Source organism: Neisseria macacae ATCC 33926, from assembly GCF_022749495.1.
Classification (GTDB): Bacteria; Pseudomonadota; Gammaproteobacteria; order Burkholderiales; family Neisseriaceae; genus Neisseria; species Neisseria macacae.
The window spans coordinates 2,067,652-2,182,994 of record NZ_CP094241.1; the positions used below are offsets into that span (position 1 = coordinate 2,067,652).

Annotated in this window: 110 protein-coding genes, 3 tRNA genes, 3 rRNA genes and 1 pseudogene (2 of these 117 only partly in view); 60 read left to right on the top strand and 57 right to left on the bottom strand. The window is 52.2% G+C overall.

Going from position 1 to position 115,343, the window contains the following annotated elements; translation table 11 throughout:
• A protein-coding gene (locus tag MON40_RS09910) for a fumarate hydratase (RefSeq protein WP_003740750.1) crosses the window boundary here: on the bottom strand, positions 1 to 275 show its 5' portion. The gene continues 1,249 nt to the left of window position 1, outside the view; 275 of the gene's 1,524 nt are visible here — the first part of the coding sequence; its start codon is at positions 273 to 275; its stop codon lies off the left edge, out of view.
• A gap of 824 nt (positions 276 to 1,099) precedes the next feature.
• On the opposite strand from MON40_RS09910, the gene MON40_RS09915 reads away from it, so the two are divergent.
• The 4 genes from MON40_RS09915 (at position 1,100) to MON40_RS09930 (ending at position 6,571) form a co-directional block, all read left to right on the top strand.
• Positions 1,100 to 1,738, top strand: coding sequence for a 2Fe-2S iron-sulfur cluster-binding protein (locus MON40_RS09915; protein ID WP_003777402.1), 639 nt, complete (start codon positions 1,100 to 1,102; stop codon positions 1,736 to 1,738).
• On the top strand, positions 1,738 to 3,366 hold the full coding sequence (locus MON40_RS09920; protein WP_003777401.1) for an FAD-binding protein: 1,629 nt from the start codon (positions 1,738 to 1,740) through the stop codon (positions 3,364 to 3,366). The genes MON40_RS09915 and MON40_RS09920 overlap by 1 nt, the downstream gene beginning before the upstream one ends.
• Entirely contained in the window at positions 3,363 to 4,616 is a 1,254-nt protein-coding gene (locus MON40_RS09925; RefSeq protein ID WP_003777399.1) for a complex I 51 kDa subunit family protein, read from the top strand. Before MON40_RS09920 ends, MON40_RS09925 begins: the two co-directional genes overlap by 4 nt.
• 503 nt (positions 4,617 to 5,119) lie before the next feature.
• Positions 5,120 to 6,571 (top strand): DASS family sodium-coupled anion symporter, encoded by a 1,452-nt coding sequence (locus tag MON40_RS09930; protein ID WP_003777396.1) that lies wholly within the window; start codon positions 5,120 to 5,122, stop codon positions 6,569 to 6,571.
• Between the two features lie 104 nt (positions 6,572 to 6,675).
• Here the strand turns inward: MON40_RS09930 and MON40_RS09935 are convergent, their stop codons facing one another.
• The gene (locus MON40_RS09935) at positions 6,676 to 7,557 is read right to left on the bottom strand and encodes a prephenate dehydrogenase (protein ID WP_003777394.1); all 882 of its coding nucleotides are present in this window, start codon (positions 7,555 to 7,557) and stop codon (positions 6,676 to 6,678) included.
• Between the two features lie 189 nt (positions 7,558 to 7,746).
• Here MON40_RS09935 and MON40_RS09940 point away from each other — a divergent pair, with 189 nt between their 5' ends.
• A complete protein-coding gene (locus MON40_RS09940) occupies positions 7,747 to 7,998 on the top strand; it encodes a hypothetical protein (RefSeq protein WP_003777390.1) in 252 nt (83 codons plus the stop codon).
• Positions 7,943 to 9,049 carry a putative lipopolysaccharide heptosyltransferase III gene (gene rfaQ, locus MON40_RS09945; RefSeq protein WP_003777388.1) on the top strand — a complete coding sequence of 369 codons (1,107 nt, stop codon included), beginning with the start codon at positions 7,943 to 7,945 and terminating at the stop codon, positions 9,047 to 9,049. The genes MON40_RS09940 and rfaQ overlap by 56 nt, the downstream gene beginning before the upstream one ends.
• A 433-nt stretch (positions 9,050 to 9,482) precedes the next feature.
• Here the strand turns inward: rfaQ and MON40_RS09950 are convergent, their stop codons facing one another.
• From MON40_RS09950 to MON40_RS09985, 8 genes are all read right to left on the bottom strand, one after another.
• A complete protein-coding gene (locus MON40_RS09950) occupies positions 9,483 to 9,773 on the bottom strand; it encodes a ComEA family DNA-binding protein (protein WP_009313167.1) in 291 nt (96 codons plus the stop codon).
• Between the two features lie 350 nt (positions 9,774 to 10,123).
• Positions 10,124 to 10,237 (bottom strand): 5S ribosomal RNA (gene rrf / locus MON40_RS09955).
• 93 nt (positions 10,238 to 10,330) lie between these two features.
• A 23S ribosomal RNA gene (locus MON40_RS09960) occupies positions 10,331 to 13,222 on the bottom strand.
• A 430-nt stretch (positions 13,223 to 13,652) separates the two neighbouring features.
• Positions 13,653 to 13,728, bottom strand: a tRNA-Ala gene (locus MON40_RS09965).
• Positions 13,729 to 13,733: 5 nt separating this feature from the next.
• Positions 13,734 to 13,810: transfer RNA gene (locus tag MON40_RS09970), tRNA-Ile, on the bottom strand.
• A 101-nt stretch (positions 13,811 to 13,911) separates the two neighbouring features.
• A 16S ribosomal RNA gene (locus MON40_RS09975) occupies positions 13,912 to 15,452 on the bottom strand.
• The 16S, 23S and 5S rRNA genes sit together here with 2 tRNA genes alongside, the layout of an rRNA operon.
• Before the next feature lie 425 nt (positions 15,453 to 15,877).
• Positions 15,878 to 17,137: a transcription termination factor Rho gene (rho, locus tag MON40_RS09980; RefSeq protein WP_003756207.1), complete on the bottom strand. Its 1,260-nt coding sequence runs from the start codon at positions 17,135 to 17,137 to the stop codon at positions 15,878 to 15,880.
• A 255-nt stretch (positions 17,138 to 17,392) separates the two neighbouring features.
• Positions 17,393 to 18,328 carry a hypothetical protein gene (locus tag MON40_RS09985; protein ID WP_003780385.1) on the bottom strand — a complete coding sequence of 312 codons (936 nt, stop codon included), beginning with the start codon at positions 18,326 to 18,328 and terminating at the stop codon, positions 17,393 to 17,395.
• A 155-nt stretch (positions 18,329 to 18,483) separates the two neighbouring features.
• Between MON40_RS09985 and MON40_RS09990 the strand changes: the two genes are divergently transcribed.
• The 14 genes from MON40_RS09990 (at position 18,484) to nfsB (ending at position 27,483) form a co-directional block, all read left to right on the top strand.
• Positions 18,484 to 18,834 carry a helix-turn-helix domain-containing protein gene (locus tag MON40_RS09990; RefSeq protein WP_003756443.1) on the top strand — a complete coding sequence of 117 codons (351 nt, stop codon included), beginning with the start codon at positions 18,484 to 18,486 and terminating at the stop codon, positions 18,832 to 18,834.
• Complete coding sequence (locus MON40_RS09995; RefSeq protein WP_242925875.1) at positions 18,738 to 19,634, top strand: IS3 family transposase; 897 nt, start codon at positions 18,738 to 18,740, stop codon at positions 19,632 to 19,634. Before MON40_RS09990 ends, MON40_RS09995 begins: the two co-directional genes overlap by 97 nt.
• A 100-nt stretch (positions 19,635 to 19,734) precedes the next feature.
• Complete coding sequence (locus MON40_RS10000) at positions 19,735 to 20,631, top strand: DMT family transporter (RefSeq protein ID WP_003776876.1); 897 nt, start codon at positions 19,735 to 19,737, stop codon at positions 20,629 to 20,631.
• Positions 20,632 to 20,673: 42 nt separating this feature from the next.
• On the top strand, positions 20,674 to 21,033 hold the full coding sequence (locus tag MON40_RS10005; protein WP_003756202.1) for a SpoIIAA family protein: 360 nt from the start codon (positions 20,674 to 20,676) through the stop codon (positions 21,031 to 21,033).
• Between the two features lie 197 nt (positions 21,034 to 21,230).
• Complete coding sequence (gene hisA, locus MON40_RS10010) at positions 21,231 to 21,968, top strand: 1-(5-phosphoribosyl)-5-[(5-phosphoribosylamino)methylideneamino]imidazole-4-carboxamide isomerase (protein WP_003776873.1); 738 nt, start codon at positions 21,231 to 21,233, stop codon at positions 21,966 to 21,968.
• A gap of 356 nt (positions 21,969 to 22,324) precedes the next feature.
• Positions 22,325 to 22,642 carry a hypothetical protein gene (locus tag MON40_RS10015; protein ID WP_003756197.1) on the top strand — a complete coding sequence of 106 codons (318 nt, stop codon included), beginning with the start codon at positions 22,325 to 22,327 and terminating at the stop codon, positions 22,640 to 22,642.
• 144 nt (positions 22,643 to 22,786) lie between these two features.
• On the top strand, positions 22,787 to 23,554 hold the full coding sequence (gene hisF, locus MON40_RS10020) for an imidazole glycerol phosphate synthase subunit HisF (RefSeq protein ID WP_003776869.1): 768 nt from the start codon (positions 22,787 to 22,789) through the stop codon (positions 23,552 to 23,554).
• A 97-nt stretch (positions 23,555 to 23,651) separates the two neighbouring features.
• Positions 23,652 to 24,050, top strand: a complete 399-nt coding sequence (gene hisI / locus MON40_RS10025) for a phosphoribosyl-AMP cyclohydrolase (RefSeq protein ID WP_003776868.1) — start codon at positions 23,652 to 23,654, stop codon at positions 24,048 to 24,050.
• 65 nt (positions 24,051 to 24,115) lie between these two features.
• Positions 24,116 to 24,439: a phosphoribosyl-ATP diphosphatase gene (locus MON40_RS10030; RefSeq protein ID WP_003776865.1), complete on the top strand. Its 324-nt coding sequence runs from the start codon at positions 24,116 to 24,118 to the stop codon at positions 24,437 to 24,439.
• A 161-nt stretch (positions 24,440 to 24,600) separates the two neighbouring features.
• Entirely contained in the window at positions 24,601 to 24,924 is a 324-nt protein-coding gene (locus MON40_RS10035) for a histidine triad nucleotide-binding protein (RefSeq protein ID WP_003756181.1), read from the top strand.
• Between the two features lie 45 nt (positions 24,925 to 24,969).
• A complete protein-coding gene (gene tatA / locus MON40_RS10040) occupies positions 24,970 to 25,173 on the top strand; it encodes a Sec-independent protein translocase subunit TatA (protein ID WP_003679438.1) in 204 nt (67 codons plus the stop codon).
• Positions 25,174 to 25,176: 3 nt separating this feature from the next.
• A complete protein-coding gene (gene tatB / locus MON40_RS10045) occupies positions 25,177 to 25,851 on the top strand; it encodes a Sec-independent protein translocase protein TatB (protein ID WP_003776863.1) in 675 nt (224 codons plus the stop codon).
• An 8-nt stretch (positions 25,852 to 25,859) separates the two neighbouring features.
• Entirely contained in the window at positions 25,860 to 26,636 is a 777-nt protein-coding gene (gene tatC, locus MON40_RS10050; RefSeq protein WP_039862772.1) for a twin-arginine translocase subunit TatC, read from the top strand.
• 196 nt (positions 26,637 to 26,832) lie between these two features.
• Positions 26,833 to 27,483, top strand: coding sequence for an oxygen-insensitive NAD(P)H nitroreductase (gene nfsB / locus MON40_RS10055; protein ID WP_003756174.1), 651 nt, complete (start codon positions 26,833 to 26,835; stop codon positions 27,481 to 27,483).
• Between the two features lie 249 nt (positions 27,484 to 27,732).
• On the opposite strand, the gene MON40_RS10060 is transcribed toward nfsB, so the two are convergent.
• The gene (locus MON40_RS10060) at positions 27,733 to 28,071 is read right to left on the bottom strand and encodes a P-II family nitrogen regulator (protein WP_003756171.1); all 339 of its coding nucleotides are present in this window, start codon (positions 28,069 to 28,071) and stop codon (positions 27,733 to 27,735) included.
• A 601-nt stretch (positions 28,072 to 28,672) separates the two neighbouring features.
• On the opposite strand from MON40_RS10060, the gene MON40_RS10065 reads away from it, so the two are divergent.
• A complete protein-coding gene (locus MON40_RS10065; protein ID WP_003776858.1) occupies positions 28,673 to 29,941 on the top strand; it encodes an Nramp family divalent metal transporter in 1,269 nt (422 codons plus the stop codon).
• A 6-nt stretch (positions 29,942 to 29,947) separates the two neighbouring features.
• Here the strand turns inward: MON40_RS10065 and MON40_RS10070 are convergent, their stop codons facing one another.
• Entirely contained in the window at positions 29,948 to 30,094 is a 147-nt protein-coding gene (locus MON40_RS10070; RefSeq protein ID WP_003776856.1) for a hypothetical protein, read from the bottom strand.
• Between the two features lie 233 nt (positions 30,095 to 30,327).
• On the opposite strand from MON40_RS10070, the gene MON40_RS10075 reads away from it, so the two are divergent.
• The 16 genes from MON40_RS10075 (at position 30,328) to MON40_RS10150 (ending at position 43,888) form a co-directional block, all read left to right on the top strand.
• The gene (locus MON40_RS10075; RefSeq protein ID WP_003776854.1) at positions 30,328 to 30,990 is read left to right on the top strand and encodes a hypothetical protein; all 663 of its coding nucleotides are present in this window, start codon (positions 30,328 to 30,330) and stop codon (positions 30,988 to 30,990) included.
• A 93-nt stretch (positions 30,991 to 31,083) separates the two neighbouring features.
• On the top strand, positions 31,084 to 32,160 hold the full coding sequence (gene prfA / locus MON40_RS10080) for a peptide chain release factor 1 (RefSeq protein ID WP_003769056.1): 1,077 nt from the start codon (positions 31,084 to 31,086) through the stop codon (positions 32,158 to 32,160).
• A 245-nt stretch (positions 32,161 to 32,405) separates the two neighbouring features.
• Positions 32,406 to 33,413 (top strand): FAD:protein FMN transferase, encoded by a 1,008-nt coding sequence (locus tag MON40_RS10085; RefSeq protein ID WP_003776849.1) that lies wholly within the window; start codon positions 32,406 to 32,408, stop codon positions 33,411 to 33,413.
• Positions 33,414 to 33,470: 57 nt separating this feature from the next.
• A complete protein-coding gene (lpxK, locus tag MON40_RS10090) occupies positions 33,471 to 34,496 on the top strand; it encodes a tetraacyldisaccharide 4'-kinase (protein WP_003776847.1) in 1,026 nt (341 codons plus the stop codon).
• A gap of 48 nt (positions 34,497 to 34,544) precedes the next feature.
• On the top strand, positions 34,545 to 35,081 hold the full coding sequence (locus MON40_RS10095) for a DUF2059 domain-containing protein (RefSeq protein ID WP_242925897.1): 537 nt from the start codon (positions 34,545 to 34,547) through the stop codon (positions 35,079 to 35,081).
• A 20-nt stretch (positions 35,082 to 35,101) separates the two neighbouring features.
• Positions 35,102 to 35,677, top strand: coding sequence for a DUF2059 domain-containing protein (locus tag MON40_RS10100; RefSeq protein ID WP_003768977.1), 576 nt, complete (start codon positions 35,102 to 35,104; stop codon positions 35,675 to 35,677).
• A 94-nt stretch (positions 35,678 to 35,771) separates the two neighbouring features.
• The gene (locus tag MON40_RS10105) at positions 35,772 to 35,954 is read left to right on the top strand and encodes a Trm112 family protein (RefSeq protein ID WP_002221286.1); all 183 of its coding nucleotides are present in this window, start codon (positions 35,772 to 35,774) and stop codon (positions 35,952 to 35,954) included.
• Positions 35,951 to 36,712: a 3-deoxy-manno-octulosonate cytidylyltransferase gene (gene kdsB, locus MON40_RS10110; RefSeq protein ID WP_003776843.1), complete on the top strand. Its 762-nt coding sequence runs from the start codon at positions 35,951 to 35,953 to the stop codon at positions 36,710 to 36,712. The genes MON40_RS10105 and kdsB overlap by 4 nt, the downstream gene beginning before the upstream one ends.
• A gap of 10 nt (positions 36,713 to 36,722) precedes the next feature.
• A complete protein-coding gene (locus tag MON40_RS10115) occupies positions 36,723 to 37,241 on the top strand; it encodes a hypothetical protein (RefSeq protein WP_003776841.1) in 519 nt (172 codons plus the stop codon).
• Positions 37,242 to 37,323: 82 nt separating this feature from the next.
• Complete coding sequence (adk, locus tag MON40_RS10120) at positions 37,324 to 37,971, top strand: adenylate kinase (protein ID WP_002232195.1); 648 nt, start codon at positions 37,324 to 37,326, stop codon at positions 37,969 to 37,971.
• Between the two features lie 348 nt (positions 37,972 to 38,319).
• Positions 38,320 to 39,060 carry an orotidine-5'-phosphate decarboxylase gene (pyrF, locus tag MON40_RS10125; protein ID WP_039862842.1) on the top strand — a complete coding sequence of 247 codons (741 nt, stop codon included), beginning with the start codon at positions 38,320 to 38,322 and terminating at the stop codon, positions 39,058 to 39,060.
• A 54-nt stretch (positions 39,061 to 39,114) separates the two neighbouring features.
• Positions 39,115 to 40,077 (top strand): ADP-heptose synthase, encoded by a 963-nt coding sequence (gene hldA / locus MON40_RS10130; protein WP_003776836.1) that lies wholly within the window; start codon positions 39,115 to 39,117, stop codon positions 40,075 to 40,077.
• 89 nt (positions 40,078 to 40,166) lie between these two features.
• Entirely contained in the window at positions 40,167 to 41,171 is a 1,005-nt protein-coding gene (gene rfaD / locus MON40_RS10135) for an ADP-glyceromanno-heptose 6-epimerase (RefSeq protein WP_003776834.1), read from the top strand.
• Positions 41,172 to 41,297: 126 nt separating this feature from the next.
• Positions 41,298 to 42,647: an exodeoxyribonuclease VII large subunit gene (xseA, locus tag MON40_RS10140; RefSeq protein WP_003776832.1), complete on the top strand. Its 1,350-nt coding sequence runs from the start codon at positions 41,298 to 41,300 to the stop codon at positions 42,645 to 42,647.
• A gap of 90 nt (positions 42,648 to 42,737) precedes the next feature.
• Positions 42,738 to 43,088, top strand: a complete 351-nt coding sequence (locus MON40_RS10145) for a helix-turn-helix domain-containing protein (RefSeq protein ID WP_003756443.1) — start codon at positions 42,738 to 42,740, stop codon at positions 43,086 to 43,088.
• Positions 42,992 to 43,888, top strand: coding sequence for an IS3 family transposase (locus tag MON40_RS10150; RefSeq protein ID WP_242925898.1), 897 nt, complete (start codon positions 42,992 to 42,994; stop codon positions 43,886 to 43,888). Before MON40_RS10145 ends, MON40_RS10150 begins: the two co-directional genes overlap by 97 nt.
• A 201-nt stretch (positions 43,889 to 44,089) precedes the next feature.
• Here the strand turns inward: MON40_RS10150 and MON40_RS10155 are convergent, their stop codons facing one another.
• From MON40_RS10155 to MON40_RS10235, 17 genes are all read right to left on the bottom strand, one after another.
• Positions 44,090 to 44,569: a copper chaperone PCu(A)C gene (locus MON40_RS10155; RefSeq protein ID WP_009311228.1), complete on the bottom strand. Its 480-nt coding sequence runs from the start codon at positions 44,567 to 44,569 to the stop codon at positions 44,090 to 44,092.
• 193 nt (positions 44,570 to 44,762) lie between these two features.
• Positions 44,763 to 45,155 (bottom strand): diacylglycerol kinase, encoded by a 393-nt coding sequence (locus MON40_RS10160; RefSeq protein ID WP_003756111.1) that lies wholly within the window; start codon positions 45,153 to 45,155, stop codon positions 44,763 to 44,765.
• Between the two features lie 153 nt (positions 45,156 to 45,308).
• Complete coding sequence (gshB, locus tag MON40_RS10165; protein ID WP_039862766.1) at positions 45,309 to 46,265, bottom strand: glutathione synthase; 957 nt, start codon at positions 46,263 to 46,265, stop codon at positions 45,309 to 45,311.
• A 150-nt stretch (positions 46,266 to 46,415) separates the two neighbouring features.
• On the bottom strand, positions 46,416 to 48,077 hold the full coding sequence (gene recN, locus MON40_RS10170; RefSeq protein ID WP_003776821.1) for a DNA repair protein RecN: 1,662 nt from the start codon (positions 48,075 to 48,077) through the stop codon (positions 46,416 to 46,418).
• A gap of 203 nt (positions 48,078 to 48,280) precedes the next feature.
• Positions 48,281 to 48,883, bottom strand: a complete 603-nt coding sequence (gene scpB, locus MON40_RS10175; protein WP_003769031.1) for an SMC-Scp complex subunit ScpB — start codon at positions 48,881 to 48,883, stop codon at positions 48,281 to 48,283.
• A 174-nt stretch (positions 48,884 to 49,057) separates the two neighbouring features.
• A complete protein-coding gene (gene ylqF, locus MON40_RS10180; RefSeq protein ID WP_003776819.1) occupies positions 49,058 to 49,999 on the bottom strand; it encodes a ribosome biogenesis GTPase YlqF in 942 nt (313 codons plus the stop codon).
• A 155-nt stretch (positions 50,000 to 50,154) separates the two neighbouring features.
• Complete coding sequence (locus MON40_RS10185) at positions 50,155 to 50,385, bottom strand: hypothetical protein (protein ID WP_003776813.1); 231 nt, start codon at positions 50,383 to 50,385, stop codon at positions 50,155 to 50,157.
• Between the two features lie 148 nt (positions 50,386 to 50,533).
• On the bottom strand, positions 50,534 to 51,388 hold the full coding sequence (gene rapZ, locus MON40_RS10190) for an RNase adapter RapZ (RefSeq protein WP_003756091.1): 855 nt from the start codon (positions 51,386 to 51,388) through the stop codon (positions 50,534 to 50,536).
• A complete protein-coding gene (gene hprK, locus MON40_RS10195; RefSeq protein ID WP_003756089.1) occupies positions 51,369 to 52,331 on the bottom strand; it encodes an HPr(Ser) kinase/phosphatase in 963 nt (320 codons plus the stop codon). The genes rapZ and hprK overlap by 20 nt, the downstream gene beginning before the upstream one ends.
• Positions 52,332 to 52,334: 3 nt before the next feature.
• Entirely contained in the window at positions 52,335 to 52,784 is a 450-nt protein-coding gene (gene ptsN, locus MON40_RS10200) for a PTS IIA-like nitrogen regulatory protein PtsN (protein WP_003743926.1), read from the bottom strand.
• A gap of 281 nt (positions 52,785 to 53,065) precedes the next feature.
• On the bottom strand, positions 53,066 to 53,929 hold the full coding sequence (gene ubiA / locus MON40_RS10205; protein ID WP_479724789.1) for a 4-hydroxybenzoate octaprenyltransferase: 864 nt from the start codon (positions 53,927 to 53,929) through the stop codon (positions 53,066 to 53,068).
• 211 nt (positions 53,930 to 54,140) lie between these two features.
• Positions 54,141 to 54,683 (bottom strand): chorismate--pyruvate lyase family protein, encoded by a 543-nt coding sequence (locus tag MON40_RS10210; protein ID WP_003776808.1) that lies wholly within the window; start codon positions 54,681 to 54,683, stop codon positions 54,141 to 54,143.
• A gap of 3 nt (positions 54,684 to 54,686) precedes the next feature.
• Entirely contained in the window at positions 54,687 to 55,355 is a 669-nt protein-coding gene (gene bioD, locus MON40_RS10215; protein WP_003776805.1) for a dethiobiotin synthase, read from the bottom strand.
• Positions 55,352 to 56,647 carry an adenosylmethionine--8-amino-7-oxononanoate transaminase gene (gene bioA / locus MON40_RS10220; RefSeq protein ID WP_003776803.1) on the bottom strand — a complete coding sequence of 432 codons (1,296 nt, stop codon included), beginning with the start codon at positions 56,645 to 56,647 and terminating at the stop codon, positions 55,352 to 55,354. Before bioA ends, bioD begins: the two co-directional genes overlap by 4 nt.
• A 235-nt stretch (positions 56,648 to 56,882) precedes the next feature.
• Entirely contained in the window at positions 56,883 to 57,599 is a 717-nt protein-coding gene (locus MON40_RS10225) for a hypothetical protein (RefSeq protein ID WP_003776801.1), read from the bottom strand.
• A gap of 45 nt (positions 57,600 to 57,644) precedes the next feature.
• Positions 57,645 to 58,847, bottom strand: coding sequence for a tryptophan synthase subunit beta (gene trpB / locus MON40_RS10230; RefSeq protein ID WP_003776797.1), 1,203 nt, complete (start codon positions 58,845 to 58,847; stop codon positions 57,645 to 57,647).
• 75 nt (positions 58,848 to 58,922) lie between these two features.
• A complete protein-coding gene (locus tag MON40_RS10235; RefSeq protein WP_039862763.1) occupies positions 58,923 to 59,528 on the bottom strand; it encodes a DNA glycosylase in 606 nt (201 codons plus the stop codon).
• Between the two features lie 181 nt (positions 59,529 to 59,709).
• On the opposite strand from MON40_RS10235, the gene MON40_RS10240 reads away from it, so the two are divergent.
• On the top strand, positions 59,710 to 60,354 hold the full coding sequence (locus MON40_RS10240) for a hypothetical protein (protein ID WP_003756053.1): 645 nt from the start codon (positions 59,710 to 59,712) through the stop codon (positions 60,352 to 60,354).
• 52 nt (positions 60,355 to 60,406) lie between these two features.
• On the opposite strand, the gene MON40_RS10245 is transcribed toward MON40_RS10240, so the two are convergent.
• The 10 genes from MON40_RS10245 to MON40_RS10290 all read right to left on the bottom strand — a co-directional run bounded on the left by MON40_RS10245 (position 60,407) and on the right by MON40_RS10290 (position 70,160).
• Positions 60,407 to 61,309: a DMT family transporter gene (locus tag MON40_RS10245; protein ID WP_003776795.1), complete on the bottom strand. Its 903-nt coding sequence runs from the start codon at positions 61,307 to 61,309 to the stop codon at positions 60,407 to 60,409.
• A gap of 67 nt (positions 61,310 to 61,376) precedes the next feature.
• Positions 61,377 to 62,282: a hypothetical protein gene (locus MON40_RS10250; RefSeq protein ID WP_039862761.1), complete on the bottom strand. Its 906-nt coding sequence runs from the start codon at positions 62,280 to 62,282 to the stop codon at positions 61,377 to 61,379.
• A gap of 253 nt (positions 62,283 to 62,535) precedes the next feature.
• A complete protein-coding gene (locus MON40_RS10255; protein ID WP_003776791.1) occupies positions 62,536 to 64,224 on the bottom strand; it encodes a glutamine--tRNA ligase/YqeY domain fusion protein in 1,689 nt (562 codons plus the stop codon).
• 123 nt (positions 64,225 to 64,347) lie between these two features.
• Entirely contained in the window at positions 64,348 to 64,971 is a 624-nt protein-coding gene (locus MON40_RS10260) for a hypothetical protein (RefSeq protein ID WP_003776787.1), read from the bottom strand.
• A gap of 149 nt (positions 64,972 to 65,120) precedes the next feature.
• Entirely contained in the window at positions 65,121 to 65,897 is a 777-nt protein-coding gene (locus MON40_RS10265; protein ID WP_003776785.1) for a DeoR/GlpR family DNA-binding transcription regulator, read from the bottom strand.
• 159 nt (positions 65,898 to 66,056) lie between these two features.
• Entirely contained in the window at positions 66,057 to 66,773 is a 717-nt protein-coding gene (locus MON40_RS10270; protein WP_003769051.1) for a GntR family transcriptional regulator, read from the bottom strand.
• Between the two features lie 362 nt (positions 66,774 to 67,135).
• Positions 67,136 to 67,555 (bottom strand): OsmC family protein, encoded by a 420-nt coding sequence (locus MON40_RS10275; RefSeq protein WP_003741038.1) that lies wholly within the window; start codon positions 67,553 to 67,555, stop codon positions 67,136 to 67,138.
• Between the two features lie 107 nt (positions 67,556 to 67,662).
• The gene (gene thiD, locus MON40_RS10280) at positions 67,663 to 68,469 is read right to left on the bottom strand and encodes a bifunctional hydroxymethylpyrimidine kinase/phosphomethylpyrimidine kinase (protein ID WP_003776780.1); all 807 of its coding nucleotides are present in this window, start codon (positions 68,467 to 68,469) and stop codon (positions 67,663 to 67,665) included.
• 77 nt (positions 68,470 to 68,546) lie between these two features.
• Positions 68,547 to 69,296, bottom strand: coding sequence for a lysophospholipid acyltransferase family protein (locus tag MON40_RS10285; protein WP_003776778.1), 750 nt, complete (start codon positions 69,294 to 69,296; stop codon positions 68,547 to 68,549).
• 114 nt (positions 69,297 to 69,410) lie between these two features.
• Positions 69,411 to 70,160 carry a GNAT family N-acetyltransferase gene (locus MON40_RS10290; RefSeq protein WP_003769049.1) on the bottom strand — a complete coding sequence of 250 codons (750 nt, stop codon included), beginning with the start codon at positions 70,158 to 70,160 and terminating at the stop codon, positions 69,411 to 69,413.
• A gap of 372 nt (positions 70,161 to 70,532) precedes the next feature.
• Here MON40_RS10290 and MON40_RS10295 point away from each other — a divergent pair, with 372 nt between their 5' ends.
• Entirely contained in the window at positions 70,533 to 70,955 is a 423-nt protein-coding gene (locus MON40_RS10295; protein ID WP_003776776.1) for a hypothetical protein, read from the top strand.
• A 361-nt stretch (positions 70,956 to 71,316) separates the two neighbouring features.
• On the opposite strand, the gene MON40_RS10300 is transcribed toward MON40_RS10295, so the two are convergent.
• Both MON40_RS10300 and MON40_RS10305 read right to left on the bottom strand, forming a co-directional pair.
• Entirely contained in the window at positions 71,317 to 73,695 is a 2,379-nt protein-coding gene (locus tag MON40_RS10300) for a TonB-dependent hemoglobin/transferrin/lactoferrin family receptor (protein WP_003776773.1), read from the bottom strand.
• Between the two features lie 278 nt (positions 73,696 to 73,973).
• Positions 73,974 to 74,597, bottom strand: a complete 624-nt coding sequence (locus MON40_RS10305) for a biliverdin-producing heme oxygenase (protein WP_009311207.1) — start codon at positions 74,595 to 74,597, stop codon at positions 73,974 to 73,976.
• Between the two features lie 481 nt (positions 74,598 to 75,078).
• On the opposite strand from MON40_RS10305, the gene MON40_RS10310 reads away from it, so the two are divergent.
• The 5 genes from MON40_RS10310 (at position 75,079) to MON40_RS10330 (ending at position 79,999) form a co-directional block, all read left to right on the top strand.
• Positions 75,079 to 76,389 (top strand): paraquat-inducible protein A, encoded by a 1,311-nt coding sequence (locus tag MON40_RS10310; RefSeq protein ID WP_003776766.1) that lies wholly within the window; start codon positions 75,079 to 75,081, stop codon positions 76,387 to 76,389.
• A complete protein-coding gene (gene pqiB / locus MON40_RS10315; RefSeq protein WP_003769024.1) occupies positions 76,386 to 78,047 on the top strand; it encodes an intermembrane transport protein PqiB in 1,662 nt (553 codons plus the stop codon). The genes MON40_RS10310 and pqiB overlap by 4 nt, the downstream gene beginning before the upstream one ends.
• Entirely contained in the window at positions 78,047 to 78,565 is a 519-nt protein-coding gene (locus MON40_RS10320; RefSeq protein WP_003776764.1) for a PqiC family protein, read from the top strand. The genes pqiB and MON40_RS10320 overlap by 1 nt, the downstream gene beginning before the upstream one ends.
• A gap of 66 nt (positions 78,566 to 78,631) precedes the next feature.
• Entirely contained in the window at positions 78,632 to 79,273 is a 642-nt protein-coding gene (locus tag MON40_RS10325; RefSeq protein WP_039862760.1) for a glutathione S-transferase family protein, read from the top strand.
• Between the two features lie 84 nt (positions 79,274 to 79,357).
• Complete coding sequence (locus tag MON40_RS10330) at positions 79,358 to 79,999, top strand: glutathione S-transferase family protein (RefSeq protein ID WP_003776760.1); 642 nt, start codon at positions 79,358 to 79,360, stop codon at positions 79,997 to 79,999.
• Between the two features lie 84 nt (positions 80,000 to 80,083).
• On the opposite strand, the gene gloA is transcribed toward MON40_RS10330, so the two are convergent.
• On the bottom strand, positions 80,084 to 80,491 hold the full coding sequence (gene gloA, locus MON40_RS10335; RefSeq protein ID WP_242925899.1) for a lactoylglutathione lyase: 408 nt from the start codon (positions 80,489 to 80,491) through the stop codon (positions 80,084 to 80,086).
• 165 nt (positions 80,492 to 80,656) lie between these two features.
• Here gloA and dacB point away from each other — a divergent pair, with 165 nt between their 5' ends.
• Positions 80,657 to 82,096, top strand: a complete 1,440-nt coding sequence (gene dacB / locus MON40_RS10340; protein WP_003776757.1) for a D-alanyl-D-alanine carboxypeptidase/D-alanyl-D-alanine endopeptidase — start codon at positions 80,657 to 80,659, stop codon at positions 82,094 to 82,096.
• A gap of 106 nt (positions 82,097 to 82,202) precedes the next feature.
• On the opposite strand, the gene MON40_RS10345 is transcribed toward dacB, so the two are convergent.
• Positions 82,203 to 83,279 carry a TerC/Alx family metal homeostasis membrane protein gene (locus tag MON40_RS10345; RefSeq protein ID WP_242925900.1) on the bottom strand — a complete coding sequence of 359 codons (1,077 nt, stop codon included), beginning with the start codon at positions 83,277 to 83,279 and terminating at the stop codon, positions 82,203 to 82,205.
• A 761-nt stretch (positions 83,280 to 84,040) separates the two neighbouring features.
• Between MON40_RS10345 and putP the strand changes: the two genes are divergently transcribed.
• Positions 84,041 to 85,567, top strand: a complete 1,527-nt coding sequence (putP, locus tag MON40_RS10350) for a sodium/proline symporter PutP (protein WP_003776752.1) — start codon at positions 84,041 to 84,043, stop codon at positions 85,565 to 85,567.
• 276 nt (positions 85,568 to 85,843) lie between these two features.
• Positions 85,844 to 89,449, top strand: coding sequence for a bifunctional proline dehydrogenase/L-glutamate gamma-semialdehyde dehydrogenase PutA (gene putA, locus MON40_RS10355; RefSeq protein WP_003776751.1), 3,606 nt, complete (start codon positions 85,844 to 85,846; stop codon positions 89,447 to 89,449).
• 457 nt (positions 89,450 to 89,906) lie between these two features.
• Here the strand turns inward: putA and nqrF are convergent, their stop codons facing one another.
• The 8 genes from nqrF to MON40_RS10395 form a co-directional block, all read right to left on the bottom strand.
• Entirely contained in the window at positions 89,907 to 91,124 is a 1,218-nt protein-coding gene (gene nqrF, locus MON40_RS10360; protein WP_003776747.1) for an NADH:ubiquinone reductase (Na(+)-transporting) subunit F, read from the bottom strand.
• A gap of 65 nt (positions 91,125 to 91,189) precedes the next feature.
• Positions 91,190 to 91,480, bottom strand: coding sequence for a YciI family protein (locus tag MON40_RS10365; protein WP_003776745.1), 291 nt, complete (start codon positions 91,478 to 91,480; stop codon positions 91,190 to 91,192).
• Positions 91,481 to 91,521: 41 nt separating this feature from the next.
• On the bottom strand, positions 91,522 to 92,115 hold the full coding sequence (nqrE, locus tag MON40_RS10370; RefSeq protein WP_003776743.1) for an NADH:ubiquinone reductase (Na(+)-transporting) subunit E: 594 nt from the start codon (positions 92,113 to 92,115) through the stop codon (positions 91,522 to 91,524).
• A gap of 3 nt (positions 92,116 to 92,118) precedes the next feature.
• Positions 92,119 to 92,745 carry an NADH:ubiquinone reductase (Na(+)-transporting) subunit D gene (locus MON40_RS10375; RefSeq protein WP_003776738.1) on the bottom strand — a complete coding sequence of 209 codons (627 nt, stop codon included), beginning with the start codon at positions 92,743 to 92,745 and terminating at the stop codon, positions 92,119 to 92,121.
• The gene (locus MON40_RS10380; protein ID WP_003776736.1) at positions 92,745 to 93,521 is read right to left on the bottom strand and encodes a Na(+)-translocating NADH-quinone reductase subunit C; all 777 of its coding nucleotides are present in this window, start codon (positions 93,519 to 93,521) and stop codon (positions 92,745 to 92,747) included. The genes MON40_RS10375 and MON40_RS10380 overlap by 1 nt, the downstream gene beginning before the upstream one ends.
• Positions 93,514 to 94,746 (bottom strand): NADH:ubiquinone reductase (Na(+)-transporting) subunit B, encoded by a 1,233-nt coding sequence (locus MON40_RS10385; protein WP_003776735.1) that lies wholly within the window; start codon positions 94,744 to 94,746, stop codon positions 93,514 to 93,516. The genes MON40_RS10380 and MON40_RS10385 overlap by 8 nt, the downstream gene beginning before the upstream one ends.
• Positions 94,747 to 94,748: 2 nt before the next feature.
• Positions 94,749 to 96,092, bottom strand: coding sequence for a Na(+)-translocating NADH-quinone reductase subunit A (locus MON40_RS10390; protein WP_003776733.1), 1,344 nt, complete (start codon positions 96,090 to 96,092; stop codon positions 94,749 to 94,751).
• A 352-nt stretch (positions 96,093 to 96,444) separates the two neighbouring features.
• Positions 96,445 to 97,866: a sodium:proton antiporter gene (locus MON40_RS10395; RefSeq protein WP_003776732.1), complete on the bottom strand. Its 1,422-nt coding sequence runs from the start codon at positions 97,864 to 97,866 to the stop codon at positions 96,445 to 96,447.
• A 154-nt stretch (positions 97,867 to 98,020) separates the two neighbouring features.
• Here MON40_RS10395 and MON40_RS10400 point away from each other — a divergent pair, with 154 nt between their 5' ends.
• The 3 genes and pseudogenes from MON40_RS10400 (at position 98,021) to MON40_RS10410 (ending at position 98,590) form a co-directional block, all read left to right on the top strand.
• Complete coding sequence (locus MON40_RS10400; protein ID WP_147611945.1) at positions 98,021 to 98,311, top strand: hypothetical protein; 291 nt, start codon at positions 98,021 to 98,023, stop codon at positions 98,309 to 98,311.
• 25 nt (positions 98,312 to 98,336) lie between these two features.
• A pseudogene (locus MON40_RS10405) lies at positions 98,337 to 98,462 on the top strand (IS5/IS1182 family transposase); the annotation flags it as partial.
• A gap of 52 nt (positions 98,463 to 98,514) precedes the next feature.
• A tRNA-Ile gene (locus tag MON40_RS10410) sits at positions 98,515 to 98,590 on the top strand.
• A gap of 293 nt (positions 98,591 to 98,883) precedes the next feature.
• Here the strand turns inward: MON40_RS10410 and MON40_RS10415 are convergent.
• On the bottom strand, positions 98,884 to 99,525 hold the full coding sequence (locus MON40_RS10415) for a TetR/AcrR family transcriptional regulator (protein ID WP_003776723.1): 642 nt from the start codon (positions 99,523 to 99,525) through the stop codon (positions 98,884 to 98,886).
• A gap of 401 nt (positions 99,526 to 99,926) precedes the next feature.
• On the opposite strand from MON40_RS10415, the gene MON40_RS10420 reads away from it, so the two are divergent.
• The 3 genes from MON40_RS10420 (at position 99,927) to MON40_RS10430 (ending at position 103,335) form a co-directional block, all read left to right on the top strand.
• Entirely contained in the window at positions 99,927 to 101,972 is a 2,046-nt protein-coding gene (locus tag MON40_RS10420; protein WP_003776720.1) for a TonB-dependent receptor, read from the top strand.
• Positions 101,973 to 102,079: 107 nt separating this feature from the next.
• Positions 102,080 to 102,478, top strand: a complete 399-nt coding sequence (locus MON40_RS10425) for a hypothetical protein (RefSeq protein WP_003776718.1) — start codon at positions 102,080 to 102,082, stop codon at positions 102,476 to 102,478.
• A gap of 281 nt (positions 102,479 to 102,759) precedes the next feature.
• Positions 102,760 to 103,335 (top strand): NAD(P)H-dependent oxidoreductase, encoded by a 576-nt coding sequence (locus tag MON40_RS10430; protein WP_003776716.1) that lies wholly within the window; start codon positions 102,760 to 102,762, stop codon positions 103,333 to 103,335.
• 15 nt (positions 103,336 to 103,350) lie between these two features.
• On the opposite strand, the gene MON40_RS10435 is transcribed toward MON40_RS10430, so the two are convergent.
• Positions 103,351 to 104,112, bottom strand: a complete 762-nt coding sequence (locus MON40_RS10435; protein ID WP_003776714.1) for an SDR family oxidoreductase — start codon at positions 104,110 to 104,112, stop codon at positions 103,351 to 103,353.
• A gap of 171 nt (positions 104,113 to 104,283) precedes the next feature.
• Between MON40_RS10435 and MON40_RS10440 the strand changes: the two genes are divergently transcribed.
• The 4 genes from MON40_RS10440 (at position 104,284) to MON40_RS10455 (ending at position 108,715) form a co-directional block, all read left to right on the top strand.
• On the top strand, positions 104,284 to 105,117 hold the full coding sequence (locus MON40_RS10440) for a bifunctional transcriptional activator/DNA repair enzyme AdaA (RefSeq protein ID WP_003776713.1): 834 nt from the start codon (positions 104,284 to 104,286) through the stop codon (positions 105,115 to 105,117).
• Entirely contained in the window at positions 105,107 to 105,733 is a 627-nt protein-coding gene (locus MON40_RS10445; RefSeq protein WP_003776711.1) for an alpha-ketoglutarate-dependent dioxygenase AlkB family protein, read from the top strand. The genes MON40_RS10440 and MON40_RS10445 overlap by 11 nt, the downstream gene beginning before the upstream one ends.
• Positions 105,734 to 105,890: 157 nt before the next feature.
• On the top strand, positions 105,891 to 107,123 hold the full coding sequence (locus MON40_RS10450; protein ID WP_003776710.1) for an MFS transporter: 1,233 nt from the start codon (positions 105,891 to 105,893) through the stop codon (positions 107,121 to 107,123).
• A gap of 194 nt (positions 107,124 to 107,317) precedes the next feature.
• A complete protein-coding gene (locus tag MON40_RS10455; protein WP_242925901.1) occupies positions 107,318 to 108,715 on the top strand; it encodes a glycosyl hydrolase family 28-related protein in 1,398 nt (465 codons plus the stop codon).
• Here the strand turns inward: MON40_RS10455 and MON40_RS10460 are convergent.
• Positions 108,708 to 109,555, bottom strand: a protein-coding gene (locus MON40_RS10460; RefSeq protein WP_242925902.1) for an IS630 family transposase whose coding sequence is annotated in 2 segments (ribosomal slippage) — positions 108,708 to 109,240 and positions 109,240 to 109,555 — 849 coding nt in all. Because the reading frame shifts where the segments join, the coding sequence is not laid out codon by codon here. The two genes, MON40_RS10455 and MON40_RS10460, sit on opposite strands and share 8 nt — an antisense overlap.
• A gap of 33 nt (positions 109,556 to 109,588) precedes the next feature.
• Between MON40_RS10460 and MON40_RS10465 the strand changes: the two genes are divergently transcribed.
• The gene (locus MON40_RS10465; protein ID WP_242925903.1) at positions 109,589 to 110,773 is read left to right on the top strand and encodes a calcium-binding protein; all 1,185 of its coding nucleotides are present in this window, start codon (positions 109,589 to 109,591) and stop codon (positions 110,771 to 110,773) included.
• 362 nt (positions 110,774 to 111,135) lie between these two features.
• Positions 111,136 to 112,473 (top strand): sodium-dependent transporter, encoded by a 1,338-nt coding sequence (locus tag MON40_RS10470; protein ID WP_039862759.1) that lies wholly within the window; start codon positions 111,136 to 111,138, stop codon positions 112,471 to 112,473.
• Between the two features lie 67 nt (positions 112,474 to 112,540).
• On the opposite strand, the gene MON40_RS10475 is transcribed toward MON40_RS10470, so the two are convergent.
• The 3 genes from MON40_RS10475 to hemN all read right to left on the bottom strand — a co-directional run bounded on the left by MON40_RS10475 (position 112,541) and on the right by hemN (position 114,901).
• Positions 112,541 to 112,804 carry a DUF1289 domain-containing protein gene (locus MON40_RS10475; protein ID WP_003761976.1) on the bottom strand — a complete coding sequence of 88 codons (264 nt, stop codon included), beginning with the start codon at positions 112,802 to 112,804 and terminating at the stop codon, positions 112,541 to 112,543.
• Between the two features lie 211 nt (positions 112,805 to 113,015).
• Positions 113,016 to 113,348, bottom strand: a complete 333-nt coding sequence (locus MON40_RS10480) for a hypothetical protein (protein ID WP_003776702.1) — start codon at positions 113,346 to 113,348, stop codon at positions 113,016 to 113,018.
• Between the two features lie 131 nt (positions 113,349 to 113,479).
• A complete protein-coding gene (gene hemN / locus MON40_RS10485; protein WP_009311138.1) occupies positions 113,480 to 114,901 on the bottom strand; it encodes an oxygen-independent coproporphyrinogen III oxidase in 1,422 nt (473 codons plus the stop codon).
• A 143-nt stretch (positions 114,902 to 115,044) separates the two neighbouring features.
• Here hemN and fnr point away from each other — a divergent pair, with 143 nt between their 5' ends.
• On the top strand, positions 115,045 to 115,343 hold the beginning of the coding sequence (gene fnr / locus MON40_RS10490; protein ID WP_039862757.1) for a fumarate/nitrate reduction transcriptional regulator Fnr. The gene runs 436 nt beyond the window's last position; 299 of the gene's 735 nt are visible here — the first part of the coding sequence; its start codon is at positions 115,045 to 115,047; its stop codon lies off the right edge, out of view.

Genomic DNA, 115,343 nt, shown 5'->3' on the forward strand with positions numbered 1-115,343 from the left:
TCTTCCACGCTCATGTCCGCATCCCATTGGACGTTCATACCGACTTTGAGGAAGACGGTTGCGATACCGGTGTCTTGGCAGATGGGGCGGTTGTTTTCGGCACACATGCGGCTGTTGACCAAAATCTGCGTCATCGCATCTTTGGCGGCGGGATTTTCTTCCTTCTGCCACGCTTTATAGAGCGCGTCGATGTAGTCTTTCGGATGGTAATAGCTGATGAATTGGAAGGCATCGCAGATACTTTGGATAAAGTCTTCTTGCTTGATGACGGTCATGATTGTGTTCCTTTTCATATGGTAGGGAGGGTTTGTTAGCTTTTTTATAGAGGCCGTTTTTCAGACGACCTTAATCGGTGTAATAGTGCTGTCAATCTATATGAGGCGACAATATGATTTTTATAATCCATTGATTTTCATAAAACTTAATAACCTATCATTTCACTCGGATGATGATAACGGATATTGTCGGCAATATTTACCAGTAGAAATAAAACTACAATTAATCCGTCCACTCAAATTCCAAAGGGTCGTCTGAAAAGGCTGGATTCACCGCCGCAATGAATCTTACTAATAACATGAATTTAAAAAGAAACAATTATTTTTCAGACGACCTGTCTTTCTTTTTTCAACCATACACAAATGTAAAAGCCGTGTCATTCTACCCACGATGATTTTTGACGGAAGTCAAACTTAGCCATTTTTCTGAAATTTTATAACACAATTTGCATTTACTTACACTTTGCAAATTTATCCAATAAATACATAGATATATGCTTTTATATCAAACATTTAATAATGATATTTACTCGTATTTCAAAACGGTTTTTAGTAATTATTCCTTTATCGTAAGTTTATTTTATCTTACAAAATAACAAGATGGCACAAAGGTCGTCTGAAAACCGCTGTTTTTTGTTCACAATCCGCCCCCACCCTGCCTTTACGACTCTGCCATCATCAAAAAACCCAAATTCTGATACACTAATAAAAGACAGTCAGACGTTGATTTATAAGACGTTTCCTGAAAAACATCTGCACTTTAAAAGTTTGTAATAAAAATACACACATCCGATTTCCTCTATCCCATTCCACAGGACACTACCATGAGTGAAAACTTGTTAACCCTGACCATAGACGGCCACGAGGTCAAGGCCTCCGCCGACTCGTCAATCATTCAGGCCTATGCCCGTTCCGGCAGCGCGATTACCGCCAACGTCGGCTGTATGGGGCAAGGCGTGTGCGGCTCCTGCCGCTGCATGATCCGCAAGGAAGGCGAGCGCGAGGTAACGACTGCGTTGGCGTGTGAAACCAAAGTCGAAGAAGGGATGCAGGTCAGCTTCTTGGACTACTTCATTCCCGAGCATATCCAATATTACGACGTGAGCGAGGTCGGCGACGGCTGGAACTGGCTGGACGACACCGCCAAAGCCTTCCCCGAAGCGCAACACTGCCGTCATTGCGGCGGCTGCAACCGCGCCTGCCCCAAAGGCTTGGAAGTGGAAAACGGCGTGGCGCAAGTGGTATCGGGCGATTTCGGCGCGGCTGCGCTGACCTTCGACCAATGCGTGATGTGCAACCTCTGCACCCTTTCCTGCCCGGAACACATCCGTCCGAACCACTTAGGCTTGTTCGCCCGCCGTATGAAAGCGGCGCGCACGCTGCGTCCGGTGGATTTGATGCGCCGCCTGCGCGAAATCGACAGCGGCAAAATGAAAGTCGAATTTGAAGAGGAGGCAATGTGATGGCGAACGAAATCCAAGGCATAGACTACGAAACCGCCCTTGCCAACCTGCGCGCTTCCTCATTGGAACTGCGCGGCGACCTGCCGGAAAAAAACGAATTGTTGAGTCAGTTTCACCCCGACTATCAGGCCAATGCGCGCGTCAAACTGCCCATCGGCCCGAACACGGGCGATTACTGTCATCCTGATTTGGCGAAACTGCTGATCAGTCATCCCCTGATTGACGACTATGATTTGTCGGGCGCGGAACACTTGAACACCGACGTATTGGTTATCGGCGGCGGCGGTGCGGGCGCGGCAGCGGCATTGTCTGCAACCGAAGCAGGCGCGCGCGTGATTATGGCGAACAAGCTGCGTATCGGCGACAGCAATACCGTGATGGCCGAAGGCGGCATTCAGGCGGCAGTCGGCGCGGAAGACAGCTTGCAGCAGCACTTTGACGACACCATCAAAGGCGGCCACAACGCAGGCAAAAAAGAATTGGTGGCGCAAATGGTTACCGACGCGCCGTCCGCCATCCGCTGGCTGATCGGCTTGGGCATGACTTTCGACCTTGCCAAAGGTGCGGACAGCAACGGCATGTTGAGCCGCAAGCGTGCAGGCGGTACGACCGTGCCGCGCATCCTGAGCTACCGCGACTTCACAGGCCTCGAAATGATGCGCGTACTGCGCGAGGCGGTCGAACTCGACGAAAACATCACTCAGCTCAACCGCCACCCCGCCATCGAATTATTGTCGGACGAACACGGCCGCTGCGTCGGCGCGATTTTGTACGATTTGGAAAAACGCTCTTTGGTATTGGTTCACGCCAAAGCTGTGGTCTTGGCAACCGGCGGCAGCGGACGGCTGCATTTGCAGGGTTTCGCCACTTCCAACCACTACGGCGCAACCGCCGACGGTTTGGTGATGGCATACCGCATCGGCGCGAAACTGCGCGACATCGATTCCTTCCAATACCATCCGACCGGCGTCGCCCATCCGCCGCACTTGGCAGGCGCGCTGATTTCCGAAGCCGTGCGCTCCGCAGGCACCAAACTGGTCAACGGTTTGGGCGAGCGTTTCGTTGACGAATTGCAACCGCGCGACGTCGTTGCCGCCGCCATTTTGCGCGAGTGCCGCGAAGGCCGCGGCGTGGTGCGCGACGGACAGGTCGGCGTGTTCCTCGACACCCCGCGCCTGATTGAAAACGATCCTGATGTGTTGAACCGTCTGGTTACGCTTGGCCACGTTGCCCACAAATGCGGCATCGACCCTGCTGTTGAGCCTGTGATGATCCATCCGACCCTGCACTACCAAAACGGCGGCGTCGAAATCAACGGCGACGGCGCGACCTGCGTCGAAGGCCTCTATTGCGCCGGCGAAGTTACCGGCGGCATCCACGGCCGCAACCGCCTGATGGGCAACGCGCTTCTGGACATCATCAGCTTCGGCCGCCGCGCGGGTAAAGCCGCCGCAGGTTGCGGCCTGCCGCTGAAAAAAGTGCGCGGCGGTGTCGGACACGTCCACGATCTGCAACGCGAAATGACCCGCGCCGGACTGACCAGCGACATCAAAGCCCCCGTTTTATATCCCGACTACGGCAAATTCGATTTGCGCGAACACGCCGGTTTGCAGGAGCAACAATCATGAACCAAGCCAATCAAAACTTACTGCACCCGTCCCGCCAAGTCGGCGCGGATTTGGCCGCGTGGCGCAAAGTCGGCGGCGGCGAAGGCCTGCTGGCGGCGCTTGCCGATCCTCAAAGCATCGTTTCCAAGCTGCAAGATGCCAACCTCTGCGGCATGGGCGGCGCAGGTTTCCCGACCTGGCGCAAATGGGAGGCGGCCGTTGCCGCCCAAAGCAAACACGGCGACAAATACGTCGTCTGTAACGCCAACGAAGACGAACCGGGTACGTTCAAAGACCGTGTATTGCTGGCGAAAACACCGCACCAAGTCATCGAAGGCGTCCTGATTGCCGCCGTCGCCTGCCGCGCCAACAAAGCGATTATGTATGTCAACCCGCACCAGACCGAATCTGTCGCCGCCATCGTGCCCGCCATCGAGCAATGGAAAAAAAGCGATTTGTTCATCCGCATCGAAAACTATCTGGGCAAACCTTTAGACCTGAAATTGGTCGAAACTTCAGGCCGCTACATCGGCGGCGAAGAAACCGCCGTGATTTCATGGTTGGAAGGCGGTTTCCCGTTCCCGCGGCGCAAACCGCCGTTCCCCGCCGAAAGCGGCGTAGCAGGCGAACCGACCTTAATCAACAACACCGAAACCTTCGCCAACATCCCGCAAATCCTTGCCAAAGGCGCGGAATGGTACAAATCGCTGGGTTTGGGCGATGCCGCAGGCACGAAACTCTACTCGCTTTCCGGCGACGTATTGAATCCGGGCCTGTACGAACTGCCGATGGGCACAACCTTGCAATCGCTGATTTTCGACCACGGCGGCGGTATGCTCGAGGGCCGCACGTTTAAAGCCGTCTTCACCGGCGGCCCGTCAAACACGCTTCTGACCGCGAAAGATTTGGATGTGCCTTTGGACTTCGTGTCCGTGCGCGAACGCAAATCCAGCCTCGGTACGGGCGCGATGATTGTGATTTCCGAAGGAACCAGCGTGGTGCGTAAAGTGTCCGAGTATGTGGAATTTTTTGCGTCCAACTCATGCGGACAATGCCCGCCGTGCAAAGGCGGCACGTTCCAACTTTCACGCCTGCTCAACCGCGTGGATACCGGCATCGGCACTTCAGACGACCTCCGCGCCCTGCAAAGCCTGTGCCAACTGCTGCCCCGAAGTGGCCGCTGCGGTCTGATTGACGGCGCGGTTACCGTGTTGCAAAGCTCGCTGCGTACCTTCCCCGAAGAGTACGGACTGCCTGCTGAGCAGGATTAATCCGATACGGGGTTTCAGACGACCTTTTCTATTATGGGGGGTCGTCTGAAAAATGCTCGTAGGTTGGGTCATGAACCAACATTTAAGTCTTTGTTGGGTTTCACAACCGAACCTGCCAAATCTGAGGTTTTACCCTCTCCCTAGCCCTCTCCCACGGGGAGAGGGAATGATAGTGCTGAAGCCGACTATTATCGGATTTTCTGCAATCTGTTCTCTCTTCCACGGAGAGGGAATGATGGTGCTGAAATCGACCATTATCGGACTTCCTGCAATCTGTCCCCTCTCCCCGTGGGAGAGGGCTAGGGAGAGGGCAAAACGTAAAAGCTCAAGAAACGTCGTCTGAAAAAGATGACAACACAAACACGCATTACCCAAACCACCAAAAGAAAAACATAAAAAACAACTACTGCCAAAATACGTTTCAGACGACCTGTTCCCACCAAAATCAGGCACACGTCGTCTGAAATCCGATTTCCCCGATACCTCAAACTAGGAGACTCAACATGGGCTTCAAGCCAATTCCTGCTGCGGTTGCGCTCGCGCTGACGCTGATTATCTGGTTCGTCATACCCGTGCCGCAGGGTGTATCGCCCGACGCATGGCACCTTTTGGCGTTGTTCGTCGGCATCATCGCCGGCATCATCGGCAAAGCCATGCCCATCGGTGCAATGGCGATTTTGGGCATTACCTTGGTCGCGCTGACCGGCGTGACCAACGAAAAAGCCGCCGACGCAACTAAAGACGCACTGAGCAGCCTCAACAACTCGTTAATCTGGATGATCGGTATCGCCATCATCATCTCTCGCGGTTTGTTGAAAACCGGCTTGGGGATGCGTATCGGCTACCTTCTGATTTCCCTTTTCGGCAAACGCACGCTGGGCGTAGGTTACAGCTTGGCACTGGCCGACTTGGTCATCGGCCCGGTAACGCCGAGTAACACTGCGCGCGGCGGCGCCATCGTGCATCCGATTATGCGTTCCATCGCCCTGAGCTTCGATTCCGACCCCGAAAAAGGCACTGAGGGCAAAATCGGTAAATACCTCGCGCTGGTCAACTACCACGCCAACATCATCACCTGCTGCATCTTCGTTACCGCAACCGCGCCCAACCCTTTGGTCGTCGAATTGGTCGCCAAAGCCACCGATTCGCAAATCCATCTCTCTTGGGGCACATGGTTCGCCGCCATGGTCGTACCCGGCCTGATCGCCATGTTCCTGATGCCGCTGGTGCTGTATTTCCTGTATCCGCCCGAAATCAAACAAACGCCTAACGCGACCGCCCTTGCCAAAGAAAAACTGAAAGAAATGGGCGCGATGAAGCGCGACGAAAAAATCATGTTCGGCATTTTCGTGATTCTGCTGCTTTTGTGGGCGGGCGTTCCCGAAATGCTGTTCGGCGTGAAAGTCGATGCCACCGCCACCACCTTCCTCGGCCTCTCCCTGTGTCTGCTCACCGGCGTGCTGACTTGGGACGATGCGCTGAAAGAAAAAGGCGCGTGGGACACCATCGTCTGGTTTGCCGCCTTGGTCATGATGGCGAACTTCCTCAACAAATTGGGACTGATTGCATGGCTGTCCGAATCCATGCAGGGCGGCATCTCCCATCTCGGTTTGGGCTGGGAAGCCGGCTGCGCCCTGTTGGTACTCGCCTACCTCTACGCCCACTACGTTTTCGCCAGCGGCACGGCACACGTTACCGCCATGTTCGGCGCCTTCTACGGCGCAGGTCTCGCCTTGGGCGCACCGCCGATGCTGTTCGCCCTGATTATGGCATCCGCCACTGGCATCATGATGTCGCTGACCCACTACGCCTCAGGTTCGTCCCCCGTCATCTACGGTTCGAACTATGTCAGCATGACCGAATGGTGGAAAGCAGGCTTCATCATGAGCGTGGTCGAAATCCTGATTTTCGGCACCATCGGCATTATCTGGTGGAAAGTGCTGGGCTACTGGTAAACCCTGCCTGAAATCAACAAAAGGTCGTCTGAAAATAGGTTTTCAGACGACCTTTTTGCTTTTTGGAGAGAAGCAGTTGCAAGGTGAGGCTGGATATCAATCCGCTATTGGCTGCCCAACCATTCGTCGCGCGTTTGCTTGGCTTCTTCAAAATAACGGTATAGCGCGTCGCGGTTTTCTTGTTCGAGGATACGTTCCAACTTGGAAAGCTGGTCGTGCAGTCCGGCAATCAGCTTGATCAGGCTGTTTTTATTGTCCAGGCAGATGTCCGTCCAAATGGCGGGATGGCTGGAGGCGATGCGGGTAAAGTCTCGGAAACCGCTGGCGGCAAATTTCAAATATTCCTGTCCGTCCGGATGGTCGGCGATTTGGTGGACATAGGCAAAAGCGGTCAAATGCGGCATATGGGAAACGGCGGCGAACACAGCATCGTGTTCTTCCGCGCTCATTTCAAACGTCTGTGCGCCGACCGCCTGCCACAGGCTTTTTATCAAAGCGATACCTTCGGGACGCTCTTGTCCGTGTGTGGTGATAATCAGTTTTTTATCTTGATACAATCCGAATTGCGCCGCCAATGCGCCGCTGCGGTCGGAGCCTGCAATGGGGTGTGCGGCGATACAGTGTGAAATCCGCTCAGGCAGATATTGGCGGAAAGCGGCGATGGCAGTCCGCTTGGTGCTGCCTACATCAGACACATAAGCCTCCGGCGCAAGCAGCGGCGCAATGGCTTGGCAGATGGTCGGCAAAGTGGAAACAGGCGTGGCAATCAACACCAAATCGGCATGACCGATGCTTTCGGCGTTGATTTCCGTAAACGCTTTATCAATCACCCGACGCTCAAGCGCACGGTCGAGATTATCGCGGTCAAGATCAATACCGGTCACGGTTTGCACCCATCCCAATCGTTTGAGATCCAGAACGAAAGAGCCGCCTATCAGTCCGACGCCGATAAGGGTGATGTGTTGGAGCGGGGCATTTGGTGTCATGGCGGATGTGTAAGGCGGTGGATGAAGGAAAGGTCGTCTGAAAACGTACCGAGGACTAGGATTTGCTTCGAAACCTGCAAAACTTTTTGGAACACAAATCCTGCCTGCAGCTTGGGCTATTATAGTGAATCGGCCCCATTCCAGCCACAACCCTGTCAGGCAGCCGGTCAGCCCGTAGGCGTTTTCAGAATGGAACAATCTTTCGCAGCGTCAAAAGATTTTGCCTACACCGGCCATCCTAAATCAATATTGTTTAAGAAAATCAAAGAAAACCGGCAGCGTTCATTTGCTCTAAAAACCGTTTATACAGAAACAGTTTTCCAAACCTTGCGTTCCGTTTTAAAATTAAGAGCCATTCTTGAACCAGGTCGTCTGAAAGTACCGTATGTCACTTGCACAACCCAACCGTATCCTCGTCATCAAACTGCGCCATCATGGTGACGTATTGCTCAGTACGCCGGTCGTCGATGCGATCAAACAACATTTTCCCGAGTGCGAAGTCGATATGCTGGTTTATCAGGAAACTGCCGACATCATCCGCGACAATCCGCAAATCGCCCGAATTTTCACCATTGACCGGCAATGGAAGAAACAAGGCGTGCGGATGCAGTTCAAACACGAAAAAGACCTGTTCCGTCAGTTAAAAGCCCGTCAATACGATTGGGCATTCAACCTTTCCGACCAGTGGCGTGCCGCCATCATTGCCAAACTCTGTTCAAAATGCAGCGTCGGCTTCAACTGCATCAAACGCGACAATGCCGCCTGGCGCTGGTGTCACGACTTTCTCAACCCCGATATGGGCACAACCAAACATATCGTTGAAACCCATCTGGGCATACTGCCTCCGCTTATCCGTCCGGAAGAGCTGTCCCACGCAAAAGTCCGTATGAGCATCTCCCTAGATGTCCGCAACAGTATGGAACAAAAATTGCGCGAACAAGGCTGGCAAGGCGAAAACTACGTCTTACTGCATCCAGGCGCGCGCTGGTTGTTCAAATGTTGGGAAGACGGCAAAAACGCCGCACTCGTCCAGCTTCTGCTGAACCACGGACACAACGTCGTCCTGACCGCCTCCTCCAGTCCCGTCGAGCACGACATGATTGAAGCCATCCTAGGTCGTCTGAAAATACCGGAAGGCGGCAAAGTATGGGTATTGTCCGGCTGCCTAACTTTGCGCGAACTTGCGGCGGCGATAGACCGCGCCAAACTGTTTATCGGAGTCGATTCCGTTCCCATGCACATCGCCGCCGCGCTCGACAAACCGCAAATCGCCCTATTTGGCGCGACTTGGCTGGGCATATGGCATCCTTATTCACTCAATGCCGAAGTGATATGGGCGGGCGATTATACCGATCTCCCCCACCCCGACAGCATCAATACAAACAATCCCGAACGTCTCCTGAAAGCCATTCCTCTGGAAGAAGTATGGAACCGCGTTTCCGCCAAACTCGAAAAAATTGACCAAACGGGAACACACGCAGCAACAGAATAATCCCTGCTTCGGTAGCAATAAGCGGTTGCCTATAAATAAAGTAGAGGTCTTTGCAAAATTAACTCCAACAGATTTTCACCCTATTCCGACATCTCAAGAGAACACCTAAGATTTATCCAAACATCCTGAAACCTTAACGGATGTGAACGCGCTATTTGGTGGAGACGTAGTCGGCATAGTGCGCCAGCAAGGCAGTCGTTTCCAATAACGAACCTTCTCACTGCGACACTAAGGCAGTATTGCAGCCCGCCACCTTTTCAGACGACCCTTCCACATATGTATCCTGATCTGACGGCCGAATGAAGCGGGACAGGCATGGCAGCCTTACCCGCCCGACACGAAGGCCGTCCGACTCCGGACTGGATTCGGACGGCCTTTTCATTACCGGGTCTGCAGCTGCGCACATTCCCTATTCGGGAGGGCGCACTCGGGTTTATTTTTTAGCGGCGGGGGTGGCGGCTTTGTTTTGAGCGGCCGGGGCGACGGTTGCTTCCGCCTTCAGTTTGGAGAAGATGCCCTCACCGATACCTTTGACGTTTTTCAACTCCTCGACCGATTTGAAGGCACCATGTTGTTGACGGTAGTCCACGATGGCTTTGGCTTTGGCAGGGCCGATACCGGGCAGGGCTTCCAACTCGGACGGGGAAGCGGTATTGATGTTGACGGCGGCCAGCGACAGCGAAGCGGTCAGCAGGGAGAGGGCGGCAAAGAGGAATTTTTTCATAAGAAGATACTCCATAGTTTGTGAATGCGGATGATGCCTGTGTGTGCGGCACCGTAAAATAGTTGGCTATCATATCCGTCTTACCGTTTCCTTTCAAACGATACCTGAAGATTTCTTAGTTTACTATCTCTTTATGTATTGATTCTACAACATCCCTATTTTACCCGCACCCTCCCTATCCGTCACATTTACCCGCTGCGCTATCGTCGCACCCGCCTATCTCCACTCGTGAGCAAGTAAGCCATAGCAAGAAGGCAAGGAACGGCACTGACGAGTTTCAAGTAAAGGTATGAATAAAATATGAGGTAAAAGTAAAAGCCCCCGACATCTGTCAGGGGCTTAGAATAGGTGTTTGGCAGTGACCTACTTTCGCATGGAAGAACCACACTATCATCGGCGCTGAGTCGTTTCACGGTCCTGTTCGGGATGGGAAGGCGTGGGACCAACTCGCTATGGCCGCCAAACTTAAACTGTACAAATCGGCAAAGCCTTAATCAATATATTCGGTGATGACTGAATCAGTCAGTAAGCTTTTTATTTGAAGTTCTTCAAATGATAGAGTCAAGCCTCACGAGCAATTAGTATGGGTTAGCTTCACGCGTTACCGCGCTTCCACACCCCACCTATCAACGTCCTGGTCTCGAACGACTCTTTAGTGCGGTTAAACCGCAAGGGAAGTCTCATCTTCAGGCGAGTTTCGCGCTTAGATGCTTTCAGCGCTTATCTCTTCCGAACTTAGCTACCCGGCTATGCAACTGGCGTTACAACCGGTACACCAGAGGTTCGTCCACTCCGGTCCTCTCGTACTAGGAGCAGCCCCCGTCAAACTTCCAACGCCCACTGCAGATAGGGACCAAACTGTCTCACGACGTTTTAAACCCAGCTCACGTACCACTTTAAATGGCGAACAGCCATACCCTTGGGACCGACTACAGCCCCAGGATGTGATGAGCCGACATCGAGGTGCCAAACTCCGCCGTCGATATGAACTCTTGGGCGGAATCAGCCTGTTATCCCCGGAGTACCTTTTATCCGTTGAGCGATGGCCCTTCCATACAGAACCACCGGATCACTATGTCCTGCTTTCGCACCTGCTCGACTTGTCGGTCTCGCAGTTAAGCTACCTTTTGCCATTGCACTATCAGTCCGATTTCCGACCGGACCTAGGTAACCTTCGAACTCCTCCGTTACTCTTTGGGAGGAGACCGCCCCAGTCAAACTGCCTACCATGCACGGTCCCCGACCCGGATTACGGGTCTGGGTTAGAACCTCAAAGACACCAGGGTGGTATTTCAAGGACGGCTCCACAGAGACTGGCGTCTCTGCTTCTAAGCCTCCCACCTATCCTACACAAGTGACTTCAAAGTCCAATGCAAAGCTACAGTAAAGGTTCACGGGGTCTTTCCGTCTAGCAGCGGGTAGATTGCATCTTCACAACCACTTCAACTTCGCTGAGTCTCGGGAGGAGACAGTGTGGCCATCGTTACGCCATTCGTGCGGGTCGGAACTTACCCGACAAGGAATTTCGCTACCTTAGGACCGTTATAGTTACGGCCGCCGTTTACTGGGGCTTCGATCCGATGCTCTCACATCTTCAATTAACCTTCCAGCACCGGGCAGGCGTCACACCCTATACGTCCACTTTCGTGTTAGCAGAGTGCTGTGTTTTTAATAAACAGTCGCAGCCACCTATTCTCTGCGACCCTCCGAGGCTTACGGAGCAAGTCCTTAACCTTAGAGGGCATACCTTCTCCCGAAGTTACGGTATCAATTTGCCGAGTTCCTTCTCCCGAGTTCTCTCAAGCGCCTTAGAATTCTCATCCTGCCCACCTGTGTCGGTTTGCGGTACGGTTCGATTCAAACTGAAGCTTAGTGGCTTTTCCTGGAAGCGTGGTATCGGTTACTTCATGTCCGTAGACACTCGTCGTCACTTCTCGGTGTTAAGAAGACCCGGATTTGCCTAAGTCTTCCACCTACCGGCTTAAACAAGCTATTCCAACAGCTTGCTAACCTAACCTTCTCCGTCCCCACATCGCATTTGAATCAAGTACAGGAATATTAACCTGTTTCCCATCGACTACGCATTTCTGCCTCACCTTAGGGGCCGACTCACCCTACGCCGATGAACGTTGCGTAGGAAACCTTGGGCTTTCGGCGAGCGGGCTTTTCACCCGCTTTATCGCTACTCATGTCAACATTCGCACTTCTGATACCTCCAGCACACTTTACAATGCACCTTCATCGGCCTACAGAACGCTCCCCTACCATGCCAGTAAACTGGCATCCGCAGCTTCGGTTATAGATTTGAGCCCCGTTACATCTTCCGCGCAGGACGACTCGACCAGTGAGCTATTACGCTTTCTTTAAATGATGGCTGCTTCTAAGCCAACATCCTGGCTGTCTGGGCCTTCCCACTTCGTTTACCACTTAATCTATCATTTGGGACCTTAGCTGGCGGTCTGGGTTGTTTCCCTCTTGACAACGGACGTTAGCACCCGCTGTCTGTCTCCCGAGGAACCACTTGATGGTATTCTTAGTTTGCCATGGGTTGGTAAGTTGCAATAACCCCCTAGCCATAACAGTGCTTTACCCCCATCAGTGTCTTGCTCGAGGCACTACCTAAATAGTTTTCGGGGAGAACCAGCTATCTCCGAGTTTGTTTAGCCTTTCACCCCTATCCACAGCTCATCCCCGCATTTTGCAACATGCGTGGGTTCGGTCCTCCAGTACCTGTTACGGCACCTTCAACCTGGCCATGGATAGATCACTCGGTTTCGGGTCTACACCCAGCAACTCTTCGCCCTATTAAGACTCGGTTTCCCTACGCCTCCCCTATTCGGTTAAGCTCGCTACTGAATGTAAGTCGTTGACCCATTATACAAAAGGTACGCAGTCACACCACATGGGTGCTCCCACTGTTTGTATGCATCAGGTTTCAGGTTCTATTTCACTCCCCTCCCGGGGTTCTTTTCGCCTTTCCCTCACGGTACTGGTTCACTATCGGTCGATGATGAGTATTTAGCCTTGGAGGATGGTCCCCCCATATTCAGACAGGATTTCACGTGTCCCGCCCTACTTTTCGTACGCTTAGTACCACCGTTGAGATTTCGAATACGGGACTATCACCCACTATGGTCAAGCTTCCCAGCTTGTTCTTCTATCTCGACAGTTATTACGTACAGGCTCCTCCGCGTTCGCTCGCCACTACTTGCGGAATCTCGGTTGATTTCTTTTCCTCCGGGTACTTAGATGGTTCAGTTCTCCGGGTTCGCTTCTCTAAGTCTATGTATTCAACTTAGGATACTGCACAGAATGCAGTGGGTTTCCCCATTCGGACATCGCGGGATCATAGCTTTATTGCCAGCTCCCCCACGCTTTTCGCAGGCTTACACGTCCTTCGTCGCCTATCATCGCCAAGGCATCCACCTGATGCACTTATTCACTTGACTCTATCATTTCAAGAACTTCTCTGACTTTGCCTGACACTCCGTTGACTAGAACATCAAACTTGAATTTCCTACTCTGATAAAGCTTACTGCTTGTTGTGTCTTAATCCCGCCTTTTGTCTTTCGGAATTAAGTCGATACAATCATCACCCAAATACTGTACCTGTTTTTCTTTTCCTATCCAGGAGACAACTGACCGTTTGCAATTGGTCAATCATCAAAAACAGACACATTGTCTTTGTTTGTTGATTTCGGCTTTCCAATTTGTTAAAGATCGATGCGTTCAATATTGCTATTTACTTCGCAAATCAAAATGAGCTGATTATTATAGCAGCCTTTCTTTTTCCGTCAAACTGATTCGTCAGCAGACTTCTCTTTAGAAAAAAAGAAAGCAGTTACACTGCCTTTTAACTCGCTTTGATTTGGAAAGTATTGGTGGAGGCAAACGGGATCGAACCGATGACCCCCTGCTTGCAAAGCAGGTGCTCTACCAACTGAGCTATGCCCCCGTTCTTGGTGGGTCTGGGAGGACTTGAACCTCCGACCCCACGCTTATCAAGCGTGTGCTCTAACCAGCTGAGCTACAAACCCGGATTCTCTTCTTAAGCGAACCTTGTCTTCACTCAAGCATTTTTCCGCATCTTCTACAGTTTACCGATAAGTGTGAATGCGACAACCTCTTCTTTCTCTAGAAAGGAGGTGATCCAGCCGCAGGTTCCCCTACGGCTACCTTGTTACGACTTCACCCCAGTCATGAAGCATACCGTGGTAAGCGGGCTCCTTGCGGTTACCCTACCTACTTCTGGTATCCCCCACTCCCATGGTGTGACGGGCGGTGTGTACAAGACCCGGGAACGTATTCACCGCAGTATGCTGACCTGCGATTACTAGCGATTCCGACTTCATGCACTCGAGTTGCAGAGTGCAATCCGGACTACGATCGGTTTTGTGAGATTGGCTCCACCTCGCGGCTTGGCTACCCTCTGTACCGACCATTGTATGACGTGTGAAGCCCTGGTCATAAGGGCCATGAGGACTTGACGTCATCCCCACCTTCCTCCGGCTTGTCACCGGCAGTCTCATTAGAGTGCCCAACTTAATGATGGCAACTAATGACAAGGGTTGCGCTCGTTGCGGGACTTAACCCAACATCTCACGACACGAGCTGACGACAGCCATGCAGCACCTGTGTTACGGCTCCCGAAGGCACCCCTCCGTCTCTGGAGGGTTCCGTACATGTCAAGACCAGGTAAGGTTCTTCGCGTTGCATCGAATTAATCCACATCATCCACCGCTTGTGCGGGTCCCCGTCAATTCCTTTGAGTTTTAATCTTGCGACCGTACTCCCCAGGCGGTCGATTTCACGCGTTAGCTTCGCTACTAAGCAGTCATGCTGCCCAACAGCTAATCGACATCGTTTAGGGCGTGGACTACCAGGGTATCTAATCCTGTTTGCTACCCACGCTTTCGGGCATGAACGTCAGTGTTATCCCAGGAGGCTGCCTTCGCCATCGGTATTCCTCCACATCTCTACGCATTTCACTGCTACACGTGGAATTCTACCTCCCTCTGACACACTCTAGTCACCCAGTTCAGAACGCAGTTCCCAGGTTGAGCCCGGGGATTTCACATCCTGCTTAAGTAACCGTCTGCGCCCGCTTTACGCCCAGTAATTCCGATTAACGCTCGCACCCTACGTATTACCGCGGCTGCTGGCACGTAGTTAGCCGGTGCTTATTCTTCAGGTACCGTCATCAGACAGGGGTATTAACCCCGCCCTTTTCTTCCCTGACAAAAGTCCTTTACAACCCGAAGGCCTTCTTCAGACACGCGGCATGGCTGGATCAGGCTTGCGCCCATTGTCCAAAATTCCCCACTGCTGCCTCCCGTAGGAGTCTGGGCCGTGTCTCAGTCCCAGTGTGGCGGATCATCCTCTCAGACCCGCTACTGATCGTCGCCTTGGTAGGCCTTTACCCCACCAACTAGCTAATCAGATATCGGCCGCTCAAACAGCGCAAGGCCAAATGGTCCCCTGCTTTCTTCCTCAGAATATATGCGGTATTAGCTAATCTTTCGATTAGTTATCCCCCACTGCTCGGTACGTTCCGATATGTTACTCACCCGTTCGCCACTCGCCACCCAAGAAGCAAGCTTCTCTGTGCTGCCGTCCGACTTGCATGTGTAAAGCATGCCGCCAGCGTTCAATCTGAGCCAGGATCAAACTCTTATGTTCAATCTCTAACTTTTTAACTTCTGGTCTGCTTCAAAGAAACCAACAGGACAATGTCTAAAACATCATCTTGTCTGTCTTTCAAACAGTGTGAGGCTGTCGCACTCACACTTATCGGTAATCTGTTTTGTTAAAGAGCGAAAACGAATTATAAAGCATTTCATCTCATTGTCAATCAAAACTTTTCTTAAAACCTCGAAAAATCAGATCAACTGTGATATACTTACCTGTTCGTTCAGTCACCGCCGAAGCAGCGAAGAACCGAACTATACCCCTCCCCTCAAAAACCGTCAACTCCTAAACAACAAAAAATTCCACAAAACCTAACAACAACCTGAAATACAAAGACTTTTATTTCAAAATATTCTCAAACCAAACTCAATCAACAGTAAAGGTCGTCTGAAATCCCTTTCAGACGACCTTTGTCACTATTTACCACGCATCAATTCAAAAAACTCATCATTGTTTTTGGAGTCTTTGAGTTTGCCCACCAAAAATTCGGTCGCCTCAATTTCGTCCATCGGATGCAGGAATTTGCGCAAGAGCCACATGCGCTGCAACTGGTCGTTCGGCACCAACAATTCTTCGCGGCGTGTGCCGGATTTGTTGATGTTGATGGCGGGAAACAGGCGTTTTTCCGCCATGCGGCGGTCGAGATGCAACTCCATATTGCCCGTACCTTTAAATTCTTCGTAAATCACGTCGTCCATGCGGCTGCCGGTTTCTACCAAAGCGGTCGCAATAATGGTGAGCGAGCCGCCTTCTTCTACATTGCGCGCTGCGCCGAAGAAGCGTTTGGGGCGGTGGAGGGCATTGGCATCTACGCCGCCGGTCAGGATTTTGCCGGAAGTGGGTACAACGGTATTGTAGGCGCGGGCGAGACGGGTAATCGAATCAAGCAGGATGACCACGTCTTTTTTGTGTTCGACCATGCGCTTGGCTTTTTCAATCACCATTTCCGCCACTTGGACATGGCGCTGCGCCGGTTCGTCGAAGGTGGAGGAAACTACTTCGCCGCGCACGGAACGGCTCATTTCGGTAACCTCTTCCGGACGTTCGTCAATCAACAAGACAATGAGTTCGACATCGGGATAGTTGGCGGTAATCGCGTGGGCGATGTTTTGCAGCATCACGGTCTTACCGGTTTTCGGCGGTGCAACCAACAGGGCGCGTTGTCCGCGGCCGATGGGGGACACTAAATCAATAGCACGGCCGGTAAGGTTTTCTTCGGCTTTAATGTCGCGCTCGAGTTTGAATTGTTTGGTAGGGAAAAGCGGGGTGAGGTTTTCGAAGAGGATTTTGTGTTTGCAGACTTCGGGATGATCGCCGTTGATGCTGTCGAGGCGGACGAGGGCGAAATAGCGTTCGTTGTCTTTGGGTACGCGTACGCTGCCTTCAATGGTGTCGCCCGTATGCAGGTTGAAGCGGCGGATTTGCGTGGGTGAGACGTAGATATCGTCGGGACCCGCGAGGTAGGAAGTGTCCGCGCTGCGTAAAAAGCCGAAGCCGTCGGGCAGGATTTCGAGCGTACCTGAACAGGTAAAGCTTTCGCCCTGCTTCATCATTTGGCGGACGATGGCAAATACGAGGTCTTGTTTGCGGAAACGGTTGGCGTTTTCAATGCCGTGTTCTTCTGCCATTTCCAAGAGTTTGGAAATGTGTAGGGTTTGTAGTTCTGAAACGTGCATGATTTTTGACAGTTGTATTGGAAAGAATGGGATTCGGAAGACAGAGGTCGTCTGAAAAGAATAGTGTACGGAACGTACGATGATTTTTGAGAAACCTGAATTGTAGGCAGTCGGAGGGCGGGTGTCAAATTTAGGCAGGGCAAGGTTTGTATGGCATAGGTTTTGTTGCATGACTGGTAACATTGAATTGAAAAAGTCGTCTGAAAAATACGTTTCAGACGACCTGTTATAAAGCAATAATAATCCTTCTGCTATTTAGCGTTTGTTCAGATAACCCTCGGGGAAGATGCTGTGATATGAGGTGTATAGACCGATTGCCATCATAGAATAAGGAACTGTGAAGACAGAACCAGACAAAATTGTAAGAAAAATGAAAACTTCCCATATTTGCTGTTCCCCTCCTGCGCCTAACAGTTGTCCTCCTACACCCAATACAAAAATAATTGGTATAGCAAATAATGTCATTGCCAACCCAAATGCCATAATAACGCCAAACCAAATCAAGCTATATACCAGAAACGCAGGGATATTGCGAAAACAGGCATTTAAGCTAACCTTAATGGCGGCAACTGGTCTGATATCCTCCAACATGACCAAAGCAGGAGTCAACCAAAACATCATAGAACCAATGCTAATGACCATCAGCATTATAATGAACACAAGTGACTCCCCCATCGGCAACATCTCTAGAGCAGAGAGATTTCCTTTCGTAAGCAACATGATAGGAATAACAGCAACCAACGCAAGAAGCAGTATCGCAACTATACTCATCAGCATAAGAACTAGGAACGAACCGATCTTTTTAGTTGAAAAACCTGCAAACAAACTACCAAAGTTAAAATTCGCACCTTTTGCGGTTTGATGTGCCAGCAGCACAATACCACCTAGGAAACAATAGCTTCCCCAATATACAAACAGATTGATGATCACTTCGCGTATGACTATACCTAAGGACAATTGATTGAAGGTCATAGGCTGGCTGCCTTCTGCTGCATAGCTGGACAACAAACCCAAAGCAATCGGGATAAGGAAGAACAAAACCATTGCCCCTATCCATTTTAATTTGTATTTATTAAAAATACGCCATGATTCGGCAAACCAATTTACCCCTTCACTTGCACGCAAACGTTTGGGTTGATTAACGGGGCTATTAGGTACAGCAATATGTTGCGTAGGTTGCGAAGTTTCCATAAAAATAATTTCCAAGTTTATGAATGAGAAAAATTATCATTATATCATAAAACATAGGTTTATTTATTGAGCCTTTTTGACAATAGGTCGTCTGAAATCTGAACTGCACCCCAAAAGTTGGACATCCCCTCCAACTCACAAGGTGCAGTTTTTTTATGAGCAAATATACATTACACTTCAAATACCAAGCCGTACTCCACTACCTGCATATACGCAGCCAACAGCGTACCGCAGACCACTACGGCATTTCCCGAACCCACCTGAGACGATGGATACGCGCCTATCAAGAAGGCGGTATCGGCGCACTCGAACATCCCCAATCCAAAACCATGCCCCAACACCGCAAAAACCCCTTCATCGCCGACAAACCCGACCAAGAAAAAACGCAGGCAGAGCTTATCGAAGAGTTGTGCTATATGCGCGCAGAGGTCGCCTACCTAAAGGAGTTAAAAGCCCTCAGCCAAAAACAGACCGAAAAGGACAAAGCCAAACCGTCCAAACACTGAGGGCGCAACACCCGCTCAAATACCTGCTGCACATCGCAAACCTGCCCAAAAGCAGCTTTTACTACCATCACCAAGACCGACCCGATCCCGACGCAGCCGACAAAGCACTCCTTGTCGAAACCTACCGGCGGCATAAAGGACGCTACGGACAAAGGCGCATTGCCGCCGCATTAGATTGGAACCGCAAAAAAGTGGCGCGGTTGATGAAGCAGTTGGAACTGAAAGCCCTCATACGGGCGAAAAAAGCCTACCGCCATCCCGCCATGGGCGAGATATCGGAGCACCTCCTCAAACGCCTATTCAAAGCTGAAAAGCCCAACGAAAAATGGCTGACCGACGTTACCGAACTCAAAGGAAAGGACGGCAAACTGTACCTCTCGCCAATCTTGGACTTGTTCAACCGCGAGATCGTCGCCTACGCCATGAGCCGCAGAGCCGACAGCGAAATGGTGAAGGAAATGCTCGAAAAAGCCGCCCCCCGTCTGACTGATAAAGGAACGATGCTTCATTCGGACCAAGGTGTGCTGTACCGTACGGCGGGGTATAGGGAATTGCTTGCGGAGCATTCCATGGTTCAAAGCATGTCGCGAAAGGCGAACTGTTGGGACAATGCGCCGATGGAAAGCTTCTTTGCGGTGTTGAAGACGGAGTGTTTCTATAACGCAGGTGAATTGACGGTAGATGAATTGATGAAGCAGATAGATGACTATATGGATTACTACAACCGGGAGCGTTGCAGTTTGAAATTGAAAAAGCTGAGTCCTGTCGCATACAGAACCCAGCTTGCACAGAGCGCCTGAATAGGCTTTTATGAGCGTCCAAGATTTGGGGGCCAGTTCAATCTTTTCAGACGACCCCATTTATAACCACACACCCCTTTCTTCTTTGGAAGTTTGATAAATGACTACACCCACACCCAAAGACCCTCTCGGTTCTGCATGGATGATTGTTGCCGCACTCGGTTTTACCGTCATGAACGTGTGCATCAAAGCCGCGGCAGCAAAATTCGGTTTCAACAGTGGCGAACTGGTATTTTGGCGCATGAGTTTTGCTGCCGTCGTATTAGGCATAATGGCAAAAGCACGCGGCGACACCTTTGCCACACCACATTGGAAAACCCACCTCAACCGCAGCGTTGTCGGTACAGCCGCCATGTTTTGTCTGTTTTATGCCGTCATGCACCTGCCACTGGCAACGGGGGTAACCTTAAGCTACACCTCCTCGATTTTTCTGGCGGTATTTTCATTTTTTATCCTGAAAGAGCGGATCGCGTTTTATACGCAGGCAGTTTTGTTATTTGGCTTTTTCGGTGTCGTCCTGCTGCTGAACCCTTCGTTCAAAGGCGGACAGGAAATCGCCGCATTGGCAGGCTTGGCGGGCGGAGCCATGTCAGGTTGGGCGTATTTGCAGGTACGCGAACTGTCATTGCTCGGCGAGCCGGGTTGGCGGGTAGTGTTTTATTTTTCGATAACCGGCGTCGTTATGGCATCGGTTTGGGCAACTTTGACCGGCTGGCACAGCATTCCCCTCTCCGCCCTGCCCTATCTTTTCTGCATCGGGCTTGCCGCCATGCTTGCCCAACTTTCCATGACCCGCGCCTATAAAGTCGGCAACAAATTCACCGTCGCCTCTCTTTCTTATCTGACCGTCGTCTTTTCCGCCCTATCAGGCACGATATTTTTGGGCGATACCGTCACTTGGCAGGAAACCTTTGGTATGATTATTATTGTCACAAGCGGCATATTAAGCAGCATCCGGCCGGTTTCGATTAAAAAGTGGCTTACCAAAACAAGCTGACCATCAACCTCATCATTAACATCATATAAAAAGGAGAGTACGATGATTTCCATCCGCGAGCAGTCTTACGGTTTGAATGTGGCGCTGTACAACGAATTTACCCTCGACGATTTCCGCCAGCTTGAAGCTGCCTTATTGGAAAGCAAACAAAAAATCCACTTACCCGACGTCCTTTTGGATTTGTCCATGCTGAAAGATTTCACAATCGATATGGCGATGGAGCAAATCAAATTCCTCAATCAACATGAAAACGACTTCGGCCGCGTCGCTGTCATTACAGACGACATTTGGATCAAACTCGGCGCCCGCCTCTCCAGCCTGTTGACCAACCAACATCCGAAATATTTTGACGATGCCACTAAGGCACAAGAATGGCTGTTGGCAAGCAATTTCAGGCAATAAAAATGAAGGGCTGAAACAGTCGAAATAGCATCCCGCCCTTTTCACCTTCTGAATTTCTCTCGGAAGGGGTCGTCTGAAACATGCAAAATACACACAAAATAGCCCCGTTTTAGTGTTATCAATGACGTTTTTTCATTTAAATATGCTAAAACTCGATAATTTGTGTAAAATACACTCCACATAAGGATAGGATTCCCATGCTGCTGATTCCCGCAATCGATTTAAAAGAAGGTCGCTGCGTGCGCCTGAAACAAGGTTTGATGGAGCAGGCGACGGTGTTTTCCGATTCGCCCGCCGAAACTGCGCTGCATTGGTTCAAGCAAGGCGCGCGCCGTTTGCATTTGGTGGATTTGAACGGCGCATTTGCCGGTGTTCCGCAAAATTTTCCTGCTATCAAGGACATCCTCGCTGCCGTTGCCAAAGACATTCCCGTACAACTGGGCGGCGGGATACGCGATTTGGAAACCATTGAAAAATATTTGGATTTGGGATTGAACGACGTCATTATCGGTACGGCGGCGGTAAAAAATCCCGACTTCGTGCGCGAGGCGTGCAAAATATTTCCCGGGCAGATTATCGTCGGGTTGGATGCCAAAGACGGCATGGTGGCGATAGACGGCTGGGCGACCGTAACCGAACATCATGTGATTGATTTGGCGAAACGTTTTGAAGACGACGGCGTCAACAGCATTATTTACACCGACATCGGCCGCGACGGCATGATGAGCGGCGTGAACATCGACGCAACCGTCAAACTGGCGCAAGCTGTCGCCATTCCGGTTATCGCATCGGGCGGATTGACCAATTTGGACGACATCCGCGCTTTGTGTGCCGTTGAGAAACACGGCGTGGCGGGTGCGATTACCGGTCGTGCGATTTACGAGGGCAGTATTGATTTTTCCCAAGCGCAGCAGCTGGCGGATTCGCTGGCATAAGTTGTATTGGCGGAACCCGCCGCACTCGTTTTGACGAAATTCGTTACACTCATTTTAGCGAAACTCGCTGCGCTCGTTTTCAGACGACCTTATTTAAAAACAACCATCCAGGTCGTCTGAAATGACCTATGTTTTCTTACTCACTTGTCCCGCCGTTTTCAAACAATATAGCGGGGCGAAGATACAAAATAATCGGTTGAACCTGTTTGCCTTCATTGTTGTCCTGTCTTCACAGGCAGGACAAAAGATGGGTTCGTCCATTTTTCTTCACAATAAAAGGCGGCAGACCGCCGAATATTGTTTGGGACTCACCATCCCACACTCACTAGTTTTATTTACTTTTCAAGGGGTATTTCATGTTTGAAGCATTTATTTTGGGCTTTTGGATTATCTGGTCGTCCGGCCGCAACGTACGCGCCGTCAGCGAAGGTTTGGGATTTACCATTATCGCCATCCTCGTCCGCCAGCTTTCCGCGTTCGATATGCCGATGATCGACACCTATTGGATGGTGTTTAACGGCGCGTTATGGGCATTTGCCAGCACAGTGTTTTATATCGTCGGACGCTTCAGCGGCAGCTTTATGACTTCCTGCGTATTCGCCGCCATTGCAGGCGTCGGCTATTTCCAACTGCTCCAACACCTGCCCAAATGGGTGCACAACTGGCTGGCGTGACACCTGCCTTGCCGGTATCAATGATTTGAAAAGTCGTCTGAAACGGATTGTCCGTTTGGGTGGAATCCGTTGTATGGGTTTTAGCGAAACCCGCTGCGCCCACTTTCAGACGACCTCATTCCTAGATTTGGAAAGGCATTCAAAATGGCACTGGCAAAACGCATCATCCCCTGTCTCGACGTCAAAGACGGCCGCGTCGTCAAAGGCGTAAACTTTCTCGGTTTGCGCGATGCTGGCAATCCCGTCGATGTCGCCAAACGCTACAACGACGAAGGTGCGGACGAGCTGACCTTCCTCGACATCACTGCCTCCTCCGACAACCGCGACACCATTTTGCACGTCATCGAAGACGTTGCCTCACAGGTTTTCATTCCGCTGACCGTCGGCGGTGGTGTACGCACCGTAGCCGACATCCGCCGCCTGCTCAATGCCGGTGCGGACAAAGCCAGCATCAACACCGCTGCCGTTACCAATCCCGATTTAGTCAACGAAGCCGCCGGATTTTTCGGTTCGCAAGCCATCGTCGTCGCCGTCGATGCCAAAGCCGTCAATCCCGAAAACACCCGCTGGGAAATTTTTACCCACGGCGGGCGCACGCCGACGGGCTTGGACGCAGTCGAATGGGCGGTTGAAATGCAGCGTCGTGGCGCGGGCGAAATCCTGCTCACCAGCATGGACAGGGACGGCACGAAACAAGGCTTCAACCTGCCGCTGACCCGCGCTGTCAGCGAAGCAGTCGATATTCCCGTCATCGCTTCCGGCGGCGTCGGCAATGTTCAGCATCTGATTGACGGCATCAAAGAAGGTAAAGCCGATGCCGTGCTTGCCGCCAGTATTTTCCACTTCGGCGAAGTCAGTATCCGCGATGCGAAGCTCGCCATGCGTGAAGCCGGAATCGAAGTGCGTCTGTAAGTTGAACTTGATTGACTCAAGGTCGTCTGAACGAGTGTAACGAGTTTCGCCAAAACGAGCGCAGTAAGTTTCGCCAAAATAAATAAGGATACCGAATATGGATAACAGCCTGCTCGAAGCCGTCAAATTCGATGAAAAAGGCTTGGTCTGCGCCATTGCCCAAGATAGGCAGACCCGCCGCGTATTGATGGTCGCATGGATGAACGCCGAAGCCCTGCAAAAAACCGTAGAAACCGGTTTCGCCCACTATTACAGCCGCTCGCGCCAAAAACAATGGATGAAGGGCGAAGAATCAGGGCACACGCAAAAGGTGTACGAATTACGCCTCGACTGCGACGGCGACGCCATCGTGATGCTGATAGACCAAAACGGCGGCATCGCCTGCCATACGGGACGCGAAAGCTGTTTCTACAAAGTCTGGAAAGACGGTGCATGGCAGACGGTTGATGCAGTGCTGAAAGACGAAGAGGCGATTTACGGGCATAAACACCCTTAGAGCGAACCGCCAACGAAACGGCCGTTTCACCTTGGCCGTCTGAAATTAAATTAAGAAAGCCCCTCATGACCGACTCCATCCTCACCGCCATCCAAAACACCATCGACTCGCGTAAAGGCGGCGACCCCGAAGCTTCCTATGTCGCCCAGCTTCTGCACAAAGGCGAAGACAAAATCCTCAAAAAAGTCATCGAAGAAGCGGGCGAAGTGCTGATGGCTTCGAAAGACGGCGGCGGCGAACACCTCGTTTACGAAGTGGCCGACTTATGGTTTCACACTATGGTTCTCTTGGCGCACCATGGTTTGCGCGCCGAAGATGTCGTCAACGAGCTTGCGCGCCGTCAAGGTTTATCAGGCTTGGCGGAAAAAGCCTCTCGCAAAGAGTCTTGAATTTATATTACAATCCGACCTTATTCGTTTTTCTGCCGTCTGTTTGACGAAACGCGCTGCACTCGTTTTAGCGAAACTCTATTCTCTCGTTTTAGCGAAACTCGTTGCACTCGTTTTAGCGAAACTCGCTGCGCTCGTTTTCAGACGACCTCGGAGCCATTATGGACAACTGTATTTTCTGTAAAATCGCCGCCAAAGACATTCCGGCGCAAACCGTGTACGAAGACGACGAGATGTTGTGCTTCAAAGATATCCGTCCCGCCGCGCCGGTTCATCTGCTGCTGATTCCGAAAGTCCATTTCGACTCGCTGGCACACGCCGCGCCCGAACATCAAACCCTCTTGGGCAAAATGATGTTGAAAGTCCCTCAAATCGCCAAAGCGGCAGGTTTGACCGACGGCTTCAAAACCCTGATCAATACAGGCAAAGGCGGCGGGCAGGAAGTGTTCCACCTGCATATCCACATCATGGGTACGCCTGCGTAAACCAACATTCCCACCATCCATTTTCAACTATATCAAGGATTTATTATGGGTAGCTTCTCTCTGTGGCACTGGATTATCGTATTAATCATCGTTGTTTTGGTTTTCGGTACCAAAAAACTGCGCAACGTCGGCAAAGACCTCGGTGGTGCCGTGCATGACTTCAAACAAGGTCTGAATGAAGGTACCGACGGCAAAGATGCCAAAAAAGACGAAGTCATCGAACACAAAAAAGACGAAGACAAAGCATAATCTATGTTTGATTTCGGTTTGGGCGAGCTGCTTTTAGTCGGCATCGTCGCCCTGATTGTACTCGGCCCCGAGCGTCTGCCCGAAACCGCCCGTGCCGCCGGACGGCTTATCGGCAAACTGCAACGCCTCGTCAGCAGCGTCAAGCAGGAATTCAACACCCAAGTCGAATTGGAAGAGCTGCGCAAAGCCAAACAGGAATTTGAAGCCGCCGCCGCACAAGTGCGCGACAGCCTCAAAGAAACCGGTACGGATATGCAGGACAACCTGCACGACATTTCCGACGGACTCAAACCTTGGGAACGCCTGCCGGCGCAACGCACGCCTGCCGATTTCGGTTTGGATGAACACGGCAACCCGCTTCCTTCGTTAAGCACGGAAGTTTCAGACGACCCGGCTGTTTCCACGTCGTCTGAAAACGCTATGGCGCAAGCAGGCAATCCGACGGATGCCGTCGAAACCGACATGCCTGCAGAATCCGAACAAGACCGCGCTTGGCGCGAATACCTGACCGGCAGCGCCGCTCCGGTGTCCAATGCCGTAGAAGTCAGCTATATCAACACTTCCGCAGACGCGCCCGTGCTGCATATCACTTCCCTCAAAAAACAAGCGATGAACCGCAAGCGCGACCTGCGCCCGAAATTTCATGCCAAACCCAAACTTCGCGTCCGTAAAAAGTGAGTAAACCGGTGTCCGAACCTCAAAACGAACAACCCGTCCAACCTCTTATCGAACACCTTATCGAGCTGCGCCGCCGCCTGATGTGGATCGTCATCGGCATCGTCGTCTGCTTTCTCGGCATGATGCCGTTTGCCCAGCAGCTTTATACCTTCGTTGCCGAACCATTGATGGTGAATCTTCCCAAAGACACCAGCATGATTGCCACCGACGTCATCGCGCCGTTTTTTGTACCGGTGAAAGTGACGCTGATGGCGGCATTCCTCGTTTCCCTGCCGCACACGCTCTACCAAATCTGGGCATTCGTCGCGCCCGCCCTCTACCAAAACGAAAAACGCCTGATTACCCCGCTCGTCCTCTCCAGCGTCAGCCTGTTTTTTGTCGGTATGGCGTTTGCCTACTACCTCGTTTTCCCAGTTATCTTTAAATTCCTCGCGGGCATTACCCCCGTCGGCGTCAACATGGCGACCGACATCGACAAATACCTGTCCTTTATTTTGGGCATGTTCGTCGCATTCGGCACGACTTTCGAAGTCCCCGTCGTCGTCGTCCTGCTCGCCAAAATCGGCGTTGTGACCACCGAACAACTCAAAAACGCACGACCCTACGTCATTGTCGGCGCATTCGTCGTTGCCGCCATTATTACCCCGCCGGACGTGATTTCCCAAACCCTGCTTGCCGTCCCGCTTATCTTGCTTTACGAAGCAGGTATTTGGTGCAGCCGCTTTATCAAACCCAAATCGGAAGAAACCGACGAACGCCCACCCCTTCCGCCCGCAGAAACTTAAATCAGCCTGCGGATATAGCTTGCAAAGGAAAAAAGGTCGTCTGAAACAGAACATCCCGTTTCAGACGACCTTTTTCATACGCCAGCGTTTGCGTTTTACCGACCTTATACCGAAATCCTCACCAATTTCCTGAATTGCCCCTTTCAGACGACCCCTCTATAATCCCCGTTTCCATCCTAAAAACAGGAAACACCTCATGAACATCACAGAAATTGTCCGCCAACGATACAGCACCAAGTCTTTCGACCCGTCCAAAAAAATCGCTGCCGAAGACTTCGCCCATATCGAAGCCGCCCTGCGCAACAGCCCCTCCAGCGTCAATATGCAGCCGTGGCACTTTATCATCGCCGATGACGAAGCTGGCAAAGCGCGCATTGCCAAATCCACCGAAAAACTCCCTTACAACACCCCGAAAATTACTCATGCCTCCCACGTCGTCGTTTTCGCCGCCCGCGTTTGTGCCGACGATGATTATGTCGCCGCCGTATTGGCGCAAGAGGACAAAGACGGACGTTTCGCCACGGAAGAAGCCAAGCAGGCAGGCGATTCCACCCGCCGCCTGTTCTTGGGCATCCACCGCAACCAATTCCAAGATGAAGAGCAATGGCTTGCCAAACAAGTCTATCTCAACATGGGCTTCACCCTATTCGCCGCTGCCGCAGCAGGCATCGACGCCGTGCCGATGGAAGGCGTCGATTTGCAGGTTTTGAATGAGGAATTCGGTTTGACTGAAAAAGGCTACAAAGCTGTCGCCGTCGTCTCCTTCGGCTACCGTGCCGCAGACGATTTCAACGCCGCGCTGCCCAAATCGCGTTTTGAAAACGAAGTCATCTTCACCAAAATCTAAACCCGATAGAAACAAAAACAAGGTCGTCTGAAACCCGACAATGCAGGATTTCAGACGACCTTATTTGTATAGTGGATTAACTTTAAACCGGTACGGCGTTGCCTCGCCTTAGCTCAAAGAGAACGATTCTCTAAGGTGCTGAAGCACCAAGTGAATCGGTTCCGTACTATCTGTACTGTCTGTGGCTTCGTCGCCTTGTCCTGATTTAAATTTAATCCACTATATCAACCAATCGCGGCAACGATAAGATTAAATCGCCGCTTCCGCGCGTTCGCCCGTCCGTATCCGAATCACTTCTTCAACCGGCAGCACAAAAATCTTGCCGTCGCCAATTTTTCCCGACCGCGCAGTCTCTACAATGATATCGATGGCGCGTTCCACATCTTCATCTGCCAACACCAGCTCGACTTTGACTTTTGGCAGAAAATCAACCGCATACTCCGCGCCGCGGTAAATTTCGGTATGCCCTTTCTGACGGCCGAAACCTTTAACCTCGCTAACCGTCATGCCGCTTATCCCGATTTCTGTCAGAGCTTCACGGACATCGTCCAATTTAAACGGCTTAATCACAGCTTCGATTTTTTTCATGATATTTTTCCTTAAATTTCAGGATGGCATAGCGTTCGACCCTCAACCAATCCGGTTTGGATAAAACGTTGAATCAGCCCAAATGCAGCCTTGCTTCCATTTTTTACACAATATAGTGGATTAACTTTAAACCAGTACGGCGTTGCCTCGCCTTAGCTCAAAGAGAACGATTCTCTAAGGTGCTGAAGCACCAAGTGAATCGGTTCCGTACTATCTGTACTGTCTGCGGCTTCGTCACCTTGTCCTGATTTAAATTTAATCCACTATATAGACCGAACCGCCTGCCCATCCTAGCGTAGAACAGGTTGAATATTATAGTGAAACCCTAACGAAACCGCTATGGCGCGCTTGTCATCGGCTTCCGCCCATTTTCCAACACATCCCTTTTAACATGGACAAACAGGAATAAAAAGCGATACAAGGTCGTCTGAAAAAGGTTTTTAGGCATAAAATTTCCTGAATATCCTATTTTTTTATTTGATTAGTATTTTTTATCCAAAATTCAGCATAATGTTTTCCAATATTCACCATTCAGGATTTTGATTTACGTTAAAATATGCCTTTTTTTGTGAAGGTCGTCTGAAAAAGACGGAGAGAATAGATGTCTGAACAACATACACACGCTTCGACTTGGAAAAGCAAAATCAATGCGCTGGGGCCCGGAATCATGATGGCTTCGGCGGCGGTCGGCGGTTCGCACCTGATTGCCTCGACGCAGGCGGGTGCGCTTTACGGCTGGCAGCTTGCGTTGATTATCATTTTGACCAACCTCTTCAAATATCCGTTTTTCCGTTTCAGCGCGCATTACACGCTGGATACGGGCAAAAGCCTGATTGAAGGCTATGCGGAGAAAAGCCGCGTTTATTTGTGGGTATTCCTGATTTTGTGCGTTATCTCAGCAACGATTAACGCGGGTGCGGTCGCCATCGTGACCGCCGCCATCGTCAAAATGGCGATTCCTTCGCTGACACTGAATGTCGGCGCAATCTCCGCGCTGATTATGGCTTCCTGCCTGATTATCTTGGCAAGCGGACGCTACAAAGCCTTGGACAACGTTTCCAAAATCATCATCGTCAGCCTGACAATCGCCACAGTCGCCGCCGCCGCCATCGCCATGTCGCGCGGCATGCAGATGAAACCCGACTTTATCGAGCCTACCCCATGGACACTGGCAGGCTTGGGCTTCTTAATCGCGCTGATGGGCTGGATGCCGGCGCCAATTGAAATTTCTGCCATCAACTCGCTGTGGGTAACGGAAAAACAACGCATCAATCCTTCCAGCTACCGCGACGGTATTTTCGATTTCAACGTCGGCTACATCACTAGCGCAGTGTTGGCGGTCGTCTTCCTCGCCTTGGGCGCGTATGTGCAGTACGGCAACGGCGAAGCAGTGCAGATGGCGGGCGGCAAATACGTCGGTCAACTGATCAATATGTACGCCGTCACCATCGGCGATTGGTCGCGTCCGATGGTTGCATTCATCGCCTTCGCCTGCATGTACGGCACGACGATTACCGTAGTGGACGGCTACGCGCGTGCGATTGCTGAGCCGGTGCGCCTGCTGCGCGGCAAAGACAAAACGGGCAACGTCGAACTCTTTGCCTGGAATGTTTGGGTCGCAGGTACGGGCTTGGCAGTGATTTTCTGGTTCAACAGCGCGATGGCGGAGCTGCTCAAATTCGCCATGATTACCGCCTTCGTTTCTGCCCCAGTGTTCGCTTGGCTGAACTACCGCCTCGTCAAAGGCGACAAACGCCACAAACTGACGGCAGGCATGGACCTCCTCGCCATCCTCGGCTTGATTTACCTGACCGGATTTACGGTTTTGTTCCTGCTGAACCTGACAGGTATCTTGGCTGCACCTAAGTAAGCCCAATCAAAACAAAGGTCGTCTGAAAACCGGATTTTGGTTTTCAGACGACCTTTTGTTATGTATAGCAAAATGTTCAAACGAAGGGACGAACGTCAAACCGATGCCGCAAAGCAAACCGACATCGCCGCAGCCCATCAGAAACTCCGCCATATCCTTTTGAATTTCCAACCAAACCCATTATAATATCGCCTCCTCGCGCCGTCGCGGACGACTCCCGGCGGCATTTGTTATGGAAGAATTATGAAGCCGTCTATCTTAGAAAAACTACAACAACTCAGCGACCGACTGGAAGAAGTCACCCACCTCCTCGGATAGCCCACGGATGCTGAAGAAATGCTGTCCGCCCCCGAAAAGCAACAGCACGGCCACGATAAGGAAATGCCATGAAATACCTATATTCTCTGATAGCCTGTGTCATACTGGCAGCCTGTTCTTTCGAAGTCAATGAAACTACCCGCACCGACAACAGTGTCGCTATCAAAGCCGCCGCCGACGCACAGGCGAAACAAGCCGTTCATCCTGACAATCCGTCACCCTACGGCCTGACCATGGGCAAAGCCACAGTGGCCGACGCGCTAAAAAAGCATCCGCAACTTGCTAAGGCGGCTTCCAGTACCATAGGCTACAGTAACGGCACGTCCGTTCCGATGAACAATGCCTACTCAATGCCCGATGCAGACGGTTCGATTATCGTTTTCCAATTCGATGATACGCACGACACGTTGCAAAACATCATGCTGATACCGTCTAAAAAAACGTTCCACCAAGTGAAAAAGGAATTCGACGCGCTCTATCCGCCCTACCCGCGCCTGAGTCGGGAAGAATTCGAAGCCCTCGCCCCGCAAGGCACAGATTTCGAGCATCAAGAAAACTGGTTCGCGCAACACAAATCCGACATCGCCTTCTACAAACAGGGCGACACGCTGATTTTGGCCGCCGTCAGCGCGGCATCGCCGAAGGAAAGCGTCGTGATGTACCGCAACAGCAGCTACATCCCCGTATTGAAGGAAAAAGCGGCAGAAATCACCACCCGCAAACTGCACTGATCTGCAATATGGAAAAGTAATCGGTTATCATCCGCGCCAATCCGTAACGGGTCGTCTGAAAACCTTTCAGACGACCTTCAAAGAAAGACTTACATGAAACCCAGCATCATCGAAAAATTACAACAACTATCCGACCGTTTGGAAGAAGTCACCCACCTCCTCGGACAGCCCGAAGCCACGTCCGATATGGACAACTACCGCAAGCTCACGCGCGAACACGCCGAATTGACGCCTGTGGTCGAAGTGTTCCAAAACTATCAGCTGGCGCAAAGCGACTTGGCGGATGCCGAAGAAATGCTGTCCGACCCCGAAATGAAAGACTTTGCCGCCGAAGAAATCGAAGCGGCAAAAGCCAAAATCGACACGCTCGATACCGAACTTCAAAAACTGCTGCTGCCCAAAGATGCCGACGACGACAAAAACATCTTCATCGAAGTGCGCGCCGGAACGGGTGGCGACGAAGCCGCGCTGTTTGCAGGCGACTTGCTGCGCATGTACAGCCGCTACGCCGAACGCAATCGCTGGCAGGTCGAAATCGTTTCCGCCAACGAAAGCGAGTTGGGCGGCTATAAAGAAGTCATCGCCCGTATCGTCGGTTTGGGCGCGTACAGTCGTCTGAAATTCGAATCGGGCGGCCACCGCGTGCAGCGCGTCCCTGCCACCGAAAGCCAAGGCCGTATCCATACTTCCGCCTGCACCGTTGCCGTCATGCCCGAAGCGGACGAACTGGAAGACATCGAGTTGAACCCCGCCGACCTACGCATCGACACCTTCCGCGCATCCGGCGCGGGCGGTCAGCACATCAACAAAACCGACTCCGCCGTCCGCATCACCCACCTGCCCACAGGCATGGTGGTCGAGTGCCAAGACGGCCGCAGCCAACACGCCAACAAAGCGCAAGCGATGAAAGTCCTCGCTGCCCGCCTGAACGACGCGCAAAAACGCGAAGCCCAAGCCAAAGAAGCCGCCGAACGCAAATCCCTCATCGGCAGCGGCGACCGCAGCGAACGCATCCGTACCTACAACTACCCCCAAGGCCGCGTGACCGACCACCGCATCAACCTTACCCTGCACAAGCTGGATTTTGTCATGGACGGCGACTTGGAAGAAATCACCAACGCCCTGATTGCCGAGCATCAGGCAGAGCTACTGGCGGCAATGGGCGATTAATGGGACGGTTGACGCTTGGTTTCAAAGCGTGAAGGCAGGCTTGATGGCGGGAAAACAAGTTCTGCCGCAGCGCAAATCAAGCCTCAGCCGTCGCCTGCCGTCCTTTCCGTAACCATAAAAATCATATGCGGAAATGACGTTTATCCTAAAAAGCCTTCCCTGCGTCCTCAAACGCAAGCTCAGATAAACCAATTCCACGCAGTCCTCCAACACCCCGCCCTTTTTCAGACGACCCATCCCAACCCATGAACACCCCGCTCACCCGCCGCCGTTTTTTCGCCATCGCCGCCCTGACTGCCGCCGGAGCGGCCGCGCCCTTCCTCCTGAACCGCAACCGCCCTGCCCCGTTACCAACTACCGACGAACCCGTCATTTGGAAAGGCATCGCGCTGGGTTCCGGCGCCGAGCTCCGCCTTTTCGGCGTTGACCGCAAAGAAGCCGAAATCCTCGTCAACAAAGTCCTCGCAGAAGTCGCCCGCCTCGAAAAAATCTTCAGCCTCTACCGCGAAGACAGCCTCATCAACCGACTGAACAAAGAAGGTCGTCTGAACAACCCGCCGCCCGATTTCCTCGCCCTGTTGAGCATCTGCCGCGACATCCACGCCCTGACAGACGGCGCGTTCGACCCCACCGTCCAAGTGTTGTGGAACCTTTACGCAGACCATTTCCGTCACAACCCGCGTGCCGAAACCCCGCCGTCCGAACCGGACATCCGGCGCACCCTCAAGCTTGTCGGCTTCAAACACGTCGTCTTCGACCAAAAATCCATCCTCTTCGAACAAAAAGGCATGGGCTTATCCCTCAACGGCATCGCCCAAGGCTACATCACCGACAAAATCACCGCCCTGCTGCAACAACACGGCATCCACCAAGCCCTCGTCGATATGGGCGAAATCCGCGGCTTCGACACCGACAACCAACGCACATGGAACGTCGGCATCCGCAATCCTCAAAACGAAGAAGCCACCCTCCTGACCATCCCCATGCAAAACCAAGCCTTCGCCACCTCAGGTGGCTACGGTACCGTGATGGACGAAGCCGGCAAGTTCACCCACCTCTTCGACCCGCGCACCGGCACTGCCACACCGCGCTACCGCAGCGTCAGCGTCATGGCGCCGACTGCCGCCGTTGCCGATGCCTTCTCCACCGCGTTCTCCATCATGGACGAAGCCGCCATCCGTACCGCAGCCCGCGCCAAACAGGCAAAAGTCTGGCTGGTCATGCCCGACAACCGCATTGAAACCCTAGCCTGAACGACTTATCCGCTAAAATGGTGTACTACAAAGAAACGCAGCTACAAGGTCGTCTGAATGCCCAAACTCCATCAAATCATCGAACGTCATTGGCAACGCCCCAATCCGTTTTTATCTTTCCTGCTCAAACCCTTATCCAAACTGTTTGCCAAAATTGCGGCGAAACGGCGCGATGATTTCGTTTCAGGTCGTCTGAAAAGCGAAAAGCTGCCCGTGCCTGTGGTCGTGGTCGGCAATATCCACGCGGGCGGGACGGGGAAAACGCCGATTGTCGCCGCGCTGGTGTCGGGTTTGCAGGAAAAAGGCGTCAAGGTCGGCATCATCAGCCGGGGTTACGGGCGCAAGAGTAAGGCGGTTCATGTATTGAATGCCGCTAGCCGTGCAGAAGATGCGGGCGACGAGCCTTTGCTGCTGTTCCGTAAAACCGGCGCGCCGACGGCGGTGGGCAGCAGCCGCTTGGAGGCAGGCGGGGCGTTGCTGGCGGCGCATCCCGACATCGGGCTGATCGTGGCGGACGACGGTTTGCAGCATTACGCCCTGCGGCGGGATGTGGAAATCGCGGTGTTTCCGACGGCGGATACGGGGCGGTCGGATTTGGATTTGCTGCCCAACGGCAGTTTGCGCGAACCTTTGTCGCGGCTGGATTCGGTGGACGCGGTCGTCGTCAGCGGCGGCAAGGCGGATGCGTCGTTTGCGCCGTCTGAAAACATGTTTCACAGCCGCATCGAAACGGGACAGATTTACCGTTTGAACCAGCCGTCTGAAATACTGGATACAGGCCGTCTGAAAAACCAAACCGTCGCCGCCGTGGCGGGTATCGCCAAGCCGGAGCGCTTTTTCGATTCATTGCGGAGCATGGGCATCACATTGAACCAAACCGTCGCGCTGCCCGACCATGCCGACATCGCAGCGGCAGATTTGCCCAATGCGGACGCGGTCATTATTACGGAGAAAGATGCGGTCAAGTTTTCAGACGACCTCAATCTGAATCATGTATGGGTTTTGCCCGTTTGTGCGATAATCGAACCTGATTTGGCGGCGTTCGTGTTGGGACGGCTGAAAGATTCCCGACAGGTCGTCTGAAATCAATTGAATCTTTGTTGCTGTTTGTTTTGAATAATAAGGAAATTTATGAACCTGAAAAAACTGCTGCTCACTTTCGTTGCCATTGCCGCCTGCTCCGTCGCAACAGCCGCGCCCCCAAGCGATAAGTCTTTAAATAGATGGATGGAAGTCCAGCATATCGAACGCGACTTTCTCAAAAATTTGACCAACATGGCGGAAGCACAAAACCGACAGCTCATGCAACCGATCATCTCCTCATATCCACCGGAACTGCAGCCGCAATTACAAGCCGCGTCAGACCGTTATATGAACAAAGTGTTTAAAGCTTATTTCACACCGCAACTTAGAAACAAATTAATGAAAGAAATAAAAAAAGTTGCCAAGGACGAGTTCACTCAACAAGAGATTGATGCCATGATTGCGTTTTACGAGACTCCCGTAGGACAATCTATCGTGGAGAAAAATTCGGCATTCATAAAAAAACTCGCCAATATAGGGGCAAGCGAAGCGGATATGAAAGAAATAGAAACAATTAGCGAACACTACCTAATTGAATTTGAAAACGAAATTAAAAAAATATTGTCTGAAGAATGTACCCCCTAAACCTTAAACAGGAGAAAAAGATGAAACTGAAAACCTTGTTATTACCCTTCGCCGCGCTGGCATTATGTGCCAACGCATTTGCCGCTACACCCAGCGACGCGTCGCTGGAGCGTCTGTTTGAAGTACAGAAGATGGATGCCCTGTTGGAACAGTCTTTCCAAAGCATGGAAGGCATCGTGCTTTCCGATCCGAATGTACAGAAATTTTTGAAAGATGCGCCGGAAGACAAACGTCCGCAGTTGGAAGCAGTCTTGAAAAAGTATGCAACCCGGTCGATTGCCGAAATCAACACGCCGCAAGTGCGCGCACAGTTGCGTAAAGCCGCTTTAGACGGCATGAAGACGGTTTATACGCAAGAAGAAGTCAACGCATTGATTGGCTTTTACAGCACGGCGGTAGGTCAATCGATAATGGACAAAACGCCGCGCTATCTTGAGGCGACGATGAAACCGATGATGAACATCCTTGCCGGCAAATACACCCAATCCAACGAAAGCGCAAACTTGAGGCGCGAAATCCGCCAAATCATGTGTAACGGCAAAAATCCTGCCCAAGCCTGCGCCAAACAGCCGAACAAACCGGCACGGAAAAAATAATGCCGCTTAAGGTCGTCTGAAAACGAGCGAAGCAAGTTTCGCCAAAACAAGCGAAGCGAGTTTCGCTCAAACCATCAAACCCGAAAGAAACCCCATGGAAAAAAAATTCTTAGACATCCTCGTCTGCCCTGTTACCAAAGGCAGGCTGGAATATCATCAGGACAAACAGGAATTGTGGAGCCGTCAGGCAAAGCTGGCTTATCCGATTAAAGACGGCATTCCCTATATGCTGGAAAACGAAGCACGAGCGTTGAGCGAAGAGGAACTCAAAGCATGACCGAATTCGTCGTATTGATTCCGGCACGGCTGGATTCATCGCGCCTGCCCGGAAAAGCCTTAGCGGACATCCACGGCAAACCGATGGTCGTGCGCGTTGCCGAACAGGCGGCAAAAAGCAAGGCGGCGCGCGTCGTCGTTGCCACCGATCATCCCGATATTCAGACGGCCTGTCAGGCGCACGGCGTCGAAGTCGTCATGACTTCAAACCGGCACGAAAGCGGCACGACCCGCCTTGCCGAGGCCGCCGCCACGCTTAAACTGCCGCAACATCTGGTGGTCGTCAACGTACAGGGCGACGAGCCGCTGATTGCCCCCGAACTCATCGACCGCACCGCCGAAGTTTTAGTGGAAAACAACGTACAGATGGCGACCGCGGCGCACGAATTGCACGATTTCGACGAATTTATGAATCCCAACGTCGTCAAAGTCGTCCTCGACAAAAACCGCAACGCCATCTACTTCAGCCGCGCCCCGATTCCCTATCCGCGCGATGCCATGCGCGCCGAAAAACGCGAATTGCCCGCCGAAACCGCCGTCCTGCGCCATATCGGCATCTACGCCTACCGCGCCGGTTTCCTGCAACGCTACGCCGAAATGAGCGTCTCGCCGCTGGAAACCATCGAATCGTTGGAGCAACTGCGCGTCCTGTGGCACGGCTATCCGATTGCCGTCGAAACTGCCAAAGAAGCCCCTGCCGCCGGTGTGGATACGCAGGAAGATTTGGACAGGGTCCGAGCCGTCTTTGAGGCCGTCTGAAAGGAAAAACATGACCGATTTACGCCATTTGAGCCGCGAAGAGCAAAAACTGCTTGCCGATGTTGCCCTGCTGGTTCAAAACGACGACCAAGAGTTTAACTATGAAATGTTGAAAGCTGCCGCGCCGGATGAAGCCAGCGGCGAGTTTTGGTTCCGTATGGCGGAAACGCTCAGTACGCTGCCGCCCAACCGTTCGCTGGATTTGCGCTTGAACGGCGGCAGGCTGACGGTTGCCGTGTCGATTTTGTCGGTATTGCTGCAAGACAGCCCTGAGATTCCGCAGCTTTGGGCGCAAAAGGTGATTGCACTCAACTATCTGGCACACGGGCATCAGACCCGCGCGCTCGGTTTGGCGCAGCAGGCGGACAAGGCGGCGGAAGCCAACGAGGAAGAGTATTTAGCGAAGACTTTATCGCAAAACCTGCTTTCCACTTTGAAAGACGCATTGGAGCGTTTCCCCGAAGACACATGGTTTGCCGAAATGCGCGATGACGCATGGAAACATTTCGGCGCGGAACAGGCCGTCTGAAGTTTTGAACGATAAACGCAAGCCGTGTAAAATCATTTGAATAACGTTTCAAATCCGTACTACTTAACAAGAAGGAACACCCATGAAAGTATTATTGTTAGGCGCGCCGGGCGCGGGTAAAGGCACTCAGGCACAATTCATCACCGCTGCGTTCGGCATTCCGCAAATTTCTACCGGCGATATGCTCCGCGCTGCGATTAAAGCAGGCACGCCGCTGGGTTTGGAAGCGAAAAAAATCATTGACGAAGGCGGTTTGGTGCGCGACGACATCATCATCGGTATGGTGAAAGAACGCATCGCGCAAGACGACTGCAAAAACGGTTTCCTGTTTGACGGCTTCCCGCGCACGCTGGCACAAGCCGAAGCAATGGTTGAAGCGGGCGTGGATTTGGACGCGGTCGTTGAAATCGACGTACCCGACAGCGTAATTGTCGACCGTATGAGCGGCCGCCGCGTTCACTTGGCTTCCGGCCGCACCTACCACGTTACCTACAATCCGCCCAAAGTCGAAGGCAAAGACGACGTAACCGGCGAAGATTTGATTCAGCGCGACGACGACAAAGAAGAAACCGTCAAAAAACGCCTTGCCGTGTACCACGAGCAAACCGAAGTGTTGGTTGATTTTTACAGCAAACTGGAAGGCGAACACGCGCCGAAATACATCAAGGTTGACGGCACTCAGCCGGTAGAAGCCGTAAAAGCCGAAGTATTGGGCGCATTGGGCAAATAAATCGAAAAGGTCGTCTGAAAACAGGAAATCAGGTTTTCAGACGACCTGTTTTTGATAAACAGCGTGTTGCAACCGAAAAATAATCATTCGGCGTCATTCCCGCGCAGGCGGGAATCCATTTCTGAATTTGGGCAATCGCTGTTTAAATCTAATGAACTGAGTTTTATCAATGGATTCCCGCCTGCGCGGGAATGACGGCTGATGTACCGGTTCAAATTTATCCGAAACAGTTTGTCGGGGGCTTGAGTCCGCGTAGGTCGGACATCAATGCCCGACCTACGGTTTGAATTTACGTTGTACTGCGAAAAAGACGATAAAGGTCGTCTGAAAACCCGAAACGAAAACACCATGAATCCTTTAATCACCGACTTCCAAACTCCGCAACAACGCACCCCCGTCATCGTTGCCCTTGATTTTGCCAACGAAAAAGACACGCTCGGATTCGTCCGCAACCTTGATCCGACCTTGTGCCAAATCAAAATCGGCAAAGAGCTGTTTACCGCTACGGGGCGCAGTTTGGCGGAAAGCCTGATTCATCAGGGTTTCAAACTCTTTCTCGATTTGAAGTACCACGACATTCCCCACACCGTCGCGCAAGCCTGCAAAGTCGCCGCCGACATGGGCGTGTGGATGGTCGATATGCACGCATCGGGCGGCCGCCGCATGATGGAAGCCGCCGCCGAAGCCGTTGCCGGATACGGCACGAAGCCGCTCTTAATCGGCGTAACCGTGTTGACCAGTATGGAACAAAGCGATTTGGCGGAAATCGGTTTGAACATCGCCCCTGAAGAACAAGTCATCCGCTTGGCGAAACTGGCGCAAAGTTCGGGCTTGGACGGCGTGGTCTGCTCTGCCCAAGAAGCCGCGCCGCTGCGCCGCGAATTGGGGCAAGATTTTGTCTTGGTAACGCCCGGCATCCGTTTGGACATTGCCGGCAACAACGACGACCAACGCCGCATCATGACGCCTGCCGAAGCATTGGCGGCAGGTTCGACTTATCTGGTGATGGGCCGCCCCGTTACCCAAGCCGCCGATCCGGTAGCCGTATTGCGCGAAGTGAACCGCGTGGCGAACCTTGAAGCAAACTGATTTTCAGACGACCTTACAGGTTGAGGCCGTCTGAAAAAACACAACGGAGGCAATATGCCCACCAAGTTCCAACAAGAAACCCTCAAATCCCGTTTCGCACAAGCCAAAGTCCTTGTTGTCGGCGACGTGATGCTCGACCGCTATTGGTTTGGCGATGTGTCCCGTATTTCGCCCGAAGCGCCCGTGCCGGTGGCGAAAATCGGACGAATCGACCAACGCGCGGGCGGTGCGGCGAATGTTGCGCGCAACATCGCTTCGTTGGGCGGCAAAGCAGGGCTGTTGTCAGTAACCGGCGACGACGAAGCCGCCAATGCGCTCGACGCGCTGATGGCGCAAGACGGCGTTGCCTCCTATCTGATGCGCGACAAACAAATCACCACCACCGTCAAACTGCGCGTCGTCGCCCGCAACCAGCAGCTTATCCGCCTTGATTTTGAAGAGCATCCCAACCGCGAAGTGTTGGAACAAATCAAGCAGAAATACCGCGAAGTATTGCCCGAATACGACGCAATCATTTTTTCAGACTACGGCAAAGGCGGCCTGTCGCATATCTCCGATATGATAGATTGGGCAAAACACGCAGGTAAAACCGTATTAATCGACCCCAAAGGCGACGATTACGAAAAATACGCCGGCGCCACGCTGATTACGCCTAACCGCGCTGAATTGAAAGAAGTGGTCGGCAGTTGGAAAAACGAAAGCGAGCTGACCGAAAAAGCGCAAAACCTGCGCCGCCACCTCGACCTGACTGCCGTTTTATTGACCCGAAGCGAAGAGGGCATGACCCTGTTCAGCGAAGGCGAACCCATTTACCAGCCCACCCGCGCCCAAGAAGTTTACGACGTGTCCGGCGCAGGCGACACCGTCATTGCCGGAGTGGGTTTGGGGCTGGCAGCAGGCTACACCATGCCCGAAGCCATGCACTTCGCCAATACCGCCGCCGGCGTCGTCGTCGCCAAACTCGGCACGGCGGTTTGCTCGTTTGCAGAGTTGAACAAAGCATTGGAAGAGCAGTAATTTCTTTTTCAGACGACTCCATCTTTCCAAGGTCGTCTGAAACGAGTGCAACGAGTTTCGCCAAAACCAAAAATCAAAGGAAACCCAATATGACCATCATCGTAACAGGCGCGGCCGGCTTTATCGGCAGCAACATCGTCAAAGCCCTCAACCAACGCGGTATTACCGACATCGTCGCCGTCGACAACCTGACCCGTGGCGAAAAATTCAAAAACCTTGCCGAGTGCGAAATCGCCCACTACCTCGACAAACACGAATTCATCCGCCAAGTGCGCGGCCATCTTCTGCCTTACGAAAACATCGAAGCCGTCTTCCACCAAGGCGCGTGTTCCGACACCATGAACCATGACGGCCTCTACATGATGGACAACAACTACCAGTACACGCTCGACCTCTTGGACTGGTGTCAGGACGAACGCATCCCCTTCCTCTACGCCTCCAGCGCCGCCGTCTACGGCAAAGGCGAAATCTTTCGCGAAGAGCGCGAACTTGAAAAACCGCTCAATGTGTACGGCTACTCCAAATTCCTGTTCGACCAAGTATTGCGCCGCCGCATGAAAGAAGGCCTGACCGCCCAAGTCGTCGGTTTCCGCTACTTCAACGTTTACGGACAACACGAACAACACAAAGGCCGCATGGCATCCGTCGCCTTCCACCATTTCAACCAATACCGCGAACACGGCTACGTCAACCTGTTCGGTGCCAACGACGGCTACGGCAACGGCGAACAAACCCGCGACTTCGTCAGCGTCGAAGACGTCGCCAAAGTCAACCTCTACTTCTTCGACCACCCCAATCTCTCCGGCATCTACAACCTCGGCACCGGCCGTAGCCAACAGTTCAACGAACTCGCCGCCGCCACCGTCAACGCCTGCCGAACCGCCGAAGGCAAACCTGAATTGAGCTTAAAAGAGCTGATAGAAGAAGAACTTATCCGCTATATCCCCTTCCCCGACGCGCTCAAAGGCAAATACCAAAGCTTCACCCAAGCCGACATTGCCAAACTGCGCGAAGCCGGATACAAGGAAGAATTTTTGGATGTCAAAGCAGGCGTCGAGCGCTACGTCAAATGGATGCTGGAAAATTTGGCTTAATTTGAAATGCGTATAAAAGAGGTCGTCTGAAAACTCGGATTTGAGGTTTTCAGACGACCTTTCCCATACAAACCTCGTCTGAAACCCCTTATAATCCAACCTTTCCCCTTTCTTCCTGCCCTCCCGATGTCCGAACTCTTCGCACCCCCCTCCATTTCCGTATCCGAACTCAACGCCCTCGCCAAAGCCTTGCTGGAAGACCATCTTGCCGGTTTGTGGATTGCGGGCGAAGTGTCCAATCTGACCCGTGCCGCCAGCGGGCATTATTATTTCTCGCTCAAAGACAGCCGCGCGCAGGTACGTTGCGCGATGTTTAAAGGTGCGGCGGCGCGTTTGGCGAAACCTTTGAAAGAAGGCGACCATATCGAAGTGGCGGGCAAAATCAGTATTTACGAGGCGCGGGGCGAATTTCAGATTACTGTGAACGAGGTGCGGCTCAAAGGCTTGGGGCAGCTTTACGAAGCCTACGAGCGGCTGAAGGCGCAGTTGCAGGCGGAAGGCGCGTTTGCGGCGGAACGCAAAAAACCTTTGCCTGCCCGACCGCAATGTATCGGCATCGTAACCAGTCTGGCGGCGGCGGCTTTGCGCGATGTCGTTACCACCTTGAAACGCCGCGCGCCCGAAATTCCCGTCATCGTTTATCCGACCGCCGTTCAAGGCTCGGGCAGCGAGTTTCAGATTGCCCAAGCGATTAAAACCGCATCGCAACGCGCCGAATGCGATGTGTTGATTGTCTGTCGCGGCGGTGGCAGCATTGAAGACTTGTGGGCGTTTAATGAAGAGCCTGTTGTGCGCGCCATCGAAGCCTGCGCAATTCCTGTCGTCAGCGGCGTAGGACACGAAACCGATTTCACGCTCGCCGATTTTGTCGCCGACGTACGCGCGCCCACGCCGACCGGCGCGGCGGAACTGGTCAGCCCCAACCGCCAAGAATCGCTGCACCGCCTCGCCCAAGCCCAAGGTCGTCTGAAAACCGTTTTGGAACAACGCTATTTCGATGCCAGCCAAAAGCTCGACTGGCTCGCGCGGCAAATCCGCCACCCGCGCCAAAAACTCGACGAACAGCGCACCTACATCCACAAACTGGCGCAAACCCTGTCCTACTCGATGACGCAAAACGTCCGCACCCACACCGCCCGTTTCGAACGCCAAACCCAAGCCCTGAAACATTGCCGCCCTGATATTTCCGTTTACCGGCAAGACATCGACCGCTTTCAGACGACCTTGTCGCACGCCTTCCGCCAACTGCTCGCCCACCGCCGCCAAAGCCTGACCGCCCAAACCGCCCTGCTCGAAGCCGTCTCGCCGCAGCAGATTTTGGAGCGCGGCTTCTCCGTCGTCAAAAACACACGCGGACAAGTCATCCGCAACGCCGATGTTTTGAAGCAAGGGCAGAAACTGCACATCACTTTTGCCGACGGCGAAACCGACGTGCGCGTGACCAAAGAGCAGGCGCAGCGGGAATTGTTTGATTAATCGCCGGCTTGAATGAAGAAGGTCGTCTGAAAACTGAACTGCACCCCAAAAGTTGGACATCCCCTCCAACTCACAAGGTGCAGTTTTTTTATGAGCAAATATACATTACACTTCAAATACCAAGCCGTACTCCACTACCTGCATATACGCAGCCAACAACGTACCGCAGACCACTACGGCATTTCCCGAACCCACCTGAGACGATGGATACGCGCCTATCAAGAAGGCGGTATCGGCGCACTCGAACATCCCCAATCCAAAACCATGCCCCAACACCGCAAAAACCCCTTCATCGCCGACAAACCCGACCAAGAAAAAACGCAGGCAGAGCTTATCGAAGAGTTGTGCTATATGCGCGCAGAGGTCGCCTACCTAAAGGAGTTAAAAGCCCTCAGCCAAAAACAGACCGAAAAGGACAAAGCCAAACCGTCCAAACACTGAGGGCGCAACACCCGCTCAAATACCTGCTGCACATCGCAAACCTGCCCAAAAGCAGCTTTTACTACCATCACCAAGACCGACCCGATCCCGACGCAGCCGACAAAGCCCTCCTTGTCGAAACCTACCGGCGGCATAAAGGACGCTACGGACAAAGGCGCATTGCCGCCGCATTAGATTGGAACCGCAAAAAAGTGGCGCGGTTGATGAAGCAGTTGGAACTGAAAGCCCTCATACGGGCGAAAAAAGCCTACCGCCATCCCGCCATGGGCGAGATATCGGAGCACCTCCTCAAACGCCTATTCAAAGCTGAAAAGCCCAACGAAAAATGGCTGACCGACGTTACCGAACTCAAAGGAAAGGACGGCAAACTGTACCTCTCGCCAATCTTGGACTTGTTCAACCGCGAGATCGTCGCCTACGCCATGAGCCGCAGAGCCGACAGCGAAATGGTGAAGGAAATGCTCGAAAAAGCCGCCCCCCGTCTGACTGCTAAAGGAACGATGCTGCATTCGGACCAAGGCGTGCTGTACCGTACGTCGGGATATAGGGAATTGCTTGCGGAGTATTCCATGGTTCAAAGCATGTCGCGAAAGGCGAACTGTTGGGACAATGCGCCGATGGAAAGCTTCTTTGCGGTGTTAAAGACGGAGTGTTTCTATAACGCAGGTGAATTGACGGTAGATGAATTGATGAAGCAGATAGATGACTATATGGATTACTACAACCGGGAGCGTTGCAGTCTGAAATTGAAAAAGCTGAGTCCTGTCGCATACAGAACCCAGCTTGCACAGAGCGCCTGAATAGGCTTTTATGAGTGTCCAAGATTTGGGGGCCAGTTCAAACGAGCGTGGCAAGTTTTCAGACGACCTTTTGACTTTGATGGAAGGCAAGAAACAGGACTATCGTAAACTCAGATATAGTGGATTAACTCGAAACTGACCCCAAACAAAAAGGTCGTCTGAAAATGTTCAGACGACCTTTTGAGTTCAAACAATGAACGATTAGTGTTGATGCGCGCCACCGTGGTCATGACCATGGCCGTGATCCATGCCGGATTGCGGCGCGGTTTTCACTTCCAGTTGTACGGTTTGAGGTTTGGCATTTTTGAATTTCAGGGTAACCGGTACTTTTTCGCCTTCTTTCAGCGGTTTTTTCAGACCCATGAACATAACGTGGTAGCTGCCCGGTTTCAGCTCGGTTACGCCTTTTGCCGCCAGAGGAACACCACCTTTGACTTCGCGCATGCGCATCACGCCGTTGTCGTTGACATGGGTATGCACTTCAACGCGGTCGGCTACCGGGCTGCTGCCGCCGACCAAGAAGTCTTGTTTGGCTTCATCGTTGTGGATCTTCATGAACGCGCCGCCCATTTTCATACCTTCGACGGTGGCACGCGCCCAACCGTCTTCAACGTGAACACCGGCTGCGGAAGCGGTGGATACCAAACCTGCTGCGATCAGGGTTGCCAATAATTTTTTCATGTATTGCTCCTTTATGATGAAATGGGTGGTTTTGTTGCGGCAAAAGCTTTCCGCGCGACATTGCATGTCGGTAATACTGTTCTCATCCTACATGCAATGGTCGTCTGAATGCTTTGACTCAGATTAAACAAAATGATTCAAATTAATTCATGAGAATTAATACTTAGTAAGTATAAATCATCTCAAAGTAAATTTAAACATACCCGCGCCACAATGCGATCGCCCACACGATACCCAGCATCGTCAAAGCGAGCAATTGCGCGGCGGAGCCGGCATCTTTTGCGCGTTTTGCCAACTCGTGTTTTTCGGTGGAAGTGTGATCGACGGCGGCTTCGACGGCGGTGTTGAACAATTCGGTAATCAGCGAAACAAACGACGCAATAATCAGCAGCATTTTGGTCGCGGAGTCGAAATTGAGGATGAAGGTCAAGACAATCAAAATCAGGTTCAGCCACAATACTTGGCGGAACGCGCTTTCATAGCGGTAGGCGGCGGCAAGCCCGTCTTTGGAATAGCCGAATGCGTTGATGATGCGTTTGATGCCGCTTTTACCTTTTTTATCGGCAGCGTAAGAAGATGGTTTCATAAGTAATGTTTGTATCAATATTTATATTTGTAAAAAAGGGTCGTCTGAAAACGAGCGAAGCGAGTTTCGCCAAAACGAGTGAAGCGAGTTTCGCTAAAACGAGCAAAGCGGGTTTTACTAAAACGGATTCGGGTTTCAGACGACCTTTCGGGATTATTGTTTGGACCAAGCTTCGACAGCGTCGGCAAACATCGCGGCGACGTCGAAGTTTTTTTGTTTCATGATTTCTTGGAAACCGGTCGGGCTGGTAACGTTGACTTCGGTCAGGTTGCTGCCGATAACGTCCAAACCTGCCAGCAAGATGCCGCGGCGTTTGAGTTCGGGGGCGAGGGTTTCGGCGATTTCTCGGTCGCGTTCGCTCAATTCCTGCGCCACGCCGCGTCCGCCTGCCGCAAGATTGCCGCGTGTTTCGCCGTTTTGCGGAATACGCGCCAAAGCATAGGGGACGACTTCGCCGCCGATAATCAGGATGCGTTTATCGCCGTGGATGATTTCGGGGATGTAGCGTTGCGCCATGATGGTGCGGGAATCAAGCTGCATCAGGGTTTCTAGGATGCTGCCGATATTGGGGTCTTTTTCGGTCAGGCGGAAAATGCCCATGCCGCCCATGCCGTCCAGCGGTTTGATGATGATGTCGCCGTGTTCTTTCAAAAATGCGCGGACGTCGGCGGAACGGGTCGTAACCAGCGTAGGCGCGGTGAACTGGCTGAAATTCAAAATCGCCAGCTTTTCATTGAAGTCGCGCATCGCCTGACCGCTGTTAAAGACCTTCGCGCCCTGCTGTTCCGCCAGCGTCAGGAATTGGGTGGCGTAGAGGTATTGCATATCGAACGGCGGGTCGGTGCGCATAATGACGGCATCAAAGTCTTTCAAGGTCGTCTGAACTTTATCTGCCGCTTTAAACCATTCATGGTCATCGTCACTTTTTGCACCGAGAAACTCAAACGGCGCAGCCTGAGCCGTCACCAATCCTTGCTGTACGGACAATTCGCCGCTCAAGGTATGGAAAAGCTGCCAGCCGCGTTTTGCCATCTCGCGCATCATGGCATAGGTGGTGTCTTTGTAGGTTTTGAAACTTGCCATCGGATCGGCAATAAACAGGACTTTCATAGGAACTTCCTTATAAACAAACGACGTAATCATACCTTGTATTGAGGTCGTCTGAAAGGGCGCGGGCGGTTTGGCAAAGAGGTCGTCTGAAAAGCAGTTTGTAAATGGTTACACAAACTTCCTTTTCAGACGACCTCTTCGATTCTACGTTTAAGCGGCGGCAAGGCTGATTAACTCTGCCGCGTGGCTGCGGGTCGTGTCGGTAATGATTTCGCCGCCAAGCATACGGGCGATTTCTTCGATACGCTGCTGATGGTCCAACACGCTGATTTCGCTGACGGTTTGTTCGCCTTCGCTGTGTTTGCGCACCTGCCAATGGTTTTCACCGCAGGAAGCGACTTGCGGAAGGTGGGTCACGGCGAGCACCTGATGTTTTTTACCCAAAGCGCGCAGGGCTTTGCCGACCATTTCTGCCACGCCGCCGCCGATACCGGTATCGACTTCGTCAAAAATCAGCGTGGGGACTTGCGTGTATTGACTGGTGACCACCTGCAAGGCAAGGCTGATACGGGCAAGTTCGCCGCCGGAGGCGACTTTGTTCAGCGGACGGGACGGATTGCCTTTGTTGGCGGCAACTTGGAACTGTACCTGCTCCAAACCGTGCGCTGTGGGCGAAGACGGCAGCAGGACGATGTCGAAACGCGCGCCTTTCATGGCGAGATGCTGCATATGTCCGGTCGTTTCCTCGCCCAACCTGCCCGCCGCCTGATGGCGCATGGCGGAAAGAACATGAGCGGCCTCCTGATATTCGGCAAGGTTGCGGGCAACGGTTTGCGTCAACGCTTCCAAATCGGCAGCGGCTTGCAGGCTTTGCAGGCGCTCGTCAATTTCAGCCAGCTTTTGCGGCAAGGCTTCAGGCTCGATGCGGTATTTCCGCGCCATCCCCATCAGTTCACCCATGCGCTGTTCCTGCGCTGCCAACTCGTTAGGATCGATGTCGCTGCGGCCTGCGACGTCGCGCATATTGGCGCTGATTTCGCCCAATTCGGCTTCAATGCTCGCCAGCATATTCAGGCTTTCGGCAAAGCGCGGCTCGATGTTTTGCAGATTGGTCAATAATTTTTGGCATTGATAAATTTGACGTTGGATGCCGTTGTCGCCATCGATGTAGTCGCCGACTTCTTCGGCAGCCTGCAACAGCTCGGCAGAATGGGCAAGGCTGTCGTGGCTTTGGCTGAGGGCTTCCCATTCGCCTTGTTTGACGTCCAACTGGTTCAATTCGTTGAACTGCCATTCCAAACGCTCACGCTCGATAATGATGGTCTCGGCGTGTTCCTGCGCTTCTTGGAGGGCTTTTTTAGCGTTAACCCAGTTTTGATAAAGCTGTCTGACGGTTTCCGCCTGCGCCTTACTGCCTGCAAATGCGTCCAACAATTCGCGCTGGGCGGATTCTTGATTGAGGGAATGGTGGGCGTTTTGCCCGTGGATGTCGATAAGCTGCCCGCCGACGGCTTTAAGCTGCGCCAACGTAGCTGCCTGATTATTGATAAAGCTGCGGCTTTTTCCTTTGGCGTCGATGATGCGGCGGATGCTGAGTTCTTCCGCGTCTTCGTCCAAAAAACCCTGCTCCTGCAATTGGGCTTTAAGTTCGGGCAAAAGGCTGATGTCGAACAATGCCGACAACTGCGCTTCCTTCGCACCGCTGCGGACTTGGCTGTAATCGGCTTTGTCGCCCAACAAAAGCCCGATTGCATCCAACGTAATCGATTTGCCCGCGCCTGTTTCGCCGGTCAAGACGGTAAAACCGCTTTGGAAATCCAGATTGAGGTTTTCAACAATGACAAAATCGCGCAGGGAAAGTGCCAACAGCATGGTAGTATTCCTTAGTAAATCGACCGCACATCGGCGGCTAACTTTAGATATGCTGATTATAACTAAGATTTTTTATAGTTTGAATAAGGTTTTCCTTATTTTATATCTAACAAACTGAATACAATGATATTATTTTTTAAAAAAAGGTCATCTGAAAACCTATTTCCAGTTTTCAGACGACACCTTTGCCAATCCTGCCTGATTTAATTAATCAGCCGCTCCGGCGTTTCTTCCTGCTCCTCCTCTTCGCCTGTCGGCGGCGTTTCGATCAAATCAGGCAAAACCAATTCGCCTAATTCTGTCAGCGGCGGCAAATCTTCCAAACTGTCCAAGCGCAAATCACTCAAAAACGTCGGCGTCGTCGCCCACAATGCAGGCCGACCGACGGAATCACGATGCCCGATTACTTCAATCCAACCCCTGTCCTGCAAGGTCTGCATCACGTTCTGCGACACCGCCACGCCGCGTATTCCCTCAATATCGCCGCGCGTCACCGGCTGCTGATAGGCGATAATCGCCAGCGTTTCCATCACAGCGCGGGAATAGCGCGGCGCACGCTGCTCCTGAAGGCTGCCCAGCCGCTCGAATGCCGCCTGCGCAATCTGAAACCGCCAGCCCTCGTGCGTATGCACCAGTTGCAACGCCCTGCCCTGCCAACGCGTTTTCAACTGCGCCAACACGTCGATTAATTTGTCCTGCGACAGCGGCGGCACACACAATTCGCGCATGGATTTTTCGTTTAGGGGTTCGGTTTGGGTCAAAAGCGCAGCTTCAATCAGCGCGTCGGGAGGGAGTTTTTCAGTCATAACGTTAAAATTTAATTGTTTTGATGTTTTCAGACGACCTTAAACAAGGACTCTTTTCAGTTTTATATGTTGGTTTTAAATTTTACAAGCAGGCCGTCTGAAAATTTTATTCTAAGGTTTCAGACGACCTTTTTGAGGGCAGTGAAACCTCTTTTGGCATTTCACTATACCGCCCTACTCGTCCGCAGGCTTCTGCCCTTTGCGTTCCGCCTTTCTGGCTTCGCGAATGGCTTTGAGTTCGGCTTCTTTTTGGCGGGCTTTTTTGAGCCATGTTTCCCATTGGTTCGGCGTTTCGAGGGTGATTCTGCCGATTTTGCCTTCGCGGAAGTCGGTGAGGATGTTTTCGGCGGCTTTTTGGTAGTTGACCCGTCCGCCGCTGAGGACTGCGCCGCGTTTTTTGGCTATCCACTCGAGCCATGAGTTGTCGTCCCAGTGGCTGCTGGGATCTTTGTCGGCTTGGTAGCGTTCTTGCAGCATGGGGAGGTAGTGGCGGCGGAGGTAGTCTAAGAGTTCGAGGGCGACTTCTTCTTCGTCCAGCGCGTTGCGTCCGACTGCGCCGCCGGCGGCGAGATTGTAGCCGCTTTCTTCGACGATGATTTTCGGCCACAGCATTCCGGGGGTGTCGTAGAGCCAGAAGTCGTCGGCGAGGAAGAGGCGTTGTTCGGCTTTGGTGATGCCGGGTTCGTTGCCGGTTTTGGCGGATTTTTTGCCTATCATGCCGTTGATGAGGGTGGATTTGCCGACGTTGGGGATGCCGCAGATGAGGACGCGCAGGGGTTTTTCTATGCCTTGGCGGTGGGGAATCATGGCGCGGCAGGCTTGGGTGATTTTGCCGTGTGCGCCGGTTTCGGAGGAATCGAGGGCGATGGCGCGGGTGTCGGGGCGGCTGTTGTAGTGTTCGAGCCAGATTTTAGTGCGTTCGGGGTCGGCAAGGTCTTGTTTATTGAGGATTTTGAGTTTGGGCTTGCCTTTGGAAAGCTGGGCTAGCAGGGGGTTTTCGCTGGAGGCGGGCATTCGTGCGTCCAGCATTTCAATCACCATGTCGACGCTTTTGGCGCGCTCGGCGATGGCTTTTTTTGCTTTGTTCATGTGGCCGGGAAACCATTGGATTGCCATGTTTTGTTCTTTCTGTCTGATTTGCGGTGGGGTCGTCTGAAAAGTGGTTCGGCGGTGTTTTCAGACGATCTGAGGTTTGTCCGTTTTCTGTGCAAAGGTCGTCTGAAAGCCTTCGCGGTTTTTCAGACGACCTTTTGGTTTGGGGCGCTCAAGGTTTAGAGGTTGCCGTGTTCGTAGCGGTAGTAGCCGGCTTCGTCCATACATTGTTCAAGGGATTTGGATTCGCGTCCGTGTTTGGCGTCGTGTTGCGCTTGTGATTTGCAAACGTTGATTTGGCGGGAAACGTCGGATTCGCTTGCGCCGGTGCGGTGCCAACGGTAGGCGGGGACTTCGGCGGCGCAGGCGGCGAGTGTGCAGGCGAGTGCGAGGGTGAGGATGTGTTTCATGGGTTTCTCCTTTTATAGTGGATTAAATTTAAACCAGTACGGCGTTGCCTCGCCTTGCCGTACTATTTGTACTGTCTGCGGCTTCGTCGCCTTGTCCTGATTTAAATTTAATCCACTAAATATCGAAAAGGTCGTCTGAAAAGGGGAATCAGCGTCCGGACAGGTTTTGCGCCTGTCTGTGGCGGACCAGCAGTTCGTAATGTCCTTGCAGGCGTTGGGCGAGTTTTTCGACGACATAGACGGAACGGTGCTGCCCGCCGGTACAGCCGATGGCGATGGTAACGTAGCTGCGGCTTTCTTTTTGCAGGCGCGGGAGCCAGTGGTTCATAAAGTGGTCGATATCGTCCACCATTTCCTGCGCCAGGGGCTGCTGGTCAAGATACGCTTGAATGGGGGCGTCCATGCCGGTATAGGGGCGCAGCTCGGGATCGTAATAGGGATTGGGAAGGCTGCGCATATCGAACATGAAATCGGCGTTGTTCGGCACGCCGTATTTGAAGCCGAAAGACTCGAGGATAACCAAAAGCCCCCTGCGCTCGATGTTGAGCCATTGTTGAACGGCGTAACGCAGTTGCTGCGCGTTCATTTTGGATGTGTCGATGCAGTAGGCGATGTCTTTGAGCGGGAACAGCCATTCGCGCTCTTTTTGCAGGCTTTCCAGCAGGGTAAGGTTCAGTCCCGACAGCGGATGGCCGCGCCGCGTTTCGGAAAAACGGCGCACCAGCACGCTTTCTTCTGCCTCCACAAACAATACTTCGACCTGATGGCCTTCATCGCGGAGGTATTGGATTTGCTCCTGCGCTTCCTGAATGTTGATGCCGGAACGGACATCGACGCTCACGCCGAGTTTGGTTTCATCGGCGCGCTCGATATGGTGCAGAACCAGAGAAGGCAGCATTTCCAGCGGCAGGTTGTCCACACAGAAATAGCCGAGGTCTTCAAGCTGTTTGAGGGCAACGGACTTGCCCGAGCCGGACAATCCGCTAATCAGGACGATTTTCATGGTTTTGTTCGTTTTCTTTGAGTTGTGTTTGATGGCGTTCGAGGAATTCTTTGGTACTGTCTTTGCCGCGCAACTGGAGGATGTAGTTGCGTACCGCCGCTTCAACCAATACGGCAAGGTTGCGGCCCACGGCGACAGGCAGGGTGACGGAACGGACGTTGACGTTGAGGATGGACTCGGTTTCCGTGCGTATGCTCAAGCGGTCGAGCTGCTTCATGTAATCATCATCAGCAGCGACCAGGTTGATAATCAACTGGAGGATTTTTTTCGGACGGATGGAGGTTTCGCCGAAAATGTGGCGGATGTTGAGTATGCCCAATCCGCGCACTTCAAGGAAATCACGCAACATCGGCGGGCAGCGGCCTTCGAGCGTTTCGGGACCGGTACGGAAAAGCTCGACCGCATCATCGGCGATCAGGCTGTGTCCGCGCGAAATCAATTCCAACGCCAACTCGCTTTTACCCAAGCCAGAATGACCGGTAATCAGCACGCCGACTTCAAATACATCGAGGAATACGCCGTGTTTGACGATGGAAGTTGCCAGCGTGCGTTGCAGGTAAATCCGCAACACGTCCATCAAATACGGGCTTTCGAGCTTGGAAGTCAAGAGCGGGATGTCGTTTTTATGGCAGTAATCGCGCAATTTGGGCGAAACCGCCAGACCGTTGGCAACGATGACCAGCGACATGGGAATATCGAAGAGTTCGCCGAAATCGTAATTCAATTCGCCCGATTCGAGGCGTTTGAGATATTCGGCTTCGGCAACACCGACGACTTGGATTTGATTGGGATGGATAAAATTCAAATGGCCGACCAACGCCAAAACGGGTTTGTCGGCCTCTACTCCGATGCGGTTGTCCGCACCCGAATTACCTGCCGCCCAAGCAAGTTGGAGCTTGTGCTGATTATCGGAAAACAGGCGGCGGACGGATATACTGGGCATTCTTTACTCTTCTGCCAGAAGTTTGCGCACCTCCTCGGCAGAGGTTGCGGACATCAAGGCTTCACGGACGGCTTTTTGCGAGAACCTGCCCGCCAGTTTGGACAAGACTTCCAAATGCTCGCCGGTCGCATTTTCCGGCACCAACAAAGTGAAAATCAGGGATACGGGTTTGCCGTCGGGCGCATCGAAAGCGACCGGCTCTTTCGTGCGGATAAACGCGCCGGTGGCTTTTTTCACGCAGGCATGACGGCCGTGCGGGATGGCGACGCCCTGCCCCAGGCCGGTCGAACCCAGCTTTTCGCGGGCAAACAGGCAGTCGAAGACATCGCCGTGAGGTAATTCTGCTTCATGTTCAAGCAGCAGGCCAGCTTCTTCAAACAAGCGTTTTTTGCTGCCGACTTCCAAGTCTAAAACGATATGGGACAAAGGCAAAATTTCGCCGATAAGGCTCATAGAAATCTCTTTTGATGTGGCAAAATGAAATGGAATTGTACCGACTGTCTGTACAAACCTCAATCCTGAACACGCAATTTACACTCAGATTGCTAACAAGAAACGCTGCTTCTTTGATATTTCTTAACTCACACACAAGGTCGTCTGAAAACGGCGGCAAGTGTTTTACAGCAGGTTTGGCTACCAGACAAAACTCCGCCACCATCGTCAACCCGCCCTGCCCCAAAAGCAAAACGTCGTCTGAAAACCTTTTCAGACGACGTGTTAAGCATCCTATTACCTCACAACCGCGTGGCAGCCAAAGCCCACAAATAATGCCCCGCCAAACCCAAAAACCACAGCAAACCGATATAGTTGTTATCCAGAAACACTTTAAAACAAGTCTGGCGGTCGCGGGTTTTGATGGCATGGTATTGACCGATTTGCAGCCACGCCACCGCAGGCAGCATGATCCAATACGGCCATGTCGCGCCGATTTTCACACCCAACACCGCCATCAGCGCGGTAAACCAAAAATGACAGAGCATGGAAGCGGAAATATCGTGATCGCCGAACGTGATGGCCGAAGTTTTAATCCCGATTTTCAAATCGTCTTCCTTGTCCGACATCGCATAAATCGTGTCGTAGGCAAGCGTCCATAGAGCATTGGCGGTAAACATCAGCCACGCCGTAGAAGGCACGCCGCTGCGGACGGCAGCAAACGCCATCGGAATCCCGAAAGAAAACGCCAGCCCCAAATAAAACTGCGGCAGCGGGAAAAAACGTTTGGTAAAGGGGTAAGTCATCGCCAAAAACAGCGCGGGAACGCTCATCACCCAAGTCAACAGGTTCAGCGGCGTCATGCAGAGGGCGGCAAGCAAGCAGAGGATGACGGTCAGCAGAATCGCTTCCGTTTTGGAAACCAACCCGCGGGCAAAGGGGCGGTTTTTCGTGCGCTCGACCGAACCGTCAAAATCGCGGTCGGCAAAGTCGTTGATCACGCAGCCTGCGCTGCGCATAAAGAACGTACCGGCGGTAAACGCCCAAAAAATATCCGCTTCCGGAATGCCTTCCGAAGCGACCCATAACGCCCAATAGGTCGGCCAAAGCAGCAGCAACGTGCCGATAGGCTTGTCGATGCGCATCAATTTACCGTATATGACCATCCGTCCGACGGCATAGCGCGGGAAAAAATGTAGGAGAACACGTTTTATCTTCATGCGAATGTGAAAAATATGTTATTGGTATAATAAATCAATTTGTAATTATTGCTTAGCGTATTATGTTCATTATAAATCAATTTTTAGATTTTACTATTTTATTTAGACCCTTATCCCCAACTTTTACAGAAAGATACAAAAACGGCATATCTGCGCCCTACACAAACTGCGCCAACCCCGCCAAAAAATATTCCGTCAGTTCCAACACCTCGCCATCCCAATCGAAATAAGACCTGCGGGCGGCGACAGGTCGTCTGAAATCATCCTGTCCGCCTGCGTTTTCCATCAGGCAAAACTCGAACGCCGAACGCTTCAGCGGCAACGTACCGTCAAACAGCCGCTCGCCCAAAGGCTGCGTGCCGCAATCCAATACGCCGCGCCAGGCTTGGGATTGCAGGCTGCACGCGCTGCGCGCCTGTACGACGGGCACGCTGTCCAGATGCAGCAAAACATCGCGGACAAATTGCGGGGCGGCGGTTTCGGCATGGTTTTCGCCAAACGGATTGCCCTGTCCGTCCAGTTCGCCCATATACAGCACTTTTACCGCAAAACTGCCGCCCAAGGCACGTAAGGCGGCGGTCAGCGATTGCGCTTGGCACAAAGCGGCGGCGCGTTCGTTCCAGCCCTGCGGCAGTTCGTCGGGAAGTTTGTCTTGCCAATTCAAAGGGGGATTCATGGGGTTTAGATTGATGTGTTTCATGTTTTAATCGTTTTCAGACGACCTTTCGTCCGTCTCCACCTTATCCAACTCCATCCACTCCGCATCGGGAAAATCTGTTTTCAGACGACCCTTTAGATACGCCGAGCTGTCTTGGGCGATGTGTTCGTCGCGGCTGTCGTGGATGTGGTTGAAAATCAGGCTGTGCAGGCTGATGCCGTATTGCTTGAGCGCGGCGAAGCTGAGCAGGGTGTGGTTAATGCTGCCGAGCCGCCCGCTGGTAACGAGGATGACGGGATAAGCCTGTTGCTGAATATAATCAATGGTTAACAGGTTTTCCGTCAGCGGAACCATCAATCCGCCCGCGCCTTCGACCAATACGATTTCGTATTGTGCCGCCAGTTGCTGCGTGGCGGTGCGGATTTTGTGCAAGTCCAAAGCCCTGCCGTCCAGACGGGCGGCGAGGTGGGGCGAGGCGGGATAGCTGAAGATTTCGGGCATGGTCAGCCGCTGTTTGTCGGCTTCCTGCATGGGTATGCCCATAATTTTGCGGTGGACGGCGATGTCGTCGGCGATGTTTTGGCAACCGGTTTGCACGGGCTTTTGCGTGATCACGCTTTTGCCCTGCTTCAACAATTGTTTTGCCAACATGCCGGTGGCGACGGTTTTGCCGATGTCCGTGTCTATGCCGCTGACGAAGTAAACGCCTTTCATTTGCTGTGTTCCTTCAAGATTTGTACGGTTTTGTCGGCAAGTTCGGTCAAGAGGTCGTCTGAAATGATGTAAGGCGGCATGATGTACACCAGCCTGCCGAATGGGCGCACCCAAATGCCCTGCGCCACGCAGTCCGCTTGAAAACGCGCCATATCCACGCCTTTTTCCAGCTCGATCACGCCGATGGCACCCAAAACGCGCACGTCTTTCACGCCGCGGATGTCCCATGCGGTTTTCAGACGACCTTTTAAGATGCTTTCGATGCGGCGGATATTTGCCTGCCAATCTTGGGACAAAAGCAGCTTGACCGAAGCGCAGGCAACGGCACACGCCAGCGGGTTCGCCATAAATGTCGGGCCGTGCATAAACACGCCCGCTTCGCCGCGCGAAATCGTTTCGGTGACTTTTTGCGAAGTGATTGCCGCCGCCAGCGTCATATAGCCGCCGCTCAAACCCTTGCCGATACACATAATATCCGGCACGACCTCCGCGTGTTCGCAGGCAAACATCTTGCCCGTGCGCCCGAATCCGGTGGCGATTTCGTCAAAAATCAACACGATATCAAATTCGTCGCACAAATCGCGCAAACCGCGAAGATACTGCGGATGATAAAAATACATGCCGCCCGCACCCTGCACGACCGGTTCCAAAATAAAGGCGGCGATATCCGCATGATGCGCTTCAAACAAGGCGCGGACAGGCTGCAAATCCGTTCCGTCCCATTCATCGTCGAAACGGCTTTTCGGATTATCGACAAAATAACGCTGCGGCAGAGCGCTGCCGAAAATATGGTGCATCCCCGTTTCCGGATCGCAGACGGACATCGCGTTCCAAGTATCGCCGTGATACCCGCGCCGCACCGTCGCAATATTCTGCTTCGCGGTCAAACCCCGCGCCTGCTGGTATTGCACCGCCATCTTCAACGCAACTTCTACCGAAACCGAACCCGAATCCGCATAAAAAATACGGTCCAGCCCCTGCGGCAAAATCCCGACCAACAACTTGCCCAGCTCCACAGCCGGCCCATGCGTCAAACCGCCGAACATCACATGCGACATTTGCTTAATCTGCGCCTCAACCGCTTGATTCAAAACAGGATGATTGTAGCCGTGTATCGCACACCACCAAGACGACATCCCGTCAATCAGCCGCGTACCGTCCGCCAATTCGATATGCACGCCCTCCGCACGGCGCACCGGATAAACAGGCAACGGATCGGTCATGGACGTATAGGGATGGAGCAGATGGGCGCGGTCGAAATCGAGCAGGGAGGAAGTGTGTTCGGGCAACATATTTTCTGAGAAGGGTTTATATCAAATTCCGCTATTTTAACCCACTCTGATTAGATGAAAACCTGAAAAGTCTTTATTGAATAAGGAAAAGGTCGTCTGAAAACCTGTTTTCGGTGATGTGGTTCATATCCGACATAGTATGCAGAAAAATATCAGGCAGCCTTTTGTATGGCTGGAAGAAAATGGGCTGAACCGAGCGATTTGAGTAGGAAAATGCCGGATTAGCCGTGCTGGACTACGGTTGCTCATCCAGTATTTGTCGCAAAGCGGCAAACAGGTTGGTGTCGTTGGCAAATTGATAGAAATCGGGGCGGCCGGCTAGGAAACGGCGCAGTTCGCCGTATTGCTGCAGACGGAACAATACCAGCGCATAGAGTTCATTTTCCATGCCACCTTGTAACGGGCGACTTTGCATGAAGCGGCAGAAACCCTCTAAGTCAGGCACTTGCTGTGTAAAGCTGGCAATGTCGGCTTCTATTTGCCCGGCAGTCTGCCGCACCCAATCCAGCATTTGCTCAAGCGTAAAGTGGGCGAAGTCGGGTTCTTGTATGCGCCACTCGTCTTGTATCCCTGTCAAACCCAGTGATGGTTCTCCATTGAGTCGGCTGCTGAAGCTTTTCATCATCTCTTCTTCGCCGAAAAGTTTGAAAAACAACGAATCCAGACAATCCGGTTTGGCTTCTATGCGGATGGATACACGCTCATTGATGGGTTGACCGTTAAACACAGCCACCAAATAAGCCTGGACAACGCTGAAAATGTAGCCGTCTTTAACCCAATAAATAAAACCACCGGAGACCGTCTGAAAGCCGCGCGTTTTGAGTTCGGCTTTAAGTAATTGTTCCAGCCATTGACGTTTCACGCTATCGCGGAATTTTTCGCGCTTGTGTTCGGCTTGCACTTTGTCCCAAGCTTTGAGTAGAAGGGCGGGGAGGCGGTGAATATCTAGCATGATGATGCAGGTAAAATTTCAGGTAGCCCAAGGCTACCTGAAACCTTACAACTCAATCCCTTTCAGCTTCGCCACCGTATTGATGTCTTTATCGCCGCGGCCGGACAGGTTGACCAGAATCACTTGGTCTTTGCCCATCTTCGGCGCATTGGCGACTGCCCATGCGAGGGCGTGGCTGGATTCGAGCGCGGGGATGATGCCTTCGAAGCGGCACAACAAATCAAAGGCCTCGAGTGCTTCGTCGTCTTTGGCGACGGTGTATTCGACGCGTTTGATGTCGTTCAGGTGGCTGTGTTCCGGGCCGATGCCGGGGTAGTCGAGGCCTGCAGAAACGGAGTGCGTACCCAAGACTTGGCCGTTTTCGTCCTGCATCAGGTAGCTGCGGAAGCCGTGCAGTACGCCGATGGGGGCTTTGCTGGTAATCGGCGCGGCGTGGTCGGGGGTATCCACGCCCAAACCGCCGGCTTCCACGCCGACGAGGCGCACGTTTTCTTCGCCGATATACGGGTGGAACAGGCCGATGGCGTTCGAGCCGCCGCCGACGCAGGCAACGGCGACGTCAGGCTGTCTGCCGATGGCTTCCTGCATCTGCGCTTTGGCTTCGTTGCCGATGACGCATTGGAAGTCGCGCACCATTTCGGGATACGGCGCGGGGCCGGCGGCGGTGCCGATGATGTAGAACGTGTCGTCCACGCGGGCGACCCATTCGCGCATAGCTTCGTTCATCGCGTCTTTCAGCGTGCGGCTGCCGCTGTCGACGCTGACCACGTTTGCGCCCAATAATTTCATGCGGAACACGTTGGGCATTTGACGCTGGATGTCGTCCGCGCCCATGTACACGTCGCAAGTCATGCCAAAGCGGGCGGCGACGGTGGCGGAGGCCACGCCGTGCTGACCCGCGCCGGTTTCGGCGATGACGCGTTTTTTACCCATGCGGCGGGCGAGCAGCGCCTGACCGATGGTGTTGTTTACCTTGTGCGCGCCGGTGTGGTTCAGGTCCTCGCGCTTCAACCAGATTTGCGCGCCCCCTAGATGCTCGGATAATCGCGCGGCATGGTAAACGGGGCTGGGGCGGCCAACGTAGTGTTTCAAATCGCGGTGGAACTCTTCCCAAAACGACGGGTCGTTTTTCGCTGCTTGATAGGCATCCGCCAGCTCTTGCAAGGCGGGAATCAGTGTTTCGGAGACATAAAGTCCGCCGTGTTCGCCGAAAAAGCCCTTCTCGTCGGGCGCGTGGTAGTTTTTCATCGGATTTCTTCCTTGTCTGTTTTTTCAGACGACCTCGGTTTAAGAAGGTCGTCTGAAAGGGAAAATTGTCGGCAATTATAACTGTTTTTCACACAAACCCGCCATTTCGAAAAACGCCCGATACGCCGCCGCCTTTTTCGCCAAACTCAAAGGATAGGCGCGCGAAGTGGACGGCAGGCGGGTCAGCGTCAAATCCCGTCCGGCAAACGGAAATGGCACGGTTTCACCCGTTTTCGGCATTTTGATGCCGCCACCCTGAATATCGAGCAGGACTTCCGTCGCCTTACCGCCGGTGGTGCAGATATGGCGGCAGTCGGGCATCTGCGCCAACACCGCCGCTAAATCGACGGTTTCCACCACTTGCAAAAACTTGTCGGACGCATTGCCGTGTTCCCGCACCGCCTTCAACACGGTCGGGCAGGAGGCAATCCCCCGTTTGCGCAAAAACGCCTTGATTTTCTCCGCGTCAAACGCTTTTTCAGACGACCTTTGGAAATGCGCCGCATCATTAAAAAACACCAGCCCATAGACGCGCCACATATCGTTTTGAAAATTCGGATAATGAAACTGCATCGCGCGTTTGTCTTCCTTGGGCGGAAACGTCCCCATCATCATCACCGTCGCCTGCGGCGGCAGCAAGGCGGGGAAAGGATGGGTTTCGATTTCAAGCGGAGCGGACATCATGATTTCCTTGATAATGAAAATATCGGACGCAAAATAAAACGACAGCCGCCTTTTCAGACGACCCCTGCCTTGTCCTGAAACAAGTTTATAAGCCGACAGACAACGTTATCGCAAACGGAACAGCCGCTTTAGCGATATGTTAGAATAAAACCACGAAACATAGAAAAGAAAGGTCTCAATGCAAAAAATTCCTATTGAATACTACAACCTCAATTTATTCGAACAACTGGACAGGCCTGTCATTGCTTTCGTAAAAAAAAGGCCGTTCAGGAAAGTGGAGAACCTTCATGTCTTTGCTTCAACAGAGGCATATGAAAAAGAAAGGAGAAAGTTTGAAATCACCGGCTACAAAGCGCAAACCATCCCTTTAGGCATGTCTCTTGATGCGGTTATCTGGCAACCCTATTATGTAAACCTTGTTATATCCGGACTTGATACATCGGACATTATCTTTTCCAAAGACGATTTACAGCCCCTGAAAGACCTTATCGACAGCTTTTGCATTATGTTTGCAGCAACAAATGCCGAAATAGAAAATGCGAAAGCCTACGAGTTGATGAAAAACAAAACCGTTTATTTTCTCGGACAACTCCTTGCCAAAGAGTTTAAGGTGGGAGACAGAATCGGTTTCGAAGGCATTCAAAGAGAATCAGACGGTAAACATTATGTATCCGTCAAATGTTTCCTGACTAGGGAAAGTGCTGAAAAATTCAATATGAACAACCGCCCCGTAACGCCCGCCAATTTGGGATACCTCAAATATTTCTGGTGCAAACCGGTCATTATCGAACCACACCGAGACTACTGGATTGAGTTTCTATAACACTGACAGAGCATCCATCGTTTGATAAGGAACTTATCCTCTCTTGAATCTTTCAGACGACCTTCTGCCCATACCGCATCAGCGTCATGCCGCCGACTGCCGCCGCGCAGCCCGCAACCAGCGAAATGTGCAGCGGTTCGCCCAAAACCCACGCCGAAGACAGCATACCGAAAATCGGTACGAGCGTAATATACGCCGCCGCGCTGCCTGCGCCCAAAGTCTTCACGCCTTCGAAATACCACGCGTAGGCCAATACCGTCGCGCCGATGACCAGCCACGCCAATGCCGTCCAACCGCGTGCATCCATCGCCGCCATTGCCTCAAAAGGCAATCCGTCCGTCCACAACGCCACCACCGACAACATCAGCGCGCCGATGAACGACGTTGCCGCCGTTACCGTCAGCGCGTCTATCCCGCGCAAAACCGCACGTCCGATTAAAGTATAAGCCGCCCAGCAGACCACGCAGCCGAAAATCAGCCACTCCCCCGCCTTGATGCCGCCCGACAATACCGTCAAAGGCTGTCCTTGCGTTACCGCCGTTATTGCACCCAAAACCGCCAGCAGCATACCCGCCAAAATCTTCGCATTTAAACGTTCGCCGAAGAACCAAGCCGCCAGCAGCAGCGTCAGCACGGGATTCACTGCCACAACCACCGCCGCCTTACCCGCCGGCATCGCCTGCAAACCCAGCATGAAAAACACCGCATAGCCGCACACCCCGACGGAAGCGGCCACCGCCAAGCCCAGCCATTGCCGCGCCGACAAAGCCGCAAAAGTCGCAAACCTGCTGCGCGCAAACAACCAGCCCAACAACAAAACCGAAGCCAACACAAACCGAACCGCCCCGCCCGTCAGCGGCGGCAGCGACTGCCCCAGCATCCGCCCCATCGGCCAAGACGCACCCCACAACACCGCCATTCCCAGCAGTTTCAAATGTACAGAATAACGTTCCATCTCATTCCTTTATCAACAAAGGTCGTCTGAAAACCCGATTCCAAGTTTTCAGACGACCTCAATACCTCTATTCTGCCGCCTTTGATTTGGGGCGGACAACTTTTTTACCCCAGCACAATTCGGGCAGATCGACAGTGCTCACTACTGTAACTATATCAGGTTTATCCCTATCCCATTCCAGCGTAACACCGTCATCATCAATCGCACAGCCTGGCAAGTTTTTCTGTGTTAATGTCAGCTCAAAGTTTTTTAACTGTTTATTTGAATCAAGAATGACGTTTCCCCAATAAGGTTGATCATTGGAAGCAATATTTGCCTGCCAATACCCGTCACGTTCAGTGCGCGTCACTCGCCAAAAATATAATTTCCCATCCACAAACCACTCAGGCAGGGACACTTCGGCTGATTCGTTTAACATGCAACTTGATAGGAAATAATCAGCAGGACTGGACGGCATCTTGCCACCTTTAGTCAATGCTTGCCACTCTATCTCTCCGTCACTCCGGCAGGACCACCCTTCCACATCAACCGTCCTGGCTTCCCCGATAGCATTCATCGTCAGTGTTGCTTGATAACCATCTTCAGTCTGGTACGCAGAACGATTCATTCCATTAACTTCGATGCCTTTCCATTCAACGGGGCGAGAAAATGTAACTTCGCTAAAAGTAGAAAAATCAGGCTTTTTCGATACCCCATCCTGAGGAGCTACGGTCAGCTTAGAGCCTGCCGGGATTCGTATACCATCAATCACCAACTCCTCTTTAGCCGTTTGATAACTTGAATCATCATACCTTTTAGCTTGCCATGTCTTAACCATATACATGCCAAACAACGACACCACGATCAAATTAAAAATGATGGCTGAATTCCTAATCAGCGGATTTTTGGATTTAACAATTGCCACAATACTGGCAATCCAAACTATGGCAGCCATAGCCAATATGGCCATGCCAATAAGAATTAAATTCTCCAAAACAAGTATTTCCTTTTCTTTATAGTGGATTAACTTTAAATCAGGACAAGGCGACGAAGCCGCAGACAGTACAGATAGTACGGAACCGATTCACTTGGTGCTTCAGCACCTTAGAGAATCGTTCTCTTTGAGCTAAGGCGAGGCAACGCCGTACTGGTTTAAAGTTAATCCACTATATATTCAGAAAATAGGTCGTCTGAAAACCAGATTCCAAGTTTTCAGACGACCTTCCAATATTGCTGTTGCCAACAGATTACTTGGGCTGCCAAGAGTCTTTCAGCGTGACCGTGCGGTTGAACACGGGCTGCTCTGGGCGGTGGTCTTTGCGGTCGGTCACGAAATAGCCGATACGCTCAAACTGCCAACGGCTTTCGGCGGGCAGGTTTTTGGCTGCGGGTTCGGCGTAGGCGGTGATTTCCTTAATGGATTCTGGGTTGAGGAAATCGGTAAACGGCAGGTATTCGCCGTCTTCGCCGCGCACAGCATCGGGACGCTCGACGGTAAAGAGGCGGTCGTACAGGCGGACTTTGATTTCGGCGGCGTGTTCGGCGGAAACCCAGTGAATCACGCCTTTGACTTTTCTGCCTTCGGGATTTTTGCCCAAGGTGTCATGATCGATGCTGCATTTGAGTTCAACCACATTGCCCGCCGCGTCTTTTACCACTTCATCACACTTGATCACATAGCCGTGGCGCAGGCGTACTTCGCCGCCCGGAGTCAGGCGTTTGAAGCCTTTGGGCGGATTTTCGGCAAAGTCGTCGGCTTCGATGTAGATGGTTTGGGACACTGGGATTTCGCGCTCGCCCATTTCTTCGTGGTTCGGATGGAACGCGGCGCGGCGGCTTTGGGTTTTGCCGGCTTCAAAGTTAGTCAGGGTTACTTTGAGCGGATTCAAGACTGCCATCAGGCGCGGGGCGGAGTTTTCCAGCTCTTCACGAATCGCGCCTTCCAACACGCTCATATCGACGATGTTTTCAGATTTGGAAATACCGGCGCGTTTGGCAAACAGGCGCAGGCCTTCGGGCGTGTAGCCGCGGCGGCGCATACCGGAAATGGTGGGCATACGCGGGTCGTCCCAGCCGGCAACGTGGCCGTCTGAAACCAGTTGGTTCAGCTTGCGTTTGGACGTGATGGAATACAAAAGCTCCAAACGGGAAAACTCGTATTGGCGCGGGCGGGTGGCGTGTGGCGCGGGGATGTTGTCCAACACCCAGTCATAAAGCGGGCGGTGGGCTTCAAATTCGAGCGTACACAAGGAATGCGTGATGCCTTCGATGGCATCGGAAATGCAATGCGTGTAGTCGTACATCGGGTAGATGCACCATTTGTCGCCGGTGTTGTGGTGATGGGCGCGGCGGATGCGGTAGATGACGGGGTCGCGCATATTGATGTTGCCTGAAGCCATGTCGATTTTCAGGCGCAGGGTTTTGCTGCCGTCGGGAAATTCGCCGTTTTTCATGCGCGTGAACAGGTCGAGGTTTTCTTCGACGCTGCGGTCGCGGTAAGGGCTGTTTTTGCCCGCTTCGGTCAGCGTGCCTCGGTATTCGCGCATTTCTTCGGGCGTCAAATCATCGACATACGCTTTGCCGTCTTTGATTAAACCGACGGCGTAGTCATACAGCTGGTCGAAATAATTGGAAGCGAAACGCGGCTCGCCCGCCCAATGGAAACCGAGCCACTCGACGTCTTCTTTGATGGCGTTGACGTATTCGTCGTTTTCTTTTTCGGGGTTGGTATCGTCGAAACGCAGGTTGCACAAGCCGTCGTAAATATACGCCAAACCGAAATTCAGGCAGATGGATTTGGCGTGGCCGATGTGCAGGTAGCCGTTGGGTTCGGGCGGGAAACGGGTTTGGATGGCTTCGTGTTTGCCGCTTTTTAAGTCTTCTTCGATGATGGTGCGGATGAAATGGTTGTCCGCGAATTGGTCTTTGTTGAGCATGGTCAGGAGCTATCTGAAAATATGATGTCGTGCCGATTTTACCTGAAAACAGGACGGCTTTACAGTCAATACAAGGTACAGAGGTCGTCTGAAAACCGTTTCAGACGACCTCTGTATGGCCCATTACGAATCGGATGAAAGATTAGAATGGTCGGAAGCATTGTCTTCCGGACGTTTTGATGCCGTTGATGAATCGATCAAATTGACCAGCAGGTTAATCAACAGAACGATACCCAAAATAACCAAAAGTGCGATTGGGTAAAAAATCCCAAGCAAACCGGTAGTGCCGATAAAAGACCAGCGCATGGACGCCCAAAATGCTTGAAGCGAGGATTTTTCCAAAGAGAGCAGTTTGGGGCGGGCTGCGGTAGCGATAATGGAAGCAATCAGCGAACCAACATAAAATACAGGCAACCCTAGCCACAAAAAAGCTGATCCGTGATGATCGTAATTGGGGGAGTAAGGGTCATTATGACTGTCAGCACTGTCTACCGCCATCATAAACAACAACCAAAGTATGGTTGTTATCCACACGCTGCCCGCCACAGTAGCAGGTCGCAAACGATGGGAAAACAGGACATAAACCAGATTCGCCGAACAAAGCATCAACATACCGGCAATCAATGTAAGCTCGAAGCGATCGGGTATTGCCTGACTGAACCATATCGAAGTCGTGATGATAATAATGATACTGCCAGCCAATGAAAGGCCGGCAAATGTTCTTTCGCTGATACGGGGGAAATTCATCTTTATGTCTTTTCAAAACTGTTCTTCTGAATCAAAGAACATTCATATACGGATGATTGTTTTCAGACGACCTGCCCATTCAATAGCAGCCATCTGAAAACGCCTCCCCATTGTACCCGAATTTCATTAACCTTTTGTAACCCCCGAAATCAAAGCGGTACAAGTTCGGCAACCAGCCATTCTACGCCTACATCGCCCAAAACCTTCTGCATGGCGGCTTCCGGTACGCGGTCGGTAAATACTTTGTCAAACGAACCGATGTCGCCCAGCCTGACCAAGGCATTGCTGTTGAATTTGCTGTGGTCCACGCCCAAATACCTGACCCGCGCATTGGTCATCATCGCCTGCATGACGCTGACTTCTTTATAGTCGTAGTCCAAAAGCGATCCGTCGCTTTCCACGCCGTGCGTACTCATAACGGCATAATCGACTTTAAACTGATTGATAAAATCGACCGTCGCCACGCCCGTAATCCCGCCGTCCAAGGGGCGCACGACGCCGGAAGTGATGATGACGGTGTAGTCGGTGCGCGCGGACGTGATGGAGGCGACGTAAATATTGTTGGTGATAATCCGCAGGTTTTTACGCTGCTTGACCAACTCGGCGGCAACGGCTTCCATCGTCGTGCCTATGCTGATAAACAGCGACGAATTGTCGGGAATATGGGCGGCAATCAGGCGGGCGATGGCGTTTTTTTCATTTTGGCAGTGTTTTCGTTTGCCTTGCGCCACGCCGCCGGAAATATCGCCGACCGACGCTCCGCCGTGGTAACGCTTCAACTGCCGCGTTTCGCTCAATTCCTGTATGTCGCGGCGTATGGTCTGCGGGGTAACGTCCAAGGCTTCCGCAAGCTGCTCGACCGTCATGAAATGCTGCTCGCGCACCAGGGCGAGGATGTGTTCGTGTCTTTGTATTTTCGGTTTCATCTGGATTCGTTTCCATTCGTTCCGGTTCGTTTGAGTTCGGATTGTACGCCTTTTACCCAAAATCGGAAAAGGCTGCCGCCGATTCGGCTTTACCCAAAACCAAAGGTCGTCTGAAAACCTGAATCCCGGTTTTCAGACGACCTTTTTGCCGTGTTCGTGTTATTCCGCTTCGTATTTGCGTTCCAAACGCTCCACGCACGCGCTTAAGTGTTTGCGCATGACTTTGACCACGCGGTTGCGTTTGCCGTTGACCAGCAGGTCGAGGATTTCGCGGTGTTCGGAATGGGTGTGGGTGTTGATGGTGCGCTTTTCATGACGCTGCGCATCGAAGACGGCGACGATGAGCGAAGAGCGGGCGCACAGGGTGTTCATGATGTCGAACAGGACGTTGTTGTCGATCAGGCGCGCCAGTTCGACATGGAAGGCGTTGGACAGGCGGTTCCAACCCACGCGGTCGCCGCTGTCGGATGCCTGTTCTTCACGCTCGATCATGGCGTAGAGCGGCTGGAGGCGGGTTTCCAAATCGGGCATATCGGACAGGAGGTTCAAAATCATGCTTTCCATTTCGATACGCGCGTTGAACACGTCCTGCATTTCCTTCAAATCGGGAACATGAACGAACGCGCCGCGATTGGGTTGCAAATCGACGATTTTGTCGTGTGCCAACAAGGACAGCGCGCCGCGCACGGTATTGCGCGAGCAAACCATCTGGCGGCACAGCTCGGATTCGGTCAGTTTTTTGCCGGGCAGCAAAACATGGTCGGTAATGCCGTCCAAAATCAGGGCGTAAACACGGAACAGCTCCGAATCATGCCTGCCTGCCGGCATCATGGAAGAAGGGGTAGGCGCATGGAGGGTATCGTTATCGGTATTCATTATTTAAGCTCTCCTCATAGTCTGGCGTGTCATATCGTTTGAAATAACAGAAATTTTGCGACGGCGGCAACCCGCCCCGTATCGCTTTTTGCTTGATTCCATTTCGATATAGCACAAAATCTGATTAAGATATAATTAAAAATTGTTGACAATCTCTAGTGAAGCTTGCACAATATCCTCACAAGGCCAAGTTATGAAGGCTGATAGAGAGAGAATCCACAATAAGCAAGCAGATATATTCATAGTGTAGCGTGAATATATCTGCTTTTTTGTCGGGCGGGCTTTATTCACGCTTTAACAATATTCCGCCTCTAAACGCTTTTCAGACGACCCCTGAAGGATACGGGGGGTCGTCTGAAAAATTACTCCGCTTCGACGGTTTCAAAACTGTGGGTGATTTTCGCCGCCTTGCCCAGCATAATCGAAGCGGAACAATATTTTTCGGCAGACATCTGCACGGCGCGCTCGATGGCGGATTCGGTCAGGTTGTGTCCGATGACTTTGAAATGAATGTGGATTTCGGTGAACACGCGCGGGGCATCGTCGGCGCGCTTCGCGGTAACCGTCGCCTGGCAGTCCACCACCTTTTGACGCTGCTTCTCGGCAATCATCACGACATCGATGCTGGAGCAGCCCGCCACACCCAAAAGCAGCATTTCCATCGGGCTGGGACCGCGTTTCGCCTGCCCTTCCGCCGCCGCGCCTTCCATGACGACGCTGTGTCCGTTTTCGGTCGTGCCGACAAAGCACATTCCGTCTATCCATTTTGATGTAACTTGCATGATGTCTCTTCCGCGAAGTTGAAGTTGGTTTGCCCAATATTGTAAACAAATTTGACTGATAAATATAGCAAGAGGTCGTCTGAAATTTCCGTTTCAGACGACCTTGTTCAATCCCGATAAGCCCAATGATTGACCGGACCGTGTCCCGCGCCGATGTTCAAAGGGTTGCGAATCGCTTCGGTAATGTATTTCTTGGCGGTTTGCACGGCTTCGAGTGTTTCGAAACCTTTTGCCAGCTCGGCGGCGATACAGGCGGAGAATGTGCAGCCCGTACCGTGCGTATGCGCCGTCGGGAAGCGGCGGTCGGCAAATTCAAACACGTCATCCGGCGTAAACAGCCAGTCGGTGCAGTATTCGCTGCGACTGTCGCCCAAATGCCCGCCTTTAATCACCACGTTTTTCACGCCGCAACCTTGCAGGATTTTGGCGGCGCGTTCCGCATCTTGGCGGCTTTCAATACGCACGCCCGTCAAGGCTTCCGCTTCGGGCAGGTTCGGCGTCAGAATGTCCGTATCGGGCAACAGCAGGCGTTTCATCGCTTCGACGGCAGAATCCTGCAACAGCGGCGCACCGCCTTTGGCAATCATCACCGGATCGAGGACGCGCTTGCCGAAACGGCATTTTTTCAGATTTTCGGCAACGCATTCAATCACTTGAGCCGTACCCAGCATCCCGATTTTATAGGCGCGGATTTCAAAATCGGCGCGGACGGCCTCGATTTGCGCAGCAATGATGTCGGTCGGAACCAGATGCACCGCCGATACGCCGAGCGTATTTTGCGCGGTCACGGCGGTCAGCACGCTGGTGCCGAACACGCCGCGCATCTGAAACGTCTTCAAATCCGCCTGTATCCCCGCCCCGCCGCCGGAATCCGAGCCGGCGATGGTCAGCGTTTGGACGAATGTTTCTTCCATTTGGCTTCTCCTAATTGTTTGGTTTGATGAAACGGTTCGGATAGCGGTTTGAAGTTTTTTGCGTTTGTTTGGACCTGTCAGCCCAATTTTTTTAATTCTCGGCTCAAGATGCCGTGTATTTCCAGCGCCGTTTCGTAGCGGTCTTCTTTGGCGGGAACCGGCTCCAGAAAATGCAGCTCCACCTTGCTGGAAGGCTGGCTGATGATCATACAGATGGATTGCCACAGGCTGGTATCGCCCACATAAGCCGCCTGAAGGTTCGGACTGGTGCCGTCAGGATTGGGGTAGCGGCAGAGCATGGGGATAATGGGAACGCCTGCATCGTAGGCGGTTTGGAAAAAGCTGGGCTTGAACGGGAGGATTTCATAACCTTCCGTACTCGTCCCTTCTGGGAAAATGGTTACGGTATCGCCGTTTTTAAGGGCTTCGGTTACCGTGGCGATTTTAGCGGTATTGCCTTTGGTGCCCTTATTGCGTGAAACGTAAACGGTCTGCGCCTGCGTGGCGAGATAGCCGACTACCGGCCATTTGGCGACATCGTCTTTCGCTACAAACCGACCCGGAAATGCGCCGTTGACCGCCATGATGTCCAACCAAGAGATATGGTTGCTGATTAACAACTGCGCCCGCCCTTCCTGAGGCAGCGTGCCGAAGGTTTCCAGCTTCATGCCGCATGAAGCGAGGACGCGCAGCGACCAAATTTGGATGGCGCGCAGTTTGCGCCGTTTGCTGTAAAAGGGAAACAGGAAGAACATTTCCGCCATACCGTAAAGCAGGCAGATGCCGATGCAGAGCAGGCGGAAGGTAAAACGTAGTTTGGCAATCATAAGGTTGTGGTGTGTACAATCTTGGTATAGGGTGAAACCGCTAAAAATCAGTTATTTGCTGATTTCACAATAGTTGAGGTCGTCTGAAAAGGTTTTCAGACGACCTTTTAGTCTTTATGGTTTAGGGGCGAAACGTTGGAGGTAACGGTCTGCCAGGCGGGTGATGTCCATCATGATGAGCACGTCGGCGCAGTTGAACGCTTCATCGACGCAAGGCTCGCCGCAGAACCATGCGCCCGCATTGAGGTAGCCTTTAATCAGCGGCGGGACGTCCGGTTTGTCCGACGGGGTAATTTCGTCCCATTTGAGCGGATTGAGTGGCTTGACGCACCATTTTTCAGGCGCGAGGTATTTGGATTTCAGGGCATGATACAGACCCGCCGCATCGCTGCCGCCGTCGTGCATATCGATGCTGCCGCAGCCTATCATAAAGCGCAGGTTTTCGTCTTTCATGAATTTGACCAACCCCGACCACAAAAGCATGACCAAACCGCCGTTGCGGTAGTCGGGATGGGTGCAGGCGCGGCCGAGTTCGACGGTTTGCGGCAAGATGTCTTTCAAAGGGGACAGGTCAAATTCGTGTTCGCTATACCAGCCGCCGACTTTTTTGGCGGTTTCTTCGGTAATCAGGCGGTAGCAGCCGATGACTTCTCCGGTTGCGTCGTCAAAAGCCAAAAGGTGGTGGCAATGTTCGTCGTAAGGATCGACATCGCGACCGTCGTCGCTTTCGATTTCCGCCCCCAGTTCTTGGGCGAATACCTGATAACGCAAGCGTTGTGCTGCTTCAATTTCCGCCTGCGTTTCCGCAAGGCGCACGCTCAGACCGATTTTGGGGCCGGTTTGGTTGAAACGGCTTTGGGACATGAATTTTCCTGTCTTGTACATTGGATAATCGATTTGCGATTATAGCGGATATAGGGCGGAATTTATATTGAGTTCGGACAAGTGAAGCAAATTAGGGATGAAATGACTATGCAAAAAGAATTTTTTACAACAGAATGGGGACAACTGTTTTCAGACGACCCCTCCCCTGTTTTGAAAAAATCTTGCACGCCCTTTCCCCAATACAGACAACCCCTTCATTGAAATCCCACCGCATGATTAAAGGAAGGCAAAGTGTGTATCAACCAAGAGGCTACCTGAAAAACGTTTTATGTTTTTCGGGTAGCCTCTTGCCAAATTGCCTATTCCTTTCTTATTATTCCGCCCTTCATTTTAATAACAGGAAAACGCATTATGCCCTCCAAAATCTCCATAGGCCGTGCAGCCCTCCTTGCCGGTCTCGTTTGCCTCACTGTCGGCTGTGCCAGCTTGGACAAACGTATGAAACGTTTCGTCGGCAAACCTATCGATGCCGTTATCAAATCCTATGGCGTCAAACCCACAGAAGGTGGAGTCAAATCGGAAAACGACCGCTATGCCTACCTCTGGCGCTATACCTACTACTCCTACGCTGGACGTGAATACGAAGGCAGCAGCCAAAATGGGCCCATCATTACCAACTACTATAGCAACGTCTGCTACGGACAAGACCAAGACCGCATTTTCTACACTGACGATCAAGGCATCATCGTAGATTATTATTGGCAAAACAGCGATAAATGGCGCGTGAATTGCAGTACTCACCAAATCGGCCGGTATTTCCGAAGATCCCTGTAATCAAACACATCCCTCAAACTACGTTAGCGCGTTTAATATGAAGGAAACAGTTAGCCGCAACGAAACCCAATCCAATTAAACAGTTGGGAAATATAGTGGATTAACTTTAAATCAGGACAAGGCGACGAAGCCGCAGACAGTACAGATAGTACGGAACCGATTCACTTGGTGCTTCAGCACCTTAGAGAATCGTTCTCTTTGAGCTAAGGCGAGGCAACGCCGTACTGGTTTAAAGTTAATCCACTATAAAAATGGGACAAGACGGCAAACTTTAAAGCAGACGGATAATAAAACCGCCCGAATGTTCTGCCAAACAAGACATTCGGGCGGTTTGTTTCCGTTTCTTCAATCAAAAATTAGCTTAGAACTTCCATTCCAGCGATACGGCGTAGTTGCGGCCGGGCGCGCGGTAGCGGTCCAAGCCTTTGCCGTCGCGGTCGACCCCGTTGGTGGTGCTGTAACTGTACAAACCGCGCAGGGAATCCCAAGTGGTGTCTTTGCGGTTGAACAGGTTGTACACGCCCGCACGCAGGGTCAGGTTTTTCACCGGTTTGTAGAAGCCGTACATATCGAACACATAAGCCGATTTGTTCAGCCACGGGTAATCCTGCACTTTTTTCTGCAAAGGCGTACCCCAGCCGTTGTTTTCATAAACGGTGTATTGCGCATCTTTCGCCTTTTTCGCGCCCAAATAGGTCAGGCGGGAGAACACGCCCCATTTTTCGCTCGGACTTTCATAGTCGATACCGGCAATCACTTTCAGCGGCTGGGTGGACAGCAGGCTGTTGTCGCCCGACAGCTTGCTTTTCGCGTAACCCACGGAACCAAACAGCTTCCAGCCTTCAGGGACAAAAGAGACTACTTTGTCCAAATTCAGACGACCTGTCAGCTCAAGACCGCGAACCCTTGCCTTGTCGATATTCTGCATCTGCCAATCCAGTTTTTCGGTGTAGGGGGCGCTGCACAGACCGTAGTAATAATCCATCTGGGTGCAGCCGGGTTCGCCGCTGGCGGTCAGTTTCTGCTCTTCAGACAGGAAATTGCGGTAGTTGCTTTGATACAGGTTGGCATCCAGCGTACCTTTTTCGCCGCGTCCTTGCAGGGAGAGGGTGTGGGTGGTGCTGCGCTCGGCTTTCAGGTTAGGATTGGGCAGCCAATTACCCGAACCGTGGTTGTAGGTGAAATACACTTCGGACGCATTGGGGACACGGTAGCCGGAAGTGATGTCGTAACCGACACGCCAAGCCTGATTCAGTTGCGCCGCCAAGCCGGCGAAACCGCTCCAGCCGCTGTAAGTATTGGGTGCGGGCGGTGTTTTGTCGCAGGCATGACAGTCGGCATTCAGTTGCTGCGGCGTCATTTTGGTGTGGTCGTAACGGATGCCCGCGCGGCTTGAAAACACATTGTTCCATTGGATTTGGTCGGACAGCGAGAAACCGTAGTTGGTGGTTTTCACCGGATGCTGGATGGTGCTGGTGGTTCGGACGATGCGGCCGCTGAAGAAATAATCGTCGCGGTTTAAATTTTCAAAATCACGGCGGCTGGCAAAGGCCTTGAACGACAGGCGGTGCTGCCCGCCCAGTTGTAGCGGCTGGCTGTCCAAACGCAGGGTGATGCGTTTGAAGCGGGTGTCCATGCTGCGGTTGTATATTTCGTCCAAATCCTTCTGATTGTAGTTGCGCGTCCAGGTGGAATAATCCATCGGGAACGAGCCTTTGTTGTTAACCGCCGCCACTTTGGTTTTCTGATAATCGAAGTCTGCCTTCAACAACGACAACCAATTTGAATCAGGCGTCCATTCGTAAAACAGGTTGGCATTGCGCCGTTTGTTTACATCGTCGGCTTCGCGCCAGGAAGAATCGGTCAGGTTATAAGACTCTTCAACCGTGTAATTGTGCCCCTGCTGGCCGTTGAGCGATGCGCCGATACGGTGGTTCTCATTAATCTGATAACCGATTTTGGCCAAGAAGCTGTGGTATTTGTGTTTGGACGGATCAGGAATGCCGCGTGCCGAACCGCGGATATTCGTGCCGCTGCCCTTGCCTTCCACCGCATAGCCGCGGTTGCCCGCGCTTTCGGTTTCATGGCCGCGCCGTTGTGAATACAGCAAGGCTGCATCGACGCTGCCGTTATCCATGCCGAAGCCGACTGTGTTCGTCCATTCGCGGTTGCGGCTGCTGTAACCGTTTTTCATCATCACGCCGAACTGCCGCTCCGGCAGCAGCAAATCACGTCCTTGCAGGGTTTGGTAATTCACACCGCCGCCCAAGGCGCCGCTGCCGGTATTGAAAGAGTCCGCCCCTTTCACGATGTCGATGTTGCGCACCAGTTCAGGGTCGATGGACAAGCGCGAACTGTTGAAATTGCCGTAACGGGCATACAGTGAGTTTTCTTCCGAATCAGGCAGGCTCACGCCGTCAATACTGACGCCGACACGGTTGCCTTCCACGCCACGAATGGCAAAGCCTTTTTGATGGCGGCCGCTGTCGCTCAGACCGACATCGGTGGAATAGCGCACCAAGTCTTTGTTGTCGCGTATCATTTCCTGTTGGATACGGCCGAGGTTGACCCGTTCCACGGCGGCGGGCGCGTTGCGATGCCCTTTTACCGTTACCTGTTTCAGTTCGGCTTGCATGGGCTCGGCAGCCGTTGATTGCGCAGCATTATCCGCCGCAAACACGGGATTGCCGAAAATACTGCCGACAAGGGCGGCAATAGGGAGTATGTGTGATGATTTCATGGTTCAAAACCTCAGAAACAATAAAATTGACCAATATTCAGCTTAATTCAACAATGAAAATTTTTGATAATCATTTATATTTACATTGAAAGCAATGACGAATATAAATCCCTGTAACGGATGGCCAATAAATTTTTAAATACGGAAACGGAAACCGGATAAAAGCGGCCTTCCTTGCCCATACCATATGTAAGGGGTTGATATTTCGGACTTCAACTGTTTTCCGGCGCAAAATATTGCGCCGGAAAACATATCGATGACCTATCAATAACCTGCATTTAGTGGCGGTGCGGAACAAAGCCTTCCGGAGCTTCCGCGCCTTCAGGCAGGCCGAAGGTTTCGCGCAGAACGACTTTGTAGAACGCAAACGCATCTTTTGCACCTTGAATTGCCTCGGCTTCGGCTTCGGGGCTTAAGCCTAAAGCATTCAAATGTTCGACAAAGGCACGCCAATGTTTGCCGCGTCCGTTCGGATGGGGAGCGAGGTGGCGCGCACCGTGTTCGCCGTTGTAATCCAGCTTTTGCGCGTGTTTAAACAAAAATGCAGCGCCCAAATTGGAACCTTCGGCGCAATACAGCCAGCCGATGGCTTTATTGCCGGTTTCGTGCGGCAGCGGTTTGCCGTATTCGTAGGGTTTGTCGCCCAAATCCGCCAAGTCTTGCGTTACCGCGTCGTAACGCGCCATGTATTCCAGCTCAGGAATGGCTTTGTTCAACTCAGGGTCTTTATAGATATGATCGACCGCTTTGTGGAACACGGATTGCAGCTTCAAGAATTTGATGTAGTTCTCTTTGTTGGTAAACGGCTCGACAGACATAACCAAATTGTCCACGCTGTCGTGAATGGTAGCGGTTTGCTCTTTCAGCCGTTTGGCAAAGGTCAGCTCTTGTGTTTCGCTCATGTGAATATCCTTTGATGATCTACAAAATTTAATTGACGGTTTTGACGAAACCTGTACAACAGGTTTTTCAGACGACCTCAAATGAAGGCTGCCCGAATCAATAAAAAATAAGTGATGGGAAATCTGTGTTTGGGAATGGAAATTTATGATTTTGAGATATTTAGGTACAGAATCGTTTACGAATGAACAAATGAAATCTGTCATATTACAAAACAATTTAGGAATATATATCATTTCTATTACATCATCAAGAATTTAACTTGCTATTATTTACATAAATCTGTTGTTTTCGCATATTTGCAACAAATATGGCAAGGGGTCGTCTGAAAGCGTTTCAGACGACCCCGAATTGATTGTAAACAATACTATTCACATAGTCATAATTTATTTTCCAGACACTGTCTCCCCCATATGTAAGCAATTTGGGCTATCCCTATGTTTTCCTTTATAATACCTGCCTCTTTGACCTCTTCCCTCCTCCATGAAACCGATTCCTAGCTATACGCGCTGGTGGCGTTATAAATCCTACCTGCCCGACGCATCGCTGCCGGCGCATACGGTGGATTGCCCGGACTGTGGCAACCGCATGGATATTCCGCGCCTGCGGCAGGGGCAGGAAGCACATTGTCCGGTGTGCAATCATGAAGTGGTTGAGGTGGAAAACAATCCTTATGTTGCGCCGCTGGCTTACGCGACGACTTCGCTGATTTTGATGGCGTTTGCGTACAGCATGGTTTATATCCGCGTGGAACTCTTTGGCGTAACATCCGTCCTGTCGCTGCCTGAAATGATGCGGCTTTTGATTTATCAGGATTACGGTTTTCTGGCGGAAGTGATGTTCGTCCTCACTTTCGGTGCGCCGGTATTGTTTTTGCTGCTTTGTTTGTACGTTTATACCGCGTTGGTGCGCGAGCGGGCGTATCCTGCGCTGCGGTTTGCGACGCGGGTTTTGGTCAGGCTGCGTCATGCGATTATGGTGGATGTGTTCTTTATTTCCACTTTGGTGGCGTATATCAAGCTCTCGTCTGTGGCGGAGGTTGAATTCGGCTCGGCATTTTATTTGATGTTTGCGCTGTCGGTCATGCTGATTCGGACTTCGGTCTCGATTCCTCAGCATTGGGTTTATTATAAAATCCACAGGCTGACGGGCGGAGATGCGGTGCAAACGGCATCCGAAGACAAAACCTGTTGCAGCCGCTGCCTGTATTTCCGCGATAAAGACGAGCAGCCTTGCGAGGTCTGCGGTGCGGATTTATACCGCCGCCGCCCGAAAAGCCTGAGCATTTCGCTGGCATTTTTGATTGCGGCGTTTATCCTGTATTTCCCTGCAAATATTCTGCCGATTATGATTTCGTCGAACCCTACCGCGCTGGAAGTCAATACGATTTTCAACGGCATTGTGTATATGTGGAACGATGGCGACAGGCTGATTGCGGTGATTATTTTCAGCGCGAGTATTTTGGTGCCGGTATTGAAGATTATCGCGATGGCGGTTTTGATTGCGTCTGCTTATTTCAAACCGCCGATGAGCGCGCCGAAAATGTCGGTGCTTTACCGGATTACCGAATCCATCGGCCGCTGGTCGATGATTGATATTTTTGTGATTATTATTTTGATGAGTTCGTTCCACACCAACATGGCGCGCGTCGTCCCCGGCGGGGCGGCGGTTTATTTCTGCCTGGTGGTGGTATTGACCATGCTGTCTGCCTATTATTTCGACCCCCGCCTGATTTGGGACAGGCAGCAGCAGCTTTCAGACGACCCCGATTCCGACGATAACCAGAAACAATGAAAAAACACGATTCTTCTCAAACGCATCGCGCACCCGCGCGCGTCAAAAAAACCAATGTCTTCACATCTATCGTGTGGCTGATTCCGCTGATTGCGCTGATTGCGGGCGGCTGGCTGCTGGTAAAGGACATTCGCAACCGAGGTCCGGTCGTCACGCTTTTGATGGACAGCGCGGAAGGCATTGAAGTCAACAACACGGTGATTAAAGTGTTGAACGTCGATGTCGGACACGTTACCCGCATCAAACTGCGTGACGACCAAAAGGGCGTGGAAGTCACCGCCCAGCTTAACGCCGATGCGAAAGACCTCATCCGCAGCGATACGCAGTTTTGGGTGGTGAAACCACGCATCGACCAAAGCGGCGTAACCGGTTTGAGCACGCTCCTGTCCGGCTCGTATATCGCGTTCACGCCGGGCAAAAGCAATGAAACGAAGGATGTATTTGAAGTGCAGGACATCCCGCCGATTGCCGCCATCGGGCAAAGCGGCCTGCGCCTGAAGCTGGTCGGTCAAAACGATAAAATCCTCAACGTCAGCAGCCCCGTACTTTATGAAAACTTTATGGTCGGACAGGTAGAAAGCGCGCATTTCGAGCCTGCCGACCAAACCGTGCATTACACCATCTTCATCCAAAGCCCGAACGACAAATTGATTAATTCAGAAAGCCGCTTTTGGCTAGAGAGCGGCATCAATATCGAAACCACAGGCAGCGGCGTGAAACTCAATTCCGCCCCTCTGCCTGCGTTGCTTTCCGGCGCAATTTCGTTTGATTCGCCGAAAACCAAAAACAGCAAAAATGTGAAAAGCGAAGACAGTTTTACGCTTTACGACAGCCGCAGCGAAGTGGCAAACCTGCCCGACGACCGTTCGTTGTATTACACCGCGTTTTTCAAACAGTCCGTGCGCGGTCTGACCGCAGGCTCGCCCGTCGAATACAAAGGGCTGAATGTTGGCGTGGTTTCCGACGTTCCCTATTTCGACCGCAACGACAGCCTGCATCTGTTTGAAAACGGCTGGATTCCCGTGCGCATCCGCATCGAGCCGTCGCGCATGGAAATCAATGCCGACGAACAAAGCAAAGAACATTGGAAACAACAATTCCAAGCCGCTTTGGGCAAAGGTCTGACCGCCACCATCTCCAGCAACAACTTGATTACCGGCAGCAAAATGGTCGAACTGACCGACCAACCCTCGTCTTCGCCCAAGCTGCGACCGCACACTGTTTACGCAGGCGATACCGTCATTGCCACACAAGGCGGCGGTTTGGATGATTTGCAGGCAAAAGTGGCGGATTTACTGGAGAAATTCAACAATCTGCCGTTGGATAAAACCGTTGCCGGGTTGAACGGCTCGCTTGCCGAACTCAAATCCACCCTCAAATCCGCCAATGCCGCTTTAAGCTCCATTGACAAACTGGTCGGCAAACCGCAAACGCAAAACATTCCGAACGAGCTGAACCAAACCCTGAAAGAATTGCGTCAAACCCTGCAAGGCGTATCGCCGCAATCACCCATCTACGGCGACGTGCAAAATACCCTGCAAAGTTTGGACAAAACCCTCAGGGACGTACAGCCCGTCATTAATACTTTGAAAGAAAAACCCAATGCGCTGATTTTCAACAGCAGCAGCAAAGACCCCATCCCGAAAGGAAGCCGATAATGCGCCTCTTCCCGATTGCCGCCGCCCTGACGCTTGCCGCCTGCGGCACCGCGCAAAGCCCGCAATATTTCGTCCTGCCCGACAGCCAATACATCCGGCCGGCGGCGCAAGGCAGTGAAATCACGGTCAAAGTCAACCTTGCCGAACCGCTCGCCAACGGCGGCCTCGTTTATCAAACCGACGCGTATCACGTGAATCTGGCGAAGAACCACCTTTGGGCAGCGTCGCTTGACGGCGCGTTGGCGGCGAACTTCAGCAACAAACTCAACCGCCTCAACCCGCGCCATACTTTCGTTCCCGCCTCACGCAGCCAAAGTGGCCAAACCCTGAAAATCTATATCGAAGCTTTCCAAGGCAGCTATCAGGGGCAGACTACCGTCAGCGGCTACGCCCTGTGGCCGGACGGACGCAACAAACCGTTTGACGTTACCACCCCGCAACAAGGCGACGGTTATACCGCCATGCTGGAATCTTTGGAAAACGGTTTGAACGAAGCAGCAAAAAGCATTGCCTATTGATGAGGTCGTCTGAAAACCCATGTTGTGGGTTTTGCCAAAACCATTGATCGTGCAAAAGGAAGAAACATGCAAAACATCACGCTCTATACCCATCCCTTTTCACGCGGCAGATACGTCGTATGGATGCTCAAAGAATGCGGCGCGGAATACACCGTCGTACCGGTCCAGTTCGGCACGCAAATGAAATCCGCCGAATATCTCGCCATCAATCCCCAAGGGCAAGTCCCCGCACTGAAATTCGGTGATGCCGTACTGACCGAATCGACCGCCATCATTACCTTTTTGGCAGAACAATTCCCCGACAAACACCTTATCCCCGCCGCAGGTACGTTGGAGCGCGGCGAATACTACCGCTGGATGTGCATATTGATGCACCTCGAATACGCAGCCTTCAACAAACTGCACAACCTGCCTGTCGATACGCCCGAATGCCGCCGCCAAATCGGTTACGGCGATTTCGATACCGCATGGAACACATTGCGCGAACACTTGAAAAACCGCGACTACATCGTCGGCAACAGCTTTACCGCGATGGATTTGTACTGCTCCGCGCTGATTCTGCACTTAACGCAAAATTGGAAAGTGTTGCCCGCCGATGAAACCGACGTATTGCAACGCTACGCCGCCAAACATCTCGCCCGCCCCGCTTTCGCCGAAACCACAGCATGGATGCTGGAAACCGCCGCCCAAATGCCGCCTGTTGCATAAATCAAGATTATTAGAACCGAAAGGTCGTCTGAAACCTACTGCGCGGGTTTCGCCAAAAACATTCACAACGCAAAAGGAAAAGACATGCAAGACATCACGCTCTACACCCATCCCTTTTCACGCGGCACATACGTCGTATGGATGTTGAAAGAATGCGGTGCGGAATACACCGTTGTCCCCATCCAATTCGGCGCACAGATTCAGTCCGCCGAATATCTCGCCATCAATCCCCAAGGGCGGGTTCCCGCGCTCAAATTCGGTGATACCGTATTGACTGAATCGCTCGCCATCATTACCTTTTTGGCGGAACAGTTCCCCGACAAACACCTCATCCCTGCCGCAGACACATTGGAACGCGGCGAATACTACCGCTGGATGTGCCTGTCGCTGCACCTCGAATACGCAGCCTTCAACAAACTGCACAACCTGCCTGTCGATACGCCCGAGCGCCGCCGCCAAATCGGTTACGGCGATTTTGATACCGCATGGAACACCTTGCGCGAACACTTGAAAAACCGCGACTACATTATCGGCAACAGCTTTACCGCGCTGGATCTGTACTATTCCGGGCTGATTCTGCTCTTAACGCAAAACTTTAAAGTATTGCCTGCCGATGAAACCGATGTATTGCAACGCTACGCCGCCAAACATCTCGCCCGTCCCGCCTTTGCCGAAACCATGGCATGGGCGCAGGAAACCGTTGCCCAAATGCCGCCTGCGGAATAAATCAAGGCTATTAAAACAAAAAAGTCGTCTGAAAACCTGATTGAGAAGGGCTTTCAGACGACCTTTTATCAGACGATTGGAAAATCAGTATTTCACCGAATCATTACCGCTGTTTTTTTGGATAAATTCAATTTTATAACCGTCAGGATCTTCCACAAAAGCAATAACGGTTGTGCCGTGCATCATCGGTCCTGCCTCGCGCACGACTTTGCCGCCTTTTTGTCTGACCCGTTCGCAAGCCTCATACGCATCATCCACTTCCACTGCGATATGACCGTAAGCGTTGCCGATATCATAGCTTTCCGTATCCCAGTTGTGCGTCAATTCCAGTACGGTATTTTCAGCCTCACCGCCGTAACCGACAAACGCCAAAGTAAACCGTCCTTCGGGATAATCGTGGCGGCGCAGCAAAGACATGCCTAAAACATTTTGATAGAAGTCCAAAGATTTTTCGAGGTTGCCAACGCGCAACATCGTATGGAGCAGTCGCATAATATATTCCTTTTATATTGTTTTAAAAACAGATTTTATCATAGTTCGCCCTAAGCGCCGATTGTCTGCACGGAACGAAATAGCGACACATTTTATCCATAAGAAACAACTTTTTCATCCGTCAGGCAGCCATCCTCGTTTTTCAGACGACCTTGCTTTATAATTATGCTTTATGTGTTTTTCAGAACCATCATGAAGTTAAGACAAACAGCCACTCTTTTATGGCTGTCCATCCTCTCTTTGCCGGCATTTGCCATCGATTTCGGCCGCATCCCTCAAGACGAAATTTCCGTGTATGTTCAAGAATTGGACAGTGGAAACGTCTTGGTCGATCACCGTTCGAATGTGCCGGTCAACCCCGCATCGACCATGAAGCTGGTTACAGCGTTTGCCGCATTTAAAGCTTTGGGCGGCGATTACCGCTGGACGACCCAATTTAAAAGTGACGGCACGATTCAAGGCGATACCTTGCAAGGCGATATTTACTGGGTCGGCAGCGGAGACCCTGTTTTCGACCAAGAAGGCTTGGTCGGGATGCAGCAGCAATTGCGCGATAAAGGCATACGCAAAATCACCGGCGGCTTGGTACTCGACCGCCATTTATGGGGAGATATTCAAAATCCGAGCGATTTCGAATCCGATGTCGGCTCTCTATTTATGACGCCGCCCGACCCGCATATGCTGGCTTACAAAGTCGTATCGGTCAAACCGGAACGCAATGACATGGGCGGAGTGGATCTTGTGACCAACCCGCCCCTTCCCGATATTAAAATCGACAACAAAATCAACGTCACGCCATCAAACGCATCCTGCAAAGCCTTGCAAAACCATATGCGCGCAAACTACAAAGGCGGCGTATTGCATGTTTCCGGCAAAGTTCCGGAATCGTGTTTGGGCAATGAAATGTACGTCAACATGTTGAACATGCGTGAATTTGTACAAAAGAGCTTTATCAACCAATGGCGTTATTCAGGCGGAGAAATTACCGACGGCATCAGGGCAGCATCCGTACCACCTCATTCCAAAACGCTGGCAGTACACCAATCCAAACCCATGTCTGCCATTTTGACGGACATGAACAAATATTCGAATAATCTGATTGCGCGCTCCGTATTCCTGAAATTGGGAGGCGAGCATTCCGGCAACTCCGCCTTGCAGCAAGCCTCTTCAGCCGTAAAACGTGAATTGGCTACCGCGGGCGTGGATACGGAAAACTTGGTCTTGGAAAACGGTTCGGGCCTATCCCGCCGTGAACGCGTCAGCGCCAATATGTTGGCGCAAATGCTGGAAAAAGCCTATTTCAGCCCGTTCAAACAAGACTTCATCGATACCTTACCCATTGCTGGTAAAGATGGCACGCTGAAATACCGCCTCAAACAGGCAGGCCCTGCCCTGCGCCTGAAAACGGGTACGCTCAAAGATGTACGCGCCCTCGCCGGATATTGGCTGGGAGACAAACCCAAGATCGTGGTGGTGGTGATTAACAGTCCGAATGCAACCAACTATCTGAATGATTTGGATAAACTGGTTTCAAAAATCGTACAGCCCGGCGGTGACGCTTGGATTGATGCGAAAATGAAGTGCGCAGAACGAATGGAAGCTTAAAAAGCATCAAAACACTTCAGGCAGCCGAAGAAATGACTTTCCGGCTGCCTGAAGTGTTTTTCAGAGGTCGCAAATCCTACTGTTCCGTTTTACTGCATGAAACAGGTCACGAATCGGCTTTACCTTTATTTTTCTTATCAGGGAAAATGAAGGAAGCGGCAATCCCGCAGGTCAGCACAACCAATACAACCAGCAAAGACGTATTGGGCGAAATGTCCCATCCGTGATGGAACATATGATTGCTCGCCGACAAGCCCAGTTTGGCAGCGATGAAGAACAGCAACACAACCACTGCCTTTTCCAAATGAACCAAATAGCCCTTCAACGCTTCCAATACGAAATAAAGCGTACGCAAGCCCAAAATGGCGAACATCATGGCACTGTAAACAATCAACGGTTCTTTAGATACGGCAATCACCGCAGGTACGCTGTCAAACGCGAACATCACGTCCGACAACTCAATCACTGCCAAACATAAAAACAGCGGCGTCGCGACCAACTGCCCTTTACGCATTTTCTGAGGATGGTTATTTTCAGGATGCTTGAGGTCTTCACCCGCCGGCTCAAGCCGCACCTCGGGATATTGCTCATGCGCTTTTTTCAACTCCTCGCCTTTTAAGAAAAAATGGCTGCCGTAAAGACGGGGAAACACAGGGAAAAAACGATGGACCGCACGATATGCCAAATGTTCGGAATAATCGGCATCTTCTTCGCCCTCCTCTTCATCCCGACGCAGCATCATAACGGCGGTATAGCCGACAATGACGGCAAAAACCACTTCCACAATCGGCCCCAATGCCAACAGTCCGGCACCGATGGCGACAAAAATCATGCGGAAAATAATCGCGCCGATAATCCCCCAGTACAAAACACGGTGGCGCAGGCCCTCAGGCACTTTAAACCAAGCAAAAACCGCCATCATTAAAAACAGATTATCTACGGACAATACTTTTTCCAAAGCATAGCCGGTAAAGAACAGGCTGGCGGCTTCACTGCCGTGATGAACCCACAAAAATGCGCCGAACAAAATCGATATCAATACCCAAAACAGCGACCATATCACAGCACTTTTCAGCGACATCGGTTTGTTGTCCCTATGGGCGAATAAATCGATGGCAATCGCGCCCACAGACAAAATCACGAAAACGGCGACGGTTTCAATGGGGAAACCCAAATGGTTCATAAAAAGCCTTTGTTATCAAAATAAAGCGTAAGTATAGTGAAACAACGCGGAATAATATAGAGAAATCCAATAAAGATAATGTAATATAGTGGATTAACTTTAAACCAGGGTGGCGTTACCTCGCCTTAGCTCAAAGAGAACGATTCTCTAAGGTGCTGAAGCACCAAGTGAATCGGTTCCGTACTATCTGTACTGTCTGCGGCTTCGTCGCCTTGTCCTGATTTAAATTTAATCCACTATATTTCCGACAACCGGCACAAACCGGATTCCGCTCTTTATCCACGCCCGACAGACCTGTAAGGGGTCGTCTGAAAATTTCAGACGACCCCTTGCCTTTTCTCATCGACTTCCTAAACCCTATCCGATTTATAGTGGATTAACTTGTTGTCTGATTACATTCAATCCGCATCCGTTTCCAAATGCTTCAGAAAGATAGTTTCAAGCCTATTTAAATGCAATATTTTTCAAGATAATTTGTAAACTAATGTTTTTAATATGGTTTGAAAAATATTTCAGTAAAACCGGCAAGCAACGGTCATCATGAGCTTTGCAAGCCTACTGTTTTCAGGTATCCTCAAACGGATTATTTACAACTTAATATGTTTTAATTACATATCTAATTGAATTAATAAATGATTTATTTCTAACAAGCTACAAAAAATAGAAATTTCCGCTGTATTTTAATTAGAAAAATGTTTGGGCGTGGATTGCCTGCAATTTCATCAGCCCGTGATTTTGAAGTTTTAGATGAGGAATAGTACATGAATCCCATGTATATCACTTTTGCAATCTATCTGATTGCCGTTCTCTTGATTGGTCTGGCCGCGTATTTCTCCACGCGCAATTTCGATGATTATATTTTGGGCGGGCGCAGCTTGGGTCCGTTTGTTACGGCGATGTCGGCGGGTGCGTCCGATATGTCGGGCTGGCTTTTGATGGGTCTGCCCGGGGCGATTTATCTGAGCGGCTTGAACGAGGCTTGGATTGCCATCGGCCTGGTGGTCGGCGCGTATTTCAACTGGCTTTTGGTGGCGGGCCGTCTGCGCGTACATACCGAATATGCCAATAATGCGCTGACGCTGCCGGATTATTTCTTCCACCGCTTCGGCGCGGGCGGACATTTGATGAAAGTGGTTTCCGCGCTGATTATTCTGTTTTTCTTCACGATTTATTGCGCCTCGGGCATTGTGGCGGGTGCAACTTTGTTCCAAAGCCTGTTTGAAGGCATGACTTACAAGCAGGCGATGTGGCTGGGTGCGGGTGCAACCATTGCCTATACCTTCTTGGGCGGATTCTTGGCGGTCAGTTGGACGGATACGCTGCAAGCCTCTTTGATGATTTTTGCGCTGATTTTGACGCCTGTAATGGTGTATTTGGGTCTGGGCGGTGCAGAACAAATGTCTGCCGCGATTCAAAGCGTTGCCGCAGGTACGGGCAAGGAATACGACAGCTTGTTTGCTGGTACGACCGTCATCGGCATTATTTCCACCGCCGCATGGGGCTTGGGCTATTTCGGTCAGCCGCACATTTTGGCGCGCTTTATGGCGGCTGAAAGCGCGAAATCACTGGTATCGGCACGCCGCATCGGCATGACTTGGATGGTGTTGTGTCTGGCAGGCGCAGTAGCGGTCGGTTATTTCGGTATTGCGTATTTTGGTGCAAACCCCGACCAAACCGCTTCCATGCACGGCAACCACGAACGTATCTTCATCGCGCTTTCTACTTTATTGTTCAACCCTTGGATTGCAGGCATTATTTTGAGCGCGATTTTGGCGGCGGTCATGTCCACTTTGTCTTGCCAGCTTTTGGTTTGCTCCAGCGCGATTACCGAAGACTTCTACAAAGGCTTTTTGCGCAAAAATGCGCCGCAATCAGAATTGGTATGGGTGGGCCGTCTGATGGTATTGGCGATTGCCATTATCTCTATTCTGATTGCGTCCGACCCTAAGAGCAAAGTTTTGGGCTTGGTGTCTTATGCGTGGGCAGGTTTCGGCGCGGCGTTCGGTCCGATTGTGATTCTGTCGGTATTGTGGAAACGCATTACGGCATACGGCGCTTTGTCGGGCATGATTGCCGGCGCGCTGACTGTGGTGGCGTGGGTGGAGTGGGTCAAAAAACCTGCTTTGGCTGCACATGAAACCGGTATTTGGACTATGTACGAAATCGTCCCCGGCTTCATCGCCTGCTTGATTATCGCTGTTCTGGTTTCACTGACCGACAAAGAGCCGTCTCGTGAAATCCAAGAACGTTTTGAAAAAGCGGACACAGAATACCGCGAGGCGAAATAAGTGTTTTCAGACGACCTGCCGTTGACCGTAGGTCGTCTGAATTTTTATACGGGAAGGCAGGTTTTATTTTTATATTGATGCTCATGCGGATAATGCACTCTTTGGACTTTATCTGCTTTTTATCAAAGCAAAAAATCCTGTTTTTGAGATAAATTGCTTGTCCGACCCTTATAAATTTATTAAGATATTATCTATATGCTTTAAATCTTTTCAGACGACCTCGAAAAGGGATGGGGTCGTCTGAAAATCATCATAAAAACTTTGGAGAACCTTAAAATGTTTGACTTTGCTTTTCCGACACAAACGCCACTGCGCCAAGCGATTACCGATGCTTACCGCCGCGACGAAATCGAAGCCGTTCAGGATATGCTGCAACGCGCCCAGATGAGCGATGAGGAGCGTCGGGCGGCGTCCGAACTCGCGCGCCGTTTGGTTACGCAGGTTCGTGCCAGCCGCACCAAAGCCAGCGGGGTGGATGCGCTGATGCACGAGTTTTCGCTCTCCAGCGAAGAAGGCATTGCGCTGATGTGTCTGGCGGAAGCTTTGCTGCGCATTCCCGACAATGCGACACGCGACCGCCTGATTGCCGACAAAATTTCCGAAGGCAACTGGAAAAGCCATTTGAACAACAGCCCGTCCCTGTTCGTCAACGCCGCCGCATGGGGCTTGCTGATTACCGGCAAACTGACCGCGCCGAGCGACAAGCAGATGGGTTCGGCTCTGAACCGCCTCGTCAGCAAAGGCGGCGCGCCCCTGATCCGCCAAGGCGTGAACTACGCCATGCGCCTGTTGGGCAAGCAGTTTGTTACTGGACAAACCATTGAAGAAGCGCTGCAAAACGGCAAAGAGCGCGAAAAAATGGGCTACCGCTTCTCCTTCGATATGTTGGGCGAAGCCGCCTACACCCAAGAAGATGCCGACCGCTATTACAACGACTACGTTCAAGCCATTCACGCCATCGGCAAAGATGCTGCCGGACAAGGCGTTTACGAAGGCAACGGCATTTCCGTCAAACTTTCCGCCATCCATCCGCGCTATTCCCGCGCCCAACACGAACGCGTGATGAGCGAACTCCTACCTCGTCTGAAAGAGCTGTTCCTTTTGGGTAAAAAATACGATATCGGTATCAACATCGACGCCGAAGAAGCCAACCGTTTGGAGCTGTCTTTGGATTTGATGGAAGCACTCGTTTCCGACCCCGATTTAGCCGGTTACAAAGGCATCGGCTTTGTCGTTCAGGCATATCAAAAACGCTGCCCCTTCGTCATCGACTATCTGATTGACCTTGCCCGCCGCAACAACCAAAAACTGATGATCCGCCTCGTCAAAGGCGCGTACTGGGACAGCGAAATCAAATGGGCGCAAGTGGACGGCCTGGACGGCTATCCGACTTACACCCGCAAAGTCCATACCGACATCTCCTACCTCGCCTGCGCGCGCAAACTGCTGGACGCGCAAGACGCCGTGTTCCCGCAATTCGCCACCCACAACGCCTACACCTTGGGCGCGATTTACCAAATGGGCAAAGGCAAAGACTTTGAACACCAATGCCTGCACGGCATGGGCGAAACCTTGTACGACCAAGTGGTCGGCCCGCAAAACTTAGGCCGCCGCGTGCGTGTGTACGCCCCGGTCGGTACGCACGAAACCCTGCTCGCCTACTTGGTGCGCCGTCTGTTGGAAAACGGCGCGAACTCGTCGTTTGTCAACCAAATCGTCGATGAAAACATCAGCATCGACACGCTGATCCGCAGCCCGTTCGACACCATCGCCGAACAAGGCATCCACCTGCACAACGCCTTGCCGCTGCCGCGCGATTTGTACGGCAGGGGTCGTCTGAATTCCCAAGGCGTCGATTTCAGCAACGAAACCGTGTTGCAACAGCTTCAAGAAAAACTCAACCGCGCTGCCGCGCAAGACTTCCACGCCGCATCCATTATCAACGGTAAAGCCCGCGATGTCGGCGAAGCGCAACCGATTAAAAACCCCGCCGACCACGACGACATCGTCGGCACAGTCAGCTTTGCCGATGCCGCGCTTGCCCAAGAAGCCGTCGGTGCAGCCGTTGCCGCGTTTCCTGAATGGAGCGCGACGCCAGCCGCCGAGCGCGCCGAATGCCTGCGTCGCTTCGCCGATTTGCTGGAGCAGCACACCCCCGCGCTGATGATGCTTGCCGTGCGCGAAGCGGGTAAAACGCTGAACAACGCCGTCGCCGAAGTGCGCGAAGCCGTCGATTTTTGCCGCTACTACGCAGGCGAAGCCGAAAACACCCTGCCCAAAGATGCCAAAGCCGTCGGCGCCATCGTCGCCATCAGCCCGTGGAACTTCCCGCTCGCCATCTTTACCGGCGAAGTCGTTTCCGCATTGGCAGCCGGCAACACCGTTATCGCCAAACCTGCCGAACAAACCAGCCTGATTGCCAGCTACGCTGTTTCCCTGATGCACGAAGCAGGCATCCCGACTTCCGCCTTGCAACTTGTGCTCGGCGCAGGCGATGTCGGCGCAGCGCTGACAGGCGATCCGCGTATCGGCGGCGTGATTTTCACCGGCTCGACCGAAGTGGCGCAACTGATTAACAAAGCCCTTGCCAAACGCGACGACAGCCCCGTCTTGATTGCCGAAACCGGCGGTCAAAACGCCATGATTGTCGATTCTACCGCGCTGCCCGAGCAAGTTTGTTTGGACGTGCTCAACTCCGCCTTTGACAGCGCGGGACAACGCTGCTCCGCCCTGCGTATCCTTTGCGTTCAAGAAGATGTCGCCGACAAGATGCTCGCCATCATCAAAGGCGCAATGGACGAATTGGTCGTCGGCAAACCCGTTCAGCTCACCACCGACGTAGGCCCCGTTATCGATGCCGAAGCGCAGCAAAACCTGCAATCGCACATCAATAAAATGAAAGGCGTTGCCAAGTCTTACCACGAAGTCAAAGCCGCTTCCGATGTTGATCCTGCGAAATCCACTTTCGTGCTGCCGATTTTGTTCGAACTCAACAATTTGAACGAACTCACCCGCGAAGTCTTCGGTCCCGTCCTGCACGTTGTCCGCTACCGCGCCGACGAACTTGACCAAATCATCGACCAAATCAACAGCAAAGGCTACGCGCTCACCAGCGGCGTACACAGCCGCATCGAAGGCACGGTCAAACGCATCCGCGAACGTATCGAAGCGGGTAACGTTTACGTCAACCGCAACATCGTCGGCGCCGTCGTCGGCGTACAACCGTTCGGCGGACACGGTATGTCAGGTACAGGCCCGAAAGCGGGCGGTTCGTTCTATCTGCAAAAACTGACCCGCATGCCCGAATGGGTTGCACCGCCGCTGAGCCGCATCGGACAAGCGGACGAAGCCGCACTCAAACGCCTCGAAGCCCTGATTCACAAGCTGCCGTTTAATGCTGAAGAGAAAAAATCAGCGGCATCGGCATTGGGACACGCCCGCATCCGCACCCTGCGCCAAGCAGAATCTGTCTTGGTCGGCCCGACCGGCGAACGCAACGCCATGAGCTGGCGTGCGCCCAAACGCGTCTGGGTACACGGCGGCAGCCTCCTGCAAGCCTTCTGCGCCCTGACCGAACTTGCCGCCGCAGGCATCGTAACCGTCGTCGAACCCGACAGCCCGCTTGCCTCCTACACCGCCGACCTCGAAGGCCTGCTGCAAGTCAACAGCAAACCTGAAAGCACAGGCGTGCACCACGTCGCCGCCCTAAGCCCGCTGGACAGCAGCCGCAAGCAAGAGCTGGCAAACCGCGACGGCGCACTTATCCGCATCCTCCCGTCCGAACAAGGCTTGGACATCCTGCAAGTGTTTGAAGAAATCTCTTGCAGCGTCAACACCACAGCCGCCGGCGGCAACGCCAGCCTGATGGCCGTTTCCGACTAAAAGGATTGAATAAACGCTAGAGCGTTTGAACAAAGGTCGTCTGAAAACGTTAGCAAAACCTGCTAAGTCCGTTTTCAGACGACCTTTTTATGCTTTGATGAAAAGTCGGATTCGTTATAGTGGATTAACTTTAAATCAGGACAAGGCGACGAAGTCGCAGACAGGACAGATAGTACGGAACCGATTCACTTGGTGCTTCAGCACCTTAGAGAATCATTCTCTTTGAGCTAAGGCGAGGCAACGCCGTACCGGTTTAAAGTTAATCCACTATAACTTATGCCTTCAAAAATGAAGCAGAAATTTGAGTGATATCGCGGATAAGATGAGGAGGCAACTTATTCCGGTTATTTCGACAAATAGGGATAACGGCAGGCAAATACCCTACTTCTATTTCAATTCACATCAACAAAAAAGGAAGAAACCGAGGTTTCTTCCTTTTGTATTTGAAGCCGAATATTTAACCGCCGAAATCATCCAAGAGGATGTTTTCATCTTCCACGCCCAAGTCTTTGAGCATTTTGATGACGGACTGGTTCATGATTGGCGGGCCGCACATATAGAATTCGCAGTCTTCCGGTGCTTCGTGGTTTTTCAGGTGGTTTTCGTAAACCACGTTGTGGATGAAGCCTGTGTAGCCGTCCCAGTTGTCTTCCGGCAGCGGGTCGGACAAGGCGACGTGCCATGTGAAGTTCGGGAACTCTGCTGCGAGTTGGTCGAAGTCTTCAACATAGAACATTTCGCGTTTGGAGCGTGCGCCGTACCAGAAGGTGATTTTGCGTTTGGATTTCAAACGTTTCAACTGGTCGAAAATGTGGGAACGCATCGGCGCCATACCTGCACCGCCGCCGATGAATACCATTTCGGCATCGGTGTCTTTGGCGAAGAATTCGCCGAACGGACCGGAGATGGTTACTTTATCGCCGGGTTTAAGCGACCAAATGTAGGACGACATTTGTCCCGGAGGCGCATCGGGTACGCGCGGAGGCGGCGTGGCGATACGCACGTTCAGCATGATGATGCCTTTTTCTTCTGGATACGAAGCCATGGAGTAGGCACGCAAAATCGGCTCGTCCACTTTGGAAACGTATTGCCACAGATTGTATTTATCCCAGTCTTCGTGATATTCCTTAGGAATGTCGAAGTCTTTGTAGGCAACGGTGTGCGGCGGGGCTTCGATTTGAATGTAGCCGCCGGCGCGGAAGGGAACTTCCTCGCCTTCGGGAATGGCAAGCTTGAGTTCTTTAATGAACGTGGCTTTGTTGTCGTTAGAGATGACTGTGCATTCCCATTTTTTCACGCCGAACACTTCTTCCGGCACTTCGATGTCCATGTCGGTTTTGACGTTAACTTGACAGGACAGTCGGCAGCCTTCGCGTGCTTCGCGTTTGCTGATGTGGGACAACTCGGTCGGCAGAATGTCGCCGCCGCCGCTTTTCACGACAACGCGGCATTGTCCGCACGAACCGCCGCCACCGCAGGCGGAGGGAACGAAGATGCCTTGGCTGGCAAGCGCGCCCAGCAGTTTGCCGCCGGCGGGCATAGTCAGCTCTTTTTCATCATTGACTTTGATGGTGATGTCGCCTTCGCTCACCAGCTTGGATTTGGCAAACAGAATCATCAGTGCCAAAGCCAAGACGATGACGGTGAACATCACGATACCTAAGATGATTTCCATAGGTGTTCCTTTAATTCAAAAATATTTTTGGCTGCGCCAAATGGAGTTTTAGGTCGTCTGAAAATTCAGGCCCCGGCATAGTGGCTTAAATCAGGTGCGGTTTTGCTGGGGATAAACTCGGTTATCGCGTAATCGGCAATACCTGCTTGGCGGAAAGGGTCTTCGCTAATGATACGTTCCACTTCGTCGCGGCCGGCGGCTTGGGCGATGATAATGCCGCCGGTGCGCGGTTCTTTCCGCCCTGAAAACAGAAATACGCCTGCCTGATAGTAGCGGTCTAAAAATTGGCGGTGGGCAGCCAAGTGTTGTTCTATTTGAGCAAGTTCGGCGGTGTAGGTCAGCGAAATGATAAACATGTTTTTCCTTCCGTTCTATTTTTCAGACGGCCTGAACGTTTTTACAACTGGATACCTGAAAACGACATAAACGCCATCGCCATCAGGCCGGCGGAGATGAAGGTGATGCCCAGTCCTTTAAGGCCTTTGGGAGTGTCCGAATATTTCATTTTCTCGGTAATGCCCGCCAAAGCGACAATCGCCAACATCCAGCCCAAGCCCGCGCCGAAGCCGTACACGACGGATTCGCCGAAGTTGTATTCGCGTTGCGCCATAAACGAAACGGCACCGAAAATCGCGCAGTTTACGGTAATCAGCGGCAGGTAGATACCCAGCGCGTTATAGAGGGCGGGAACGAATTTGTCCAAGAACATTTCCAGAATCTGCACCAAAGCCGCAATCACGCCGATGAAGGTGATGAATTTCAGGAAAGTCAAATCCACGCCTTTGACAATCGCGCCGTCTTTGAGCAGCGAGTAAACGAGCTGGTTGGCAGGGACGGACAGACCGAGTACGAAGGTAACGGCAACGCCCAAGCCGAATGCGGTGGATACTTTTTTCGATACCGCCAAAAAAGTACACATGCCCAAGAAGAAGGACAGCGCCATGTTTTCAATGAAGACGGATTTCACAAAAAGGCTTAAATAGTGTTCCATTTTTTATTCCTCCGCCTGTTCGGGTTTCCATGTGCGCAAACCCCAAATCAAAAAGCCGATGATGAAGAACGCGCTCGGTGCCAGCAGGAAGAGGCCGTTGGTTTGATACCAGCCGCCATCCTGTACGGTTTGGAAAACGGTGTAGCCCAAGAGTTTGCCTGAGCCGACAAGCTCACGGATGGTTGCGATGATAATCAGCATCATGCCGTAACCTGCGCCGTTACCGATGCCGTCCACCAGGCTTTCCAGCGGCGGCTCTTTCATGGCGAAAGCTTCGGCACGACCCATCACGATACAATTGGTAATAATCAGGCCGACGAATACGGAGAGCTGTTTGGACAATTCGTAGGCGTAGGCCTGCAACAATTGGTCAACCAGCGTAACCAGCGACGCGACAATCGCCATCTGCACGATAATACGGATGCTGTTGGGGATGTAGTTGCGTACCAGCGAGATGAAGAAGCTGGAAAAACCGGTTACCAAACTGACGGAAATACCCATCACGATGGCCGTCTGAAGTTTGGTGGTAACCGCCAGCGCCGAACAAATACCCAAAACCTGCAAGGCAATCGGGTTATTGTCGATAAAGGGTGAAAACATTAAATGTTTCAAGCGTTTCATATCAGCCATTATTGTGCTCCTGCTGATTTCAATTTATTCAGGTAGGGGATATAGCCGTTTTCGCCGAACCAGTAGGCAAACGAACCTTGTACGCCTTTGGAAGTCAGCGATGCGCCGGAAAGGGCATCTACGCCATGTTCTTTGTCCGAGCTTCCGCCTTTGGAAACATGCAGGGCAAGTTTGCCTTGTTCGTCAAAGAGTTTTTTGCCGACGAATTTTTGTTGCCACAACGGATTGCCGATTTCGCCGCCCAAGCCCGGAGTTTCGCCTTGGTCGTAGTAAGTGATGCCGTTGATGGTGTTGCCGTCAGGTTGGATGGCGACGAAGCCGTACATGACCGACCACAGACCGTTACCGTGCATAGGCAGGATGATTTGGCTGACTTTGCCGTCATCGCCTTTTACCAAATAAACTTCGGTGTATTTGGCGCGGCTTTTGATGCCTGCCAAATCGTCTTCTGGTTTGATTTGGATGCTTTGGGCAGAGTCTTTGCCGGCAACGCGCGCGCTGAAATCTTTCGGCGCGTCTTTCACATATTCGCCGGTCGCCAAATCGACCACGCGCTGTTCGATGCGGTCGGCAAAGGTTTTGCTGATGTCGGTATTTTTATCGAGCAAACCGGCAACGCTCAGGATGTAGCTTTGTTTATCTTGAACCTTTTGCTTTTCCTGCACCGGTTTCAAGCCGACAACCGCGCCCGCCACGATGACCGAGCAAATCAGGCTGACCGCCAATACCACAATCAGCGTGCCGCTGAAGCTGTCTTTATCGAATTTCTTAGCCATTGCTACGCGCCTTTCTGCGTTTGATGTTCGCTTGTGCGACGAAATAGTCGAAAATCGGGGCAAACAGGTTGGCAAACAGAATCGCCAACATCATGCCTTCGGGGTAAGCCGGATTGACCACACGGATTAACACGCACATCACGCCGATTAGCGCGCCGTACCACCATTTGCCGACATTAGTAAAGGAGGCGGAAACAGGGTCGGTCGCCATAAACAGCATACCGATGGCGAAGCCGCCGACGACCAGATGCCAGTACCAAGGCATGCTGAACATCGGATTGGTGTCCGAACCGATGACGTTAAACAGCGAAGACATGGCAATCATACCGATCATCACACCGGCAATAATGCGCCAAGAAGCGATGCGGGCAAACACGATAAACGCACCGCCGATTAAAAGCGCCAAAGTGGATACTTCGCCGATAGAACCGGGCAAGTTGCCGATAAACGCATCCATCCAAGTGATGGATTGATTGGTAACGGCATTTTTCAGACCTTCCGAACCGTGTGCCGCCCACTGAGCCAACGCAGTTGCACCGGAATAGCCGTCAACCGCCGTCCAAACGGTGTCACCGGTAATGTTGGCGGGATAAGCGAAGAACAAGAAAGCACGGCCTGCCAGCGCAGGGTTCATAAAGTTTTTACCCGTACCGCCGAACACCTCTTTCGCAACCACCACGCCGAAGGTAATGCCTAAGGCGGCCTGCCATAGCGGCAGCGTAGGCGGAACGATTAAGGCAAACAGAATCGAAGTTACGAAGAAACCCTCGTTGATTTCGTGTTGGCGCACGGTGGCGAACAAGACTTCCCAGAAACCGCCGACGATAAATACGGTCGCGTAAATCGGCAGGAAGTAAATCGCGCCGAACAGCATTTTGCCCAACGCGCCCGCTTCAGACGACATATTAATGCCCAAAGCGTTGGCAAGGGCGTAATGCCAGTCGTTGGCGATGCTTTGTTGCAGCAAATCGGGTGTCAGCGCACCGAATGCCTGCGCGCCGACGTTGTACATGCCGTAAAACATGGCGGGGAACAAAGCCAGCCACACCAAAATCATCATGCGTTTGGAGTCGAGCGCGTCGCGGACGTGTGCCGCTTTGCGCGTTACCGCGCCGGATGTGTAGAAAATCGTCGCCGCAGCTTCATAGAGGGCATACCATTTTTCATGCTTGCCGCCCGGCAGGAAGTGCGGTTCGATTTTTTCCAGAAAATGTTTCAAGCCCATAATCAGCCTTCCTTCTCAATGGTTTCCAGCACCTTGCGCAACAGCGGGCCGTATTCGTATTTGCCCGGGCAGACGAAGCTGCACAAAGCGAGGTCTTCTTCGTCCAATTCCAAGCAACCCAAAGCCTGCGCGCTGTCGGTATCGCCGACGATTAAATCGCGCAAAAGCAAGGTAGGCAGGATGTCCAGCGGCATTACGCGCTCGTAAGTACCAATCGGCACCATGGCGCGGTCGCCGCCGTTGACGGCTGTCGTGAACTTGAAGAGTTTGTTTTTCAGGAAATGACCGAGGGTGGTACGCGTAATCGAGTATTTGTCCGGTTGCGGCGCAACCCAGCCGAACAGCTCTTTGCTGCGGCCTTCTTCGATAACGGAAATCTGATTGTGATAGCGTCCCAAATAATCATGCGCGCCTTGTGCAATCGCGCCGTTCAATACCGAACCGGAAATCACGCGGTTGTCCGCGTCAACCAATTCGCCGGCGGTAATTTGCGACACCTTCGCACCCAAAACGGTACGCAAGAGGCGCGGTTTATTGACTTGCGGACCGCCCAAAGCAACCACGCGCTCGGTATTCAGACGACCTGTGACGAACAAACGCCCGATCGCCATCACGTCTTGATAATTGATGGTCCAAACGGTTTTATTCGCGCCGACAGGCTCGATGAAATGAATGTGCGTACCGCTCAAACCCGCAGGATGCGGGCCGCCGAATTCGTGTGTTTCAATGTTGGCGGCGTTTTCAGACGGTACGTCCGCACCGGCTGCTTTACAAACATGGATTTTGCGTTCGGTCAGACGGCTCAACACCAGCAAACCTCGTCTGAAATCCTCGGCGGCTTCTTTGATCACGACCACAGGGTCTGCCGCCAGCGGATTGGTGTCCATCGCATTGACGAAGATGGCGAACGGCTCGGCATCAACGGCAGGGATTTTGCTGAACGGACGGGTACGCAGCGCAGTCCACAAACCGGATTGAATCAGATTGCGGCGCACTTCTTCGCCGCTTAAGTTTGCCAACGCATCGGGCGCGTAGCGTTCGAACTCGATTTCGTCATCGCCCTCAACGGCAATCACGACCGACTGAAGCACGCGCTTTTCACCGCGGTGAATCGCGGCGATTTTGCCGGAAGCCGGCGCAGTAAACACCACGCCCGGATTTTTCTTGTCTTCAAACAGCACTTGGCCTTTTTTGACGGCATCGCCTTCCTTGACTTTCATCGAGGGGCGCATACCGGCATATTCTTCGCCAAGCAACGCGACTTCGGTAATGGCCGGACCGTCGTAAACGGCTTGCTCCGGTCTGCCCGCGATGGGCAGGTCTAGGCCTTTTTTGATTTTAATCATAGATTTGCATTACTTGTGATGAGTTAAACAGAATAAAATGTTCCAACTTTTCAGACGACGTTTGAAATGGCAAAGCATGGGGAAGGTCGTCTGAAAGTAAAGCCTTACTTACGGAAAACAACAATTAAATGAAAACTGTAAAACGTTTGATTTTAGCAGGAACAGTCCGCCTTATGTCAGATTTACGAAGATTTTTTCCAGCTTCCTGCCCCGAATCCCGCGCAAAGCAGCCCTCCAATAAAATTACAAGATATTGATGCCCCAAATTAATCCCTGGCAGAATACAAAAAGGTCGTCTGAAAACCGAATCAATAAGAATCAGGTTTTCAGACGACCTTTTGAAGTTTAGGAATCAGAACAACTGCCAAACGAAGAAGATCAGCGTGTGCAGTATAAACAGCGGAATCAATACCCCCACCGACCACATCATATAACCGAAGAAAGTCGGCATCGGCACGCCGCGCTGCTCGGCAATCGCTTTAACCATAAAGTTCGGCGCATTGCCGATATAAGTGAGCGCACCCATAAACACCGAACCCATAGATACTGCCAACAGTGAATGGAACAGATGCCCCGTCATCAGCGCCTGAGCATCGCCGCCCGCCATATTGAAGAACACCAGATAAGTCGGCGCATTATCCAAAAATGCGGACAACAAACCGCTCATCCAGAAATACATCGTATTAATCGGATTGCCCGAAGCGTCATGCACCAACGACACCACTGCGCCCAGCGCACCCGCCTCGCCTGCCTTCAAAATCGCCAAAACAGGGGAAATCGTAATGAAAATACCCAAAAACAGTTTGCCCACTTCGGCAATCGGGTCGAAATTGAATTCATTGCCCGCCCTGACCTGTTTGGGCGTAATCAGCAGCGAAACCATGGTCAGCACCAGCAAAATCACATCGCGCACCAAGTTTTGCAACGCATAGTGGCTGCCTAAAATCTCAAAACCCGGATGATCGGGCTTCCACAAGCCGGACAGCAAAACCGCACCGACCACGCCCGCCAGCAGCAGGAAATTCCATTTGCCGGCAATGCGCAAATCTTCATCGACCTCCTCTTCCTGACGAATCTGTTCCACATTGGCTTCACGCGCGTGATAACGGCTGTCGATAATATAAAACACCAGCAACAGCACCACCGTACTGATCAATACGGGCATCAACATGTGTTTTACCGTCCACATGAAATCCACGCCCTTCAAGAAGCCCAAAAACAGCGGAGGATCGCCCAACGGCGTCAGGCCGCCGCCGATGTTTGCCACCAAAAAGATAAAGAATATAACAACATGCACCTTATTCTTGCGGTAATGATTTGCTTTCAGCAGCGGACGAATCATCAGCATTGCCGCACCGGTCGTCCCCATAAAAGACGCCATCACCGTCCCCGCCGCCAGCAACCCGGTATTCAACGCAGGCGTACCATTGAGCTTACCCCAAACCAAAATCCCGCCCGAAATCGTGTACAAAGCCAAAAGCAGCAGGATAAAGGGGATATATTCCTCAACCAACGCATGAGCAACCGTATGCACACCCGCTCCGAAACCGAACACAACGGCGAACGGAACCAAAAACAGCAGCGTCCAAAACGCCGTAATCTTGCCGAAATGGTGATGCCAGGTATGCGCGAAAAAGAGCGGACCCAACGCGATAGACAAAAGAATCAACGCGAACGGCGCACCCCAAAACAGACTGAGCGTCGCGCCGTCAAAATCAGCGGCGTGAGACACAGCGGGAAGCAGGATGAGGGATAGAATTGGTAAGCGGCGCATTGTTTTTCCTTGTTTTTTTTAATTTTTCTTATGGACGAAAAGCCTAGACAAAAACATCCGCACAATGCCGTGAAATCAAACAAAAACGTCTGCAACCAACCTTGGCATCAAGCAGCGGAGTGTTGCCATATGTAAAAACCTTGTTTGATTGTAAGTGAAAACCCCGCCCCAAACCAGTCAAAATAACCGACCGCCCTACCTTGTTTCTCAATATTCAATCCCCTATTCCACCATGTCTGCCGAATCAGATTTTCAAAATCCTTTTGAAAATAAAATGCTAGGTCAAAACAATGTAAACTATCAAAATATAACTTTAGATTTATTTTTCCAAACATTTACATTTAGTCCATTGGACAGGAAATTATCGGTCACCGAAATCCGCTTTCCACCCAAAGCAGCAAACCACAGTCAAAACAAGTCTACCGCGGCAGTACAACCCAAATGATCAATATAAAGCCGGTCGGCAATAGCAGACACATTATAGTGGATTAAATTTAAATCAGGACAAGGCGACGAAGCCGCAGACAGTACAGATAGTACGGCAAGGCGAGGCAACACCGTACTGGTTTAAAGTTAAGCCACTATATCTTTTTCAGACGACCTTGTAAGCGGAATAATTTATGATACAATACGCCCCTACTCTTGAACGGGTCTGTAGCTCAGGGGTTAGAGCAGGGGACTCATAATCCCTTGGTCGTGGGTTCGAACCCCACCGGACCCACCAATCAAATCAATGCCTTGCGTAAGCAAGGTATTTTTTCATGTCGCAATTGTGTCCAATTTGTGTCTGAAATCGCCCGATTCCGTCCAATACCGCAGCATGGGCTTGAAGATATTCCGCCGACAAATTCGCTAAATCATTCCCTGCCTGATTTGCCTGCCTCAGGGCAAACCCATGCAGCTCCTAGTGCCAATCTAGTGCAATCTAATCAAAACGTCGTCTGAAAATCGACAATTCGTTTTCAGACGACGTTTTATGAGAAATGCAGCGAATCTCTTTCACCTTCGCCAAAAAACTCAATCCCCTCCCTCGTTCCTTCCTTCTTCTCCCGCCAAGCCGTGCAGCAGCAATCCCAATACGTCTTGAGGCAGCTTTTGCGGCGCAGCGGCATAAAGCGCGGCCAGTTGCGGATGGCGCATCAATATATCCGCCTGACGGATGAACAGGTCGATGAGTTCCACCGGCAAATCGGGCTGGATCAGGCGGCGTTGTTGCAGGGTATGGAAGAAACCGCGCATAAAGGCGTATTTTTCTTCGTTCAACTCATGGAAAAACCGCTCCAGCTCCAAATCGGTATTTTCTTCAATATCGCGCAGAAAGGCGGCGGAATAAAGCTCGTCGAACGACTGCCGTTGCAGGGCGAACACGGCTTCAGCGGCTTCACGCAGGCTGCATTGCCGTGCGAGCAGGTTTTCGAATTCGGCACGGACGCGGTTTTTCTGTTTGGTAACGATTTCCTGCAAGAGCGCGTTTTTACCGCTGTAATATTTGTAAAAGGTAACGCGGCTGACGGCGGCCTCGGCGCAGATTCCGCCTACGGATACGGCGGAAAAGCCGTGTTCGTGGAACAGGCGGCGGGCGGTGTCGGCGATGGTTTGTTGTTTGCTGGCGGTCATGACGGTAGAAAGGTCTTGATTTTGTTCATAAAGGGTTTTCATTAAAGTTATCCGCAAGTCGGATACCCATCATATTTCCCCACGGCGGCAATGGCAATACGGCGGCGTTTCAGACGACCTCTTTCCCTGTCCCTCCTCTCTGCCCTACGGATGAGGGCTGTCGGATACTTGGCAAGCCAAATTCATAAAGGTCGCAGAATCGCCCTCCCCCAACCTTCTCCCGCCGAACGGGAGAGGGAATTGTTTTTAGATGGTTCACTATAAAAAGGGGGAAGTAAAGTGAATGATAAACACTTGCATTCCTGTTTTTTGTTTCTTATACTTTACATTAATAGTTTGTTTTATGTAAATGTGTAAACAACAAATATTTGCATATCGACGGAGCGGTTGGATTGTCTGATGTTCAATCCGCCCCGACGTATGCCGTCTGAAAGGATAAGGAAATGCAGAAACCCGCCCTCCGCCGCCTGCCGCTGCTGCTTGCCGCCGCCTTTGCCTCCGAATGGATTTATGCCGCCGATGCGGCGCAAGATGCGGAACAGGTGCAGTTGGAAGAAGTCGTCGTAACCGGCGAACGCACCAACCGCAGCGGCTTTGAAACTGCCACGTCCAACCGCGTTTTCACCACGCCCAACATCGACCGCAGCGGCCACAACCTTTCCGCGACCGACCTGCTCAAACAGACCGTGAACACGGTGGACTTGGGCAGCGGCAACGATTTGCCGACCGTGCGCGGCGTGGACGGCTCCGGCCCCGCTGTCGGCGCAGTGGCGTTTTTCGCGGGCACGCGGCCGCGCCTGAACCTGTCCATAGACGGCCGCTCCGCCACTTACAATGAATTCGCCTTCGGCACGCAGTCGCTGTGGGACATGCAGCAGGTGGAAGTATTGCGCGGGCCGCAAAGCCATGTACGCGGGCAGAACGCGGTGGCTGGCGCGGTGGTGATGCGTTCTAAAGATCCGACCGACGAATGGGAAGGCGCGCTGCGCTTGGGTTTGGGCAACCAGAAAACGCGTAATGTCGCCGGCGTAGTGTCCGGCCCGATTGTGAAAAACAACCTTGCCTTCAGATTGAGCGCGGAGCGGCAGCAACGCGAAAGTTACGAGCCGTTCGTATCCTACGAGCCGACCGGCAACCCGCGCCGCGTGGAAAACACCAACGTGCGCTTCAAACTCCTGCTCACGCCCGAAAACCATCCCGATTTTTACAGCCGCCTGACGCTGAACCACATCCGTTCGCGCGCGCCGCAAAACGAAATCATGGGCAACACCGCCAGCCGCCGTTTTTTAAAAGAAAAGCCCGTGTTCGTAACCGGCTCGACATCGGGCATCTGGGACGTATCGTGGCAGCTTAACGACTATCTGAAACTGGAAAACAAACTGGTTTACGGCCGCTACCACAACGAGCGGCTGCACCTGCCGATGACCATCAGCCCGCAAGGCGTGCCCGCAGAACTCAAAGGCCGTGAACTGCAATGGGAGCCGGTATTGCATTTTTCCAACAAAGGCCGTCTGAAAGGCCTTGCCGGACTGCACTACTTCCGCAGCAAACAAGACGAATGGGTAGATATCCGCAGCGTCGGCGGCCGCAACACCTTTGACGATCGCAACAGCGTGCGCGCCCTGTTTGCCGAAACCACATACAGCCCCAGCGAAAAATGGGACATCACGGCCGCCGCCCGCATTGAAAAAGAAACGCACAAACGAAGCGGCGGCAGCGGCGCGCTGCACCTCGATTTAGACAAAGGCCAGACCGTGTTCCTGCCCAAAATCGACATCGCCTTCAAACCCACCGACCAATGGGTCAGCGGCATCAAAGCCGCGCGCGGCTACAACCCCGGCGGCGCGGGCATCACCTTCGGCCGCCCCGTCGTAACCTACACTTATGAACCCGAATATGTGAACAACTACGAGTGGTACACCCGCTGGCGCAGCGCAGACCGCCGCCTGCAACTCTCCGGCAACCTGTTCCTGAACCACTACCGCGACATGCAGCTCCCCTTCTATCTCGGCACCAACTCCGTCGTCATCCGCAACGCCAAAAAAGTCCACACCTACGGCGCAGAACTCGCCGCCGACTGGCAGGCGACCGACAGCCTGAAACTCACCACCGGACTGGGGCTGCTCAACACCAAAATCAAAAGCTATCCCGACAGCGGCATCGAAGGCAACAAACTCGGCCGCGCGCCCAAATACACCGCCAACATCGGCGTGAAATACCTGAACGACAAAGGCTGGGAAGCCGGCGGCGACGTGCGCTTCTACGGCGGCTACTACTCCGCCGCCGACAATGCCGAATCAGGCAAAATCGGCGCATACAACCAAGTCAACCTCTACACCGCCTACAACTTCAAACAAGGCCGCGTCTCGCTCTACGCCGACAACGTGTTCAACCGCCGCCGCCCCATATTCATTTCCAGCGCCGACCGCCAAGACGCGCTCTACCAACGCCCCAGAAGCGTAGGCGTGAGCGCGGAATGGAAGTTTTAGACGGTGCTGAAATGATGGAGGTCGTCTGAAACTATCGTAAAAACCGACTGCCGTCATTAGCTTACGCAAGTCCGCTTCGCTACCCCCAAAACACCCAAAGGAACCCCATGCACTACTTCACCCCCGCCAAAACCCTGCCCGAAGGCACCATCTATCTGACCGACCTGACCCACGTCGCCGACTTCGCCGACTGGCTGACCGAATTCGAAACCCTGTTAGACCAAAACCCCCGCCTCGCCACCGTCTGCACCCCCATGCGGCGGCAGGTAAGCGACGAACAGCGCATTGCCGACCGCAAAACCTACATCGAATGGATAAAGGCACACCGGCCGCAACTCGCCGAACGCTGCGCCGCCATGCTCCTCATCGAACCCGACGCGGCGCAACTGGCGTTCTTCCGCGAACAATCGTCCAAACTCGCCCCCGCGCTGGGCGTGAACTACATCGTCGAAGCCGACGAGCAAACCGCCATGCTGCGGGCGGAAGAAGCGTTGAAGATCGTCTGAAAACAGAATCCATGCTCCGGCAGCGGCTTTATAGTGGATTAACTTTAAATCAGGACAAGGCGACGAAGTCGCAGACAGTGCAGATAGTATGGAACCGATTCACTTGGTACTTCAGCACCTTAGAGAATCGTTCTCTTTGAGCTAAGGCGAGGCAACGCCGTACTGGTTTAAAGTTAATCCACTATATCATTCAGCCTTGCCTGCCCGATACAGATTTGAGCAACCCGACATTCGTTTGATAGCATGGGAACACTCGGCAACTGACTTTCAGGAGTACAAAAATGTCATTTACCACAATCATTTATGCCCACCCGTACGATCAAAGCTTCAATCACGGCATTTTGCGGCGCGTACAGCAACTGTTGGACGAAAAAGGCGAAAAATACCGGCTGATCGACTTATACGCAGACGGCTTCAACCCCGCCTACACCAAAGAAGAGCTTGCCCTGTTCAACCAAGGCAAAGCCCTTGACCCGCTGGTTTTACATTATCAAGAACTCTTGAAAACCACCAACCGACTGATTTTCATCTTCCCGATCTGGTGGGCGGACATGCCCGCCATCGTCAAAGGATTTGAAGACAAAGTTTTCCTAAAAACATTCGCCTACGTCCCGACTGCCACAGGCTTGAAAGGCAACCTATCCCATATCAAAGAAGCACTGGTCATCAGCACGTCCACCGCCCCCACATGGTATCTGAAATGGTTTGGCGGCAACGGCATCGGCAAAGCGATGGTGGGACACACGCTCAAAGGCATCGGTATCGCCAAACGCCGTTGGCTCAACTTCGGCAATATGGACAAATCCACCGACGAACAGCGGCAGGCGTTTTTGGCAGATTTGAGCCGAAGCGTGTAATCTTCAGGCGGTCTCTTACTTCACCGCCGAATTTCCGCCGTCCGCAAACAACGCCGTACCCGTTACAAAGCTGCCCATCGGGCTAATAAGGAACAAAATCGCGGCGGCAATTTCTTCGGGGCGGGCGATGCGTTTGACCGCATGCAACCCTTCCGCCCATGCCCGCTGCTGCGGGTCGGTAGTCATCATTTCCGTATCCGTACCGCCGGGAAGCAGGGCATTGGCGCGGATACCTTGGGCGGCATAATCGGCGGTGATGCCTTTTGCCAGAGCAGCAAGTGCGGCTTTGGCGCAGCCGTAGGCGGTTTTGTTCGGCAGGGCACAACTGGTGCCGACAAAGCTAGACGTGAACACAATCGCGCCACCACCGCGTGCGAGCATAAGGGGAATTTGGCTGCGCGCGCCAAGAAAGGCAGCGGTTAGGTTGCCGTCCAGCGTATCACGCCATTCGTCGGGCGAGATGTCGGCCAAAGGTTTGTATGCACCGATAATGCCTGCATTGTTGACGGCAATATCTAGGCCACCGAACTCTCGTTCTGCCGCGCGGACGACGGCTTCGTGCGTTTCAGGCAGCGCCGCGTCGCCTGCAACAGCAACAGCTCGTCCGCCGCGTGCGCGTATCAGGGCTGCGGTTTCCTCCAGCTTGTCGGCACGGCGGGCGCATAAGACAACGTTTGCGCCGTGCTCCGCCAACAGCAGTGCAACCGCGCGACCGATACCCGACGACGCGCCGATAACGGCGGCGGTTTTATTGTTCAAATTTAATAAGCTTGACATAACGTTCCTTACATATGCGGTTAAAGACGATGCAAGTTTAAGGAAGTCGCGATATAAAGACGACCCGATTATTGATGAATTTCAGACAGACAAACAATTTTTCCATCAACAATCGGGTCGTTTCTTGTCGGCTTTCAGGCTATCCTATCCCATACAACGACAGGATAATTTATGAACTTAAATCAAACCCGCCAATTCCTCCGCATTGCCCGCGCCATCGAATACCTTTACGACCATGCCGCCGAACAGCCCGATTTGGCGCAAGTGGCGGCGGCAGTGCACATCAGTCCCGAACATTTGCAGCGCGAATTTTCCGCATGGGCGGGCATCAGCCCGAAAAAAATGCTGCAACACATCAGTATCAGCCGTGCCAAAGAAGCCCTGAAAAACAGCGAAAGCGTGGCGGAAGCGGCGCACAGCGGCGGACTGAGCGGCACGGGGCGGCTGCACGACTTATTTGTCGGCATCGAAAAAATGACTCCGGGTGAATACAAAAACGGCGGAGCAGGCCTGCAAATCCATTACAGCCTGATTCCCGGCCCCTTCGGCGACCTGTTGGCAGCGGCAACAGACAAAGGCATCTGCTTCATGCGTTTTTCAGACGACCCCTCCGCCGCACTGGACGAATTGCGCGCCGAATATCCGAACGCCCGCCTAACCGAACGGGAAACCGCATTCCACCGCCAGGTCGCTGACATCTTCCGCACCCGGCACGGCCGCATTACCCTGCACATCAAAGGCACACCCTTCCAGCTCAAAGTATGGCAGGCCTTGCTCGATATTCCCGCAGGCAGCCTGCAAAGCTACGGCACAGTGGCGCAGGCCGTCGGTTCGCCCAACGCCGCGCGAGCCGTTGGGACGGCCATCGGGCAGAATCCCGTTGCATTACTCATCCCCTGCCATCGCGTCATCCGCGAAAGCGGCATCATCGGCGGCTACCGCTGGCAACGCGGGCGCAAAATGGCGATATTGGCGCACGAATTGGGAGACGCTGATGACGCTTGACCTCTTCCCAGAAACCGCCAACCCGCACGCCAACCTGCTGCCCTACGACGGCATCGTCAGCAATTTCGGACGGATTTTCACCATCGCCGAAGCCGACCGTTATTTTGAAATTTTGCAGCGCGATATTCCCTGGCGGCACGACGAAGCCGTGATATACGGCAAACACATCATCACCGCCCGCGAAGTCGCGTGGTACGGCGACACGTCCTACAACTACGGTTATTCCGGCGCAAACCGCATCGCCCTGCCGTGGAGCGGCGTCTTGCCCGAGCTCAAAAACCGCGTGGAAGCCGCCATCACCGACATCTGCCCCACCCGCTTCAACTCCTGCCTGCTCAACCGCTACAACAACGGCAACGAAGGCATGGCGTGGCACAGCGATGAAGGACAAGGTCTAGCCAAAGACAGTGCCATCGCCTCCCTCAGCCTCGGCGCAACGCGCAAATTTGCCTTCAAACACAAAGAAAGCAAGGAAAAACGCGAAATGTGGCTGGAACACGGCCAGCTCATTGTGATGCATGGCGAAACGCAGAAACACTGGCTGCACACCATCCTAAAAAGCACCCGCATCCAAGAGCCGCGGATTAATCTGACGTTTCGGGTGATGAAAGGATAAAAAGGGGCTGCTTTTTTCCATTTCAGACAGCCCCCGAAAGTCGTCTGAAAAACTGCTTGAAAATGTAAAACAGAAAAGCCGTAGGTCGTCTGAAACGTTTTTCAGACGACCTACCGCACCCACATCATTCCCGTACACTCGCAATAGGGAGCCATCCATGTCCCAACAAACCCCGACATCCCCCGCCCCGCGCGACTGGCTGCTGCTTATCGGCGGCAGCACCTACAAATTCACGCTGACCGGTTTTTATCTGGTCGCGCTGGTCGCCATTTTGAAAAACCACGGTTACAGCCTAAACCAACTGAGCTGGATACATTTAATCGGTGGTATCGAAGCGGCGAAGGTGTTGTTTGCCGCGCTGATGGAGCGGCGGCCGGCGGGGCGGTTCGGGCGGTTTCGCGGCTGGCTGCTGGCGGCGACGCTGGGGCTTTCGGCGGTGTTCGGGCTTATGGCCTGCACCGACATCACGCAGAACTTCCCGCTGCTTTTGATCTGCTGCGTACTGCTCTCGGCGATGTCGGCGGTGTACGGCTGCGCGATGCTGGGCTTGTCGTGCATCGTCCTGCCGCACCGCGAACGCGGTTTCGGCGGCGTGATTCAGACGATGGCGGCGCGCGGCGGCAAGATGATCGGCGGTGCGCTGGTGTTGTGGCTGTATCAGGAATATGGACAGACTGCGGCAGCGGGCTTTATGCTGGCGTTCAGCCTGCTTATGCTGCTGCAACTCTTGTGCTACCGCGAGCCGGAAAGCCCGACGGCGCAAGGCGGTTTGACGGCGTTGGCGGCTCGGCTGGTCTCCTTTTGGCGGCAGTCTGAAACGGGCTGGCGGTGGCTGTTTTTGCTGTTTGCCGTTGCCGCTCCGTATGCATTTTCGGCAGCGACTTTTGTGCCCAAGCTGGCGGATTTGGGCTTCACTCCGAAGCAGACGGGCGGGATTCTGGCGGTGGGCATTCCTGTTGCCTGCCTGATTGTTACGCCGCTGTCGGGCTGGTTTTCGCGCAATTATCCGCGCCGCAAACTCGTGTTCCTGCTCTACGCGCTGCAACTGCCGCTGTTGGCGTCCATGACCGCCATCGACGCGCTCGCCCGCGTCCACCCTTGGCTGCCGCCCGCACAAATCATCGCCCTGAGCCTGAGCTACACGCTGCTGCTGCCGGTGATACTGGCGTTGGTGATGGACAAATCCGACCGCGCCACCGCCGCACTCGACAGCAGCCTGCAATTTTCCGTGGTTCTGCTCGGCAGTTACGCGGCCGGTTTCGCCGCCCTGCGACTGGCAAAGGCGGTCGGCTATGCCGATGCGTACTGGGCGGCGGTGGGCCTGGCCGTATTGGCGGGCGGGCTGCTGTATGCGTGCCGAGGCTTGTTTGATTCAGACGAGCCGTCATGAAAACCCCGCACCTTCGTATTTGAGGTGCAACGGTTTCCCGAATAAAAACAGGACACATCATCTACAACCCTTCTGAGCGATCCCCACTTTCAGACGACGTTTCCTTTTAAATCGAAATAGAACTTTTCAGCGGTTGCATTGCCTATTATGTTTTACCGTTCAAAATGACAGATCATTTCAAAAGGAACATATTAATGTCAGAAACTGTTACCTACGATCCCTCCCGCTACGGTGCCAAAGCCGCATACACGACTTATGAAGCCGACCAGGGTACACTCTCAGCAGGTGCAACAGTCAAAAAAGCCTCTTCCACACACTCCACTGCCCACGAAGCCAGCAAACAGTCTTACGTTGACCTGCCGGTCAATGCCGCCGTTTCGTTTACAGCAAAGGCGGATGCGGATGCCTCCACCCTCCGCTATACCGTTCCCGACGGGGCAACCGGCAAAGTTGAAATCCAAGTAAACGGCAAACCCGTAGCCAACCTTGATTTATCATCAAAACACAACTGGCAGTATTTGGAAAATTATGAGCACCACAAAGGCGAAGACATCAAAATCCACGATACGCCTGCTGCCGACCGTGTCGCCCGCTTCCAGTTCGACGAAGTAGGTACGCTGTTGAAAAATACATCCATCCAAAGCGGCGATACCGTTACCATCGTCAACAAATCAGGCAACACCCCGGTCGGTATCGACTTCGTTGAATTGGAAAAAGCCCCTGCCGCAATCAAACAGCCCGCAAACAGTGTCAGCATTACCGATTTCGGCGCAAAAGCAAACGACGGAATCGATGATTCAAAAGCCCTGACGGAGGCAATCGAATCGGCAAAAACCTCCGGAAAATCCATTTACATTCCCGAAGGGCAGTTTGATTTCGACCACCAGCTCCACATCTATGCCCCTAAAGGAATCAGCATCGGCGGCGCCGGCAGGTGGCATACCAAACTGCATTTCACGAGCGAGGAACCGCCCGTTTTTGAAAACGGCACAGTGAAAAAAGGCGGCGGCATCGTGTTTGAACACGGCAGCAATAATATTGATTTCGGCAATCTGTCGATGGATTCAAATTTGACATCCCGTTTCCACCAACAAGCCAACTACAAAGGCATTTCCGGCACTTTGGGCAAAGGCTCGTCCATCCACGACATCGCCATTGAGCATTTTGAAGTAGGCATCTGGACCGGCGATTACGCCAAAGTGGACAATGAACACCCACTGCACTACACAGACGGACTGACCGCCTCCAACGCCCTCATCAGGAACAATCTCGCAGACGGCATTAATTTTGCACAGGGAACCAGCCATTCGACCGTCATCAATTCCAACATCCGAGGCAACGGTGACGACGGTCTGGCGACATGGTCGAGCATTGCAGACCAAACAGAATCCAAAGTAGCCGAAAACAACCGTTTTCTGAACAATACCGTCGAACTCGGCTGGCGCGCAGCAGGCATCGGCATCTTCGGTGGCGCCGGACATGAAGTAGCCGGCAACCTGATTCGCGACAATGCCGCATGGTCGGGCATACGCCTCAACACCGTTTTCCAAGGACACAATTTTGACCTGAACAAAAAAGGTATAGTCAATTAAAATCAAAATAGGACAGTAACGCATTGTCAAATCGGGCGTAATCAGACAATACGGTTCGCAGATACCGCTTAATATTCGCCCACACCTTCTCAATCGGGTTGAGCTCAGGTGAATAAGGTGCAAGAGGCAATACCTTATGTCCCCATTTTTCCGCCATTTCCCGTAAGACACCCATACGGTGAAATCGCGCATTATCTAAAATAATCACCGATTTTTGAGTCAATGCGGGCAGTAGGCATTGCTGAAACCACGCTTCAAAAAAGACTCCGGTCATCGTATTTTGATAAACCATCGGAGCAATCAGCCGGTTGCCGACTTGTGCGGACACCAGAGATAAGCGTCGGTATCTTTTTCCACTTATCTGCGCTTTCACTATTTGCCCTTTCGGGCTGCGGGCATAGGGACGGAACAGGTAGCGGTCAAATCCTGTTTCATCCAAATAAACACGTTGGTAGTCGGGAAATTCGGCCAGTTGTGTCAAATAATGCGTCACTTTGACCGGGTCTTGTTCTTTGTAAGTGGTGGTCTTTTTTTGCGCGTCATCCCCATCTGTTTGAGTGCATAGCAAACGGCGGCTGGCGTACAATCAAAATGTTTGGCGATTTCATGCAGATAGGCATCCGGATGTTGCCCAACATATTGAGCCAGTTTTTGCCTATCCAATTTGACGGCATTTAGACCGGTAACTTGATGTTTTAGGCTGCCTGTTTGTTTTTTAAGGCGAATCCACAGGTAAAGCGTGTTTCTTGACAAGTTAAACGTTGCTGCGGTTTGGCTGATGTTTTTGCATTGTTCGTAATAGTTTAAAGCTTTGTTTCTTAAGTCCGCAGAGTATGCCATGGTTAGACCTTAAAAATTGAGTATTGTACCATTTTGTTTTTAATTGACTATATTTCGGTTCGGGACAATCTGTTAATCGGCAACGGTACCCGCGCCGACACATACGGACGCGAAAAAGGCTCTATCGACTTTGAAGAAGAGCATGGCGCAATCAAAAACGTCAAAGTCGAAAACAACATCATCGCCGACAACCTGTCCGACACAGCCATCACTAAAACATTGCCGATTTCAAACGGCAAAGGCATCGCCCTATCCGGCAACAACATCATCGGAAATGCGGCGGTTTCTGCCCCGTCCGCCGTTGATCATCCGGAAAAAGTTACCTCCATTACCCGTCAGGAACTCAGCAATATTCCCGATCAAAATTATTATTACGCCAACGAAACCACCGGCTTCAAATCCGTCAGCGTTACCTATATTACAGGCACGGCAGGCAGCGACAGCATCAAAGGCACAGACGGCATAGACCATATTGACGGCAAAAGCGGCGACGACAACATTTATGCCGGTGGCGGCAACGATACCGTATTCGTCAGCGGTGGAACCAACTTCATCAGTGGCGGCGATGGCGACGATATCGTCAGAGGCGGCGACGGCAGAGATACCGTCAATGGAGATTCGGGAAACGATGTGATTTTCGGCAACGGTGGAGACGACCATCTCAATGGTGGGGCGGGCAATGATACGTTGTTCGGCGGCGAAAACAACGATGTCTTTTATGGCGAGTCGGGCAAAGACGTGCTGTATGGCGGCTCAGGCGACGACTTACTGTTTGGCGGTTTAAACGACGATATCCTGTATGGCGGCGCAGGGAATGATACCTATGTCTTCTGCTTCGGAGAGGGACACGACACCATTTCCGACAATCACGGCAACAACGCCCTCCAATTCGGACAAGGCATCGCCGTCAAGGATTTGCATATCCATGCAAGCACCGACGCAAACGGTTCAATCGATTGGAAAATCACCATTGCCAACTCAGGCGGCAAAATCACCATCGACAACCAATATCTCAAAGGCAGCAACACCGCTGCTGTCGGAGAATTCCGATTTGACGAAGGGACATTTACCGTAGAAACCCTGCTGGACAAACTGTCGGCAAGCGGTCAAACCGGCGGGTTTGAAACGGTCAACAGCGGAGTCGGCAGCTTTAGTTACAGTTCCGATACGGCAAACGTGCAGCACTACGATGCCGTAACGCAACCGACAATTTTATAGCGGCCTGATGGAAATTTAGGAGGCGTGTGGTTTGATCCTGAATTCCACACCCCCGCAGGATATCAGGCTGATGTAACTGTATGCCGAAGTCAGGCTGAAATGTTCACGCTATCCGTATAAACAAGAGGTCGTCTGAACCGGCTTTCAGACGACCCCTCTCAATTTTTGGCACAAAATATCTTTTTTTACACATTTTAATTTAAATCATTTCTCAAATCATAGCCATTTAAAAAATTCACGCCAAAAGCTTATCGTTCTACGCACCATCCATGCGTTATTTTCCACCGCGTCCGCCATCCAGTATTATCCCCGACTACGCTTTGTTACAATTCAGCCAATTTTATTTCTCAACATATCCCGCTATGAGTCATTCATCCTCTTGGTCTTCCAAAATCGGTTTCGTCCTTGCCGCGGCAGGCTCTGCCATCGGTTTGGGCGCGATTTGGAAATTCCCTTATACCGCCGGTACGAACGGCGGGGCAATCTTTGTCCTTCTGTTTGTCATCTTCACGATTATCGTGGCGTTGCCGGTACAGCTTGCCGAGTTTTATATCGGACGCACAGGCGGTAAAAACGCCATCGATTCGTTCAAAACCCTGCGTCCCGGTTCACTTTGGCCTTGGGTCGGCAGGATCGGTGTGGCGGCGTGCTTCATTTTATTGTCGTTTTACAGCGTAGTCGGCGGCTGGGTTTTGAATTATGTCGTACACAGCTTCACCGGCGAAATTGCCCCGAACGTTGATTTTGGCGCCCTATTCGAAAAAACAATTTCCAACCCGACAAGTTCGATTCTTTATCAGGGGCTGTTCATGCTGATTACCATTTGGGTGGTCAAAGGCGGAATCTCTGACGGCATTGAAAAAGCAAACCGCTATCTGATGCCTGCATTGTTTATTTTGTTTATCGTTTTGGCAATCCGCTCGCTGACCTTGCCCGGCGCGATGGAAGGCGTCAGTTTTTTATTGAAACCGGATTGGTCGAAAATCAAATCGGAAACGATGCTGACCGCGCTGGGTCAGGCTTTCTTTGCGTTGAGTATCGGCGTATCGGCAATGATCACCTACGCCTCGTATTTGGGTAAAGATCAGGATATGTTCCGCTCGGGCAATATCATTATGTGGATGAACCTGCTGGTATCGCTGCTGGCAGGCCTGGTCATCTTTCCGGCGGTATTTGCATTGGGTGCCACGCCCAGCCAAGGTCCCGGTTTGATTTTCGTGGTCTTGCCTGCCGTATTCATGAAAATTCCGTCCGGCAACTATCTGTTTGCCGTGTTCATGATGTTGGTTGTCTTTGCCACGCTGACTTCAGCGTTTTCCATGCTGGAAACCGTCATTGCGGCAACCATCCGCCAAGATGAACGCAAACGCAGCCGGCACACTTGGGTTATCGGCATTGCCATCTTTATTGTCGGCATCCCTTCTGCCCTATCATTCGGCGTATGGAGCGATGTGCTTATTTTCAATAAATCTATTTTTGATTTATGGGACTACATTATTACTGCCATCATTATGCCGCTATGCGCATTAAGCATCTCCATCTTTACCGGCTGGATTCAAGACAGGCAATCCGTTTTAACCAATGCCGGCATGGGCAGTACCGTACCGAAAACGCTTCTATATCTGTGGCTGGGCGCGTTGCGCTACATCGCTCCGATTGCCATTATCGTGGTCTTCATCAATTCTCTCCAAATCATTTGATTTGCCACTATTTTTGGCAAATAAAAAAGGACGGAATGCAAACCGTCCTTTTTTATGACTCATTACCTTATCCCTCATCCTCAAACAAAAACCCGCTCTGCGCCTCCACACCGACTTCGGGCGCTGCCATGGCATCGAGCTGGCGGTTGCGGATTTTGGTTTTCCTCATACTGAGAAGACGCATGACCTGATGCTTTTGATCATCGGTCATTTTTTGCCAATACAGCCTTTCTTCGCGGCTGCGCAGGCAGCCTTTGCAATAGCCTTTGGCATTGGCTTCACAGACGCCGATACAGGGGCTGGGGATGGGGAAAAAATCAGGTTGTTCCATATTTTAAAAACGTTTGTGAAAAGAGGTCGACGCGAACCAAAAATCCGACTGCGTCCGTTTCCGTTCAAACACGACAAGTACATCTCGTAGGGTTTATATAAGACGTAAGACAATAAACGACAGAACGCGTAAGAATTTTACTATAGCCCGTTTTAAGAACAAATCAATTTGATTTTCAGACGACCTATGCCCTACCCCAACCGTCTGGATTTTATGACTCAAGCAGTTTACGCAAAGACTGATTGTTGTATTTGATATCGGCAATCATTCGGTCGTATTGGTGCATTCTACGGAGCGATCGGGTTATCAGATAGACCGAGAAAAAAATCAAACTGATGTTCATCAAACTGACCAACACAAGCAAAGGCCAAACATCCACAGCCTCGTACCATTTCGATGTCGCAATCAAGGCACTGAAAATAGACAACGGCAGCGCAAAAACAGCAATACCCGTGCGCATGACAGCAAGTGCCGTGCGCTTTTCAGCAAGGAGAAGCTGCACTTGATTGATGCTGAGGATATCGTTTTGCTGTTCGGTAATCATATGGGCGTATCTGGAACAAATTGACTTTGAATTACGGCAAACCGGCAAATATGGTTTGATGTTACCCGAAAGTCTTGAAAATAAAAACAAAGGTCGTCTGAAAATTTTCAGACGACCTTTGCTATTCCTCTTTACACCGTTTGCGAATATTGGGCTTTGGTTTCCCTATGGCGCAGGTGGTAGTCGAACACCATGGCGATATTGCGTATCAGGAAGCGGCCTTTGGGGGTAACGGTCATCCCGTGCGGTTTCAGGCGGACGAGTCCGAGGGAGGCGAGTTGTTCCAAGTCGGCAAGTTCGTCTTTGAAATAGCGGTCGAACGGAATACCGAATACGCTTTCGTAGATTCGGTAATCCAAGGCGAAGCGGCACATCAAATCTTGGATGATATTGCGGCGCAAAAGGTCGTCCTGATTGAGCTGGTAGCCACGCATGATGGGCAGGTGTCCTGCATCAAGCGCGGCATAGTAGGCGTCGATGTCGCGTTCGTTTTGGGAGTAGGTGCTGCCGATTTTGCCGATGGAAGATACACCGATGGCGACCAAATCGCAGTCCGCGTAGGTCGAGTAGCCTTGGAAGTTGCGCTGGAGGAAGCCTTCTTTGAGGGCGATGGAAAGTTCGTCATCGGGTTTGGCGAAATGGTCCATACCGATGAAGACGTAGCCGCGTTCGGTCAGGGTTTGAACGCAGTATTGCAGCATATCGAGTTTTTCTTCGCTGCCGGGAACGGCTTCGGTATCGATGCGGCGTTGCGGCTTGAAGATATGCGGCAGATGGGCGTAGTGATAAAGGGCAAGGCGGTCGGGATCGAGCGACAAGACAGTGTCGATGGTGGTTTTGATGCTTTCGGCGGTTTGATGCGGCAGGCCGTAAATCAAATCGACGCTGACGGATTTAAATCCAGCTTCGCGGGCGGCATCGATGACTTCTTTGGTTTCGTCGTAGCTTTGGATGCGGTTGACCGCTGCCTGCACTTTGGGATCAAAGTCCTGAATGCCGACGCTCATGCGGTTGAAACCGAGCTTGCCGAGCATGAGGACGGTTTCGCGGCTGACTTTGCGCGGGTCGATTTCGATGGAGTATTCGCCGCCGGGGATAAGTTGGAAATGTTTGCGTATCATGCGGAATACGCGTTCGATTTGGTCGTCGCTCAAGAAAGTCGGTGTACCGCCGCCGAAGTGCAGTTGGGCGAGCTGATGCCGTCCGCCCAGATGCGGGGCGAGCAGCTCCATTTCTTTTTCAAGGTATTCGATGTAGGCATCGGCGCGGCTTTTGTCTTTGGTGATGATTTTATTGCAGCCGCAGTAGTAACAGATGGTGTTGCAGAAGGGGATGTGGATATAAAGCGAAAGGGGCTTGTTCAAAGCCCCCATACCGCGCTGATTCAAGGCATTGATATATTCGGCTTCGCGAAATCCGTCATGAAAACGGTCGGCTGTCGGGTAGGAAGTGTAGCGCGGACCGCTGGAAGGAAGGCTGGCGATGAGTTCGCGATCGAACTCAGGCTTGTCATTGTTTCTATTGTGATTATTTTGTATCGGTATTACTTTCATGGCGTGTGCGTGATTAGAGTAATGATGTTAGGCAATTTTCGGATAGTTTGGTAGAATGCCACAGTATGATAAACCTGTCTTGATATGTGTCAATAACTTACGTAATCATGACAGGATAAAAACCTTAATTTTAAGGGTGTTTTATGACCACACACAATGCTATGCATCAGATGAAAACCCTGTGTTCTTCCTGTTCGCTGCGTGAACTCTGCCTGCCTGTCGGGCTTTTGCCCAATGAGTTTGCACAATTGGACGCGGTCATCCGACAGAGCCGCCGCTTGAAGAAGGGTGAATGTCTGTTCCGCACCGGTGAGCCTTTCGCGTCGCTGTTTGCCATCCGTGCCGGTTTTTTCAAAACCACGGTTGCCAGTCAGGACGGTCGCGATCAGGTTACCGGCTTTTTTATGTCCGGCGAACTCATCGGCATGGACGGCATTTGCTC

Coding starts and splice junctions, on each gene's coding strand:
- MON40_RS09935 (WP_003777394.1), bottom strand. CDS start 7,557: ATGACACCAAATGCCCCGCTCCAACACATCACCCTTATCGGCGTCGGA.
- rfaD (WP_003776834.1), top strand. CDS start 40,167: ATGACCATCATCGTAACAGGCGCGGCCGGCTTTATCGGCAGCAACATC.
- xseA (WP_003776832.1), top strand. CDS start 41,298: ATGTCCGAACTCTTCGCACCCCCCTCCATTTCCGTATCCGAACTCAAC.
- MON40_RS10440 (WP_003776713.1), top strand. CDS start 104,284: ATGAACTTAAATCAAACCCGCCAATTCCTCCGCATTGCCCGCGCCATC.
- nfsB (WP_003756174.1), top strand. CDS start 26,833: ATGAACATCACAGAAATTGTCCGCCAACGATACAGCACCAAGTCTTTC.
- MON40_RS10065 (WP_003776858.1), top strand. CDS start 28,673: ATGTCTGAACAACATACACACGCTTCGACTTGGAAAAGCAAAATCAAT.
- MON40_RS10015 (WP_003756197.1), top strand. CDS start 22,325: ATGTTTGAAGCATTTATTTTGGGCTTTTGGATTATCTGGTCGTCCGGC.
- MON40_RS10260 (WP_003776787.1), bottom strand. CDS start 64,971: ATGAATTTCCCCCGTATCAGCGAAAGAACATTTGCCGGCCTTTCATTG.
- putP (WP_003776752.1), top strand. CDS start 84,041: ATGAATCCCATGTATATCACTTTTGCAATCTATCTGATTGCCGTTCTC.
- hisA (WP_003776873.1), top strand. CDS start 21,231: ATGCTGCTGATTCCCGCAATCGATTTAAAAGAAGGTCGCTGCGTGCGC.
- pqiB (WP_003769024.1), top strand. CDS start 76,386: ATGAAAAAACACGATTCTTCTCAAACGCATCGCGCACCCGCGCGCGTC.
- MON40_RS10185 (WP_003776813.1), bottom strand. CDS start 50,385: ATGAAACACATCCTCACCCTCGCACTCGCCTGCACACTCGCCGCCTGC.
- MON40_RS09940 (WP_003777390.1), top strand. CDS start 7,747: ATGGAACAATCTTTCGCAGCGTCAAAAGATTTTGCCTACACCGGCCAT.
- tatA (WP_003679438.1), top strand. CDS start 24,970: ATGGGTAGCTTCTCTCTGTGGCACTGGATTATCGTATTAATCATCGTT.
- MON40_RS10225 (WP_003776801.1), bottom strand. CDS start 57,599: ATGCTAGATATTCACCGCCTCCCCGCCCTTCTACTCAAAGCTTGGGAC.
- MON40_RS10445 (WP_003776711.1), top strand. CDS start 105,107: ATGACGCTTGACCTCTTCCCAGAAACCGCCAACCCGCACGCCAACCTG.
- MON40_RS10105 (WP_002221286.1), top strand. CDS start 35,772: ATGGAAAAAAAATTCTTAGACATCCTCGTCTGCCCTGTTACCAAAGGC.
- hisI (WP_003776868.1), top strand. CDS start 23,652: ATGGATAACAGCCTGCTCGAAGCCGTCAAATTCGATGAAAAAGGCTTG.
- tatB (WP_003776863.1), top strand. CDS start 25,177: ATGTTTGATTTCGGTTTGGGCGAGCTGCTTTTAGTCGGCATCGTCGCC.
- putA (WP_003776751.1), top strand. CDS start 85,844: ATGTTTGACTTTGCTTTTCCGACACAAACGCCACTGCGCCAAGCGATT.
- MON40_RS10295 (WP_003776776.1), top strand. CDS start 70,533: ATGCCCTCCAAAATCTCCATAGGCCGTGCAGCCCTCCTTGCCGGTCTC.
- MON40_RS10480 (WP_003776702.1), bottom strand. CDS start 113,348: ATGATTACCGAACAGCAAAACGATATCCTCAGCATCAATCAAGTGCAG.
- hemN (WP_009311138.1), bottom strand. CDS start 114,901: ATGAAAGTAATACCGATACAAAATAATCACAATAGAAACAATGACAAG.
- MON40_RS10470 (WP_039862759.1), top strand. CDS start 111,136: ATGAGTCATTCATCCTCTTGGTCTTCCAAAATCGGTTTCGTCCTTGCC.
- MON40_RS10430 (WP_003776716.1), top strand. CDS start 102,760: ATGTCATTTACCACAATCATTTATGCCCACCCGTACGATCAAAGCTTC.
- gloA (WP_242925899.1), bottom strand. CDS start 80,491: ATGCGACTGCTCCATACGATGTTGCGCGTTGGCAACCTCGAAAAATCT.
- MON40_RS10290 (WP_003769049.1), bottom strand. CDS start 70,160: ATGTCCCAAAGCCGTTTCAACCAAACCGGCCCCAAAATCGGTCTGAGC.
- MON40_RS10320 (WP_003776764.1), top strand. CDS start 78,047: ATGCGCCTCTTCCCGATTGCCGCCGCCCTGACGCTTGCCGCCTGCGGC.
- MON40_RS10425 (WP_003776718.1), top strand. CDS start 102,080: ATGCACTACTTCACCCCCGCCAAAACCCTGCCCGAAGGCACCATCTAT.
- rapZ (WP_003756091.1), bottom strand. CDS start 51,388: ATGAAAATCGTCCTGATTAGCGGATTGTCCGGCTCGGGCAAGTCCGTT.
- bioD (WP_003776805.1), bottom strand. CDS start 55,355: ATGAAAGGCGTTTACTTCGTCAGCGGCATAGACACGGACATCGGCAAA.
- MON40_RS10000 (WP_003776876.1), top strand. CDS start 19,735: ATGACTACACCCACACCCAAAGACCCTCTCGGTTCTGCATGGATGATT.
- MON40_RS10385 (WP_003776735.1), bottom strand. CDS start 94,746: ATGGGCTTGAAACATTTTCTGGAAAAAATCGAACCGCACTTCCTGCCG.
- MON40_RS10420 (WP_003776720.1), top strand. CDS start 99,927: ATGCAGAAACCCGCCCTCCGCCGCCTGCCGCTGCTGCTTGCCGCCGCC.
- nqrF (WP_003776747.1), bottom strand. CDS start 91,124: ATGGAAATCATCTTAGGTATCGTGATGTTCACCGTCATCGTCTTGGCT.
- MON40_RS09990 (WP_003756443.1), top strand. CDS start 18,484: ATGAGCAAATATACATTACACTTCAAATACCAAGCCGTACTCCACTAC.
- MON40_RS10265 (WP_003776785.1), bottom strand. CDS start 65,897: ATGAAACCGAAAATACAAAGACACGAACACATCCTCGCCCTGGTGCGC.
- MON40_RS10330 (WP_003776760.1), top strand. CDS start 79,358: ATGCAAGACATCACGCTCTACACCCATCCCTTTTCACGCGGCACATAC.
- bioA (WP_003776803.1), bottom strand. CDS start 56,647: ATGTTGCCCGAACACACTTCCTCCCTGCTCGATTTCGACCGCGCCCAT.
- scpB (WP_003769031.1), bottom strand. CDS start 48,883: ATGACTGAAAAACTCCCTCCCGACGCGCTGATTGAAGCTGCGCTTTTG.
- MON40_RS10395 (WP_003776732.1), bottom strand. CDS start 97,866: ATGCGCCGCTTACCAATTCTATCCCTCATCCTGCTTCCCGCTGTGTCT.
- MON40_RS09985 (WP_003780385.1), bottom strand. CDS start 18,328: ATGGAAACTTCGCAACCTACGCAACATATTGCTGTACCTAATAGCCCC.
- MON40_RS09915 (WP_003777402.1), top strand. CDS start 1,100: ATGAGTGAAAACTTGTTAACCCTGACCATAGACGGCCACGAGGTCAAG.
- kdsB (WP_003776843.1), top strand. CDS start 35,951: ATGACCGAATTCGTCGTATTGATTCCGGCACGGCTGGATTCATCGCGC.
- dacB (WP_003776757.1), top strand. CDS start 80,657: ATGCTTTATGTGTTTTTCAGAACCATCATGAAGTTAAGACAAACAGCC.
- trpB (WP_003776797.1), bottom strand. CDS start 58,847: ATGAAAAACTACCACGCGCCCGACGAGAAGGGCTTTTTCGGCGAACAC.
- MON40_RS10345 (WP_242925900.1), bottom strand. CDS start 83,279: ATGAACCATTTGGGTTTCCCCATTGAAACCGTCGCCGTTTTCGTGATT.
- prfA (WP_003769056.1), top strand. CDS start 31,084: ATGAAACCCAGCATCATCGAAAAATTACAACAACTATCCGACCGTTTG.
- MON40_RS10240 (WP_003756053.1), top strand. CDS start 59,710: ATGCAAAAAATTCCTATTGAATACTACAACCTCAATTTATTCGAACAA.
- MON40_RS10380 (WP_003776736.1), bottom strand. CDS start 93,521: ATGGCTAAGAAATTCGATAAAGACAGCTTCAGCGGCACGCTGATTGTG.
- MON40_RS10075 (WP_003776854.1), top strand. CDS start 30,328: ATGAAATACCTATATTCTCTGATAGCCTGTGTCATACTGGCAGCCTGT.
- MON40_RS09925 (WP_003777399.1), top strand. CDS start 3,363: ATGAACCAAGCCAATCAAAACTTACTGCACCCGTCCCGCCAAGTCGGC.
- MON40_RS10155 (WP_009311228.1), bottom strand. CDS start 44,569: ATGAAAAAATTATTGGCAACCCTGATCGCAGCAGGTTTGGTATCCACC.
- MON40_RS10275 (WP_003741038.1), bottom strand. CDS start 67,555: ATGCAAGTTACATCAAAATGGATAGACGGAATGTGCTTTGTCGGCACG.
- rfaQ (WP_003777388.1), top strand. CDS start 7,943: ATGTCACTTGCACAACCCAACCGTATCCTCGTCATCAAACTGCGCCAT.
- MON40_RS10300 (WP_003776773.1), bottom strand. CDS start 73,695: ATGAAATCATCACACATACTCCCTATTGCCGCCCTTGTCGGCAGTATT.
- MON40_RS10160 (WP_003756111.1), bottom strand. CDS start 45,155: ATGAAACCATCTTCTTACGCTGCCGATAAAAAAGGTAAAAGCGGCATC.
- MON40_RS10450 (WP_003776710.1), top strand. CDS start 105,891: ATGTCCCAACAAACCCCGACATCCCCCGCCCCGCGCGACTGGCTGCTG.
- MON40_RS10100 (WP_003768977.1), top strand. CDS start 35,102: ATGAAACTGAAAACCTTGTTATTACCCTTCGCCGCGCTGGCATTATGT.
- lpxK (WP_003776847.1), top strand. CDS start 33,471: ATGCCCAAACTCCATCAAATCATCGAACGTCATTGGCAACGCCCCAAT.
- MON40_RS10285 (WP_003776778.1), bottom strand. CDS start 69,296: ATGATTGCCAAACTACGTTTTACCTTCCGCCTGCTCTGCATCGGCATC.
- MON40_RS10060 (WP_003756171.1), bottom strand. CDS start 28,071: ATGAAAAAAATCGAAGCTGTGATTAAGCCGTTTAAATTGGACGATGTC.
- MON40_RS10365 (WP_003776745.1), bottom strand. CDS start 91,480: ATGTTTATCATTTCGCTGACCTACACCGCCGAACTTGCTCAAATAGAA.
- gshB (WP_039862766.1), bottom strand. CDS start 46,265: ATGAAAGTCCTGTTTATTGCCGATCCGATGGCAAGTTTCAAAACCTAC.
- MON40_RS10030 (WP_003776865.1), top strand. CDS start 24,116: ATGACCGACTCCATCCTCACCGCCATCCAAAACACCATCGACTCGCGT.
- MON40_RS10035 (WP_003756181.1), top strand. CDS start 24,601: ATGGACAACTGTATTTTCTGTAAAATCGCCGCCAAAGACATTCCGGCG.
- MON40_RS10270 (WP_003769051.1), bottom strand. CDS start 66,773: ATGAATACCGATAACGATACCCTCCATGCGCCTACCCCTTCTTCCATG.
- hldA (WP_003776836.1), top strand. CDS start 39,115: ATGCCCACCAAGTTCCAACAAGAAACCCTCAAATCCCGTTTCGCACAA.
- MON40_RS10115 (WP_003776841.1), top strand. CDS start 36,723: ATGACCGATTTACGCCATTTGAGCCGCGAAGAGCAAAAACTGCTTGCC.
- recN (WP_003776821.1), bottom strand. CDS start 48,077: ATGCTGTTGGCACTTTCCCTGCGCGATTTTGTCATTGTTGAAAACCTC.
- MON40_RS10415 (WP_003776723.1), bottom strand. CDS start 99,525: ATGAAAACCCTTTATGAACAAAATCAAGACCTTTCTACCGTCATGACC.
- MON40_RS10245 (WP_003776795.1), bottom strand. CDS start 61,309: ATGGAACGTTATTCTGTACATTTGAAACTGCTGGGAATGGCGGTGTTG.
- adk (WP_002232195.1), top strand. CDS start 37,324: ATGAAAGTATTATTGTTAGGCGCGCCGGGCGCGGGTAAAGGCACTCAG.
- rho (WP_003756207.1), bottom strand. CDS start 17,137: ATGCACGTTTCAGAACTACAAACCCTACACATTTCCAAACTCTTGGAA.
- nqrE (WP_003776743.1), bottom strand. CDS start 92,115: ATGGAACACTATTTAAGCCTTTTTGTGAAATCCGTCTTCATTGAAAAC.
- MON40_RS10390 (WP_003776733.1), bottom strand. CDS start 96,092: ATGATTAAAATCAAAAAAGGCCTAGACCTGCCCATCGCGGGCAGACCG.
- MON40_RS10235 (WP_039862763.1), bottom strand. CDS start 59,528: ATGTCCGCTCCGCTTGAAATCGAAACCCATCCTTTCCCCGCCTTGCTG.
- MON40_RS09950 (WP_009313167.1), bottom strand. CDS start 9,773: ATGAAAAAATTCCTCTTTGCCGCCCTCTCCCTGCTGACCGCTTCGCTG.
- MON40_RS10145 (WP_003756443.1), top strand. CDS start 42,738: ATGAGCAAATATACATTACACTTCAAATACCAAGCCGTACTCCACTAC.
- MON40_RS10475 (WP_003761976.1), bottom strand. CDS start 112,804: ATGGAACAACCTGATTTTTTCCCCATCCCCAGCCCCTGTATCGGCGTC.
- hisF (WP_003776869.1), top strand. CDS start 22,787: ATGGCACTGGCAAAACGCATCATCCCCTGTCTCGACGTCAAAGACGGC.
- MON40_RS10070 (WP_003776856.1), bottom strand. CDS start 30,094: ATGGCGGAGTTTCTGATGGGCTGCGGCGATGTCGGTTTGCTTTGCGGC.
- MON40_RS10325 (WP_039862760.1), top strand. CDS start 78,632: ATGCAAAACATCACGCTCTATACCCATCCCTTTTCACGCGGCAGATAC.
- MON40_RS10210 (WP_003776808.1), bottom strand. CDS start 54,683: ATGAAACACATCAATCTAAACCCCATGAATCCCCCTTTGAATTGGCAA.
- MON40_RS10095 (WP_242925897.1), top strand. CDS start 34,545: ATGAACCTGAAAAAACTGCTGCTCACTTTCGTTGCCATTGCCGCCTGC.
- MON40_RS10305 (WP_009311207.1), bottom strand. CDS start 74,597: ATGAGCGAAACACAAGAGCTGACCTTTGCCAAACGGCTGAAAGAGCAA.
- hprK (WP_003756089.1), bottom strand. CDS start 52,331: ATGCCCAGTATATCCGTCCGCCGCCTGTTTTCCGATAATCAGCACAAG.
- MON40_RS10435 (WP_003776714.1), bottom strand. CDS start 104,112: ATGTCAAGCTTATTAAATTTGAACAATAAAACCGCCGCCGTTATCGGC.
- pyrF (WP_039862842.1), top strand. CDS start 38,320: ATGAATCCTTTAATCACCGACTTCCAAACTCCGCAACAACGCACCCCC.
- MON40_RS09920 (WP_003777401.1), top strand. CDS start 1,738: ATGGCGAACGAAATCCAAGGCATAGACTACGAAACCGCCCTTGCCAAC.
- MON40_RS10085 (WP_003776849.1), top strand. CDS start 32,406: ATGAACACCCCGCTCACCCGCCGCCGTTTTTTCGCCATCGCCGCCCTG.
- MON40_RS10005 (WP_003756202.1), top strand. CDS start 20,674: ATGATTTCCATCCGCGAGCAGTCTTACGGTTTGAATGTGGCGCTGTAC.
- thiD (WP_003776780.1), bottom strand. CDS start 68,469: ATGGAAGAAACATTCGTCCAAACGCTGACCATCGCCGGCTCGGATTCC.
- MON40_RS09930 (WP_003777396.1), top strand. CDS start 5,120: ATGGGCTTCAAGCCAATTCCTGCTGCGGTTGCGCTCGCGCTGACGCTG.
- ylqF (WP_003776819.1), bottom strand. CDS start 49,999: ATGGCAATCCAATGGTTTCCCGGCCACATGAACAAAGCAAAAAAAGCC.
- MON40_RS10455 (WP_242925901.1), top strand. CDS start 107,318: ATGTCAGAAACTGTTACCTACGATCCCTCCCGCTACGGTGCCAAAGCC.
- ubiA (WP_479724789.1), bottom strand. CDS start 53,929: ATGGTCATATACGGTAAATTGATGCGCATCGACAAGCCTATCGGCACG.
- MON40_RS10255 (WP_003776791.1), bottom strand. CDS start 64,224: ATGCTCAACAAAGACCAATTCGCGGACAACCATTTCATCCGCACCATC.
- ptsN (WP_003743926.1), bottom strand. CDS start 52,784: ATGAGCCTTATCGGCGAAATTTTGCCTTTGTCCCATATCGTTTTAGAC.
- MON40_RS10310 (WP_003776766.1), top strand. CDS start 75,079: ATGAAACCGATTCCTAGCTATACGCGCTGGTGGCGTTATAAATCCTAC.
- MON40_RS10375 (WP_003776738.1), bottom strand. CDS start 92,745: ATGGCTGATATGAAACGCTTGAAACATTTAATGTTTTCACCCTTTATC.